Source organism: Pseudomonas acericola (SeqCode), from assembly GCF_053456465.1.
This window is the reverse complement of record NZ_JBRFJB010000002.1, coordinates 682,279-795,350: the sequence shown is the minus strand read 5'-3', so window position 1 is coordinate 795,350 and position 113,072 is coordinate 682,279. Positions and strand designations below refer to the sequence as shown.

The window sequence follows — 113,072 nt, the reverse complement described above, 5'->3', positions numbered from 1 at the left end:
AACGCTTGTGGTACTTCCGGTGCAGGAAAATTAATCGGCGAGGGCGTAAGGGCATTCAGTACCACAGCCGTACGCGACGCAGGCCCCTCCCATCCAGCGCGATTAATCAGGTGGTACTGAGCCGAATACTCTCGATTACTGAGCAACGAGCGAAACGTTTCGCCTTCAAATGCCAGCTCTATAGGTGCGCCGTCTTTATGAGACTGGGTGATTTCCACCGATGCCACGATCTCGTCGCTGCGTGAATGTGGGCGCCGGAGCGCTGGTAGCAGTGTCAACTTACCTAAAGCGCGATCCTTCAGGCGCATATCAGGCCATGGAGGCACAATTGCCACGACTTGATCATCGTGGGCGACCAAGTACTCATCAGTGACGCCGTTATCTAGAATATCAGTGTCAAAAATCAACTTGTTCGGTTGCACACCTTGATTCGGGGCGAGTTTGTTCAAGTTTATCTGGATTGGAAACGACGGATCCGCCGGGTTGCCGGGGACCAGCTCAACGATGTACTGCAAACTGTGCAGGCCGGGCACCGCCAGCGGGATTTCGGGTATGGCGCCGGCCACGCTCGGTAGGTCACTTGCATCGTAGGGCGCAGTCAACTCCTTCACATCGCCAACCGGTTCACCATCCCACAACCAGGTAACTTTGCTCACCTCACCTGGATCAAGAAGATCCCACCCCTGCCAAATCGATTGGACTTCCACTATCAAAGGGGCGAGTTGGTCCAACCGGTGTATCGTGTAAGCCACTTCATCTGCCAGCAATGGCAGCAGCGCCGCAGGTACAAAGGGCTGGTCCAGGGGGATCGGGGTCGAGGGGTTGTACTTGGGCATGTCCACTCTCCTTGGGCAATCAATCAATGACCAGCCATTGACTACCGACGGGAAAGCACCCTACCGCCAAGGCCAGGTAGATCATTTAATGCGCAAGTACGCCCTCTGGATACTGTCGGAAATAACAGGTAGCCCTACAGATCAGACCAGCGGCAACCGCCACTCAATGGGCGCCTCACCATTCTGCTCAAGAAACTTGTTTGTACGGCTGAAATGCCCGCACCCCAAAAACCCGCGATACGCCGACAGCGGCGACGGGTGCACCGAGGTCAACACCAGATGCTTGGTGGCATCGATCAGCTTCTGCTTGCCCTGGGCATGGGCGCCCCACAGCAGGAACACCAGATGCGGCTGATGCGAGCTGACCACTTCGATAATCCGATCAGTAAAGAACTGCCAGCCCTTGCCCGCATGGGCGTTGGCGTTGGCGCGCTCCACGGTCATGGTGGTGTTCAACATCAGCACGCCCTGGTCGGCCCAGCTTTGCAGGCAGCCGTGGTTGGGGATGTCGATGTTCAGGTCGCGCTTGAGCTCTTTGTAGATATTGAGCAACGACGGCGGCGTGGGTATGCCCGGTTGCACCGAGAAGCACAAGCCGTGGGCCTGGCCGGGGCCGTGGTACGGGTCTTGGCCAAGGATTACCACCTTGACCTTGTCCAGCGGCGTGGAGTTGAGGGCGTTGAAGATCAGCGGGCCGGGTGGATAGATCTCTTTGCCGGCTGCGTGCTCTTCGCGCAGGAACTCGCGCAACTGGGCCATGTAGGGCTGTTCGAACTCATCGCGCAGGGCGTGCTTCCAGGTGGGTTCGAGTTTGATACGGTCGCCTTCGGTCATGATGGAATGGTCTTGTCAAAAAGAATGAGGCGAACCCTAGGAAAGCCGACCCCGCTTGTCAATTGATCTGACACACCACCGGCACTTTCCTGCGAAGCGATCATACTGATCCTCTACCTTCCCGAATGAGGTCACGATGAACCTGCACTTCGAAGAGCTGACCGGCAGCGACGGTGCCCGCATCGGTATCGCCAGCCTGGACGCAGAAAAATCCCTCAACGCCCTCTCCTTGCCGATGATCCTGACCTTGGGCGAGCGCCTGGACGGTTGGGCGAAAGATCCAAATATCGTCTGCGTGCTGCTGCGCGGCAACGGGCCCAAGGCCTTTTGCGCCGGTGGCGAAGTGCGCAGCCTCGCGATGGAATGCCGTGAGCAACCGGGCGTTGTTCCGACGCTGGCCGCACAATTTTTTGCAGCGGAATATCGCCTCGACTATCGCCTGCATACCTATCCAAAACCCGTGATCTGCTGGGGCCACGGCTACGTGCTGGGCGGCGGCATGGGCCTGTTGCAAAGTGCGTCGGTGCGCATTGTCACGCCGAGCAGCCGCCTGGCCATGCCCGAGATCAGCATCGGCCTGTACCCGGACGTCGGCGCCAGTTGGTTTTTGCCGCGCCTGCCGGGCAAGCTCGGGTTGTTCCTCGGCCTGACCGGCGCACATATCAACGGTCGCGATGCCTTGGACCTGGGCCTGGCCGACCGCTTCCTGCGCGATGACCAACAAGACGAACTGATCGACGGCTTGCTGCAATTGAACTGGCAGGAACAAACGCCGATGCAGCTCAACAGCCTGCTCAAGGCCCTGGCCCAGGAAGCGTTCAGCCAGCAACCGGAAGCGCAGTGGCTGCCGCGCCGGGCACAGATCGATGAATGGCTGGATGTGGGCGATGTACGCTGCGCCTGGCGCGCCTTGAGCCAGTTGCGCGACCACAGTGACCCGCTATTCAGCCGCGCAGGCAAGACCTTGAGCGAAGGCTGCCCGTTGACTGCGCACCTGGTGTGGGAACAGCTCCAGCGTGGCCGCCAGCTGTCCCTCGCCCAGGTGTTCCAGATGGAATACACCGTGAGCCTGAACTGCTGCCGCCACCCGGAATTTGCCGAAGGGGTGCGCGCGCGGCTGATCGACAAGGATCAGCAGCCCCATTGGCATTGGCCGGATGTGCATGCGGTGCCGGAGGCGGTGGTGCAGGCGCATTTCCACAAAGCGTGGGAAGGCCGGCACCCCCTGGCGGATTTGTCTGAACGTTAACGGTGCCCGCGATGGCCTCCGTCACCACGTCCGCCTCGGTCGTGACCACCGCGGTTGTCCCAACCCTGGTTCGGATAGGGACGGTAGCCAGGCCTTGAGTAGTAACGCGGCGCTGGCTGGTAATAACGCGGTGCCGCCTGGTAATAGCGTGGCGCAGGATAGTAGCGCGGCGCTGGCGTGTAATAGCTGCGCCCGTAGTAGGAAGAGCCGCCGCCGTAGTAATACGCCGGTGCCGGGGTGGTGTAGACCTCGGAGCGATAATAGGTGCCGCCACCGTCGTAATAGGGCACACACGCGGATAAGGTCAGGCCGAGCAAGGCAGTGAGTAACAGTCGTCGATACATGGCGGCCTCCTGGACCGCGGAAGAGCTCCTCCAGCGACGCTGGGGGGCGGCATTCAGCTTTCACTGAATGACGAAATATCTGACATCAAAAACCGAATCTGGTGCGTTTTTGACACAGCTTGAAACACGTAGATCGGACGACCGGAGTCTCGGCATTTCCCGGCCGGTTTGGCACGGTCTGCGGCGACGCTGTATCGTGCCACCCCACCGAGATCCAGCCTGAACCGAGCCATGACCACGCCAACCCTCTGCCCCGCCTGCGGCGCCCGTAACGACTGCACTCTGGCCGACCCACGCACGGCCGACCAAGCCTGCTGGTGCTACGGCGTCAGCATCGACCCGGCCGTGCTGGAGGCGTTGCCCGATGCGCTGCGCAACACCGCGTGCCTGTGCCCACGCTGCGCCCAAGTGGACGCGCAATTGCGCGGCGCTGCACAGCCGTAATGCGTGTTGATCGGTTCCTCAGCAACCTGCCGCGTTTCAATCGCCAGCAGGTGCGCGTGTTGCTGGTTGAACGGCGTGTAACGGTGGATGGCTTAGCGGTCAGCGATCCTCACCACGAGGTGCGCGAATTCAGCCGTGTGTGTGTCGACGATGAGGTGTTGCAGGCCGGCAAACCGGCGCGCTACTTCATGCTGCACAAGCCGCAGGGCTGTGTGAGCGCCACAGCGGACCCACAGCACCCGACCGTCCTCGACCTGCTGGATGTGCCGGACAAAGACGAGCTGCACATCGCCGGACGTCTGGATTTCAACACCACCGGCCTGATGCTGATCACCAATGACGGCCAGTGGTCGCGGCGCCTGACGCAACCGCAGACCAAGTTGCCCAAGGTGTACCTTGTCGAGACCGAGCAAGCAATCGGCCCCGAATACGCCACGACGTTTGCCGCCGGCCTGTACTTTGCCTTTGAAGACCTCACCACCCAACCTGCCACTTTGGAATTGCTGGGACCGACGACGGCGCGATTGGGCATTGTCGAAGGGCGCTATCACCAGGTGAAGCGCATGTTCGGGCATTTCGACAACAAGGTGATCGGCTTGCATCGCGAACGGATGGGCCCTTTGGTGTTGGATGCGGACCTTGCGCCGGGGGCGTATCGGGCGCTGACCGACGACGAGATCGGACAGGTCTGACGACCGTTCAGCCGGTGATGGCAAAAAACCAGTTGGGCGCCTTGCGAGGTAGCGCCTGTGCTGCTTGAATCAAACCGTCAGCCGAAATATGACTGGCGAGTCGCCCATAACCTCCAAGAAACATTTTGCCCCCGCCCGCGCTTGATCTACGGGCCTTCCAGGCAAAACCGCCCGCCATAACAACACCCGTCGACCAGCCGTCATCGGATCGACATGGGCCTTCCTTTTCCAGGCGTATGCCTACCTGTCACAAAGCTCGTGCAGAGTTATCTGCGCGCCCTACCCGCTTGCCAGGAGTCTTACGACATGAGGCCAGAAATCGCTGTGTTGGATATACAGGGTCAGTATCGGGTTTACACGGAGTTCTATCGCGCGGACGCTGCTGCAAAGACCATCATCATGGTCAATGGCTCCATGGCCACCACGGCATCCTTCGCCCAAACCGTGAAAAGCCTGCACCCGCAATTCAATGTGGTTTTGTACGACCAGCCCTACGCTGGCCGTTCCAAAATCCATAACCGCCATGAGCAAATGCTGACGAAGGACATCGAAGGCCAGATCCTCCTGGAACTCATCGACCACTTCGCCGCCGAACACGTGCTGTCGTTCTCCTGGGGCGGCGCCGCCACCCTGGTCGCCCTCGCCCACCGCCCGCGGCGCGTGGAGAAGGCGGTGATCAGCTCGTTCTCACCGGTGATCAATACGCCCATGCGCGACTACCTTGAACGTGGCGTTGACTACCTCGGCAACCTCGACCGCGACCGCGTCGGGCACCTCGTCAACAACACCATCGGCAAACACCTGCCGTCGCTGTTCAAGCGCTTCAACTACAAACATGTGAGCAGCCTGGCCGAGCACGAATATGGGCAGATGCACTTCCACATCAGCCAAGTGCTCAACAGCGATCGGCTGTGCTATCTCAAGGCGGCCAAGCAGATCGACATTCCGGTGCTGTTCTTGAACGGCGAATGGGACGAATACACCAGCGCCCAGGACGCCAAGTTGTTTGGCCAGCATGTGACCCACAGCAGCTTCAGCACCATCCAGGCAACGGGGCACTTCCTGGACATGGAACACAAGGCCGCGTGCCGGGACAGCCGGGAGGCCGTTATTGGGTTTCTGAAATCGGAGCGGCCGGTCAGCCGATTGCGTTATCACCAAGGTCAGACTCAACATGCCTTTGCAATCTGATTGTGTGGGAGCTGGCTTGCCTGCTCCCACATAGGCCTGTAACCCACACATTTTTGAAGAAAAACTTCAAATCCGGGTGAACATCTGGTACAAAGTCAGCCGCTCTGAGCGGGTATAGTTTAATGGTAGAACAGTAGCTTCCCAAGCTTCCGACGAGGGTTCGATTCCCTCTACCCGCTCCACTTAATTGTTGGTCCAACGTCAAGATGGTTTTGACGGGGGATGCATGAAAAAACCGGCCCTGGTGGCCGGTTTTTTTATGTCTAGAATTCGGTGGTTCGACACGCGTGGCAACTTCGCACAGACAAAACCCAGGCGATTCGGATGGCCGCGTAGGCGGTTTCGCTTAATTCAACACTGCGCCTACGAGCACATTCTCCTAGCAAATTCTGGCAACAGAAATCGTCTTTGAAACCGAAGTGTTCCCGCCCCATCCTCCGCAACCTTTGCGATCAGTCATTCCTGTTGCAAGTCATCGCAAGAAACCGATATCCGCCAGGCAAAAAAAATGGCAAAAGAGGTGTGAAAATGCCGCAAACACTGACGACATTCGATATGGCCGAGCTGCTCGACAGTGATGAGGCCATCAGTGAGTACCTCTCTCAGGTGCTGGCCGACGGCGATAACGAAGAGTTTCTGCGTGCAATCGGCTACGTGGCCAAAGCCCGAGGAATGACAAAGATCGCCACAGAGACGGGTATGGGTCGCGAGAGTCTTTACAAGGCGTTCTCCCCCGGCGCAAAACCGCGCTTTGAAACAGTCCTCAAAGTACTCCACTCGCTAGGCATTGATCTGTTTGCACGGCCTGGACATGCCACCAATCACTCAATTATTTGAGCACGCGGCCCGGCCGGCACAGCGACGACGCCCGTCAAGGCATTGAAACAAGCGCAGGTTTAACAGGCTTCCAACCGACCAAGGCGATGAGCAACGTCACCAACTGAAAGGCGACAATCAACCCCACACACCCCGTCCAGCCCCAGCGTTCCCAGATCAATGCCGGGACGATCGCCCCGCAGCTACCGCCCAGGTAATAGCAGGTGAGATAAATCCCCACGGCACCCGCCTTGTTATCGCCGGCATTGGCCGTGGTGAACGCATTGGCGGCGGCCTGGGCGAGGAATACGCCGGTGGAGCTGAGGGCCAGCCCCAACACGATGCACCACAGCGTTGGCACAAGGGTCAGCACGGTACCCGTGATGCCCAGCACGACAGCGACAGTCAGCAATTGGCCATGGGGCCGGGCTTTGCTGAGGCGCCCGGCAATGGGGATCACGATCAATGCCAGCAGGAACACCATGTAAAGCGTGCCCAAAGCCGCAGGACCGAGGTTGAATGGCGGCAGACCAAGGTACAACCCCACGTAGGTAAACGCCGCAACCTGGGAAAACAACACGCAAAAACCTACGGCATAAGCCGCCAGCAATGGCTGACGAAAAACCCCCGATGAAACGGTTGCCAGCGACACCGCACGCGCCCGGCTAACCGGCAACAGAAACTGAATGAACCCGCCCACCATCAGGCTCAATGCCGCGAGCAACTCGAAGGCTTCGCGCCAGCCCACGTACTCCGTCATCACACCAGTGACGAAACGCCCGGCAAACCCACCCAGCACGGTGCCCGCCACGTACAAGCTGGTGACTTCGGTGACCGTGCCACCCCTCCAACGGTCGCCGATATAGGCCACGCTGGTGGCGAACACCACCGGAATCACCATGCCCTCGACAAACCGCCACACCAGCACTTCGGTAAAACTGTCGGCATAGGCCGTCATCAACGCTGGCACAGCCAACAGCAGCGCCGCCACGCAGATCACCGTGCGTTGCTCGAAACGGCCTGTCAGGCGACTGACAAACGGCGCCGTGATCGCGACAGCCAACGTCGTCACGGTAATACTCCACCCCGCCGTCTTGGCGCTGATCTGAAACTGCGCGGCAAACGTCTGAAGGATGCTCTGGGTCGCATAAAGGTTGAGAAACGCCGCGCAGCCACACAGGAACAGGGCAAGACGGGCACAATGCAGGCGCGGTTTCATGAAACCTCTCGTTTTATTTTGAGCGGTCTTTATAGAATGCCCTGCAGGTCTTGAACCAATACCGAATCAGGACCGATCAATACCCGAGGGCCAGGATGCTCGACCTACGCAAGCTGCGATACTTTCTGATGGTCGCCGAAGAATTGCACTTCGGCCGCGCCGCCCTTCGCCTGCACCTGGCCCAGCCGCCACTGACCCGACAGATCTCGGCGCTGGAAGCCGAGCTGGGTTTCAAGCTGTTCGATCGCACCAGCCGCACAGTGACGCTGACGGCACAAGGCCGGTCGTTCTTGCCCTATGCACGTGGTGTGCTGGAGCAGGTGGAACTGGCGCAGGTCATCGCCGGCAAACTCGCGGCAGGCACCGCCGGGCAACTGACGCTGGGGTATGTCAGTTCGATTGCCTTGTCAGACCTGTTTAGCCAGGCGATCCAGGCGTTTGCCCAACGCTTTCCCGATGTGCAACTGACCCTCGTGGAATGTGCCTCCGGCAACCTCGGTGCGCAGGTGGCCGACGGGCGGCTGGACGTCGGGCTGAGTCGTTTATTGCCACAGAGCAAAGAGGTGCAAGCGCTGTCGCTGGGCGAGGAGCGGCTGGTGGCGGCGTTATCCACCGACAGCCCGCTGGCGAGCCAGGCGCAGGTCAGCTTGGCGCAGCTCGGTGGTTATCCGCTGATCCTGTTCCCGGCGGATTACGGATCGGGGCTGAACCAGTCCATCGAGCAGCTCTACCGCCGCCACGGCCAGCCGCTGCGACCAGGGCCGACCGGGCGGCAGATCACCTCGATCATCGCCCTGGTCGCGGCAGGGCAAGGCGTGGCACTGGTGCCAGAATGCACGCAAAGCTTGATGAACAAAGGCGTGACCTACCGGCCGTTGGTGGAAGTGGATGCGAGCGCGCAGTTACTGGTGCTGACGCCAACTGCATCAAAAAGTGTGCTGGTTGACGCGTTTCTCAGCGTGATGACGCAGGCCCTACACATCCGGTAATACCTGCGCAAAACCTCGCAATACCTCTCTCTGGCGCCGTTGCAGCGCGCTCATACACTTCAGTCACTGCCTGACGAAATACCGGTCATCGGCCGTCGGTGGGTAGAGTGTTGATGATTTTTCTTTGTGGTTATAGTCACCACCAAAACACACCACAAGGAGGTGCTGTGGATGGCCGATATTTGATAGGCAGCCAAGAGCATCCTGAAACAAGCGCTGCTGAGCTAAGCGTCCCTGGAGGACAACAGACATGCTTTACCCCATCGCAATTTCAACCGGTGACGAGAACCACGCCTGGGGTGTGGAAGTGCCGGACATTCCCGGCTGTTACTCCGCCGGCGACGACCTGGACGACGCCATGGCCATGGCCCGTGAAGCCATCGAAGGGCACTTCGAGATCCTCGCGGAAGACGGCGCGCCGATTCCCAATGCGCAGAAAGTCACCGTACATGCCGCCAACCCACAGTACGCAGGTTGCACCTGGGCAGTGGTGGATATCGATGTCACCAAGTACCTGGGCAAGGCGCAGAAACTCAACATCACTCTGCCGGGCTACCTGTTGAACCGCATCGATGACTATGTGCTGCATCATCCCGAAGAAAAAAGCCGCTCGGGGTTCCTGGCATCGGCGGCGCTCAAGGTGTTGCAACAAGACCACTAGCATCCCGTCAGCAAAGTCTGACTGCGGCGAAGAGCTAATATCTAAATGATGTCAGCTCCTTCCTCCGAGATTGAGATCACGGTCATGCTTGAACCCACGCAACACACGCCAAAAGCCATACAACGCCAGGTGGTAGGCTGGGTGCTGGTTTTGCCACTGCTGGTCTCGTTTTTGAGGTTGCCCTTTCCATTCGGGCTGCTGCTGGGGTTGGGATCAATTGCAGCGTCGGCCTATGGCATACGGTTGGCCAGACAGCATGCCAACCGACGCCTGACCGTGTTCGCCTCAATACTCACCGCGCTCAATGTCATTTCACTGGTGCTGATGGGGACAGCGTCATTTCTTAAGGCTTTGTATGATATTTCCTGGATTTACTGGTATCCACACTACTCAAACTGGGTGTACTGGAACCTCTAGGCGCAGAAAAAATTCAATCGCAAGAAACGCAGTTTTCAATCGGGCGGATGCAATTACAGTAGTGCCGTAACGTTCACCCACAGGAGTCCGCCCATGCCGTACGAATACACACTCATGCCCTCCCCCGTCGGCCAACTCACGCTAGTGGCCCGTAACGGAAAACTCAGCGCGATCCTGTGGGAAACCGAACGAGCCAACCGTGTGCGCCTGGGCGAATTGCACGAGGCCAACGACAGCCCGGTGCTGCTGGAGGCGCAGCGCCAGTTGCAGGAATACTTCGCCGGCACCCGTAATCAGTTCACCCTGGAACTCGACTTCACCGGCACCGATTTCCAGAAGCAGGTGTGGCAGGCACTGCTGACCATCCCCTTCGGCGAAACCCGCAGCTACAGTCAGATCGCCCAGCAGATCGGCAACCCCAAGGCAGTACGCGCCGTAGGCGCAGCCAATGGGCGTAATCCGATCTCAATCATCGCGCCCTGCCACCGGGTGATTGGTGCCTCGGGTGAGCTGACCGGGTTTGCCGGCGGCCTGCAAGCCAAGCAGTATTTGCTCGCACTGGAAGGCACCGGCCAAGCGGAATTGGCGTTCTGAAAGCAGCAACAAAAACGGCGATTGGAATCTCTCCAACCGCCGTTTTTTTTAATTTCAGACAACAGACTCAGCCGTCGCCCTGATGGCCTTTACCGTAGGTCGATGCCAGCGCGCGAGCCTTCTGCAAACGCTCCTCCAGCTTGGGCAGCGTCTCATCCACCAACGCTTTTATTTCCGGCACATCCGACGCAGCACCTTCCTGTTTGAACAGGGCAATGGCCTCTTCGTTTTCCTTGACCTGTTGCGCGGTGTAGGCCGCGTCAAAGGAGTCGCCATCCTTGAGCTCGGGCATCAGGGTCTCGGCTTTGTCGACGATCTTTTCCCGCGGCGCCACCGGCAGTTCAAGCTTCTTGGCGATGGCCGCCAGGTGCTGGTTGGCCAGGGTGCGCTCGTTGATCACCTCAATGGTGTAGTCCTTGATTTCCTGGGACGAGGTTTTGGCGTGGGCCATGCGACTGGTTTCGATATCGGCCATGCCTTTGGCCGACGCCTGCTCGATGAATTCAGCGGGCGACTGAGCGAAAGCATTGCTGGCGCCGAGGCCCAGCAGCATCGCGAAACTGGCGGTGCGTAACCGGATAGCCATGCGGCTCATGATGGGTTCCTCCAGGGCAAAAATAAGCGCGAGGGAACACTCCCCGCCCTGAATTCGAATTTTCATGGCGGCAAAGGTTTAGAAAATACTTGTCAGTGCGACGAACGGTCGCCCTGGCGTCTCTGCGCGGGAGTGCAATGCTGAACACAGCACAAATCAAAATGTGGGAGCTGGCTTGCCTGCGATGGCTTTGTTCTAGGCGCTGAGGCTTTTTGGTCGGAGTACATATCCGTTATTTAGGTAACGGCTGATTAGGGTTCCGCCCTTACGGCGGCTCACTTTGGAAAAGCCCCAAAGTAAGCAAAGGGCTCTTGCCCCACCACTCGGCACCTCGCCTAGGCTCGGTGTGCCCGAACGAAGGCTTGAATCCGTGGGCCGCCGTCATGGGCCATCCCTGGCCCAGGACGGCTAACCCGGCGTCCTGCCGGGTTACCCACGGATTCAAGCCTGCGTTCGGCCAGCGTGGTTAACGGGGCGCCTAAGATCAAAAGCTGAAAAGCCAAAGCCAAAGCCAAAGCCAAAGCCAAAGCCAAAGCCAAAGCCAAAGCCAAAGCCAAAGCCAAAGCCAAAGCCAAAGCCAAAGCCAAAGCCAAAGCCAAAGCCAAAGCCAAAGCTTCGGGTTTTGTCAGGTTCAGTAGGTGTGTAGATACCTATGGCTATCGCAGGCAAGCCAGCTCCCACAATTGATTGCTACATCAGCCCTCCCGCACCCGCCCAATCAACCACTGCAACCCCGAATCCCCACCCCGCCGCACGTGCCACGCCAACTCCACCGCAAACGAGGGGATATGAAACGGTGGCGGCACCGCCAGCAGGTGTGGGTGATCAATGTTGAGCAAGCCCCGCGACGACACGGTCAAGATCAAATCCGTACCCTGGATCAACTGCGGCGCCACGCCCCAGTGCGGGAGGCTGATCGCCACATGGCGTCGCTGACGAATCGCGGTCAACGCCCGCTCGATTTCCGGCGTGCCACTGCCGCGCATTTCCAGCAACACATGGGGACGCGATAGATAGGTGGGCAGGTCCAGCGTACCGTCAGCCGGCAAGCTGTCGCGGTCGACCAGGCAGGTGTAGTGCTCTTCAAACAGCGGCGTAGTACGCAGCTCCGCCGGCATGTCAGGAAAGACTCCAGCAGCCAGGTCGAGATCACCATTGAGCACGCCCTCCACCATGCCCTCACGGCTGGCCTGGATGATTTGCAGGTCGATACCCGGCGCTTCACGGCGCAGCATGCGCACCAAGTCCGGTAGGAAAATCGCCGCGCTGTAGTCCGACATCGCCACGCGAAAGCGGCGCTTGGCCGAGGCCGGATCAAACCGGTTGGGCGCCAGCAGCGCTTGTACCTGGGCCAGCGCCTCGGCGAGCGGTGCCGCCAGTTCCAACGCGCGCGCGGTGGGCACCAACGTGCCGCCCTGGCGCACCAGCAACAGGTCGCCGAGCAATTCCCTCAACCGCGCCAGCGCATGGCTGACCGCCGGCTGGCTCAGGTGCACACGTTCAGCGGCACGGGTGACGTGTTGCTCGGTGAGCAAGGCGTCGAGGATCACCAGCAGGTTGAGGTCGATGCGGCGCAGATCATTCATCAGCTGCATGCTCAGCATAAGAACTTGGAATTTAAATTTGCGCGACGAATACCTTAGAGTCCAGCAAAACCTCTGGGAGATTCACAATGACGACCTTGCACTGGCTGGGTTTATTGGCGCTGGCAGTGATTGCCGGGGCGGTGGTGCCGTTTCAAAGCGCAATCAACGCCAACCTCGGGCGTGGGCTCGGGCACCCGCTGTGGGCCACCCTGGCGTCGCTGCTGGTGAGCATCATCGTGTTGCTGCCGGTGATTGTGGTGCTGCGCTTGCCGTTACCGAGCCTGGGCTTTGTCAGCAAAGCTCCGTTGTGGATGTGGGCCGGTGGCGCGTTTGGTGTGTGTTTTATTTCCCTGGCGTTGATGCTGCTGCCCAAGTTGGGCGCGTCGGGGTTTATTGCGCTGGCCATGGCCGGGCAGATTCTGGCGTCACTGGTGCTTGATCACTTTGGCCTGTTCGGCCTGGCGGAGCGCGAGCTGACAACGCCCCGGGTGCTGGGGGCGTTGTTGTTGATCGGCGGCGTGGCGTTGATTCAGTTCAGCGCAACGCCCCCGGCGATCAGCGCGGCGACATAATCCGGCGGGGCATGCAGGTCGCAATTGCGCCCGGCCTTGGCCACCTGGCCGGGTAGTTCATGGCCCAGCAGTGCCGGCAAGCGCCGGGACATCTGCAACAGATGCGGCAAGTCGATACCGGTATGAATCCCGACCTCCGCACACAGGTTCACCAAATCTTCCGTACAGATATTGCCCGACGCCCCCGGCGCAAACGGGCAACCGCCGAGGCCACCGAGGGCCGCGTCAAAACGCCGGGCACCGGCTTCGTAGGCGGCCAGCACATTGCACAACCCCAGGCCACGGGTGTTGTGGAAATGCAGGGTCAGGTCGGCGGCGGGCACGCGTTGCAGCACCCGCTTGACCAGGCGCGCTACCTGACGCGGGTTGGCCATGCCGGTGGTGTCGGCCAGCGTGATGCCCTGGATGCCCAGTTCACGATAAGCGTCCACCATCTGCACTACGCGGTCTTCATCGACCGCGCCTTCGAACGGGCAACCAAATGTGGTCGCAATGCTACCGTTGAGGCCCACCGGGTGGTCGGCGGCAAAGCTGACGATCTCGCCGAAGGCCGCCAAAGACGCCTCGCAGCGCATGCGCAAGTTGGCCAGGTTGTGGCTCTGGCTGGCGGACATCACCAGGTTCAACTCATCGGCGCGAGACGCGATGGCACGCTGGGCGCCCTTGAGATTGGGGATCAGCGCCACGTAGATGACACCCGGCTTGCGCGCGATGCCCTGGAACACCTGCTCGCCATCGCGCAAGGCCGGAATCGCCTTGGGCGAGACGAACGAACCCGCTTCGATCCGCGAGAAACCGGCGCGGGAAAGCTGGTCGATCAAGGCGATCTTGTCGGCCGTCTCCACCCAGGTCGGTTCGATTTGCAAGCCATCACGCGGGGACACTTCCTGCACGATCAGCGCGTCTGAATAATCCTCAATCACCGCCAGCTCCTTCAACGACGCTCGTCAGCCAAGCGATTGATCCCAGCCTGCTCTAGCACCGGTTGCGGCGCGCCATGACTGGCCGCCTGCAACATCGCCCGGCCAACCGTCTCGGTGCTCACCACCCAACCCGGTTTTACCCGGCGCACCAACGATAGCAGTGGCCCCAGCACCGAATAAAACGCCTGGTACAACGGCGTCTTCGAGCGCACGCCGTGCAACGGTTGGATCACCCCCGGCCGGAACAGGTACACCGCCTTGAACGGCAGGCGCAACAAGGCATTTTCGGTCTTGCCCTTGACCCGCGCCCACATCGACTTGCCCGCCTCGGAACTGTCGGTGCCGGCGCCGGACACGTAGATAAAGGTCATCTGCGGATTGAGCCGCGCCAGGGTGCTGGCTGCGACCAAAGTGAGGTCATAGGTGAGGTGGGTGTAGTGGGTTTCGTTCATGCCCGCCGACGACACGCCGAGGCAGAAGAAGCATGCATCAAAGCCTTGCAGCAGGTTTTCCAGGGGTTGGAAATCGAGCATGTCGCTGTGCAGCACCTGGTGCAGCTTGCCGTGTTCCTGGGTCAGCGGCGTACGGCCGACGGCGACGACTTCCTGCACGTCGGCCGCCAGCAGGCATTCACGCAGAACACCTTGGCCAACCATGCCGGTGGCGCCGAATAACAGAACTCTCATAGGGGGACCTCAGCGGCAAGCCGCAAGCTTCAAGCGACAAGTTGAATGCAGTTCAGCTTGTAGCTTAACGCTTGCGGCGTGTCAGTGCCCCGTTAGAAAGCGCTGCGAAAGATCTCTTCTATTTGTCTTTGATCCGCGCGCCGTGGATTGGTCAGCCCACACGCATCCTTCAACGCATTGCTGGCGAGCAACGGAATGTCCTGCAACTTGGCGCCGAGTTCGCGCAGGCCCGCGGGAATATCTACGTCCTGGGACAAACTGCGGATCGCCGCAATCGCCGCCTGGGCACCCTCTTCCACGGTGACGCCTTTGACATCGGCACCCAACGCGCGGCCCACGTCACTCAAGCGTTTGGCGCTGACGCTGGCGTTGAAGCTCTGCACATGGGGCAACAACACCGCGTTGCACACACCGTGGGGCAAGTCATACAGGCCGCCCAGCTGGTGCGCCATGGCGTGGACAAAACCCAGGGACGCGTTGTTGAACGCCATGCCGGCGAGGAATTGCGCGTAGGCCATGTTTTCCCGCGCGGCCTTGTCGCTACCGTCGCGCACGGCCAGGCGCAGGTTGGCGCTGATCAGTTCGATGGCCTTGATCGCGCAGGCGTCGGTGATCGGCGTGGCAGCGGTGGACACGTAGGCTTCGATGGCGTGGGTCAGGGCGTCCATGCCGGTGGCGGCGGTGAGGCCCTTGGGCATGCCGACCATCAGCGCCGGGTCGTTGACCGACAGCAGCGGCGTGACGTTGCGATCGACGATGGCCATTTTCACGTGGCGGCTTTCGTCGGTGATGATGCAGAACCGGGTCATCTCGCTCGCAGTGCCGGCAGTGGTGTTGATGGCCACCAGCGGCAGTTGCGGTTTGCTCGACTGGTCCACGCCTTCGTAGTCGCCGATATGCCCGCCGTTGGTGGCGCACAGCGCGATGCCCTTGGCGCAGTCATGGGGCGAACCGCCGCCCAGGGATACCACGAAATCGCAGGCGCTTTCCTGCAACAGCGCCAGGCCTTTCTCGACGTTTTCCACATTGGGGTTGGGCTTGGCGCCGTCGTAGATCACCGAGTCGATGTCCTGCATCGCCAGTTTCTCGGCGATCATGCTCGCCACGCCGGCTTTGGCCAGGCCCGCGTCGGTGACAATCAGCGCCTTGTGAAAGCCGTAATTGCGAATGGCGGTCATGGCTTCGTCGAGGCAATCAGTGCCCATGATGTTGACGGCGGGAATAAAGAAGGTGCTGCTCATGGCTAATCCTCGTAGGCTTTATGCCTACAGAATCAACCGCTGACGGGCAGAGCATCTTGATCAGGATCAACGCCCGCTCGTGATAAAGTCACCGCCCAGCCGATTTCGAGTAGACCCGCCGCAATGAAGGATTTCCAGGATATTGACGCCCACCTTGAAGACTGGAGCGCCCTGCGCAGCGCCATCGACTTCAGCGGGATTCTGATCGGCAACGGCGCCAGCCGTACGGTCTGGGAAGACTTTGCCTACGACTCGCTGTTCGAAAACGCGCGCACCGTCGAAGAAAAACCCCTGAGCCCATCCGAACTCAGCGTGTTCGACGCCCTGCAAACCCGCAGTTTCGAGCAGGCCCTGGGCGCGCTGAAAACCACCAGCCGGGTCAACAAGGCACTGGCGGTCAGCTCGGCGGCGCCGCGCAATCGCTACTACGCGATCAAGGAAGCGCTGATCAACACCATCCACGCCGTGCATATCCCGTGGCGCCTGGTGCAGCCGTCGACACTGGAGACGATCAACCGCGAACTGGCGAGCTACTCGACGGTATTTACCAGTAACTACGACTTGCTCAACTACTGGGCGATCCTGCACACACCGGGCATCGACGACCTGTTCCGCAGCGCCGACGCCAGCTTCGACCTGCGCAACACCCAGACCGACGCCACACGCATCCTCTATTTGCACGGCGGCCTGCACCTGGTGCGCAACCTCGACGGCACCGCGCGCAAATTGCCGACCACCGACAGCACCCTGCTCAGCAGTTTTGCGATCAACAACACGATCAAGACCCTGGACGACGTGCCGCTGTTTGTCAGCGAAGGCAAGGTGGAAGAGAAACTGAAGACCATCCGCAGCTCGGATTACCTGTCGTTCTGTTATGAGCAGTTGCTTGGCCATCAGGGCGCGCTGTGCGTCTTTGGCCACGATTTGGGCGCGCAGGATAAACACTTGGTGGATGCGATTCGCCAGGCCAAGTTGAGCACCCTGGCGATTTCGGTGTCGGGGCGTAGTGATGGGTTTATTCGGCAGCAGAAGCGGCGGTATTCGGAGATGTTCGAGGGGACGGGCGTGGAGCTGAGGTTCTTCGCTGCGCGCACTCACCCACTGGGCAACTCAGCACTGTCCGTCCCAGTCGAACACTGATCTCCAGAACAAAGGAGATCCTCTGTGGGAGCTGGCTCCCACAGTAGATTGCATTTCAAACAGGCATAGCGGTCACTCTTCCGGGCTGTGCACCACCACCAACAACTGCGCCTGCACCGGCCCCACCGACCGCAGCCGATGCGGTTTCTGCGCATTGAAATGCAGCGCATCACCGCGCTCCAGAATCACCCGCTCGTTCATAAAGTCCACCTCCACCTGGCCTTCATGCACAAACAGAAACTCCTCCCCCAGGTGCTCCTTGAAGGTCTTGTCGGTGAACTCCGCCGGCGGGTAAATGATGAACGGCAACAGGCTGCGTTCACTGACCTGATGGGCCAGCACCGCATAACCCGGCGCGGTGTCGGGCCGTTCATGGCTGCGTACCAGGCTGTAGCTGTCGAGGCTGACGCTGTCTTCGCTGAACAGCTCTTCAACTTTCACGTTCAACGCCTTGGCCAGTTTCAGCGCGGCCGCAATCGACGGCGTATTGAGTCCGCGCTCAACCTTGGACAAATAACTCTTGGTCATGCCGGACTTTTCGGCCAGCACATCCAAGGTAACGCCAAGTTTTTTTCTCAATAATTTCAAACGGATAGACATGTGCTGCGGTTAGTCCATGCAGAAAACGATAAGCTGCGCTTGCCAATGACACTTTGTGTCATATAGCATCTTTAGTGTCATTTGCGTTCACCCAACGACCTTGCGAGCAGCGGGAGACCAGCAAACCAGACGTCCATTGAACCACCCAAAGGACACCGAGATGGCCAAGACATTAGCACTCCCCAAAGAACAACTGGTCAAGCAAGCGCTGATCCAGATGCAAAACACCCTGGCGGATAATACGTGGACCGACCGGCAAAAGCTGGCGCTCACGTGCCGCATCCTGTTCGAGAACGGCCACGACTCCGGCCTGGCCGGGCAGATCACCGCCCGTGGGCCAACGCCTGGCACCTATTACACTCAGCAACTGGGCTTGGGCTTTGACGAAATCACCGCGAGCAACCTGCTGCTGGTCAACGAGGACCTTGAAGTCCTGGAAGGCCATGGCATCCCCAACCCGGCCAACCGTTTCCACAGTTGGGTGTACCGTGGGCGGCCGGATGTGAATTGCATCATCCACACGCACCCCACGCACATCGCGGCACTGTCGATGCTGGAAGTGCCGTTGCAGGTGTCCCACATGGACCTCTGCCCGCTGTACGAAGACTGTGCATTCCTGGAAGCCTGGCCGGGCGTGCCGGTGGGTAATGAAGAAGGCGAAATCATCACGGCGGCCCTGGGCGACAAGCGCGCGATCCTGCTGTCGCACCACGGCCAACTGTCCACCGGGGCGAGCATCGAGGAAGCCTGTGTGATCGCGCAGTTGATCGAACGTGCAGCCAAGTTGCAGTTGCTGGCCATGGCGGCGGGCACCATCAAACCGATCCTGCCGGAACTGGGGCGTGAAGCCCACGACTGGATCTCCCGGCCCAAGCGCCACGGCGCCGCGTTCAATTACTACGCCCGGCAGAACCTGCGCCAACACGCCGATTGCCTGAACTGATTGCCCTTTTTCGACCGGAGACCTCTCATGTCCAGCCCAACCATCCACGGCATCATCGGCTACACCATCACCCCTTTCAGCGCCGACGGTTCACGCATTGACCTCGACGCCCTGGGCCGCTCCATCGACCGTTTGATCGCCAGCGGCGTGCATGCCATCGCGCCCTTGGGCAGCACCGGCGAAGGCGCCTACTTGAGCGACGCCGAATGGGATGAAGTGAGCGCCTATAGCCTGGCAAAAATCGCCCGGCGCGTGCCCACCGTCGTCAGCGTGTCCGACCTGACCACCGCCAAGGCCGTGCGCCGCGCCCGTTACGCCGAAGCCAATGGCGCCGACGTGGTGATGGTGCTGCCGGCGTCCTACTGGAAACTCAGCGAAGCGGAAATCCTCGCCCACTACGCCGCGATTGGCGACAGCGTCGGCGTGCCGATCATGCTCTACAACAACCCGGCCACCAGCGGCACCGACATGTCGGTGGAACTGATCCTGCGCATCATCCAGCAGGTCGCCAACGTGACGATGGTCAAGGAGAGCACCGGGGATATCCAACGCATGCACCAGTTGCATCGCCAGAGTGACGTGCCGTTCTACAACGGCTGCAACCCGCTGGCGCTGGAAGCCTTCGCGGCCGGTGCCAAGGGTTGGTGCACGGCGGCGCCGAACCTCATCCCACAGCTCAACCTGGATTTGTACGACGCCGTGCTGGCCAATGACCTGACAAAGGCACGGGCGCTGTTTTATCGCCAGTTGCCGTTGCTGGAGTTCATTCTCAAAGGGGGTTTGCCGGCGACGATCAAGGCCGGGTTGCGTTTGACCGGGTTGGAGGTGGGCGATCCGCGGTTGCCGGTGTTCCCGCTGGGTGAAGCGGCAATCGAACAGCTCAAAGCACTGCTGCGCTAACCACCACAATCCAAAATGAAGAGTAAAAAGTAACCTGTGGCGAGGGAGCTTGCTCCCTCGCCACAGGGACAGCGTGAGCTCTTAATTAGCGCTTTGCATTTCAGGTCTTGTCTTTGATCGTGGTACTCGGGCCATTGCTCTTGACGCTCGCAATGCCATTGTCCCGCGCCGCTGTCGAGGAATACTGCTCGCTGTTGCCGATCACTTGGTGATTGGCAGCCTTGAGGGTGAAATACGGCTGGCCATTGCTGGCCACTTTTCGCTCATAGCGCTCGTCATGCGGGCTGTTGGTCTGCACAGAAGCAATGCCATTTTCAGCTGCGCTGCGGGTGGTGTAGCGCTCGCTGGTCAAAATGATCTCAGCGTTCGCGGCCTTCAATACAAAGCGGAACTGCCCGTCGCTGCTCTTGCTCAACTCATACCATCCAGCCATGACTTTCTCCTTTTTGAGTGGGATTTAGTTCACTAGCGTGTAGGAGTAAAGGTCATGCCCAGCTTATTGCCAGCCGCGCATCGGCAACGACATATTTAGATAGAGACAAATAGCAATGGTTCTCGATACCATTCGCGACTTTCCTACGTCGTGCTTCGTCAAGAAGGATATTCATGTCTCGTCCCAAGCCCGACCCGTTGTCGGCCGATGCCTTTCGCGGTTTTTATACAGATATCCTGTATTTCCTGCGCAAACGCACGGACAACGCCAGCGACGCGGCGGACATGACCCAGGATGTCTTCACCCAATGGCTGGACTACCGCGACCGCGCCAAGGTCGAGCAGCCACGGGCGTTTCTGTTCCAGATGGCACGCAACCTGCTGCGCGATCATTGGCGTAAACAGAAGGTACGGCAGACCGTCCACCAGGATCAGGCCGAAAGGGACTTGGAACCTGCCACCGACGAGCAAAACGAGCCCATGGCCGCCGCGCAACGCTTGCAACGCCTGGAACAGTTGAAAGAAGTCCTCGCCGAACTCTCGCCCCGCCGACGAGAAGCCCTTATGCTGCACCGCTTCGAAGGCCTGAGCCAGGCGCAGATCGCCGAACGCATGGGCATTTCCACCAGCATGGTGGAAAAGCACATCGCCCTGGCCCTGTTGCATTGCAAGCGACGCCTTCAACACGAACCCGGCACGGAGCAGCCAGAATGAACCGCCTGAGCGACATCGACATCGAGGACAGCGACTCCATCGACGCCCAAGCCGCCAGCTGGTTTGCACGCAACCACGCCGACACCGACCGCGCCGACCGCAAGGCCTTTGCCGCCTGGCAGGCCGAGCCGGCCCATGCCCGCGCCTATGCGGAATTCGAGCAACTGTGGGCAGACCTCGCCCAGTTGCAGCAATTGAACAAACCCGTGGCGCTGCCCCAACGCAAGCCGTCCGTGTGGCGCCCGGCCCTGGCGGTGGCCGCAGCAGTAATCTGCGCCGTGTTGGCCACCCACATTGGCGCGCCCCGCGAGCTCTATCACAGCCAGGTCGCCGCCCACGCCAAAGGCATGCGCACCCTCAACCTGCCCGATGGCAGCACCCTGTACGTGAATGCCAACACCCAACTGCGCGTGGACTTCAACGCGCACCAGCGCATCGTGCACCTGGACAAGGGCCAGTTGTACATCGAGGTGGCGCCCGACAAGGAACGGCCATTGTTCGTACAAGCCGGTGAGGCGAATGTGCGGGTGGTCGGCACCGGTTTTGATGTGCGCCGTAGCCAGCAGCAACTGGTGGTCAGCGTTGCCCACGGCCAAGTGGCCTTCGCGCCGGACGCAAAAAACCCGGTCGCCTTGCTCGGCGCCCAGCAACGCGCCACCTACAGCTACGCCAAGGGCACGCTGCAACAGCAAACGCTGAATGCCGAGGAAGTCGCCGACTGGCGCAGCGGCCACTTGTCGTTTCGCAATCGCGAGCTGGCCAGCCTGATCGACGAGTTGAGCCTTTACCGTCCGCAGGCGCCGCTGCAAGTCAGCCAGGCCGTAGCGCAGTTGAAGGTGTCGGGCAACCTTGACGTAAATGACCCCGACGCCCTGCTCAACGCCCTGCCCGCCCTGCTGCCGGTGAAAACCGTGGCCTTGGCCGATGGCGTGGTCAGGATCGAATCGAGCCAGTAAGGCTTATTTGAGAATATTTTGCATTCGCAGGTGTGGATTTGTTTACCAGCCCCGTCTTCCCCCGGTCTGTGTTTGATAAGCACACCTTTTTGGCTATTTAGCCGCACCGGGGGATTTCATGTTTCGCGCGCCTTGCCACGCTTCGCACCTGTTTCTTCGACCGACCCTCATCGCCAGTTGCCTGGTATTGAGCCTCAGTGCCCAGGCCGAATCGCTCACGCTGCAACTGCCTGCACAGTCGCTGGCCACGTCCCTGAGCCAGGTGGCGCAGCAGGCGAAAATCCAGCTGCTGTTCGATGAAGAACTGCTCAAGAACGTGCAGGCGCCAGCACTCAACGGCGACTTCACGCCGGAAGTGGCGATTCGTACCCTGCTGAAAAACGGCGAGTTCACCCTGATCAAGGTCGGCAGCACCTACGTCGTGCGCCCCGATGAGGGCAAGACCACCAACAGTGGCGTTGTTCAACTGGATGCCCTGAGCGTGATCGGCACCGGTAGCCAGGTCGACTCCAGCACCGTGGGCCGCTCCACACTGAGCCAGGCGGATATCGACCGCTACCAGCCCGATAACATTCCTTCACTGTTGCAGACCCTGCCCGGCGTATCCATGGGCGGCTCACCCAAGCCGGGCGGCCAGACCATGAACATCCGCGGCATGGGCGATGCCGAGGATGTGCCGATGACCGTGGATGGTGCGGCCAAAAGCGGGTTCGAGCGTTATCAACAAGGCACCATCTTCATCGAGCCCGAGTTGATCAAAAGCATTGAGGTGGAAAAAGGCCCTTACTCGCCATTTACCGGTAACGGCGGTTTTGGCGGCACGGTCAACATGATCACCAAGGACGCACCCGACCTGCTCAAGGACGGGCAAAATGCCGGGGCGATGGTCAAATACGGCTACGCCAGCAACAACCACGAGCAGGTCTACACCGGCGCCGTGTATGGCCGCACCGACGACGGCCGCATGGACGGCCTGGCCTACCTGACCAAGCGCGACGGCGACGACCTCAAGCTTGCCGGCACGCCGCCCGATCCGCGCAATGAATACCCGATCAACCCCAAACGGCTGCCCAACAGCGCGCAGGATGTCGAAGGCCAGCTGTTCAAGTTCAACGCGTATTTCACCGATGAACACAGCATGGGCCTTTCTTACTCTCGCGCCCAAAGCCAACGTATGACGCCGTTCTCGGCTAAGTCCTACCCATCACCCCCGAAACAACCTGCCATCGACCGTTATGGCTACGCAACGGCGGTGTCTCGCTTCCTGGCCGACCGCGACACAGTGGACACCACCTGGTCGAGCAAGTACGAGTACCACCCACTGAACAACCCGCTGATCGACCTGAAGCTGAGCTACTCGGAGTCCAATACCGACCAGACCGATGAGCGCGCCGAGAATGCCGTCATTGGCCTGGCCACCGGTGGACGCAAGATGGACACGTCCTACACCGACCGCATCCTTGAATTACGCAATACCAGCCTGCTGACCACCGGCCCGCTGGAGCACGCGGTGACCACGGGCGTGCAGATCCGCAAGCACAAGCGCGAAACCGAGAGCTGGATGCCGGGCGCCACCTACAACACCGCCAATTACAACTATGGGCACTTCCAGCCGTACTTCATGCCCCACGGCAAGGTCGATAGCAACGCGTTCTACATCCAGGACGCGATTACCCTGGGCGACGTGACCCTCACGCCGTCCCTGCGTTACGACCACGTGCGCAACCGCGGCGAAGCCAACGATGCGCCGTACTACAGCAGCCCTGACCCGAAAGTGGGCCACGACTACAGCGACCGCACCTACACCGGATGGTCGCCGCGCCTGGCGGCGTTCTGGAACGTAACCCCGGATGTGGCCTTCTTCGCCAGTTGGAACCGTACGTGGCGCGCGCCGGTGATCGATGAACAGTACGAAGTCCAAGGCGCTATCAGCACCCGTAGCGCCACCAGCCTGAACCTCGACCCGGAGCGCATTACGGCGATTACCGCGGGCAACGTCACCAATTTCTCAGGCCTCTTCACCCGTGAAGACAACCTGCAACTGCGCACCACGTTGTTTCACAACCGCATCGAAGACGAAATCATGAAGGCCACCGGCATTGGCTGCGAACGGCAGTTGACCGTGTCGGGCAGTATCGATTCGGTATGCAGTGACGCGGCGTCCAGGACCAACTATCGCAATGTGGGTGGCATGACCATCAAAGGCGTCGAGCTGGAAAGCTACTACGACTCGACCTACCTGTTCGGCTCCCTGACGTATTCCTGGGCCACAGGCAAGCGCGACAACCCCTACACCAACCCCTGGGCGACAGACCTGCACGTGTGGGCGCGGGATATCCCACCGGCCAAATGGGTGGTGGTGCTGGGTACCAAGATCCCGAGCTGGGACGCGCAGGTGGGCTGGCAGGGCCAGTTCGTACGCAAGACCGATCGCGTGCCCACCGATGTTTACGCGGGCGGTTTGAACTCCAGCATCGGCGACTTCATCTACGACCAGACGGAGAACGCCAGCTACGACACACAAGGCCTGTTCGCCAATTGGAAACCACAGCAGGCTGGCCTTAAGGGCACCGAGATCAACTTCACCGTCGACAACCTGTTCAACCGCTTCTACCAACCGGCACTCAGCGGCGAAGGTGTCTACAGCCAAGGTCGCAACGCCAAGATCAGCATCACGCGCTTCTTCTGAAAAACTGTACGGATAAATCCGCACCCAGCTGTAGGCCCTTGATTGGCGGGGGGTGTGGCTAGATGGGCTTCCCTTGAAGCCCTTTCGATTTCGGTCCCACTCCATGAGCTCGCGCGAAAACACCGGCATGGCCCTCGGCCTGCTGGGCGTCATCATCTTCAGCCTGACCCTGCCCTTCACCCGCATCGTGGTGCAGGAAATCCACCCGCTGCTCAACGGCCTCGGCCGTGCGCTGTTCGCGGCGGTCCCGGCGGCGGCGTTGTTGCTGTGGCGCCGTGAACAATGGCCGACCTGGCGCCAGGTGCGCGGGCTGTGCCTGGTGATTGCCGGGGTGATCCTCGGCTTCCCGGTGCTGTCAGCGTGGGCCATGCAAACCCTGCCGGCGTCCCATGGCGCGCTGGTCAACGGCCTGCAACCGCTGTGCGTGGCGCTCTATGCGGCGTGGCTGTCCCATGAGCGGCCGTCCAAAGCCTTCTGGGCCTGCGCAGCGTTGGGCAGTGGCTTGGTGCTGAGTTATGCGTTGATCACCGGCGCGGGCAGTATTCAGGCGGGCGATTTGTTGATGCTCGGCGCCATCGCCGTGGGTGGCCTCGGTTATGCCGAGGGCGGCCGATTGGCCAAGGAGATGGGCGGCTGGCAGGTGATCTGCTGGGCGCTGGTGCTCTCTACGCCCGTGTTGATCGGCCCGGTGTGGTACCTGGCGGCGCAGCATCAAGGGGCGATTTCCATGGGAACCTGGTGGGCGTTTGGCTACGTGTCGCTGTTCTCGCAGTTCCTGGGGTTCTTTGCCTGGTATGCCGGGTTGGCCATGGGCGGGATCGCTCGGGTGAGCCAGATCCAGTTGTTGCAGATCTTCTTTACCATCGCGTTTTCGGCGTTGTTCTTTGGTGAACAGATCGAGCCGATTACCTGGGTGTTTGCCTGTGGGGTGATTGTGACGGTGATGCTGGGGCGCAAGACCAGCGTGCAGCCAGCACCCATAGCCAAAGCTGGTTCAATCTAATGTGGGAGCTGGCTTGCCTGCGATGCAGACACCTCGGTGAGTCAGATGTACCGAGGTGATCCTATCGCAGGCAAGCCAGCTCCCACAAAAGCCAGCTTCCACAGGCACGGTGCTCACTTTAGTTCAGGTAACCATCCGCGCGCAGCAGGGTTTCCAGGCAGTGTTCGGTGATGTGGTAGAACGCCTTCAGTTCCTGGATTTTCTCCAGCAACTGCACATTGTCCACCGGCTCCGCACGCTTCACCGCGAGGATCATCTTGTTCTTGTTGGTGTGATCCAACGAGATGAACTCAAACACCTTGGTCTCATAACCACAGGCTTCCAGAAACAGCGCACGCAAACTGTCGGTGACCATCTCGGCCTGCTGGCCCAGGTGCAAACCGTATTGCAGCATCGGTTTCAACAGCGCCGGGCTCTGGATCTGCAGGCGGATCTGTTTGTGGCAGCACGGCGAGCACATGATGATCGACGCACCGGAGCGGATGCCGGTGTGGATCGCATAGTCGGTGGCAATGTCGCAGGCATGCAGGGCGATCATCACGTCCAGTTCGCTGGGCGCCACGCTGCGCACGTCGCCGCACTTGAACACCAGCCCCGGGTGCTCCAGGCGCGCGGCGGCGGTGTTGCACAGGGTCACCATGTCTTCGCGCAGCTCGACCCCGGTCACCTCGCCCTCGGCCTTGAGGGTGTTGCGCAGGTAATCGTGGATGGCGAACGTCAGGTAGCCCTTGCCCGAACCGAAATCGGCCACGCGCACCGGCTGGTCGAGCTTGAGCGGTGAGGTGGTCAGCGCATGGCTGAACACTTCGATGAACTTGTTGATCTGCTTCCACTTGCGCGACATCGACGGGATCAGCGCCTGCTTGGCGTCGGTCACGCCGAGGTCGGCGAGGAATGGCCGGCTGAGGTCGAGGAAGCGATTTTTCTCGCGGTTGTGCTCGGCGCTCGGCGCCTCGCGCAGTTGCTGCGGCTTGCTTTTGAACAGCGAGCTTTTGTTCTTCTTGCTGTACTCCAGTTGGGCTTCGTCGGTCAGCGACAACAGGTGTGCGTTCTTGAACTGCACCGGCAGCAGCGCGGCAATCGTCGCCACGCCCTCGGCCACGGGGAAGTTCTTGGTGATGTCGCGGGTTTTATAGCGGTAGACGAAGGACAGGCATGGCTGCTCCTTGACCGTCACTGGCTTGATGATCAGCCGTTGCAACTCGGTTTCTTCACCGACGTACTTGGCCAGCACCAGCTTGATAAAGGCGTTCTGCGCGAGGCTGGTGCCAAGCAGTTCAATGAACTGGGCGTGGTGGTCGCTGACGGGTTGAGCGGTGACAGACATGAACAAAAACGCCTCGGGCAGGGAATGCCGGGCATTTTAGGGGGGATGGGGCTTGAGGGCACGGGGTTATTTGACTAACGGTCGATGAACCGCCACAAACCAAATGTGAAAACAGGCTTGTGTGGGAGCTGGCTTGCCTGCGATGCAGACACCTCGGTGAGTCAGATGTACCGAGGTGATGCTATCGCAGGCAAGCCAGCTCCCACATGAAACAGTGCCCACATTTATATCAATGGTGTCTGGGTTATTTGAGGACGATCAGGCGGTTCGGCAGCTCGTTACGCGTCTGCGTCACCGGCACATGCACCTTCAACAACTCGCCACACGCCTCGATGCAGTCGATAAACCCGGCCAGCGTCTGCCCCTGCTTCACCTGCTGGGTAAACGCCTGCACGATGGCATCCCAACTGCCGTCATCCAAACGCGTGGAAATCCCGTCATCCACCAGGATTTCCACATACCGCTCCGCCTCGCTGACAAAAATCAGCACGCCGGTGCTGCCCAAGGTGTGGTGCAGGTTCTGCTCCAGAAACTGCCGCCGTGCCAGGTTGGACGCGCGCCAGTGGCGCACCGAACGCGGGATCAGCCGCGTGGTGACCTTGGGCAGGCGAAACACCAGGCACAACACAATAAACGTCGCCCATTGCGCCAGCAGCAAGGTGTACATGGTCAGGTAGCCCGACAGGTAATGCACCACACCCGGCACCACCAATGCGATTAGGCTGGCCCACAACAGCGGGATATAGGCGTAGTCATCGGCGCGGGCCGCCAGTACCGTCACCAGCTCTGCGTCGGTGGTTTTCTCCACGCGAGCAATCGCTTCGGCCACTTGGCGCTGCTCGTGTTCAGTCAGTAATGCCATGGTTGTAGATGCTCTTTTCTAGTTATTGTCATTACCAGCCACCCGAGGCCCCGCCGCCGCCGAAGCCACCGCCGCCGCCCCGGAAACCACCGCCACCGCCGCCGCCCCCGCCGCCGCCACGACCACTGCTGCTGAGGATCGCCAACAGGATCGCGCCCACCGGCAGGCCCAGGCGATTGCACAGCCACAACACGCCGATCAGCAGGATAAACAGGCCAATGGAAAACCCCGGATTATCCTTGGCAAAGTTGGCATCCGCCACATGCGCAGGCACCGCCAGCGGATCACCGCCCACCACCTGCACCATCGCGGCCACGCCGTCGCTGATGCCCTGGCTGTAATTGCCGGCCTTGAACTTGGGCGCAATCACCTGGTTGATGATTACCCACGACTGCGCATCGGTGAGCACGCCTTCCAGGCCATAGCCGACTTCGATGCGCAACTTGCGCTCATCGCGGGCGACGATCAACAGCGCGCCGTTGTCCTTGCCCTTCTGGCCGATGCCCCAGTGACGGCCCAATTGATAACCGAAGTCTTCAATGGGCACACCCTGCAGGTCGGGCACGGTGACCACCACGATCTGGTCGCCCGAGGTTTGCTCCAGCGCCTGCAATTGCTGGGTCAGTTGCTCACGCGTGGCCGGGTCGATCATCTGGGCAGTGTCCACCACCCGCCCGCTCAGCGCCGGGAACGTCAGCGCTGCCTGGGCCACGCCCACGCAGGCCAACAGCCACAGCGCCAGGCCTATCCTTAATAAACGCATCGACACCTCAATGCAGCGTTATTTGAACTTCACTTGCGGTGCTTTATCGGCATCGGCGCTGGTGGCTTCAAAGGTCGCGCGGATCGGCAAGTCGCTGTACATCACGCTGTGCCACAGGCGGCCAGGGAAAGTGCGGATCTCGGTGTTGTAGGCCTGCACCGCCTGGATAAAGTCGCGGCGCGCCACGGCGATGCGGTTTTCGGTGCCTTCAAGCTGGGATTGCAAGGCCAGGAAGTTCTGGTTGGCCTTGAGGTCCGGGTAACGCTCGGACACCACCATCAAACGGCTGAGTGCGCCGCTCAAGCCGTCCTGGGCTTGCTGGAACTGCTTGAGTTTTTCCGGGTTGTCGAGGGTGCTGGCATCCACCTGGATCGAAGTGGCCTTGGCCCGCGCTTCGATCACGGCGGTGAGGGTGTCTTGCTCATGGGCGGCGTAGCCCTTGACCACTTCCACCAGGTTGGGGATCAGGTCGGCGCGGCGCTGGTACTGGTTCTGCACCTGGCCCCAGGCGGCTTTGGCCTGTTCGTCCAGGGTCGGGATATTGTTGATGCCGCAACCGCTCAGCACGCTGCTGATCAGTAGCAAAGCCGCGGCTTTCAAGCCCCAGCGGTAACCTTGTGCTGCTTGCATGGTGTTTCTCCTGGCGAACCTTGATGGAATTGGGCAGCCGTGAGGCATAATCCGCTACCACGACTGGATTGCATCGAATCAATCAGCTAAAAAGATGCCCACCGCTAATAAGAGTTCCGAAGTGTGCGGCATTTGTCGGTATAACACTCGAACAACAACATACGTCCCCCACATTTTGGCAGAACAGCGCGTTTTCGCTGGGCAGTGTGCCGAAAAAGGATATTCATGAAAAAGCTGTGTTTGCTCGGCCTTGTTGCCACTCTGGCCAGTCACCCCGTATGGGCAGAAACAAAGCCTGCTGCGCTTAAAGACAAGGACGCGTTTGTCAGCGACCTGCTCAAGCAGATGACCCTCGATGAAAAGATCGGCCAATTGCGCCTGATCAGCATCGGCCCTGAAATGCCCCGCGAACTGATCCGCCAGGAAATCGCCGCCGGCCGCATCGGTGGCACGTTCAACTCCATCACCCGCCCGGAAAACCGTCCGATGCAGGACGCGGCCATGCGCAGCCGCTTGAAGATCCCGATGTTCTTCGCCTACGACGTGATCCACGGCCACCGCACCATCTTCCCGATCAGCCTGGCCCTGGCCTCCAGCTGGGACATGGACGCGATCCACCGCTCCGGGCGCATCGCCGCCCAGGAAGCTGCGGCCGACAGCCTCGACATCACCTTTGCGCCGATGGTCGATATCTCCCGCGATGCACGCTGGGGCCGCACGTCCGAAGGTTTCGGCGAAGACACCTACCTTGTCTCGCGCATTGCCGAAGTGATGGTCAAGGCGTTCCAGGGCACCAGCCCGGCGAATGCCGACAGCCTCATGGCCAGCGTCAAGCACTTCGCCCTGTATGGCGCGGTGGAAGGTGGCCGCGACTACAACGTGGTCGATATGAGCCCGGTGAAGATGTACCAGGACTACCTGCCGCCGTACCACGCGGCGATCAAGGCCGGTTCCGGCGGCGTGATGGTGGCGCTGAACTCGATCAACGGCGTGCCCGCCACCGCCAACACCTGGCTGATGAACGACCTGCTGCGCCGCGACTGGGGCTTCAAGGGCCTGACCGTCAGCGACCACGGCGCGATTTTCGAGCTGATCAAGCACGGCGTGGCCAAGGACGGGCGTGAAGCCGCGAAACTGGCGATCAAGGCCGGTATCGACATGAGCATGAACGACTCGCTGTATGGCAAGGAGTTGCCGGGGCTACTCAAGTCGGGCGAGATCGAACAGAGCGACATCGACAACGCCGTGCGCGAAGTGCTCGGCGCCAAGTACGACATGGGCCTGTTCAAGGACCCGTACCTGCGCATCGGCAAGGCCGAGGATGACCCGGCCGACACCTACGCCGACAGCCGCCTGCACCGCGCCGAAGCCCGCGATGTGGCACGCCGCAGCCTGGTGTTGCTGAAAAACCAGAACGACACCCTGCCGCTGAAAAAGTCCGCAACCATCGCCCTGGTCGGCCCGCTGGCCAAGGCCCCGATCGACATGATGGGCAGTTGGGCCGCCGCCGGGCGCCCTGCGCAATCGGTCACCCTGCTGGACGGCTTGAACGCGGTGATCGGTGAAAAAGGCAAAGTGATCTACGCCCGTGGCGCCAATATCACCAACGACAAGGCCGTGGTCGATTACCTCAACTTCCTCAACTTCGATGCCCCGGAAGTGGTGGATGACAAACGCGCGCCGCAGGTGTTGATCGACGAAGCGGTGAAAGCCGCCAAGAGTGCCGACGTGATCGTCGCGGCAGTGGGCGAGTCCCGTGGCATGTCCCACGAATCCTCCAGCCGCACCGACCTGAACATCCCGCAAAGCCAGCGCGACCTGATCAAGGCCCTGAAAGCCACCGGCAAGCCGTTGGTGCTGGTGTTGATGAACGGCCGCCCGCTGTCGATCCTCGAAGAGAACCAACAGGCCGACGCGATCCTGGAAACCTGGTTCGCCGGCACCGAAGGCGGCAACGCCATCGCCGACGTACTGTTTGGCGACTACAACCCGTCGGGCAAGCTGCCGATCACCTTCCCCCGTTCGGTGGGGCAGATTCCGACCTACTACAACCACCTGACCATTGGCCGGCCATTCACACCGGGCAAGCCGGGCAACTACACCTCGCAATACTTCGATGACACCACCGGGCCGCTGTTCCCGTTTGGTTATGGCCTGAGCTACACCACGTTCAGCCTGTCGGACATGGCGTTGTCGTCCACCACCTTGAACAAGACCGGCAAGCTCGACGCCAGCGTCACCCTGAAAAACACCGGCAAGGTCGATGGCGAAACCGTGGTGCAGCTGTATATCCAGGACGTGGCGGGCTCGATGATCCGCCCGATCAAGGAGCTGAAGAACTTCCAGAAGATCATGCTCAAGGCGGGCGAAGAGCGCACAGTGCACTTCACCATCACCGAGGAAGACTTGAAGTTCTACAACACCCAGCTCAAGTTCGCGGCGGAGCCGGGTGAGTTCAATGTGCAGATCGGGCTGGATTCCCAGGATGTGCAGCAGCAGACCTTTGAATTGCTCTGATTTAAAGCTGTAAATGCAGTCAGTGTGGGAGCTGGCTTCTGTGGGAGCTGGCTTGCCTGCGATGCAGGCACCTCGGTGTATCAGTCATACCGAGGTGATGCCATCGCAGGCAAGCCAGCTCCCACACAAACCCGGCTCCCACATTTTGATCTCAGAGGTCTGGTTATCCGCGTCGGTCGAGCAAGTTCACCACCAACCGATCAATCCACCCCCACACCCGCTGCTTCACGCGCCGCCACAACGGCCGCGACTGCCACGCCTCCAGGCTCACCGCCAGGCTCTGGGCGAAATCCCGCTCAAAACTGCCCGCCACTGCCCGCGTCAAGTCAGGGTCCAACGCTTCCAGGTTGGCATCCAGGTTGAAGCGCAAATTCCAATGGTCGAAATTGCATGACCCCACACTGGCCCAATCGTCCACCAGCACCATTTTCAGGTGCAAAAAGCACGGCTGGTATTCAAAGATCTGCACCCCCGAACGCAGCAGGCGCGGGTAATACCGGTGCCCGGCATAGCGCACGGACGGATGATCGGTACGTGGCCCTGTGAGCAGCAAGCGCACATCCACCCCTCGCCCGGCGGCACGGCGCAAGGCGCGACGTACGCCCCAGGTCGGCAAAAAATACGGCGTTGCCAGCCAGATACGCTGCTTGCCACCGTTCAACGCGCGGATCAACGATTGCAAAATGTCGCGGTGCTGGCGGGCGTCGGCATAGGCGACACGGCCCAGGCCCGGCCCCGTGGCGGGCATCTTCGGCAAGCGTGGCAAACCGAAACGGGTCGCGGGCTTCCACTCCCGGCGCGCAGCGTTGGCGTGCCATTGGCGGTCGAACAGCGCTTGCCAGTCCTGCACCAACGGGCCGTCCATCTGCACCATCACTTCATGCCAGTCGGCCGTGTCATTGCCCGGGGTCCAGAATTCATCGGTAACACCGGTGCCGCCGACAAAGGCGCTGCCTTGGTCAATCAGCAACAACTTACGGTGATCGCGGTACAGGTTGCGCATCCAGCGCCGCCAGCTCAGGCGATTGTAGAAACGCAGCTCCACCCCGGCGTCGGTCAGGCGCTTGCGCAGCCCGAGGGTAAACGCCAGGCTGCCGTAGTCATCAAACAGGCAGCGCACCTGCACACCACGTTCGGCAGCCAGCACCAGCGCTTGCACCAAGGCTTCGGCACAGGCGCCGGCTTCCACCAGGTACAACTCCAAGTCGACCTGGCGCTCGGCGCGGGCAATGCCCACCAGCATCTGCGGGAAGAAATTCGGCCCGTCGATCAGCAACTCGAAGCGGTTGGCGCTGCGCCACGGGAACACTGCGCCGCTCATGGTCAGCGTGCCGTGAAGATCAGCACCGCACCCACCGGCACCGACAAACTGATGGACGCCAAACCGGCCGCCTTGCGCAATGTTGCTACACCCGGCATCAGATCAAAATCCTCGGCATGCAGCACCACCGGCTCCAGGGTCACCACCTGGAAGCGCCGGTCATCCAGGCGCGTGGCCAGTAGCTCGGCGCTGTAGGTCTGGGTCTTGCCGTGCAGGGTCACGCTCAAGGGCAGGCGCAGTTCCAACTGCGCGCCGGGGGCCAGGTCGTTGATCGGTTGCAGGTTGATCTGCGCAGTGATCAACGCGTCGGGGAAGCTTTTGATCTCGAACAGATCATTGCGCATACGCTCGTCGCGCAGCGGGATACCACTGTTGACCGACTCCAGCTCCACTTCCACTTGCGCGGCGCCAGCGCCGTCAACCTTGCCGTGCAACACCAAAAAGCGCTGCACCTCGGCGATGTCGGTGTTTTTGGTGGTGACGAAGGACAGGCGTGACGATTCGTTATCCAGGTACCAGTCGGCATGGGCAGGCACGGCAGCGGCGGCCAGCAGGGCGAAGGCCAGGGGTTTGATCAGCATTAAGAACTCGCGGGGGGAAAACCTGCACGAACCTTAAGCGCAATGTCACAGCCGGCGCAAATCCGATGTGAATGCAGCCCGCTCCCACAGGGGGTATGAGGTGTGTCAGGGTTTCAAGCGGCAACCCTGGCGGTCGCCGAGCCAGCGCGCGGTGTGGGTACGCCCCATCCCACTGGCAGTGACTTCACTGCGCTCGGGGTCATCGCTGAACGCGCTGGTGGGCACGTACTGCTTCACGTAACCCCGGCAATACTCGGCCGGGTTGTTCGCGACATACCGGCACGAGCAATACTCCTTGGCCGTGTACGCCGCAATGATGTCGGGAAAGGCTTGCAGGTTGACGCGCTCATGCCACACCCAGCCCAACGACGCGAGCAACAACACTATCAACAGGCTGATAAACGGCCGACGACGAATCATGGCTGCACCGCCGCAAGCACGCGCTTGAGCAATTCGTTGTGGCGGTAGCTGCCGTCGCGGTCATCGCCGTAGCGCACGATCACCAGGTGTTCGTCAGGCATCACGTACAGCGCCTGGCCCCAGTGGCCGAGGGCGGCGAAGGTGTCGGCGGGTGCGTCGGGCCAGGGCCTCGACGGGCCTTTATTGAGCCACCAATGGCCACCGGGCACGGCTTCGTCCTGTCCGGCTTTGTATTTGTCGAAGGGCTGGCGGTTGAAGGCGACCCAGTCTTTCGGCAGCAATTGTTGCTCGCCCCAACGGCCGTCTCGCGCCATCAACAAACCGACACGCGCCAGGTCACGGGCCGTGAGGTAGGCGTAGGACGAAGCGACGAAGGTTTCATCCGCGTCGGTTTCCCAGGTCGCGTTATGGATGCCCAGTGGCTTGAACAGCGCATCCCACGGGTAGCTCATATAGGCCTTGTGGCCGAGCATGCCTTTGAGCGCGGCGGACAGGATATTGCTGTCGCCGCTGGAGTAACGGAACGCCTGGCCGGGGGCGTTGGCGGCCTCGGTGTCGGCGGCGAACTCGGCCATATCACCGCGCCCCCGGGTGTAGAGCATCGCCACCACCGAGGATTTCAGCGGGGCGTATTCATAGTCCTCCTGCCAGTCCAGGCCCGAGGCCCAGTGCAACAGGTCGGCCATGGTAACCGTGGGATGCTGCTTCATCGGCGGATAGAAACGCGCGGCAGGATCGGTCAGCTTGAAGCGGTTTTCGCCGTAGGCCACGCCTAACACGGTCGCCATCAGGCTCTTGCTGATGGACCAGGTCAGGTGCGGCGTACTGGCCGTGGTCGGCGCAGCGTAGCGTTCATAGATGACCACGCCATCGCGAATCACCAACAGCGCATCGGTGCGGATGCCTTGGCGGGTTGCGTCATCGCGCGGGGGGAACGCGTAGGTGTTCAAGGCATCGACAGCGGGGCCTGTGATCGGTGTGCCCTTGGCCCAGTCCTTGTCAGGCCAGGCTTCGGCGTGGGCGGCAGCGGTGACCAACAACAGCACAACACACAACAAGCCTCTGACCATGGACGCGGACTCAAGGGGGGCATTCAAGCCCGCGAGCCTAGCCGAGGGTGATGACAGATTTGCGACACAAGGGGCTGTCATCCAAGCGTCACCATAAGTTCATGGAGATGACACCGGGCCTCCATAGCCTGACTTTGGACAACAAAGTCGACCGGCCGAAATCGTGGCCGGCACTCGGAGACTCGCCATGACTCAGATCGCCCGCATCAGCGACACCGGCAATGAACGCCGTCTGCAAGCCGAACGCCTGGTTGGCGCACAGGCGTTGCAGGAAGCCCAGGCCTTGCGGTTCAACGTGTTCAGCGGCGAGTTCAACGCCAAGCTGAAAGGCGCGGAACTGGGTCTGGACATGGATGACTATGATGTTCACTGCAGCCACATCGGCGTGCGGGACTTGAACAGCGGTCGCTTGGTGGCCACCACCCGTTTGCTCGACCACGCGGCTGCCAGCACCCTGGGCCGGTTCTACAGTGAAGAAGAATTCAGCCTGCATGGCTTGCTGCACCTGCAAGGCCCGATCCTGGAAATCGGCCGCACCTGCGTCGATCCGGCCTACCGCAACGGTGGCACCATCGCCGTGTTGTGGGGCGAATTGGCCGAGGTCCTCAACCAGGGCGGCTACAGCTACCTGATGGGTTGCGCGAGCATCCCGATGCACGACGGCGGCATCCAGGCCCACGCGATCATGCAGCGCCTGCGCGAACGCTACCTGTGCAACGAACACCTGCGCGCCGAACCGAAGAAACCCCTGCCGGCCCTGGATTTGCCGTCCAACGTCATTGCGGAAATGCCACCGTTGCTCAAGGCCTACATGCGCCTGGGCGCGAAAATCTGCGGCGAACCATGCTGGGACGAAGACTTCCAGGTAGCCGACGTGTTCATCCTGCTCAAGCGCGATGAGCTTTGCCCGCGTTACGCCCGCCACTTCAAGGCGGCCATGTAATGAGCCGCCTGCGGGTGTACGGGCGCATTGCCCGCGTGCTGGTGGTGGTGGGGCTGGGCTTGAGCATGGCCAGTGTGTTTGGCCTGTTCGAACGCTTGGGCATTGCCAACTCGATGGTGCGGCGCCAGCGTTGGTCGCGGTTTTTCATGGCGCGACTGACCAACGCCCTGCCCTTTCGCGTGACCGTGCACGGTGAGTTGCCGCAACAGCCGATGCTGTGGGTGAGCAATCACGTGTCGTGGACCGACATTCCGTTGCTGGGCGCCGTGGCGCCGATGTCGTTTCTGTCCAAGGCCGAAGTGCGCACCTGGCCGGTGGCCGGCTGGCTGGCGGCGAAGGCCGGTAGCTTGTTTATTCGTCGCGGCTCAGGCGACAGCCAGTTGATCCGCAAGCAGATGACCCGTCATCTGGAGCAACAGCACCCGCTGCTGATGTTCCCCGAAGGCACCACCACCGACGGGCGCAGCCTGCGTACCTTCCACGGGCGTTTGCTGGCCAGTGCGATTGACGCGGATGTGTCACTGCAACCCGTAGCGATCCGCTATCTGCGCGACGGCCAGGTCGACCCGCTCGCACCGTTTATTGGCGATGATGATTTGCTCTCGCACCTGATGCGCTTGTTTGCCAATGACCAGGGCGATGTGGAGATTCATCTGCTCAAGCCGATTGCCTGTGCCGGGCAGGAACGTGCGGCGCTGGCGTTTCAGGCGCAGCAGGCGGTGCAAAAGGCGTTGTTTGGGCCGGTGCCGGAGGTTGAGCAGGTGGATGCTCGCCCTGCATTTGCAGCCTGATCTCAAAGTGAACACAGTTCAAAATGTGGGAGCTGGCTTGCCTGCGATAGCGGTCTGCCAGCTAATACATGTGTGGCTGACCCAACGCTATCGCAGGCAAGCCAGCTCCCACATTTAGATCTCAGTCGTCAGTTGAGTTTGTGCAAACACCTGCAACTCGGGATAGAACACGCGGAAATCTTCACTCAACGGCTCATACAACTCGCGCAATTCCTGCATCGCAAACTCCAACTCCTGCGGCTGCGACAACCGCCGCGAAATCCCGCGCAACACCTGTTCCATCGCCGCAAACTCGCGATAAGACCCCAACCAATCATCCGCCGCCATCCACGGCGCTATCTGCGCCAGCCGCCCCGGCAATTGCGGCTCGGCCGCCAGCACGCGGTACACCTGCGCGGTGAAGCGCTCCAGCGGCTGGTCGGCGTACAGCGCCCAGTCCCGCGCCAGGCAGTGATCGAAAAACACATCGAGGACTATCCCAGCGTAACGCCTGCGGGTGAGGCTAAAGCGCGACAACGCCTCCCCCACCAACGGGTGGCTGTCGGTAAAACGGTCGATCGAGCGGTGCAGCTGGATCGCCGCTTCGATTTGCGGGTTGAACTGGCCTTGCAGGCGGCCTTTGACGAAATCGCCATAGAGGCTGCCCAGCAATTGCGCAGGAAGTTGGCCGCCGAGGTGCAGATGTGCGAGATAATTCATGCCGCGCAGTTTAGCACTGCCGCCAACGTATCGTTATAACCCGATATACCGATTTGATCGGCTTTAAGACCCAATTCATATTGGCATATCGGAATATAACGATTTAATGTTCGCCTCATCGCGATATAACGTTTCAAGACACCGAGCACCTGCCATGTCCATCGACCTCGACGAAATAATAAAAGCCCTGGCGCACCCAGTACGGCGAGACATCCTCAACTGGCTGAAAGACCCGAAAGTGCAATTCCCCGAGCAACTGCACAACCACGAATACGGCATCTGTGCCGGGCAGATCGACCAACGCTGCGGCTTGTCCCAGTCCACCGTGTCGGCGCACCTGGCGACGTTGCAACGCGCGGGGTTGATCAGCAGCCAAAAGGCCGGGCAGTGGCACTTTTTCAAACGCAACGAGGAAACGATCCAAGCTTTCCTCGATGCGCTCATCACCGAACTCAGCGCACCGCTGTAACAAGGAAACGATAATGCCCCTCTCGCTACTCATACTGGCCCTGAGCGCCTTCGCCATCGGCACCACCGAGTTCGTCATCATGGGCTTGCTGCCCGATGTGGCGGCGGACCTCGGTGTGTCGATCCCCGGCGCTGGGTGGCTGGTCACCGGCTACGCCCTCGGCGTGGCCATTGGTGCGCCGTTCATGGCACTGGCCACCGCCAAGCTGCCGCGCAAGGCCGCACTGGTAGCGTTGATGGGCATCTTTATCGTCGGCAACCTGCTCTGCGCCCTCGCCAGCGACTACAACGTGCTGATGTTTGCCCGTGTGGTCACCGCGCTGTGCCACGGCGCGTTCTTCGGGATCGGTTCGGTGGTCGCGGCCAACCTGGTACCGGCCAACAAACGCGCTTCGGCCGTGGCCTTGATGTTCACCGGCTTGACCCTGGCCAACGTCCTCGGCGTGCCGCTGGGTACGGCGTTGGGTCAGGCTGCGGGTTGGCGCTCGACGTTCTGGGCGGTCACCGTGATTGGTGTTATCGCGCTGATCGGCCTGATCCGCTTCCTGCCGGCCAAGCGTGACGAAGAAAAACTCGACATGCGCGCCGAACTGGCGGCCCTCAAGGGTGCCGGCATCTGGTTGTCGCTGACCATGACCGCGCTGTTCTCCGCGTCGATGTTCACCCTCTTCACCTACGTCGCGCCGCTGCTGGGCGACGTCACCGGCATCTCGCCCAAAGGCGTGACCTGGACACTGCTTCTGATCGGCCTGGGCCTGACCCTGGGCAACATCATCGGCGGCAAGCTGGCGGACAAGCGCCTGGCAGCCACCTTGATCGGCGTGTTTATCAGCATGGCGGTGATCTCCACCGCACTGACCTGGACCAGCATCGCCGTGATCCCGACGGAAATCACCCTGTTCCTGTGGGCCACCGCTGCGTTCGCCGCCGTGCCGGCGTTGCAAATCAACGTGGTGACCTTTGGCAAGGCGGCGCCGAACCTGGTGTCCACCCTGAACATCGGCGCCTTCAACATCGGCAACGCCCTCGGCGCCTGGGTCGGCGGCAGTGTGATTGCCCACGGTTTCGGCCTGACCAGCGTGCCATTGGCCGCCGGTGCGCTGGCGATCCTCGCGCTGCTGGTGACCCTGATTACTTTCCGTCAGAACGGCGACGCCGACCTGGCCCCTGCGACCCACTGATCAACTTCAAAGAGAAGGTGTTTTCCCATGACGACTATTTTCGACCCGATCAAACTGGGCGACCTGGAACTGTCCAACCGCATCATCATGGCGCCGCTGACCCGCTGCCGTGCCGACGCCGGTCGCGTGCCCAACGCGCTGATGGCCGAGTATTACGTGCAACGTGCTTCCGCCGGGCTGATCCTCAGCGAAGCCACCTCGGTGACGCCCCTGGGCGTGGGTTACCCGGACACGCCGGGCATCTGGTCCAACGACCAGGTGCGTGGCTGGGCCAACGTGACCAAGGCGATCCACGGCGCGGGTGGCAAGATTTTCCTGCAACTGTGGCATGTGGGCCGTATCTCCCATGAGTCGTACCTGAACGGCGAAACCCCGGTGGCGCCGAGCGCGATCCAGCCCAAGGGCCACGTCAGCCTGGTGCGCCCACTGGCCGACTACCCGACGCCGCGCGCCCTGGAAACCGCGGAAATCGCCGACATCATCGACGCCTACCGCACCGGCGCCGAGAACGCCAAGGCCGCCGGCTTCGACGGCGTGGAAATCCACGGCGCCAACGGCTACCTGCTCGACCAGTTCCTGCAAAGCAGCACCAACCAGCGCACCGACCAGTACGGCGGCTCCCTGGAAAACCGTGCACGCCTGCTGCTGGAAGTGACCGACGCCGCCATCGAAATCTGGGGCGCGGGCCGCGTGGGTGTGCACCTGGCACCGCGTGCCGACTCCCACGACATGGGCGACGACAACTTGGCAGAAACCTTTACCTACGTGGCCAGCGAACTGGGCAAGCGTGGCATTGCGTTCATCTGCTCCCGCGAGAAAGAAGCTGGCGACAGCCTCGGCCCGCAATTGAAGAAGGCGTTTGGCGGCGTGTACATCGCCAACGAACGCTTCACCAAGGACAGCGCCAACGCCTGGCTGGCTGAAGGCAAGGCGGATGCGGTGGCCTGGGGCGTACCGTTCATTGCCAACCCGGACTTGCCGGCACGCTTGAAAGCCGATGCGCCACTCAACGATGCGCGCCCGGATACGTTCTATAGCAAGGGCCCGGTGGGTTACATCGACTACCCGACGCTGGCGATCTGATCGCCTGAAACGCAAAAAGCCCCGGTTCGCGAGAACCGGGGCTTTTTTATGCTGACCTGAAGTGCACCACCTACCCCCTGTGGGAGCGGGCTTGCCCGCGATAGCGGTGTGTCAGTTACAGATACTTTCACTGATCCACCGCAATCGCGGGCAAGCCCGCTCCCACACAAGCCCGCCACTTTTTGGACTTGCGTGGCGTGAGGGAAACACTCCTTCACACCCCTGCAACAAAATCCCTACAAAATACTTAGCCGGCTACCTATCAACCCCAGGCCAGCGCGTATATAAAGTCACCCCACAAATAAGGCAGAAGGACGATTGACCCTCCTTAAGCTTTACTGTTGACACAACGTGATGCAATTACGCATTTTGTCTCAATTGCGCAGACTAGGGCTCAGGCGCAGCATGTCGAGCCCGGTGTCCACCCAGCGCTCAGCGTCCTGATGCAACTGGAAGCTGTCGGGGACGAGCAGCCACTGGCCAATCAGCCCGTTGATATAGGCATGAATGCACACGGCACCACGAGTGGTGTCGAGGTTTTCTGGCAGTTGGCCACGATGCACGGCATTGCGCAGGGTCAAGCCGATACGCAGATTGCACTCTAGGCTGTGTGTCTGGCGCTGACGGCGCATGTCACACATTTCATCGGTGAATTCGCACTTGTGGAAGAGGATCTCATTGATGCGCCGGGTTTTCGGGTCCAGGGCCACTTGATGAAACAGATGGATCAACAGCTTGCGCATGCAGCCGAGCGGGTCGAGTTCGTCCTCGCTCTCACTGGCCCGGGCCAGTTCGTCCAGCGGCTCGTGCAGCGTGTCGAGCAACGCTTGGAGCAAGTCGGACTTGTTACTGAAATGCCAATAGATGGCGCCCCGCGTCACACCCGCCAACGCAGCGATGTCCGCCAGGGTGGTGCGCGCCACACCGCGCTCATAGAAGGCCTGCTCGGCGGCTTGGAGAATCTGGCTGCGCGTTTCCTGAGCTTCCTCTTTGGTGCGACGAACCATGGCAGTAAAACCTCAATCAGGACACTTGGGACGATTGTTAACGCACAATTAATAGCCGCTAACGATCATCTGAATATTTGTGGGACGACACCATCGTGGGTGCCGAACGTAATGAAATCGAGGCTTTGGACGTTGCTTTGTCAACATTCCGCGAAGCCTGTCAAGAGTTTACAAACAACCGTGAACGTAAGTATATTGCGTAGCAAGCTACTTATCTACTCACAGCTTGTTTTTTACCCTTCCACATTTCTTGTGCGCACCCTGCGCGCCTGACCCGAGGATCTTCATGCAACTTAAGCCAGCTGTTACCGCTCTGGTCACTGCCGTCGCCCTGGCATCGCTGCTCAGCGGATGTAAAAAGGAAGAAGCGGCTCCGCCCGCTCAAACCCCTCAGGTCGGCGTGGTCACCATTCAACCGCAAGCCTTTACCCTGACGTCCGAGCTGCCAGGCCGCACCACCGCCTACCGCATTGCGGAAGTTCGCCCACAGGTCAACGGCATTATTCTCAAGCGCCTGTTCAAGGAAGGCGGCGACGTGAAGGAAGGGCAACAGCTCTACCAGATCGACCCGTCGGTGTATGACGCCACCCTGAAAAGCGCACAAGCCAGCCTGACCCAGACCAAGTCCATCTCCGACCGCTACAAGCAGTTGGTCGATGAACAAGCCGTCAGCCGCCAGGAATACGACACCGCCGTCGCCAACCGCATGACGGCCGAAGCCAACGTGCAAACCGCCCAGATCAACGTGCGCTACACCAAAGTGTTCGCGCCGATCTCCGGGCGTATCGGCCGTTCTTCGGTGACCGAAGGCGCGCTGGTCAGCAACGGCCAGACCGATGCCATGGCGGTGATCCAGCAACTGGACCCGATCTACGTCGACGTCACGCAGTCTTCGGCAGAAATGCTGAAACTGCGCCGCGACCTGGAAAGCGGCCAGCTGGAAAAAGCCGGCGCCAATGCCGCCAAGGTCAAGCTGACCCTGGAAGACGGTACCGACTACAACCAGGACGGCAAACTGGAATTCTCCGAAGTGTCGGTTGACCAGACCACCGGTTCGGTCACCCTGCGCGCCGTGTTCTCCAACCCAGACCACACCCTGCTGCCGGGCATGTTCGTGCACGCCCAGCTGCAAGCCGGTGTGAACAGCAAGGCCATCCTGGCGCCACAGCAAGGCGTTACCCGCGACATCAAGGGCATTCCGACCGCGCTGGTGGTGAACAAGGACAACAAGGTTGAGCAACGCACCCTGGTTGCCAACCGTACGTCCGGCGCCTACTGGCTGGTGGAAAAAGGCCTCGACGCCGGTGACCGCGTGATCACCGAAGGCCTGCAATTCATCAAGCCGGGCATCGAAGTCAAGGTCAAGGACGCCGACAACGCCAAGCCTGCCGGTTCTGCTGCTCCTGCTGCCGCTGCTGGCAAAGGGGAGTAATCCATGTCGAAATTTTTTATCGACCGTCCCATTTTCGCCTGGGTAATTGCCCTGGTGATCATGCTGGTCGGGGCACTGTCGATCCTGAAGTTGCCCATCAACCAATACCCGGCCATTGCGCCAACCGCCATCGACATCCAGGTGACCTACCCAGGTGCGTCCGCACAAACCGTGCAGGACACCGTGGTGCAGGTCATCGAGCAACAGCTCAACGGTATCGACAACCTGCGTTATGTCGCCTCGGACAGTAACTCCGACGGCAGCATGACCATCACCGCGACGTTCAACCAGGGTACCAACCCGGACATCGCCCAGGTTCAGGTACAGAACAAGCTGAACCTGGCGACCCCACTGCTGCCGCAAGAAGTGCAGCAACAGGGTATCCGCGTGACCAAGTCGGTGAAGAACTTCCTGATGGTGATCGGTCTGGTGTCGGAAGACGGCAGCATGACCAAGGACGACTTGTCCAACTACATCGTGTCCAACATCCAGGACCCGATTTCCCGTACTGCGGGTGTAGGTGACTTCCAGGTCTTCGGTTCGCAGTACGCCATGCGTATCTGGCTCGACCCGGGCAAGCTGAACAACTACCAGTTGACCCCGGTAGACGTCAGCACCGCCATCGCTGCGCAGAACGTACAGGTGGCCACCGGCCAACTGGGCGGCCTGCCTGCCCTGCCCGGCACCCAGCTGAACGCGACCATCATCGGCAAGACCCGTCTGCAAACCGCAGAAGAGTTCGGCAAGATCCTGATGAAGGTCAACGCCGACGGTTCGCAAGTTCGCCTGCGTGATGTTGCGCGCATCGAACTGGGCGGCCAGAACTACAGCATCAGTGCACAGTTCAACGGCAAGCCGGCTTCCGGTATGGCGATCAAGCTCGCCTCGGGCGCCAACGCCCTGGACACCGCCAAGGCCATCCGCGCGACCGTGGCATCCCTGGAACCGTTCTTCCCGCCTGGCATGAAGGCGGTGGTGCCGTATGACACCACCCCGGTTGTGACCGAATCGATCTCCGGTGTTGTGCACACCCTGGTCGAAGCGATCGTGCTGGTGTTCCTGGTGATGTTCCTGTTCCTGCAGAACTTCCGTGCCACCATCATCACCACGATGACGGTACCGGTGGTATTGCTGGGTACGTTCGGCATCCTCGCGGCGTTCGGTTTCACCATCAACACCCTGACCATGTTCGGCATGATCCTCGCCATCGGCTTGCTGGTGGATGACGCCATCGTCGTGGTGGAAAACGTCGAGCGGGTAATGGCCGAGGAACACCTGTCGCCCAAAGAAGCGACGGTCAAGTCCATGGGCCAGATCCAGGGCGCCCTGGTGGGTATCGCCCTGGTGCTGTCGGCAGTATTGCTGCCAATGGCCTTCTTCGGCGGCTCCACCGGTGTGATCTACAAACAGTTCTCCATCACCATTGTTTCGGCGATGGCGCTGTCGGTACTGGTTGCCCTGATCTTCACCCCGGCCTTGTGCGCCACCATGCTCAAGCCCATCGATCCAGAGAAACACGGCCAACCCAAGCGTGGTTTCTTCGGCTGGTTTAACCGCACCTTCGACCGTGGCGTACTGAGCTACGAGCGCGGCGTGGGCAACATGATCAAGCACAAATTCCCGGCGTTTTTTGTGTACCTGGTCATCGTCCTCGGCATGGTCTGGTTGTTTACCCGCATTCCAAGCGCGTTCCTGCCGGAAGAAGACCAGGGCGTGATCTTCGCCCAGGTGCAAACCCCGGTCGGCTCGTCGGCGGAACGTACGCAGAAAGTCATCGACGACATGCGCGCATTCCTGCTGAACGACAAGGAAGGCGAGCCAGGCGAAGGCAAGGCGGTGAAATCGGTATTTACCGTCAACGGCTTCAACTTCGCCGGCCGTGGCCAGAGCTCGGGCCTTGCGTTCGTGATGCTCAAGCCATGGGATGAGCGTGACGCTTCCATGTCGGTGTTCGAAGTGGCCAAGCGTGCCCAGGGTTACTTCTTCGGTGCCTTCAAGGACGCCATGGTGTTCGCCATCGTGCCGCCTTCGGTTCTCGAATTGGGTAACGCCACTGGTTTCGACGTGTTCCTGCAAGACCAGGGCGGCGTCGGCCACGAAAAACTGATGGAAGCGCGTAACCAGTTCCTCGGCATGGCCGCACAAAGCAAGATCCTTGCAGGCGTGCGTCCGAACGGCGTGAACGACGAGCCGCAGTACGAGCTGACCGTTGACGACGAGAAGGCCAGTGCCCAAGGCATCACCCTGTCGAGCATCAACCAGACCCTGGCGATTGCCCTGGGTGGCAGCTACGTCAACGACTTCATCGACCGTGGTCGGGTGAAGAAGGTGTACGTGCAGGGCGAGGCCGCTGGCCGTATGTCGCCGGAAGACCTGGACAAGTGGTTCGTGCGCAGCGACTCCGGGAAGATGGTGCCGATGTCGGCCATTTCCTCGGGCAAGTGGATCTTCGGTTCGCCGAAACTCTCGCGCTACAACGGTGTAGCGGCGATGGAAATCCTCGGCACCCCGGCACCGGGCTACAGCACCGGTGATGCCATGGCTGAAGTCGAGCGCATCGCCAAGCAATTGCCGGCGGGTGTCGGCTATGCATGGACCGGTCTGTCGTACGAAGAGCGCCTGTCCGGCTCCCAGGCGCCGGCGCTGTACGCGCTGTCGCTGCTGGTGGTGTTCCTGTGCCTCGCGGCACTGTACGAAAGCTGGTCGATCCCGATTGCGGTGGTGCTGGTAGTGCCGCTGGGTGTGGTCGGGGCGTTGATCGCCACGAGCATGCGCGGGTTGTCCAACGACGTGTTCTTCCAGGTGGGCTTGTTGGTGACGGTGGGCCTGGCGGCGAAAAACGCCATCCTGATCGTCGAGTTCGCCAAAGAGTTGCACGAGCAAGGCAAAGGCATTGTCGAGGCAGCCATCGAGGCATCTCGCATGCGTCTGCGGCCGATCATCATGACGTCCATGGCGTTCATCCTCGGCGTATTGCCGCTGGCGATCTCCTCGGGCGCCGGCTCAGGCAGCCAGCACGCGATTGGTACCGGCGTTATCGGCGGTATGATCACGGCCACTGTCCTGGCGATCTTCTGGGTGCCACTGTTCTTTGCAACCGTGTCCGCCGCGGGCGAGCGTAAAAAGACTGAACCTACTGAAACTCCTAAAGAGGCTGGCCTATGAGCAAGTCGCTCCTTTCCTTAGCCGTCACGGCATTCGTGCTCAGTGGCTGCTCGCTGATACCTGACTATCAGCGCCCTGAAGCGCCGGTGGCCGCTCAGTTCCCGCAGGGGCCGGCGTATTCGTCGGCCCAGGCGCCGAACCAGGCCGCTGCCGAGCAGGGCTGGAAGCAGTTTTTCCATGACCCTGCCCTGCAACAGCTGATCCAGGTTGCCCTGGAAAACAACCGCGACCTGCGTGTCGCGGCGCTGAACATCGACGCCTATGCCGCGCAGTACCGCATCCAGCGCGCCGACCTGTTCCCGGCCGTCTCGGCCACGGGCAGCGGCAGCCGCCAGCGGGTGCCGGCGCGCACCTCGCAAACCGGCGAGTCGAGCATCAGCAGTTCGTACTCGGCCACCCTCGGGGTCAGCGCGTATGAGCTGGACCTGTTCGGCCGTGTGCGCAGCCTGAGCGAAGAAGCCCTGCAAAAGTACTTCGCTACCGAAGAAGCCCGACGCAGCACGCAGATCAGCCTGGTCGCCAACGTGGCCACGGCCTACGTGACCTGGCAGGCTGACAAAGAGCTGCTCAAGCTGACCCAGGACACCCTTGGCGCCTACGAGCAGAGCTTCAAGCTGACCTCGCGCAGCAACGAAGTCGGCGTGGCCTCGGCCCTCGACCTCAGCCAGGCGCGCACCTCGGTAGAAAACGCCCGGGTTGCCCTGGCGCGTTACACCCGCCAGGTGGCCCAGGACGAAAACAGCCTGACCCTGCTGCTGGGCACCGGCCTGCCGGCGAATATCGCCAGCCAGCCGCTGGCCGACAACCTGCTCAGCGAAGTGCCTGCCGGGTTGCCCTCGGACCTGCTGCAACGTCGCCCCGACATCCTGCAAGCCGAGTACAACCTCAAGGCCGCCAACGCCAACATCGGCGCCGCCCGGGCAGCGTTCTTCCCGAGCATCAGCCTGACGGCCAACGCCGGCACCCTCAGCCCGGACCTGAGCGGCCTGTTCAAAGGCGGCTCGGGCACCTGGTCGTTCGCCCCGCAGATCAACATCCCGATCTTCAACGCCGGCAGCCTGCGCGCCAGCCTGGACTACGCGAAGATCCAGAAAGAGATCAACGTGGCGACCTACGAGAAGGCCATCCAGACCGGCTTCCAGGAAGTCTCCGACGGCCTCGCCGCGCGTGAGACCTACAAGGAACAGCTGGAAGCCCAGCGTGGTTTCGTCGCCGCCAACCAGGATTACTACCGCCTGGCCGAGCGTCGCTACCGCATTGGCGTGGACAGCAACCTGACGTTCCTCGACGCCCAGCGCCAACTGTTCAGTGCCCAGCAATCGCTGATCACCGACCGCCTGGCGCAGCTCACCAGCGAGGTCAACCTGTACAAGGCCCTCGGCGGTGGCTGGAACGCACAGACCGCGAAGAACGAGCCGTTGAAAGAAGACGCACCGGCGCTGAAGTTGTTCTGATCGCGCTGTTGTAGCTAGACAAAAACCGCTTCCCTCACCGGAAGCGGTTTTTTTTTGTGGGAGCTGGCCCACACAAGCCCGCCCTAAACCGGTCACCTTGCATTTCGTTTAACCTTTCAGGATAAAATTGGTCACAGATTCTTACAAACCACAAAGGGAGCTTGTCGTAATGATCGTAGGAATCGACCTGGGGACCACCAACAGCCTCGCCGCCGTCTGGCGCGGTGACGCCGCCGAGATGGTACCCAATGCCCTTGGCCAATTGCTCACCCCCAGCGTGGTTGGCCTGGATGACCAAGGCCGCATCCTGGTAGGCCAGGCCGCCAAGGAACGCCTGCACACCCACCCGCACCTGACCACCTCGCTGTTCAAGCGCTACATGGGCAGCGCCACCGAAGTGCGCCTGGGCGACCGCTCGTTCCGCCCCGAAGAACTCTCGGCACTGGTGCTCAAAAGCCTCAAGGAAGACATCGAACGCACCTACGGCCACACCGTCACCGACGCCGTGATCAGCGTGCCCGCCTACTTCAGCGACGGCCAACGCAAAGCCACGCGCATCGCCGGTGAGTTGGCCGGGCTCAACGTCGACAAACTGATCAACGAACCCACCGCTGCCGCCCTCGCCTACGGCCTGCATCAGCGCGACAAGGAAACTTCGTTCCTGGTGTTCGACCTTGGCGGCGGCACCTTTGACGTGTCGATCATCGAGCTGTTCGACGGCGTGATGGAAGTGCGTGCCAGCGCCGGCGACAACTTCCTCGGCGGTGAAGACTTCGACACCCTGCTGCTGGAACACTTCGTCGACAGCCAGCGCCACGCCGCCGGGTTCCCACCCACCAGCAGCGTGTTGCACGCCCTGCGCCGTGAAGCCGAGCGCGTGCGCAAGGCCCTGGGCCAGGACGACAGCGCCGAATTCGCCCTGCGCGTCGACGGCCAGCAATGGCTCAAAACCATCACCCAGCAGGAACTCACCAAACTCTACACGCCGCTGCTGGAACGCCTGCGCGCGCCCATCGAGCGAGCCCTGCGCGATGCGCGGATTCGCGTCGGCGACCTCGATGAAATCCTCCTGGTGGGTGGCACCACGCGCATGCCGCTGGTGCGCAAGCTCGCCGCCGGTTTGTTCGGGCGCTTCCCGTCCATCAGCCTCGACCCGGACCAGGTGGTCGCCCACGGCGCCGCGATCCAGGCTGCGCTCAAAGCGCGCTCGGCAGCGCTGGAAGAAGTGGTGCTGACCGACGTCTGCCCCTACACCCTGGGCATCGAAACCTCGCAGCAGTACGGTGGCCATATCGAAAGCGGCCACTACCTGCCGCTGATCGAACGCAACAGCAGCGTGCCGGTGAGCCGGGTCAAGAGCGTGGTCACCCTGCACGACAACCAGAGCCAGGTGCTGCTGAAGATCTACCAGGGCGAAAGCCGCCTGGTCAAAGACAACATCGAGCTGGGCCAACTGGACATTGCCGTGCCCAAGCGCAAGGCCGGTGAAGTCTCGCTGGAGGTGCGCTTCACCTACGACAACAACGGCCTGCTGGAAGCCCAGGTGAAGATCCCGCTGACCGGCGAGCAACACTCCCTGGTGATCGAGAACAACCCCGGCGTGTTGAGTCCGGACGAAATCCAGCAACGCCTGCAAGCCCTGGCGCTGCTCAAGGTCCACCCGCGCGACCAACAGGTCAACACCGTGCTCAGCGCCCGCCTCGAACGGCTCTACCAGGAAAACCTCGGCGAGCTGCGCGAGCAATTCGGCCACTGGGCCGCGCAGTTCCAGCAGGTGCTCGACACCCAGGACGAGCGGCGCATCCGCGAGGCCCGCAGCGAATTGACCCGCCAACTTGAACAGCTCGACAACGGGTTCTGGCGCTGAGGAAACACCCCATGGATTGTTGGACCGTACTGCAACTGCCGGAAGACACCGACGAGCGCACCATCAAGCGCACCTACGCGCGCCTGCTCAAAAACTGCCGCCCGGACGATGACGCCGAGGGTTTCCAGCGCCTGCGCGAAGCCTATGAAGAAGCGCTGGCCTACGCACGCTGGCGCGCTGACTGGGAAGAAGACGACACCCGCGTGGAAGAGCCCGTGGCAGCACAGGCCTACGGCAACCTCAACGACCTCGCCGAGTTGATGGACGTCAGCGCCCTGCACCCTGCCCCGCTTGAAACGCCCAAGCCCGACCCGGCCCAGGCGCTGATCAGCGGCCTCAACCTGCACAACCTCGACGAGCGCTGGGCCCAGGCGCAGCAGCAAGGTTGTAGCGAAGCGTTCCAGGCCGGCCTGTTGCGCCATTGTTTCGACAGCCCCGGCGAGCGCGGTGCAATTGTCAGTTGGGCCGTGCAGCACCTGGAATGGCTGACACCCTGGCAACAGGTGGCCATGACCCCATGGCAGCACGACGCGCTGACCGGCGAACTGTTGCAGGAGTACCGCCGCACCTTGCAGGAACTGCTGGAGCAAAAGGCCGAACGCGAGTTCATCACCCAGCTCAGCCAGTACAACAGCCAACCCTGGCTGCGGGTGTTCGACCTGCAACAACAGTGGCAGCGGATCGTCCTGCACCTGCTCCACGACACCACCTGGAGCGTGCCGCTGTTCGAGCGCGTGTGCCAGGCGTTCGGCTGGGACGACCAGCAAGGCGTGTACCCGGAACCGGCCTGGATGTGGCGCGACCTGGTCGCGCGTTGCGAGCAGGAGAGTTTCTACGAACACTTGCAGGCCAAAGCGCAGGACCCCACGTGGAAATCCGCCGATGCCATGGCCGCGCGCCTGCTGCTGACGCCCCTGTCCGACACCCAGCAAAGCTGGATGACGGCGCAGTTCAGTGACAACGACTGGCACGCCTGCCAACAGCTGGCCGAAACCCTCAACTGGCGTTATCCGCAACTGCTGGAGCGCCTGCCCCAGGCCGACGTGTTTTTCTGGCGCAAATTCCTCCCGCGCCCGGTGTCCCATCGCAGCTGGATACGGCTGTGGGGCGCGCTCGCCTTGGCCACGGGACTGGCCCTCGTCCCCGAGACCAAAACACTGTCCACCGAGGCGATCCTGGTGGTGCTGCTGACCGTCATTCCGGCCTTCCTCGCGATCCGTGGCACACAACTGTGGGCCGCCGTGACTTCACGCTTGATCATCCCCGACCTGTGGCTGACCCAGCGCCTGCTACCCGAACGCTTCAACCCGCATCAGCAGTGGCTGGTGCTGCGCCACGGTGTTCCACAACTTTGCCTGCTGGTGTTCTTCGGCATGCTGCTGGGGGTGATGGGCATGCTGGGGTACGCCGGGATGATCCTGATCCACGTGCTGCACGCCAAGCGCATCGGTCAGGTCAGCGAGCACGTCGAGCACTATTACCCGTGGTTCAGCGGCCTGCATTGGGCGCATTGGAGCCCGTTGCAAGCGGTGTTCCTGGCGCTGATGGTGCCTGCCACGCTGCTGTGCCAGCGCTATCTGCCCGAGATCCCATGGACCAGCCTGACGCACGTTCTCTAGGCACAAACACGCCGGGCCCCAGTGCCCGGCAACTTGCGTGCGATCATCGCCCACAACCCGCCTTCCCCCGATTGAACCGCTTGCACCCCGCCCCGCACCATGGCCCGCACCTGCACAACCCCCAATAACAATAGGTTCAACGCCATGAGCACGTTCCGCCCTCGCCAGCTGTTGCTGGCTGCCGCAGTCACCAGCCTTGCCTTGCCCGTCGTCGCCGAAGAACACGGCTTCCTCGAAGACGCCAGCGCCAACCTCAACCTGCGCAATTTCTTCTTCAACCGCAATTACACCAACCCGACCAAGACCCAGGGCGGCGCGCAGGAGTGGACGCAAAGTTTCATCCTCGACGCCAAGTCCGGCTTCACCCAAGGCACGGTGGGTTTCGGCGTGGATGTGCTGGGCATGTACTCGTTGAAACTCGATGGCGGACGCGGCACCGGCGGCACCCAATTGCTGCCGCTGGACCACGACGGCCGCCCAGCGGATGAGTTCGGGCGCCTGGGCGTGGCGTTCAAGGCGAAGATCTCCAAGACCGAATTGAAGGTCGGCGAATGGATGCCGGTGCTGCCGATCCTGCGCGCGGATGACGGCCGCTCCCTGCCACAAACCCTGCGCGGCGGGCAGGTCACCTCCAGGGAAATCGACGGCCTGACCCTCTACGGCGGCCAGTTCCGCGCCAACAGCCCGCGTGACGACAGCAGCATGAACGACATGTCGATGGTCGGTAAAACCGCCTTCACCTCCGACCGCTTCAACTTCCAGGGCGGCGAATACGCGTTCAACGACAAGCGCACCCAGGTCGGCCTGTGGAACGCTCAGCTCAAGGACATCTACCGCCAGCAGTTCGTCAACGTGATCCACAGCCAGCCCTTGGGCGACTGGACCCTGGGCGCCAACCTCGGTTTCTTCTACGGCAAGGACGACGGCAGCGCCCGCGCCGGCAGCCTCGACAACAAGACCTGGTCCGGCCTGTTCTCGGCCAAATACGGCGGCAACACCTTCTACGTCGGCCTGCAAAAACTCACCGGCAACAACGCCTGGATGCGCGTCAACGGCACCAGCGGCGGCACCCTGGCCAACGACAGCTACAACTCCAGCTACGACAACGCCCAGGAAAAATCCTGGCAACTGCGCCACGACTACAACTTCGCCGCCCTCGGCGTGCCGGGCCTGACCCTGATGAACCGCTACATCAGCGGCAGCAACGTACACACAGGCTTAATCACCGACGGCAAGGAATGGGGCCGCGAAAGCGAAGTGGGCTACACCGTGCAGAGCGGCGTGGCGAAAAACCTCACGGTGCGCCTGCGCAACTCCACCATGCGCCGCGACTACAGCAACAATGAGTTCGATGAAAACCGGTTGATCGTCAGTTACCCGATCAGCTTGCTGTAAGACCTCATTACAACCTCGCGGGAACGTTTGGGCACAGATGGACACTTCCAGTAGTCAGGCATATCGCCTGACTCTTCAAAAAGGATTTCATATGGAAGTGTCCAAAAGCCTTGCAAACGCGAACTACCTTCCCCTGAAGCGCGAGCATGACTCACCGCAGCATCACGTGGCCACATTCGACAACAGCCACTACGTACCCGCTGTTCCCCCGCAACGCGTGTTCACACCCGACAATCCAATCCAGGCCCATATTCAACCGATCCTCGATGACGGCAATTTGAAAGCCTGCGGCCAATCGCTGTGGGAGCAGGACGTGACTTACAGCCTGAAAAACAGCCTGATTCTTGAGACGAGTAACAAGGCAGACCAGATCCATATCCGCCAGACACGTCCCGGCCAACTGGATGTTCAGGTCAACGGCCGGTTGTATCGTTTTGACAGCCACGATAAAGACGGCAGGCCAGTCACCTTTCACCTCAAGACCCACGGCGGTGACGACAACATCCGCATCGACGCCAACGTGACTCAGCCCGTGATCGTGGATGCAGGGGACGGCGATGATCGCGTACATGCCGGCGGTGGTTACACCCGCCTGTTCGGCGGCAAAGGCGATGATGTGCTGCGCCTTGGCAGTGGCCTTGGTTATGCAGAGGGTAACGACGGTAACGACACGCTCATCGGGGGCACTGGCGATAACACCCTGTACGGCAACAATGGCAATGACCGTCTCTACGCCGGTGCGGGGCCCAAAAGCAAAACCAGCAACCTGGATGGCGGCAACGGCAATGATCGACTGTACGCCGGTAGCGGCCATACGGTGCTGCATGGCGGTGCCGGTAACGATCGCTTGATCGGCCACGACCGCAGCACCTTCTACACCGGCGACGGCCGCGATGCAGTCATTGCCAATCGTCCAGGCGACCTGATCTACGCTCAGCCCGACGATACGATAAACCACCTGAACGGTTCCCTATTGACCGCTGTGTCGGCCGACCCCGAGCCCCAAACAGGATTGGTGATCAAGGGCTCGACCGAGTTCATCCAACGGGTGGAGGACGATCTGGCCCTGCTGCGCCTATCCCCCAACGGTAAACAGATGCTGGCCGCGATGAGCGCCATCGCCCAGCGCAACGGCGCACCAGTAACACTCGTCGAAGATCTGCTCGACACCGGCAGTGGCTATGTCTATGGCAGCCAGGAACTCAAGACCTTGTTTGGCCATGAGCACGCGCCTGTGGTCGGTGACGATCCAAAATGGGGGTTCATGGTCAACGGCGTTCCGGGATCGCGGGCGGACCGGGCGCAAATCAGCTATAGCCGCAGCGCAGTGGAAACAGTCGCGGGGGTGACTTACGCCCCGATCACGGTGCTTTATCACGAAATGGTTCATGCCTGGAACGCCGCCAACGGCAACGCTTTAGCGGGCACAACCACCACAGTGCATGACGGTAAGCTTGACGAGACGCCCAACAGCGAACTTCAAGCCGTGGGGCTACCGACCACGCCGGCAAACACCCTCAACCCCAAAGCCCTCACTGAAAACGCCTTGAATGAAGAAATGGGCAAGCCGCTGCGCACGCAGTACATCGGCTGAACCCTAGCGACGCTCGTTTGTCAGCCTGTAACCTTGCACAGCCGATCTTGCTGTATGGTGCGCGCCTGCCGCTGCTGAGCTGAATCAGCAGCGGCTTTTTATTTGAGCCCGTGCACACCATGAAATCCTTCGCTTTAACGTGCGCCCTGCTTGCCCTGGCCTTGAGCCTCAGCGGCTGCATCGGTGCACCCATCGCCCTCACGCCGCAGACCGAACAACGCCTGCAAGCCCAGGCGCCGATCCGTTTCCTGCTGACCTTCGATGACGGCCCCAGCGCCTCCGGCTACAACAACCCGAGCCGTTCGGTGGTCGCCGACCTGGCGCACAACCCAGTGTTGCCGGGGATCAAGGCGGTGTTCTTCCTACAAACCGAATCTTCACGCTCCGGCGGCAGTTCACGTGGGCGCAAGACCATGGAACGCGAGTACGCCGGCGGGCACATCCTGGCGTTCCACACGGCCACGACGTTTCATACCAACCATCGCTGGCTGAATGACGCCGAGCTGGAAAGCACCCTCAGCCAAGGCGCGGCCGATATCGCCTCGATCACAGGCCGCCCGCCCCTGCTGGTGCGCCCACCGTTCTGGAACTACGACCGCCGCACCTTCGCCGCCTACCAGCGTCATGGCATGCACGTGCTGCTGACCGATTTGAGTGCCAACGACGGCAAGATCTGGGGGTTCAACGGCAGCCCGCGTCGCCGCGCGAATTTGTATCGCCAACTGTCGGTGGTGCGCGAACGCATCGCATTGGGTGAGTTGCCGACGGTAGACGGAGTGATTCCGGTGGTGGTGACGTTTCACGACATCAACCGCTACACGGCGCGGCACATTCAGGAGTACTTGCAGATCCTGCTGGACAGCGCACGGATCAACGGCATGAAGACCGCGGCCGAGCCGTTCTACACCGACACGGCCCAGCTCGAACGCGCCGCCCTGGCCCGCACGGTGAAGGATGTGAGTGAACCGGTGCACCTGCCGGGCGTGTGGAACTGGGTGTGGGATGCCGATTCCCACTGACACTCTGCAATTAATGTGGGAGCTGGCTTGCCTGCGATGGCGGTGGGTCAGCTACACAGTTGCTGGCTGATACACCGCTTTCGCAGGCAAGCCAGCTCCCACATTGGATCGTGTTTCAAGTTCAGGAGGGTTGGCGCGACTCGATACCCAACTCATCCCACACCGACTCCGCTAGGTGAAACGTCGCATTCGCCGCCGGTATCCCGCAGTAGATCGCGCTCTGCATCAGCACTTCCTTGATCTCCGCACGGGTCACGCCATTGCTGGCGGCGGCGCGCAGGTGCAGCTTGAGTTCTTCATTGCGGTTCATGCCGATCAGCATTGCGATGGTGATCAGGCTGCGGGTGTGCCGAGGCAAACCGGGGCGGGTCCAGATGTCACCCCAGGCGTGGCGGGTGATCATGTTCTGGAATTCGCTGTTGAACTCGGTCAAGGCGTTGAGGCTGCGGTCGACATGGGCGTCGCCCAGCACTTCGCGGCGCACTTGCAGGCCGTCGGCGTAACGTTGTTTCTCGTCCACAAAAAGCTCCTCAGTGGGCCAGCAGAAATTCAATAACCCGATCGCTGAACGCAGCACCGGCCTGGACATTGGACAGGTGCGCCGCATAGAACTCGGCGTATTCGGCACCCTGCACATGGTTCTGGATAAAGTGGCTGCCCTCCGGTGGCGTAACGGCGTCGTCGGTGCCGGCGATCACCAGGGTCGGGGCCTTGATCAATGCCAGTTGCTCGCGAAAGTCCGCATCGCGCACGGCAGCGCAGTTGGCGGCGTAACCTGCGGGGGATGTGGCGGCCAGCATGTCGGTGATCTGCTTGGCCTGGTGCGGGTTGGCCGCCGCAAAATCGGCGGTAAACCAGCGCGCAATCGACGCATCGCGCAGGGCGACCATCGCCGCCTTGCCGTCGCGCAGGACCATCTCGATACGCGGGTTCCAGATCTCCGGCGTGCCGATCTTGGCGGCGGTGTTGCACACCACCAGGCGGTGCAAGCGTTCGCCCGCGTTGATGCCCAGCCACTGGCCGATCAAGCCACCCATGGACAAGCCACAGAAATGAGCGCGTTGGATATCCAGCGCATCCAACAGCGCGATCACGTCGCGGCCCAGTTGCTCGATGCTGTAGGGCCCCTCGGTGACCAGGGATTTGCCATGGCCACGGGTATCAAAGCGCAGCACCCGAAAGTGCTCGGTGAACGCCGGGATCTGGATGTCCCACATGTGCAGGTCGGTGCCCAGGGAGTTGGACAGCACCAAGACCGGCGCGCCCACGGGGCCGTCCAGTTGGTAATGCAGTTCGCCCTCGGCGAGTTGTACAAAGGCCACGGTGGTCTCCTCAAGCAAAATGTTCGGTGATGGCGCGGCTGACCCAGCTGCGGGCCAGCCCCAGGTAATGGGCGGGGTCGAGCAGGCGGTCGAGTTCGGTCGCTGACAGTTCGGCAGTGACCTGGGATTCGTCCGCCAGCACCGCACGCAAGTGCCGCCCTTCGGCGACGGCGCGTTTGCAGCAGTGTTCCAGCAGATGGTGTGCGGTCTCACGGCCCAGGCGCTGGGCGAGCACGATGCTGACGGCTTCGGCCAACACCAGGCCTTGGGTCAAGTCGAGGTTTTGCGTCATGCGCTCAGGATCGACCTCCAGACCTTCGCTCACCAGCAGCGCCTGTTGCAGCGCGCCGGACACCAGCCGGCAGATCTCCGGCAGGGTTTCCCATTCGGCATGCCACAGGCCCAGGCTACGCTCGTGCTCTTGAGGCATGGCGCTGAACATCGTCGCCACCAGGCCGGGCACGCGGGTGGCGGCGCTGATCAGCACGGCTGCGCCCACCGGGTTGCGTTTGTGCGGCATGGTGGACGAGCCACCTTTGCCCGGCGCAGAAGGTTCGAACACCTCGGCCGCTTCGGTCTGCATCAACAGGCTGATGTCACGCCCCAGTTTGCCCAGGCTGCCGGCGATCAGGCCGAGCACGCTGGCGAACTCCACCAGGCGATCGCGCTGGGTGTGCCAGGGTTGTTCGGGCAGGCCCAACTGCAACTCGTCGGCCAAGGCCTGCGCCACCGGCAGTGCCTGTTCGCCGAGCGCCGCCAACGTGCCGGATGCGCCGCCAAACTGCAGCACCAGCAAACGCGGTTTCAACTCGGCCAGGCGTTGCCGGCTGCGGGTCACCGCCCCCAGCCAGCCGGCGATTTTCATCCCCAGCGTGACCGGCGTCGCATGCTGCAACCAGGTGCGGCCGGCCAGCGGCACATCGGCATAGCGCTGGGCCTGTGCGGCGAGGATATCGCCCAGGCGCGCCAGGTCCGTTTCGATCAGCGCCAGCGCCTGGCGCAGTTGCAGCACCAGGCCGGTGTCCATCACATCCTGGCTGGTGGCGCCCAGGTGCACATAACGTTCAGCGCCAGCGTCTTCACTGGCGATCAACTTGCCCAGCGCCTTCACCAGCGGGATCGCCGAATTGCCCGCCGTGGCAATCGCCACGCCGAGGGCATCGACGTCGTACAGCGAGGCCAGGCACGCCTGGGCAATCGGCGCGACGGCAGCTTGCGGGATCAAACCCACCCGCGCCTCGGCCCGAGCCAGCGCCGCTTCAAAATCCAGCATGCCCTGCAAGCGTCCCTGGTCGCAGAACACCTCGGCCATGCTGCCCGCCGTGAAGTAAGCGTCGAACAGTTGATTGCTCGTGCGCAGTGTCATAACGCGTCCCTTACAAATCGTGGTGCAGGTACGCCGCCTGTTTCGGCAAGCGCAAGCTGAACAGGAAAGCGATCGCCATCATCGCCGTGACGTACCAATAAAAGCTGTTTTCCATGCCGATGGACTTGAGGCTCAGCGCGACGAATTCCGCCGAGCCGCCAAAGATCGCATTGGCCACCGCATACGCCAGGCCTACACCCAGGGCGCGCACCTGGGGCGGGAACATTTCCGCTTTGACCAGGCCGCTGATGGAGGTGTAGAAGCTGACAATCGCCAAGGCCAGGGTGATCAACACAAAGGCCAGGAACGGGCTGCTGACGGTTTTCAAGGTGAGCAGGATCGGCACGGTGAACAAGGTGCCAAGGCCGGCAAACCACAGCATCGAGTTACGGCGGCCAATCTTGTCCGCGAGCATGCCGAACACCGGCTGCATGCACATATACAGGAATAGCGCGCCGGTCATGATGTAGCTCGACGTCTTGGCGTGCATGCCGACCGTGTTCACCAGGTACTTCTGCATATAAGTGGTGAAGGTGTAGAAAATCAGCGAGCCGCCTGCGGTGTAGCCCAGCACCGTGATAAACGCTGCCTTGTGGTCGCGAAACAGCGCGGCAATGCTGCCGGCGTCCTTGTCTTCGCGCATTTCCTTGCTGGTGGTTTCTTTCAAGGTGCGGCGCAGCAACAGGGAGATCACTGCCGCAATGGCACCGATCACAAACGGAATCCGCCAGCCCCAAGCGCGCAGCTCTTCTTCAGTGAGGATCTGTTGCAGGATCACCACCACCAGCACTGCCAGCAGTTGCCCGCCGATCAGGGTCACGTATTGGAAGGAGGCGAAGAACCCACGCTGCCCCTTGAGGGCCACTTCACTCATGTAGGTCGCGGTGGTGCCGTATTCGCCGCCCACGGACAGGCCCTGGAACAGGCGCGCGACCAGCAGCAGGATGGGTGCCCAGACGCCGATGTCGTTATAGGTAGGCAAAAAGGCGATGACCAGGGAGCCGGCGCACATCATCAGCACCGAGATCATCATCGAGTTTTTACGGCCGTGCTTGTCGGCCACACGCCCGAACAGCCAGCCGCCGATGGGCCGCATCAGGAAACCGGCGGCGAATACGCCCGCCGTATTCACCAGCTGTACGGTGGGGTTGTCCGACGGAAAGAAGGCGGGGGCGAAGTAGATGGCGCAGAAGGCGTAGACGTAGAAGTCGAACCATTCGACGAGGTTGCCGGAGGAAGCCCCGACAATCGCAAAAATCCGTTTGCGGCGTTCTTCTCCGGTGTAGTGACTGGTGGCTGTTGTCATGATTTTTCACTCAGTGGGAACGGTTATAGCCTAGACATACTTTGCAACAAGCTCGTTCCGCAATTGGAACAGCTACAAGTTTCAAGCTACAAGCTGCAAGAGAAGCGCTGCCGCGACAACTGCTTTCTCTTGAGGCTTGCAGCTCGAAACTTGCCGCTGCTACAGATCAATAATCGAAGAACACCGTCTCCCTATCGGTCCCCTGCAACACAACATTCCACTGATGCACACCCGCTGCATCCTGCTTCGCAATCAATGTCTCACGCCGCGCAGCCGGCACACACGCCAACAACGGGTCATCCCCATTCATCGACTCGCCGTCAAAATAAATCCGCGTGAGCAAGTGCTTCACCAGGCCACGGGCAAACACCAGCACCACCAGGTGCGGCGCTTGGGTCGTGCCCTTCAGCCCCGGCACCGCGCCGGGCTTGATGGTGGTAAAGCGAAACCGCCCTTCCCCATCTACCGGCACCCGGCCAAAGCCTTCGAAGTTCGGGTCGAGCGCTTTGTCCTGCTCATCTTCCGGGTGGTCATATTTGCCGGCGGCGTTGGCCTGCCAGACTTCCAGCATGGCGTCATTGACGACATCACCGTTGCCGTCCAGCACTTGCCCGCTGATGGCCACGCGTTCACCGAGGGTGGCGGCGGTGGTCAGGTCTTCGCGGTTCAGCCAGGTCAGGCCGATGTGGTAATACGGCCCGACGGTGTGGGACGTGGTCGCGTTGAGTGTCATCTCATTTCTCCATCGGCGTGGCGTCGCGGCCGCGCAGGACGATGTCCCAGCGGTAGCCGAGGGCATAGGAAGGAATGGTTTTTTCCAGGTCGAAACGGGCGATCAAGCGCTCCTTGGCGCTGGTGTCCGGCACGCAGTTGTAGATCGGGTCGTATTCCAGCAGCGGGTCGCCGGGGAAGTACATCTGCGTGACCAGGCGCGTCAGCACGCTGGGGCCGAACAGCGAAAAGTGGATATGCGCCGGGCGCCATGCGTTGTGGTGGTTGCCCCACGGGTAGGCGCCGGGTTTGATGGTCTGGAACTGATACCAGCCGTCGGCGTCGGTGACGGTGCGGCCGGTGCCGGTGAAGTTCGGGTCCAGCGGCGCGTCGTGCAGGTCACGCTTGTGGTTGTAGCGACCGGCGGCGTTGGCCTGCCAGATCTCCACCAGGATGCCCGGCACCGGCAGGCCGTTTTCATCGAGCACACGCCCGTGAATGATGATGCGTTCGCCCTGGGGCTCGCCGTCATGCTGGGCGGTCAGGTCGTTGTCCTTCGCGTTGATGCGCTCGGCGCCGATGGTCGGGCCGGTGATTTCCGACAGGGAATGGGGCAGAAACACCAACGGCTGCGACGGCGAACGCACGTTCGTCGATTGGTAGGCCGGGTGCAGGTAATCAGGTTGGGTGCCCGCTTGCGGGCGCCGGTAACCGGGCTTGTCACTCATGGAGCAATCCTCTCTTATTAGATGCGTTCAATCGCCAGGGCCAACCCTTGGCCGACGCCCACACACATGGTCGCCAGACCTTTGCGGCCACCGGTTTTTTCCAAATGATGCAGGGCGGTCAATACCAGCCGTGCGCCGCTCATGCCCAGCGGGTGACCGAGGGCGATGGCGCCGCCGTTCGGGTTGACCTGCGGCGCGTCGTCGGCGATGCCCAGTTCACGCAGCACCGCCAAGCCTTGGCTGGCGAAAGCTTCGTTGAGTTCAATGACGTCAAAGTCAGTGACCGCCAGACCGAGGCGCTCCACCAGCTTGCGTACCGCTGGCACCGGGCCGATGCCCATCACACGCGGCGCAACGCCGGCGCTGGCCATGCCCAATACACGGGCGCGGGCGGTCAGGCCGTGTTTTTTCACCGCTTCGGCGGACGCAAGGATCAAGGCTGCCGCGCCGTCGTTCACGCCGGAAGCGTTGCCGGCCGTCACGGTTTTGTCCGGGCCGTTCACGGGCTTGAGCTTGGTCAGCGCTTCCAAGGTGGTGTCCCGTGGATGCTCATCGTGTTCCACCAGGGTCTCGCCTTTTTTATGGGCGACCCGCACCGGCACGATTTCCTCGGCGAAGAACCCAGCGGCTTGCGCGGCAGCGGTACGTTGTTGGCTGCGCAGGGCGAAGGCGTCCTGGTCGGCGCGGGATACGTTGTAGTCATCGGCGACGTTATCGGCGGTCTGCGGCATCGCGTCCACGCCGTATTGGGCCTTCATCAACGGGTTGATAAAACGCCAACCGATGGTGGTGTCTTCCAGCTTCATGTCGCGCGAAAACGCCGCGCCGGCCTTGCCCATCACGAATGGCGCGCGGGACATCGACTCGACGCCGCCGGCAATCGCCAGCTCCATTTCGCCGCTGGCGATGGCGCGGAAGGCCGTGCCGATGGCGTCCATGCCCGAAGCGCACAAACGGTTGAGGGTCACGCCCGGAACGCTCTCCGGCAGGCCCGCCAGCAACAGCGCCATGCGCGCGACGTTGCGGTTGTCTTCGCCGGCCTGGTTGGCGCAGCCGAGGAACACTTCGTCCACCGCGCTCCAATCCACCGACGGGTTGCGCTCGATCAGCGCCTTGATCGGCAAGGCCGCCAGGTCATCGGCGCGCACCGTGGCCAGACCACCGCCGAAACGGCCGATGGGGGTGCGGATGGCGTCACAGATAAATACGTCGCGCATCAGGCTTCTCCTGGCGCTTGGCCGTGGGCGGCGGCGGTGCGTGCTTCCAGATCACGCAGGGCGTTCAGCTCGACGTCGGTCGGTTCGGCGGTGGTGCTGACCTGTTCGGCAAAACGAATCGCCCAACCGGTAGCGGCCACCACTTGCTCGCGAGTGACGCCAGGGTGCAACGCGGTGACGACAAATTCATGGGTGCCCTCTTCCGGCTCCATGATGCACAGGTCGGTAATGATCCCTACAGGCCCGGCGCCCGGCAGGCCCAGACGCTTGCGTGAATCGCCGCCTTCGCCGTGGCCCACCGAGGTGATGAAATCCAGCTTGTCGACAAACGAACGCGCCGACTGTTTGAGGATAATCAGCACGCTCTTCGCGGAGCCAGCGATTTCTGGCGCGCCACCGGCACCCGGCAGGCGCACTTTAGGCTGGTGGTAATCACCGACCACGGTAGTGTTGATATTGCCGAAGCGATCGACCTGGGCCGCGCCGAGAAAACCGACGTCGATGCGCCCGCCTTGCAGCCAGTAGCGAAAGATCTCACCGGTTGGCACGACGGTGTCGGCGGTTTCCGCCAGCTCGCCATCACCGATGGACAGTGGTAGCACGCTCGGCTTGGCGCCAATCGGGCCCGACTCGTAGATCAGCACCACATCCGGCGACGAGGTCAGGCGCGCCAGGTTGGCGGCCTTGGAGGGCAAACCGATGCCGACAAAACACACGGAGCCATTCTTGAGGCGACGCGCCGCAGCGACGGTCATCATTTCGTTGGTGGAGTAAGCCATTACTTGGCCTCCTGTGCAGTGGCCAGCTTGGCCTGGAATTCACTGAAGTCGGCGGTGCCGTGGATGTATTCGTCTATCCAGGCAGTAAAAGTCTCACGGTCGCGGGCGATGGGGTCCCACGCCTGATAGAAGCGATTATCGCGCTCGTTGTAGCCATGGGCGTAGGACGGATGCGCACCACCGGGTACATGGCACACCGCAGTCAGGGCCCAGGTCGGCAACACGCAACTGTTCATCGGTGCATTCAAGTCATCGACAATTTCTTCGACGGTGACGATGCAACGCTTGGCCGCCAGGGCCGCTTCCTTCTGCACACCGAGAATGCCCCAGAGCAGCACGTTGCCCTTGCGGTCGGCCTTTTGCGCGTGGATCACGGTCACGTCCGGACGCACCGACGGCACGGCCGCCAGCACTTCGCCGGTGAACGGGCAGGTCACGGTCTTGATCAGCGGGTTGACCTTCGGCAGGTCGGAACCGGCGTAGGCACGCAGCACCGCGAACGGCAGGCCAGAAGCGCCGGCGACGTAGGCGTTGGCCAGGTCGGCGTGGCTGTGTTCTTCGATCTCCAGCGGTTGCGGCCATTGCTTCTCGACCGCGTCACGCAGGCGATGCAGGGAACCCACGCCCGGGTTGCCGCCCCAGGAGAAAATCAACTTGCGCGCGCAGCCGGCACCAATCAATTGGTCGTAGACCAAGTCAGGCGTCATACGCACCAGCGTCAGGTCTTTCTTGCCCTGACGAATGATTTCATGACCCGCCGCCGTGGGGATCAGGTGGGTGAAGCCTTCGAGCGCAACGGTATCGCCGTCGTTCACGAAACGCTTTACCGCGTCGGTCAGGGTGAGCATTTCAGCCATGGGGTCGGGCTCCCGGTGTGGATCGAAAAAGGCGCAGAGGTGGCGCCGAAGTGCCTTGAAGATTAAGTCGGGGAAATGGCTGTAACAATCCGATAATCGACTAAGTGTTCGATAATCGAACTAATTGTTGCCTGGCTAACTTTTCCTAAATGCAAGGACTCAAGCAGGCACCGCCCCCACTGTGGGAGCGGGCTTGCCCGCGATAGCGGCGGATCAGCACCTAATTTATCAACTGACAGACCGCTATCGCAGGCAAGCCAGCTCCCACACAAACCCTGCCGCCATAAGATCGGCGCTAAGCCTCAGGTCGCATCCGCATGGCTGACCATGCCCTTGATCACCACCGCAGTGGTGGCCAACGCCGCCGGAATCACCAACGCCGTCAGCACCTGCTCGAAATTCCAACCCAGCCCCAGCAACGTCGCCCCCATCCACGCCCCGAGGATCGCGCCGAACCGCCCAATCCCCAGCATCCACGAGACCCCGGTGGCACGCCCCTGGGTCGGGTAAAACCGCGCCGCCAGCGACGGCATCGCCGATTGCGCGCCGTTGACACACATCCCGGCGATCAACACCAAGGTGGCCAGTAGCGTGATATTGCCCAGGCTCTGGCCTACCGCGTAGGCAAACACCCCAGCCAGCAGGTAAAACGTGCCGATGACTTTGTGCGGATTGAAGCGGTCCATCGCCCAGCCCACGCCGACGGCGCTCAGCACCCCGCCAAACTGGAACAACGCGCCGATAAACGCGGCCTGCTCCATGCTGGCGCCGCTGTCGCGCATCAGGGTCGGCAGCCAGCTGGTCAGCAGGTAGACGATCACCAGGCCCATGAAGTAGGTCAGCCACAGCAGCAAGGTGCCGGCGCTGTAGGTGCCGGAGAAGATCACCGCGAACACGTTGCGGGCCTTCACGGTTTTTTGCTCGGGCACGCTGAAGTCGCTGGCTTGAGCGACGATGTTCGGCTCGATGGGCGCCAGGGTCTTGCGCACCTTGTCGGTGCCGCGATTGCGCACCACCAGGTAACGCGCCGACTCCGGCAGCCACACCAGCAACACCACCGCGAGGATCAACGGCAGGATGCCGCCGATCAGCAGCAGGCTGTGCCAGCCGAACGCCGGGATCAGTTTGGCCGAGATAAACCCACCGCCGGCCATACCCAGGTTGAAACCGCAGAACATGCTGGTCACCAGCAGGGATTTATGGCGCTCCGGGGTGTACTCGGAGAGCAGCGTGGTGGCGTTCGGCATGCCCGCCCCCAGGCCAAGCCCGGTAAGAAAGCGCAGTACCAGCAACTGGTCGACGTTAGAGGCGTAGGCCGAGGCCAGGCTGAATGCACCAAACACCAGCACCGCGCCCACCAACACCATTTTGCGCCCGAACCGGTCGGCCAACGGGCCGGAGCCGAGGGCGCCGAATACCATGCCGATCAGCGCGGCGCTCATTACCGGGCCGAGGCTGGCACGGTCGATGCCCCAGTCCTGGGACAGCGCAGGCGCAATAAAGCCCATGGCCGCCGTGTCGAGGCCATCAAGAAAGACAATCAGGAAACACAGGATCACCACGCGCCACTGGTAGCGCGAGAGTGGCTGGGCATTGATGAAGGACTGGACGTCCAGGGTCGTACCAACAGACGGTTGATTCATTATTGTTATTTCCACACCGATGGGCGGGCTGACAACCTTGGGTCGTCATTATTATTGGGGCGCGCCCTAGAGCGCTGCCGCACAGTAATAAGCCGGGGGAAACATCGTCAATTGATAGAGCCGGGATCTGTGCGATCACCGAACAGCTTAGGTAAACAACTGCGCGCTCAGCTCGCGGCTGGCGCTGAGCATGCTCGGCAGGAAACGCTGCTCCAACTCGCTGCGGCTGACACGGCCGGCGTGGGTGCTGACGTTGAGCGCGGCCAGCACCTGGCCGGAGGCGTCATAGACCGGCACAGCGATGGAGCGCAGGCCCTGCTCCAGCTCCTGATCGACAATGCACCAGCCCTGCTGACGCACTTGTTGCAGGCACTCAAGCAAGGCCGCCGGGGTGGTCAGGGTGCGGCTGGTCTTGGTTTGCAGGTCGGCGTGGTCGAGGTAGTCCTGTAGCGATGCATCATCCAGCGCGGCGAGCAGGATGCGGCCCATGGACGTGCAGTACGCCGGCAAGCGGCCGCCTACCGACAGGTCCACCGAGATCAGGCGCTGGGTCGTGGCGGAACGGGCGATGTAGAGGATGTCATCGCCTTCGAGGGTGGCCATGTTGCAGGCTTCGTGGAGCTGCTCGCTCATGCGGTCCAGATAAGGCTGCGCCGACACCGCCAACGGCGTGGACGACAGGTACGCATGGCCCAGGGTCAACACCTTGGGCAGCAGCGAATACGTGCGCCCATCGGTGGTGGCGTAGCCGAGCTTGATCAGGGTGTAGAGGCAACGGCGCACGGCGGCGCGGGGGATTTCCGTGCGATGGCTGATCTGGGCGATGGTCAGGTGGCGCTTGCGCTCTTGGAACGCCTGCACCACGGCCAGGCCGCGGGCCAGGGAAGTCATGAAATCGGGATCGCCGGTAAACGCCTGGATGCGCTTGGCGGGTGACGCCACGATCGGTGGCGCCACTGACGCGAAGGAGTTGCGCAATTGATCGTTCATGTCATGAGTCCTTTTTCTTGTTTTCAACCGTCAACGGGTTTGGCCGCTATTACAAGCCGCACGGGGCGCAATGCACAACGCCAGGCCAGTGACACTGGGCGATTATCGGACACTCCTCCGATTATCGCAATTTACAGCGCCAGGCTCTTGCTCAAGAGCGGAAGACTTTCTGACGCCATATTTTCCGCAATCGGCTGACGCGCTTAAGTAACAAAACGCACACACGAAGTTGGCAAATTTTAACTTTATGGTGATAGTGTTCTTAAAATGCGCCGCTATACTGCAAGCTGTGCAGAGGTCAACCCGGTTTCACTATCGGGGCCAGAGCTCGCCAGGCGACACATTCAGTGTGCATCGTCGGTCACAAGTAACCGTTTAAAGTATCGACCTCAGGCCACTCACTCAAACTGAACGTTAAACCGTTCAACTTTGAACAGCCTGAACGCGACTTTCCGGTATGCCACTGCACAATAATCAAACTCAACTCATATTAGGTAATACAGTGACGAAAGATGAACTGCGCGCGGAACTTGAGCGCCAGGAACAACGTTACAAGGACGTTTACGGCGGGGAAGTCACCACCTACGCCGCGCAACCTGAACCCGAGCGTAAACCTTGGCGTAAACGCGCCAGCTTGCTCGATCAGGCGTTTGCCCAGGAAATCCAAAAGATTGAACAGGAACTCAAGGCCGAAGAGCCATAAGCCCTTCGACCTGAGCTGCGGCACTTGCCACCTCCGCTGGCGCATTGCCAGCCGAGGGCTGCGATAGATTCGGCACGCGTCCTATCGTCGCAAACGAAATTTCATACAAATGTTTCAGACATGCCGATTCAGTGGCATTTCCCCCCAGAAACACGCCCTCGCTTTATAAATCAAAGACTTGCCAAAGCCCCGAAAACCCTGGGATGGACGCCTCTCGCCCCTGGTATTTCAATGAAGATTGCTACCGATGAGCAGCTAATGCATCGATTACCAAGGTTTTCTGGCATAATCGCGCCCCCTTACGACCGGGTCAGAAAACCTTCATGATCGATTTATTCAGCGGACTGGATGCTTGGGTTCTAGTGAGCCTGCTGCTCGCCCTGGCCTTTGTCCTCGCCTTCGAGTTCATCAATGGCTTTCATGACACCGCTAACGCGGTGGCCACAGTCATCTATACCAAAGCCATGCCGCCGCACCTGGCCGTGTTCTTCTCCGGGGTGTTCAACTTCCTCGGCGTGTTGCTCGGTGGTGTCGGTGTCGCCTACGCCATCGTGCACTTGCTGCCGGTGGAGTTGCTGATCAATGTGAACACCGGCCACGGCCTGGCCATGGTCTTCTCGCTATTGGCAGCGGCGATCACCTGGAACCTGGGCACCTGGTACTTCGGTATCCCGGCCTCCAGCTCCCACACCCTGATCGGTTCGATCCTCGGTGTCGGCCTGGCCAACGCCCTGATCAACGATATCCCCCTGGCTGACGGTGTGAACTGGCAGAAAGCGATCGATATCGGTGCGTCCCTGGTGTTCTCGCCAATGGCCGGTTTCCTGGTCGCAGCCCTGGTGCTGATCGGCCTGAAATGGTGGCGCCCACTGTCGAAGATGCACAAGACGCCGGACCAGCGCCGCAAGCTTGATGACAAGAAGCACCCGCCGTTCTGGAACCGCCTGGTCCTGGTGATCTCCGCCATGGCCGTGAGTTTCGTGCACGGCTCCAACGATGGCCAGAAAGGCATCGGCCTGATCATGCTGGTGTTGATCGGTATCGTGCCGGCGCAGTTCGTGCTCGACCTGGGCAGCACCACCTACCAGATCGAACGCACCCGCGATGCCACCGTGCATCTGAGCCAGTTCTACCAGCGCAACAACGCCACCCTTGGCGAGTTCCTGGCTCTGGGCAAAAGCGTGAAGGATGACCTGCCGGGCAAGTTCCGTTGCAACCCGCAGCAGACTGAACCGACCATCAACGCGCTGATGGAGACGCTCAAAGGTGTGTCCGACTACCACTCGCTGACCGCCGACCACCGTATTGAAGTGCGTCGCTACCTGCTCTGCCTGGACGATACCGCGAAGAAAGTCGGCAAGCTGCCGGGCCTGGAAGCGCGTGAGAAGTCCGACCTGGACAAGCTGCGCAAAGACTTGACCGCCACCACCGAGTACGCACCGTTCTGGGTGATCCTCGCCGTCGCACTGGCCTTGGGCCTGGGCACCATGGTGGGTTGGAAGCGTGTGGTACTGACCATTGGTGAGAAGATCGGCAAGCAAGGCATGACCTATGCCCAAGGCATGTCGGCACAAATCACCACGGCCACCATGATTGGCTTCGCCAACATCTTTGCCCTGCCAGTGTCCACCACCCACGTACTGTCGTCGGGTGTGGCCGGTACCATGGTTGCGAACAAAAGCGGCCTGCAAGGCGGGACGGTCAAGACCATCCTGATGGCGTGGGTATTGACCTTGCCAGCCACCGTCGGCCTGTCGGCCGGGTTGTTCTGGCTGGCGTCCAAGGCGCTGGGCAGCTGATAAGCCGCCTGCAATAAAAAAGGTGCGATCCGCGAGGGTCGCACCTTTTTTATTGCCTGTACCTCGGTACAAATGTGGGAGCGGGCTTGCCCGCGATAGCGGTGGATCAGCACCTGATTCATCAACTGACAGACTGCTATCGCGGGCAAGCCCGCTCCCACACAAGCCGACTCCTACAGGAAACTGGTGGTGTTAGTTAAATAGCGGGCAAAAAAAAGGGCGACCGAAGTCGCCCAAAATGCCTTGCGTGCTCATGTAATCCAGAAAGATCTATTTTTTCCGCTTATTGGCGTCTTTCCAGATAAAAAAACCAAACCCTACAAAAAACAGAACCATGAGGCTGACAGTCAGCACTCCGGCAAAAACCACATTATCGAAAAACATGACCGGCCTCCTGCACTTGCCCTGTTGCGATAGGGCTAAGTTAATCGAGAAGGCAGATTGGAAAATTGACGGGGATCAATGTCGCCCACAACGGGGCGTAAAGAAGGGCAATAACTGACCTGCATCAACAGATGCAGGCTGGTTCAACGCTTTTTCGGTTTGTTCTTCGGTTTCTTCTTGGCCTTGCCCAACGGCATGGCCTGCTCGAAGGCCTGCCGTACTTCATTCAGGCGCTTGTCGTTGAGGTCATGCACGCGCTTGGCACGTTCGGCGTTCAGGTCGATCAGCTTGTCGTCATCACTCATGGCTTGGCTTACGTTGTGGCGGGAATGCCTCAATAATGCGGCCTGCCCCGCCCGACGGCAAATCAGCGGGCGACAAAATGCGGGCCATCGCCCAAAATCGGCTCTTCCCTCAGGCAACGGAGCGCACTCAAGTGGCACTGCACAAGGACCTTCCGCCCTTGCTGGCCCTGCGCGCCTTTGAGGCCGTGGCGCGGCACTTGAGTTTTATCAAGGCGGCGCATGAGCTGTCGGTGACCCAGAGCGCACTGAGCCATCAAGTGCAAAAACTTGAGCAGCACCTGGGCAAACCGCTGTTTATCCGACGCACCCGCGCGATTGATCTGACGGGCGACGGCCAACGCTATTACGACGAAATCCGCCCTGCCCTCGACGCCATCGCGGCCGCCACCCGCACCCAGCGCGCCGCGCCCAGCACCACGGTGTTGCGCGTCGGCCTGCTCGCCTCCTTCGCCACCTTGTGGCTGGCGCCGCGCCTGGCCGACTTCCTGAATCGCTACCCGCATATCCAAGTGGAATTGTTACCGGCGATTCAACTGGCGGACGTCGCCGCCGCCGAAGTGGACCTGGCGATACGCTATGGCAAGGGCGATTGGCCTGATGTACAGGCCACACGCCTGATGGCGGAAGTAATCTCGCCGGTGTGCAGCCCCGCGTTCAAGGCACGGCCTGACAGCCCGCTGCTGATGGCCACCTCCCACCGGCCGTTCGAATGGACCGATTGGTCCGCGCACTACCACGTCGATCTCGCCAGCCACCCCCGCGTGATGCTGCACGACTACAACATCGTGGTCGAAGCCGCAGTGGCCGGCCAGGGCATCGCCATGGGCCGCCACCGCTTGATCGAGCGTCGGCTCAAGGACGGCAGCCTGGTGGAAGCCTTTGACTGGCCGCCGTACCACAGCGACATCGGCTACTGGCTGATCGCCCCCCAAGGCCCTGCCAGTGAAGCGGCCGAATGCTTCAGCCAATGGCTGAAGGACACCTGTCGCGATGCGTGAGTTTTTTCGATTCGTCGAGTGAGATCTATCCGTTTGTCGCCAATGATTCCGGCCGACATGCTCAAGCCTCTTTAACCTTTGAGGATTGATCATGAGCGACTCCCTGCGCCAACGCGTGCAAGCCCTCGGCCTCACGCTGCCGACACCCAGCCAGCCGGCCGCCAACTACATCAACTATGTGATCAGCGCGAACCAGCTGTTTGTCTCCGGGCAGATTCCGCTGGTGGAAGGCAAACCGGCCTATGTCGGCCGACTGGGCGAATCCCTCAGCGATGAAGAAGGCACCCAGGCCGCAGAACTGGCGGCGCTGGGCCTGCTGGGGCAACTGAGCCATGCGCTGGGGGATGACCTGTCGCGCCTGGTGCGCACGGTGCGCCTGGGGGTGTTTATCGCCAGCAGCGGCGATTTCCAGCACCAGAGCGCGGTCGCCAACGGGGCGTCTAACTTGCTGGTGAATGCCCTCGGCGACAAGGGGCGGCATGTGCGCACCGCCGTCGGCGTGGCCAGCCTGCCCGCCGGTGTGGCGGTGGAGGTTGACGGGATTTTCGAGCTGCAACCGTGAGCCCGCTCGACGTGCAAGCACTGCGCGACGCCACACCCGGCTGCCAGTCTGGCATCGTGCATTTCAATCATGCCGGTGCCTCGCTGCCGAGCCAGGCTACCCTGGACGCAATCATCGCGCACCTGCACCGCGAAGCCCGCGACGGCCCAATGGAGGCCGGCGAGCATGGCGCCCTGCTATTGGAAAACACCCGCCGCGCCGCCGCGCAATTGCTCAATGCGCCCGCCTCGTCGATTGCCTTCGCCAGCAGTGGTTCGGCGGCCTGGAGCATGGCGTTCCAGGCGCTGGCCCCGTGGCAGCCGGGCGACCGCATCCTGGTGGGCCGCCATGAATGGGGCGGCAACCTGGCGAGCATGCAGCTCGCGGTGCAAGCCGGCGCCCGCATAGAAGTCATCCCCTGCGATGCAAGCGGCGCGGTGTGCCCGGTGGCGCTGGAAGCGATGATCGACGCCCGCGTGAAGCTGATCGACCTCACCTGGCTGCCGGCCAATGGCGGCCTGATCAACCCGGCCCAGGCCATTGGCGAGGTCGCCAAAAAACACGCGATCCCTTATTTCATCGACGCGGGCCAGGCCGTCGGCCAGGTGCCAGTGGACGTGCAGGCGCTGCACTGCGACGTGCTCAAGTCGGCCGGCCGCAAGCATCTGCGCGGGCCGCGCGGCACAGCGCTGATGTATGTGCGCGCAGGTTTTCTCAAGCACTTGAACCCCGCCCAGCGCGACGTGTTTTCCGCGCCGTGGACCGCCGACGGCTTCGACCTGCGCAACGACGCTCGCCGTTTTGAAACCAGCGAAGTGTCCTACGCCTTATTGGCGGGATTGGGCAATGCGTTGCAGGAGCTAAATCGCCTGGGTATCGAGCAGGTGTGGGAAACCATCAGGCAGACCAGTCAGCAGATTCGCGAAGCGCTGCGCCAGATTTCAGGCATTTCCTTGCATGATCAGGGCGCCAGCCAATCGGGCCTGATCGCCTTCAACCTGGCCGGTTGGGACGCCTTTGAACTGAAACGGCGGCTGGGTTTGCAGCGCATCAATATCGGCGCCAACGGCGTGGCCTACACCCCGCTGGACATGCAGGCGCGCGGCCTGGCCAGCGTGGCGCGGATTTCCGTCAGCGCGCTCAATAACGCGGATGACATCGAGCGGCTGCTGGCCGCCCTGCGGGCATTGCGTGGCTAGACTTCGACGTCCACCCACAAGCCCTGGCGCGGTGCATCTTCAATCAGCGGTATCACCGGCACGGTATTGTCGGCGTTGAGCACATCCCCCGGAATCGCCAGGTGCTGCTCCGGGTCTTCATCGGCTTCACGCCGACGTTTCTGCTGCTCTTGCTGGCGCCGCTGTTCTTCACGCAGCAGCAGGGTCGATTGCTCGGCGTCGCGGTTTTTCAGGTCGATGGTGCTTTCATTGGAGCCCGGTTGTACTGGCACCACGGGCGGGATATCCGGCTTCTGGCGCACCGGATCGAGTTGTGACGTGACCGGCACAACGCTCACGGGCAGCATGGGTGGCAGCATAAGGTTTACTCTCCTGATCAACAGGCTTTCGGCACGCCACAGTGCGACTTGAGCGCGCACTCGCCAAGCTGTGACCCAGTCGACACTCCCAAGTGCCCGCCACCCGTCGATCCGACTTCCGCGCAGCCACGCAAACGGAGTAGTTTTTGTCGGGAGTCCTTTGGCTGAGGGCCGTGTTCCGTTAAGATAGTCGGCTTTTTCACGGCGGGAGTCAGGCAGCATGGCGCAGCAGTATCAACCGGGGCAACGCTGGATTAGTGACAGCGAAGCAGAGCTGGGGTTAGGCACCGTTCTGGCACAAGACGGCCGCTTGTTAACCGTGCTCTATCCGGCCACTGGCGACACCCGCCAGTATGCGCTACGGAATGCGCCCCTCACCCGCGTGCGGTTCTCGCCGGGTGACAGCATCACCCATTTCGAAGGCTGGAAAATGACCGTACAGGAAGTCGACGACGTCGATGGCCTGCTGGTCTACCACGGCCTCAATGGGCAGAACGAGCAGGTCACCCTGCCGGAAACCCAACTGTCCAACTTCATCCAGTTCCGTCTGGCCAGCGACCGTCTGTTCGCCGGGCAGATCGACCAGCTGGCCTGGTTCTCGCTGCGCTACCACACCCTGGAACACACCAGCCGCCAGTTGCAGTCCGCGCTGTGGGGCCTGGGTGGCGTGCGTGCGCAACCGATTGCCCACCAACTGCACATCGCCCGTGAAGTCGCCGACCGTATCGCGCCACGGGTATTGCTGGCCGACGAAGTAGGCCTGGGCAAGACCATCGAAGCCGGCCTGGTGATCCATCGCCAGCTGCTGTCGGGCCGCGCCAACCGCGTGCTGATCCTGGTCCCGGAAAACCTGCAACACCAGTGGCTGGTGGAAATGCGCCGCCGCTTCAACCTGCAAGTTGCGCTGTTCGACGAAGAACGCTTCATCGAAAGCGATGCCGCCAACCCGTTCGAAGACACCCAGCTTGCCCTGGTGGCGCTGGAATGGCTGGTGGACGACGAGAAGGCCCAGGACGCGCTGTTCGCCGCCGGTTGGGACTTGCTGGTGGTCGATGAAGCCCACCACCTGGTATGGCACGAAGAGAAAGCCAGCCCCGAATACGCACTGGTCGAACAACTGGCCGAAGTGATTCCTGGCGTGCTGCTGCTGACCGCCACCCCGGAACAACTGGGCCAGGACAGCCACTTCGCGCGCCTGCGCCTGCTGGACCCGAACCGCTTCCACGACCTGAAAGCCTTCCGCGCCGAGAGCGAAAACTATCGCCCGGTGGCCGAAGCCGTGCAGGAGCTGATGGACAAGGGTCGCCTGTCGCCCAAAGCGCATAAAACCATCCAGGGTTTCCTCGGTGACGAAGGCGAAGCCCTGCTCACCGCCGTCAACGATGGCGACACCGAAGCCAGCGCACGCCTGGTGCGTGAGCTGCTCGACCGCCACGGCACCGGCCGCGTGCTGTTCCGTAACACCCGCGCCGCCGTGCAGGGTTTCCCGGAGCGCAAGCTGCACGCCTACCCGCTGGCCAACCCGGACGAATACCTCGAACTGCCGCTGGGCGAACACGCCGAGCTGTACCCGGAAGTCAGCTTCCAGGCACAACCGGACATCGAAGAAGAACACCGCTGGTGGCGCTTCGACCCGCGTGTCGAGTGGTTGATCGACCAGCTGAAAATGCTCAAGCGCACCAAGGTCCTGGTGATCTGCGCCCACGCCGAAACCGCCATGGACCTGGAAGACGCCCTGCGCGTGCGTTCCGGTATTCCGGCCACGGTGTTCCACGAGGGCATGAACATCCTCGAACGTGACCGCGCCGCCGCCTACTTCGCCGATGAAGAATTCGGCGCCCAGGTGCTGATCTGCTCCGAGATCGGCAGCGAAGGCCGCAACTTCCAGTTCTCCCACCACCTGGTGCTGTTCGACCTGCCGTCCCACCCCGATCTGCTGGAACAGCGCATCGGTCGCCTGGACCGGATCGGCCAGAAACACGTGATCGAACTGCACGTGCCGTACCTGGAAACCAGCCCGCAAGAGCGCCTGTTCCAGTGGTACAACGAAGCGCTGAATGCCTTCCTCAACACCTGCCCGACCGGCAACGCCTTGCAGCATCAGTTCGGCCCACGCCTGCTGCCGCTGCTGGAAGCCGCCGACGACGGCGAGTGGCAAGCCCTGATCGACGAAGCCCGCACCGAGCGCGAGCGCCTGGAGCAAGAGCTGCATACCGGTCGCGACCGCCTGCTGGAACTCAACTCCGGCGGCGCCGGTGAAGGCGATGCGCTGGTCGAGGACATCCTCGAGCAAGACGATCAGTTCGCCCTGCCGATCTACATGGAAACCCTGTTCGACGCATTTGGCATCGACAGCGAAGACCATTCGGAAAACGCCCTGATCTTGAAGCCAAGCGAAAAAATGCTCGACGCCAGCTTCCCCCTGGGCGACGACGAAGGTGTGACCATCACCTACGACCGCAACCAGGCACTGTCGCGCGAAGACATGCAGTTCATCACCTGGGAACACCCGATGGTGCAAGGCGGCATGGACCTGGTGCTGTCCGGTTCGATGGGCAACACCGCCGTGGCGCTGATCAAGAACAAGGCGCTGAAGCCGGGCACCGTGTTGCTGGAACTGCTCTACGTCAGCGAAGTGGTGGCACCGCGCGCCCTGCAACTGGGGCGTTACCTGCCGCCGGCGGCACTGCGCTGCTTGCTGGATGCCAATGGCAACGACCTTTCGGGCCGTGTGTCGTTTGTGACGCTCAACGACCAACTGGAAAGCGTGCCACGCGCCAGCGCCAACAAGTTCATCCAGGCCCAGCGCGACCAACTGACGCCACGGATCAACGCCGGTGAAGAGAAAATCACCCCGCAACATGCCGAGCGCGTGGCCGAAGCCAAGCGTCGCCTGGCAGCGGACACCGACGAAGAACTGGCGCGGTTGACCGCGTTGCAGGCGGTGAACCCGACGGTGCGTGACAGTGAGTTGGTGGCGTTGCGTAATCAGCGTGAGCAAGGGTTGGCGATGCTGGATAAAGCGGCATTGCGCTTGGAAGCGATTCGAGTCCTGGTCGCAGGCTAGTAAAAAGAAGGCCCGCGCAATGCGGGCCTTTTTTATTTGCCTTTCGGGCCTCATCGCAGGCAAGCCAGCTCCCACAGTTGACCGAGTTCCAACGTTGGAATGCAGTCAACTGTGGGAGCTGGCTTGCCTGCGATGAAGTCACCTCGGTCTCAAGCTGCCACCGCCGAACCCGGCACCTCCACCGCACTCAACCCCTCCTTCATCTTCTTGGCATCCCGCACAAAACACCGCGACGCCTGGAACAGAAACAGCATGGTCAAGAACAGCGCCACCGGAATCAGGTACATGGCGTCATGCAATCCCACCGCCTTATAAGCTTCGGTCATCTGCTCCGCCCCCGCCGCATACATCGCCGAATGGGCAAAATGGTCCGATAAGCCCCCCACAACGATCGGCCCCATGCCACCGCCCAGCAAGTACAGCCCGGCGAAGAACAGCGCCATCGCCGTGGCCCGCAGGCGCGGTTCGACCACGTCCTGGATCGCCGTGTACACGCAGGTGTAGAAGTTATAGGCAAACAACCAGCCCACACTGAATACCGCGACAAACACGCCGATCTCAATGCGCCCGGCGTGGAGCGCCCAGGCCGTGGTCACGGTGGAGATAATCAGGCTGAACGCGGCAAACAGCAGCCGGCCGTTGGCGATGCGCTGATGGATCTTGTCGGCCACCCAGCCGCCCAGGGTCAAGCCCACCAGGCCCGTCAGGCCAACGATCACCCCGGTGGCAACCGCCGCGTCCTGCAACGGCATCAGGAAGTAGCGCTGCAACATCGGCACCAGGAACGAGTTGCACGCATAGGTGGCAAAGTTAAAGCACAAGCCAGCCAATACCAGCCACAGGAAGGTCGGCACCGCCAGGACGCGGCGGATCGGGCGATCCACGCGTTCCTGGGAGACTTGCACGGTTTCCGCCGCGCCGCGCTTGGGCTCCTTGATGTAGAACATGAACACCGCCAGGATCATCCCCGGCACCGCAGCGATAAAGAACGGCGCGCGCCAGCTGTCGAACGCCTTGACCATCCAGCCGATGGTGAAAAACGCCAGCAGCAGGCCCAGGGGCAGGCCAAGCATGAAGATGCCCATGGCCCGCGCGCGGCGGTGGGCGGGGAACAGGTCGCCAATCAGCGAGTTGGCGGCCGGTGCGTAGCTGGCCTCGCCGATACCGATGCCCATGCGTACCAGCAAGAAGGTCCAGAAACTGCCGACAAGGCCATTGACCGCCGTCAGCCCACTCCAGGCGAACAGGCCCCAGCCCATCAGTTTGCTGCGCGAGCCGGTGTCGGCCATGCGCCCGAGAGGCAGGCCGGCAATGGCGTAGACGATGGTAAAGGCGGTGCCGATGATGCCGAGCTGGAAGTCGCTCAGGTGCCATTCCATGCGGATTGGCTCGATGATGATCGCGGGAATGGTGCGGTCGAAGAAATTGAACAGGTTGGCCAGGAACAGCAGGAACAGAATGCGCCAGGCATTCGCCGCTTGGGTCGAGTTCTGCATGGGTCCGTCTCTTTTATTGTTATGAGAGCTGCGATGCCCGATGCATCCTGCCCGGTATCAGCAACATAGTCAGGCTGGCGGCGCTTGTCTGTAATGATTCGTAAAGCTGATAGGGCATGATTTCACCCACGATCCCGGGACTTTCCCTACGAAAATATATGTGTGCGCCCCCCTTCCTTATGGCCATGGCGCGGATAGAATGGCGAGCCTTCCGTAGCACCCCCCATCCTACTTTCTTATCGATGACGCCCATGTCCGAAGCCAGTCCGTGTCTGAGTTGCGGTGCCTGCTGTTCATACTTTCGTGTGTCTTTCTTCTGGGGCGAATGCGCTTCATCCGGCGGAACAGTACCCGATGACCTGGTAGTACAGATCAATCCGACGCGCGTGGCGATGATCGGCACCGACCAAAAACCCGCGCGTTGCTGCAGCCTTGAAGGGGAAGTGGGCAAAGGCACCAGTTGCTCGATCTACGCGCAACGTTCAAGCACCTGCCGTGAGTTTGAAGCGTCCTGGCACGAGGGCGTGCAGAACGTCGATTGCGATGCCGCCCGCGCCGCCTTTGGCCTCGCGCCGCTGGAGATGCCCTTCGAGTTGGACCTGCCCATCAGCGCTTAGCATCAAACGCTATGGCCGGCATGCCAAAATCGTTGAGAGCAAAGTGCCATTATCCATGGCGAATTCCCCGGGGCTTCTATACTCGAGGTCGTAGGCCGTTGCTGTAGGCAATGGCGCAACGACTTAAACGGGACATGCTATGGAATGGCTTGGTCTGCATTTCTTTACCGAGCTTCCAGAGAACGGGCACTTATTACTCAATTGCAGTCATAACCCCTTCCTGGTCTTGCTGGCCTACCTGGTCGCGTGTGCGGCGGGTTTTGGCACCCTTGATATGGCCGAACGGGTTGGCCACGTCGAAGACCCCACCGCTCGTCGCCGCTGGCGCTGGCTCGGCGCCGGTTGCCTGGCCGGTGGCATCTGGTCCACCCACTTCATCAGCATGCTGGCCTTCCAGGCGCCCATTGCCATTCATTACGAACTGATCATGACGTTCGCCTCGTTGCTGATCGCCATGATCGCATCGCTGTTCGCCATGAAAACCCTCAGCCATACCCAACTGCGCTTCCATCAGTACTTGATGGCGTCGGTGTGGATGGGCCTGGGCATCGCGTTGATGCACTACGTGGGCATGTCGGCCATGCGCTCCCAGGCCCAGGTGTACTTCGAATCGGGGCTGTTCATGGCCTCGGTGGGCATTGCCATCGGTGCCAGCCTGGCGGCGCTGCTGCTGTCGAGTTACCTGCGCAATGGCGCCGGGGTGTTCCACCAACTGCTCAAGTACGCCGCCAGCCTGGTGCTGGGCGCCGGCATCCTGAGCATGCATTTCACCGGCATGGCGGCGATGCGCATGATGGTGCCCACCGGCGCGGATCTGTCACTGCCACTGGACAATAACCCCATCCAACTCGGCCTGTCCGTGGCGGTGATCACCTTGCTGGTGATCGGCAGCAGCGTCAGCGCCGCCCTCGCGGATAAAAAGCTGCAACATAAGGAACGCGATCTGCGCCGGGTCAACGCCTTGCTCACCGAATTGGATCAGGCGCGCGCCTCCCTGCAACAGGTGGCGCATTTTGACGCCTTGACCAGCCTGCTCAACCGGCGCGGCTTCAACCAGATCTTTGCCGAGAAACTGGCGGAAAAAACCGCTTCAAACGGCATGATGGCGGTGATCTTCCTCGATATCGACCACTTCAAACGCATCAACGACAGCCTCGGCCACGATGCGGGCGACCAGTTGCTCACCGTGCTCGCCGCGCATATCAAGGGTTCGGTGCGCAGCCACGAAGACGTGGTCGCACGGTTTGGCGGCGATGAGTTCTGCATTCTGATCAGCGTCCATCACCGTGACGAAGCCCGGCACATGGCGCAGCGCATCATGCAAAAAATGAAAGAGCCCATCGAACTGGCCGGACGGCGCATGGTGATGACCACCAGCATTGGTATCAGCCTGTTTCCCGATGATGGCCTCACCGGCGAAGAGTTGCTGAAAACCGCCGACCTGGCGCTGTACCAATCCAAGGACGCGGGGCGCAACAGCCTGACGTTCTTCAGCTCCAACCTGAAAACCCGCGCCTTCCTCGAACTGCAACTGGAGGAAGAACTGCGCGGCGCCCTGCGCGCGCGCAACCAACTGGTGCTGTTCTACCAGCCGATCTTCGACATGAAGTTGGGCAAGGTCACGCGCCTGGAAGCCCTGGTGCGCTGGCAACACCCGGTGCATGGCCTGCTCGCCCCGGACCGTTTTATCGGCATCGCCGAAAGCAATGGGCTGATTGCCGATCTGGACCACTGGGTTTTGCGCCAGGCCTGTCATGAACTGAGCCTGTTGTCTGACCGCGGCTATACCGAATTGACCATGGCGGTGAACTGCTCGGCCCTCAACCTGGCCCGTGACGAACTGGCCGATGAGATCGAAGATGCACTGCGTTTCAGCGGCGTCGCGGCCCACCGCCTGGAACTGGAAGTCACCGAAAACGCGTTGATGGGCAATATCAGCAGCACCCTCGCCCTGTTGCGGCAGATCCGTGCGCTGGGCGTGTCGCTGGCCATCGATGACTTCGGCACCGGGTATTCGTCCCTCGCCTACCTCAAGCGCCTGCCGCTGAACACCTTGAAGATCGATCGTTCCTTTATCCAGGACATCCCCAAATCCACCGCCGACATCGAGATCGTCCAGGCGATTATCGGCATGGCCCACACCCTGCACCTGCAAGTGGTGACCGAAGGCGTGGAAACCCAGGCGCAATTCGAGCTGCTGCTCAAACATGGCTGCGATTTCGTCCAGGGTTACCTGTTGAGCCCGGCGGTGTGTGCCGCCGACGTTATCGGTGTCATCCAGGGCATTCAGATGCGTAATCCGTTGTACCCGTTCAGCGTGGCGGGCACCAAGGACCCGCTGGCCCCCAGAGCCTCCTCCCTGGTCCGTATCGGCCCGACTTCGGTGATTCGGCCAATTCGCTGACGCCGAAACTTTGGCATTTCGCCATCATTTGCTTAAAGAAACCCGACAGACGGCCGATTCATCAGAGTCCGGCCACGATTTCCCTTGAAAAAGCAGGGTTAAACCCGAGCGTCCCGGACGAAAACGCACTGCAAAGTCGCGAACTCCCATTCAGTGATGGCTCCTTGAATTTTTCCAGCCATCCGTCCAAGTACATGGCGCCCAATGACTTCCAAAAATAACTCTGCCACCGTGGTCCCCGACGTGTTGCCGACAGCACCTGCGGAAAAATCCCCAGGCTCAAAGTCATTGAGCAGCGCCCGCCCGCTGGCCACCCAGCAATACTTGTACTTCACCGAAACCAATACCGACCGCATCCTCGACAACCTCGATGGCCTGCGCGACATGGTGTTCCCGCGCCTGCCCCAGCAGGAAGGCGACGGCGACCCGCGCAACGAGCAGGAATTTCCCTCGGTGTGCTTGATCGGCCTGGGCCGCTGCGGTTCGAACATCGCGCTGGACGTGGCCGAACTGGTGTACAACGCGCGCAAGTTCTACCTGAACGAATTCAGTAACGAAGACAAGTCGGTGGACAAGGGCTACAGCCCGGCCCAGTGGATCCGCAACAACCTGCGCCTGGGCGGCGGCAAGGCCAGCAAGCCGGTGTTCCTGGTGGAACCGCTGGTGATGCTGGGCGACTTGGACAAGGACATCGCCGGGCGCATCCGCTTCTCGCGCAAGGGCGAAAAAAGCGGCTTCCTGCGCGACTACAGCAAGATGAAAATCATGGACCTCTCGGAAGTCCATGCCGGTGGCGCCGGTAACGCGCCGATCCTCGGCCAGTACCTGGCCAAGATCATCCTCAACAAAGACACCCAGCGTTTCTCCAGCCCCGACTGGAAGATGATCCACTCGTACCTGATCGACTCCTGCGGCATCAAGGCCAACCAGTCGCGCCTGTACTTCTCGATCTTCAGCGCCGGCGGCGGTACCGGCTCGGGCATGGCCTCGGAATTCGGCCTGGCCCAGCAGCACTCCTATATGAACAAGACATTCGACACCAAGCCCGCCGACGAGCACGACAGCAAGAGCGGCCATGCGTTTGTGTTCGAGCCGATCTTCACCAGCGGCATCTGCGTGCTGCCGAATATCTCCGATCACCGCAGCGAAATGTCCGAGGCGCTGCACATCAACGCCGGGCGTTTGCTCTGCAAGTATCTGTCGGAAGAATGGGATTTCTCGTACAACTTCGCCAACGAAGACAGCAGCGAAGCCAGCGTGAAGGGGCGCATCCGGCCGTGGAACGCGATGATGCTGATCTCCAACGACATCATGCGTTACGCCGAAGAAAGCGATGACGGCAATATCCAGAACATTGACGTCAATGCCATGGAAAAACACGCCAACCAATACATCTCACAGCAGATCTTCAACATTCTCACCGCCCAGGCGGTGACCACCGACTACGACCAGAACTACTTCCGTCGCGCCGGTATCGACATTGGCGAGACCATCCGCCTGGATGCCAACGACCTGTTCATGAGTCTGGCCGGCCCGGTGGCGATTGCCTACGCCGAATCCGTCGTCCCGGAAACCCCGGCGCCGTCCAATGACAAGTTCAAGGTGTTCGATAAAGAACCGCAGCGCCTGAACATCGACGACCTGTTCTTCCGCTCCATCGACCTGCCGCACTTCAACAAGGTCACCCAGGCCATCGAAGGCATCAGCCTGTTGCCGATCGAGTCCAAGCGCTACAAGGCGTCCCTGGAGCAGTACAAGAATTCCGGCTACGACGCGGCTGCGCTGCACGATCTGCACTTCTTCAAGAACTGCTCGTCGGTGGTGTCCATTGTTTCGTTGCCCAAGGACTACAAGCTGTCCTATATGGACCTGAACCGGCTCAAGACCCACCTCAACAGCCTGTTCCCCAACACCACGCTCAAGCGCTATGCCTTGGTGATCGGCGCTTCGGCCAACCTGTCGCTGACCACCCTGATCGCCAAGAGCCCGTGCCTGTCGGATGATTTCCTCACGTTGATCGTGGCGTTCATCAAGCGCTGCTTTGCACGCAACCCGTACCGCTTCGATGAGACGCTGGACAACTCGATCCTGGACTTCATCATCCACGAGGACTTCGACGAAGACCGCATCGACGAGTTGCTCAACGAGTTTGAAAACCCGGCGAAGATCCTCGATACCAACTGGTACGCGATCAAGCCGATGTACGAGAAGAAGTACCGCGAACTGATCAACGACAAAGAGAAGTTTGTCTCGATCAATGACATTCGCCTGTCACGGGATTGCGTGAAGAAGGCGATCAAGTACCTGCGCGAGATCTACCGTCATCGCATCGGCAAGACCAAGGTGATTTCGTTGAACAACTACACCGGCAAGACGTTCTAGGTCGCGGAGGCGGCGCCACCCGGCGCCGCCAGCGTATTACTGGGCCAGGCGCTGGCGCAGGAAGGCCAGGATGGCTTGCTCGTCAGCTGCCTTGGCTGGCCGGGGCATGTGCTTCGGCCAACCGGCGTCCTTCGCCTCCAGCAGCTTGCTCTGCTCGGCTTCGTCCCAACGTCGTATTTCCTTGCAGGCCGATTCCCACCAACCGTGTCGGCATACGTCGTAGTACGGGTTCTGCGGCGCCGAGCTGCCGTAGAGCAAGTCACGACCGACCTTCTTCAGATGCTTGCGCTGGTTGCGCAACTGCCACTTGATCCACACGCGCTGCAGAGGCGATGGCATCGGCTTGAAGCGCGGCACATCCAGGCTACGGGCGATCAGCTCAGGGCTGAACGTCTCACCGTGCAGGCTGAAAAAGTGTGCCTGCATGGCATGGAAGAAACGTTTGTCGGCATAAAAGTGGTGCACGAACTTGCGCGCCTCGCGCACCGGCTTGCCGCGCATCGCGAAGGAAATCGCGACCTGCTCGATGGTGTGGATATCGAACGACTCGCGGGTCCACTCGTCGATAAAGCCGATCGCGGTTTCGAGCAGCGGCGCGTCACTCGCCTGCACGCCGCACAGGCCGCTGTTGTAGAGCTTGAAGCCGTTACTGGCGCTGATGCCATGGGCCTGTAGGTCGCGGCCCAACTTGAGGTAGTCCGGGCGCTTGCAGACGTAGCTCCAGTCGTACTCGAACTCGTCCATCACATACTGGCCGGGCTCGATCAGTTCGAGTACGCGATGGGGCGACTTGAGAAACAGCGTGTCGGTATCGACGAACAGGGTTTTGTCCGCCAGCGTCAGCCCATGGGCGATGGCGCAGGCCTTGCGGCGGTGGGTGTAGCCGTTATCGCCCTGCCACTGGGTCAGGGTCTGTTCGTCCAGCGCAATGATTTCGACTGGCCAGCCGGTGTAGTCCTGCGGACGATCCGTCATGACGCGAATGCACAACGACTCGCCCTGCTTGAGCTGCGACAGGGCGGTGAGGATGCTGAACTTGGCCTCGCACCGATAAACATCCTGTTCACCATAGACAAGGTAGAGCAGCTGGTGCGGCGTTTTTTGCAAGGGGGGCAGCGTTGACGGCATGACGAGCTCCATGGAACAAGCGGCGAACTCTACCGGAATCCACTGGCAATTCACCGCTTCCCACAGACTTTTCTGACAGATACCCCACTTTGCTCACACCGAGAAACAATTCTCCAGCCCTTTCCGCAGCAAGAAAACTGTTCCCCTGACGCGCACGTCACCCTGCGCTGTGACCTTTCTCTACGGCAACTTGCCATCACGGCGTCAGCGGTTACTCCGCTACACACTTGCGCCAGGGAAAAACATGCACCTTTTTTGTGCGCGACTTTCTTACGCTGCCCTTTCCTGGATCAGAATCCACGGCGAAACCACCACCGCCCATAGGCTTGGGTCTCGCTCAAGCAGGTCCAACGCCCGCGTCGCAGACACTTCGCCAAGGCTGCCCGCAGCCAGCCAGGCAGCGACTTTGTCACGGTTGTCCTCGGCCATTCCTTCGGCGGCTTCGATCAAATCCAGGCCGGCATCGACCCACAATAGGGCACCCTTGGCAAAGAACGGTTCAAGCTCCTTCCAGGAAATTTCGGCGGTTTCACCGAGCAGCTTGGCATAGAGGGTGCTAGGTTCTTGCGTCATGGGAATTCACCTTGGGGAAAAAACGGCGCAATCATAACGTCACGCCCCAAGTAGAAAAACCCAGTTGCAAATGAGGCATCGATAGAAAGTGTCAGAAAAGCCAAGGATTGCCCGAGACTCTGGCATCAGCCCGCCGCAATTCTGTCTTTTTCTTTCATTTAAGCGACACCCCCGGGTTTTGCCCCCAGCAGCCAGCTTTTCAAGCGATCAACCGGCGCTCTACACTGTACCGGTACAGTTGCCAGGCCGCTGCCGGGGGGATATCCGAGATATCCGATCCGGTTCTGCAGCTCACAAGGCCGCTAGAACTATAAAAAATACAACAGTAAGAGTGGAGCACTATGAATAAGGCTACTAAGCAGATTTCCAAACTGTTTGCCGCTATGGTCCTGGCTGGGGTTGCCGGCCATTCGTTCGCAGCTGATACCATCAAGATCGGTATCGCCGGGCCTAAGACCGGTCCAGTGACGCAATACGGTGACATGCAGTTCACCGGCGCCAAGCAAGCCATCAAAGACATCAACGCCAAGGGCGGCGTAGACGGCAAGATGCTTGAAGCCAAGGAATACGATGACGCTTGCGATCCTAAACAAGCGGTTGCCGTAGCCAACAAAGTGGTCAACGACGGCGTCAAGTTTGTAATCGGTCACCTCTGCTCCAGCTCCACTCAACCAGCGTCCGACATCTATGAAGATGAAGGCGTGATCATGATCACCCCAGCCGCCACCAGCCCGGACATCACTGCCCGTGGTTACAAGCTGGTGTTCCGCACCATTGGCCTGGACAGCGCCCAGGGCCCGGCGGCCGGCAACTACATCGCCGACCACGTGAAGCCGAAAGTCGTGGCCGTCCTGCACGACAAGCAGCAATACGGTGAAGGCATCGCCACCGCCGTCAAGCAGACCCTGGAGAAGAAAGGCACCAAGGTTGCCGTCTTCGAAGGCCTGAACGCCGGCGACAAAGACTTCTCCTCGATCATCCAGAAGCTCAAGCAAGCCAACGTCGACTTCGTCTACTACGGCGGCTACCACCCAGAGCTGGGCCTGATCCTGCGCCAAGCCCAGGAAAAAGGCCTGAAAGCCAAGTTCATGGGCCCAGAAGGTGTCGGCAACGACTCCATCTCGCAAATCGCCCAGGGCGCTTCCGAAGGCCTGCTGGTCACCCTGCCGAAGTCGTTCGACTCCGAGCCTGAGAACAAGGCCATCGTTGACGCCATCAAGGCTGACGGCAAGGACCCAAGCGGTCCGTTCGTGTTCCCGGCCTACTCCGCCGTTGAGCTGATCGCCGGCGGCATCAAGGCAGCGAAGAGCGAAGACACCGCCAAGGTGGCCGAAGCCATCCACGCGGGCACCTTCAAGACCCCGACCGGCGACCTGAGCTTCGACGCCAAGGGCGACCTGAAGGACTTCAAGTTCGTGGTCTACGAATGGCACTTCGGCAAACCAAAAACCGAAGTTTCCCCTCAGTAAGCCAGGCATTACTGGTCCAACAAGCCCACTGTGAGAGCAGTGGGCTTTGTTTTACGAGGTTTATGGGCCTGTCACCCGCGATCCGGGCGCTGGCTCACCTGAAAATCTTAAAACCGTCACCAGCGGTTCGCTGGCAAACGCTTTGTGCAAATGTGCTCATAGAACACAGCGCAGGGCCGGAACATGACTCCACCAGTGAAATGCGTATCGGGTTTTTAGGAGCGCTGTAATGCCTGAGATCTATCATTTTTTCCAACAGCTGGTTAATGGCCTGACCATTGGCAGCACCTATGCCTTGATAGCCATTGGCTACACAATGGTTTACGGCATCATTGGAATGATCAACTTCGCCCATGGCGAGGTGTACATGATTGGTTCCTACGTGGCCTTTATCGCCCTTGCCGGGCTGGCCATGATGGGTATCCACTCCCTGCCGCTGTTGATGACCGCCGCGTTTATCGCGTCAATCGTTGTAACCAGTGCCTATGGCTACAGTATCGAGCGTGTTGCCTACCGTCCCTTGCGTGGCAGCAACCGTTTGATCCCACTGATTTCCGCCATCGGTATGTCGATTTTCCTACAGAACACCGTATTGCTGTCCCAGGATTCCAAGGATAAATCCATCCCCAACCTGATCCCTGGGAGCATCTCCTTCGGCCCGGGCGGCGCGGAAGAAGTGCTGATTTCCTACATGCAAATCCTGGTCTTCGTCGTCACCCTGGTGGCGATGCTGGGCCTGACCCTGTTCATCTCCCGCTCCCGTCTGGGGCGCGCCTGCCGGGCTTGTGCCGAAGACATCAAGATGGCCAACCTGCTGGGCATCAACACCAACAACATCATCGCCCTGACCTTCGTGATCGGTGCCGCACTGGCCGCCGTCGCGGCGGTGCTGCTGAGCATGCAGTACGGCGTGATCAACCCCAACGCCGGTTTCCTGGTGGGCCTCAAGGCCTTTACCGCAGCGGTCTTGGGCGGCATCGGCAGTATCCCGGGCGCGATGCTCGGTGGCCTGGTGCTGGGTGTGGCCGAAGCGTTCGGTGCCGATATCTTCGGCGACCAATACAAGGACGTCGTGGCGTTCGGCCTGTTGGTTCTGGTGCTGTTGTTCCGTCCGACCGGCATTTTGGGCCGCCCGGAGGTTGAGAAAGTATGAGCAGATATCTCAAATCGGCGTTTTTCAGCGCCTTGCTGGTATGGGCCGTGGCCTTTCCGGTACTCGGCCTCAAGCTGAGCATTGTCGGCATCAACCTGGAAGTGCATGGCACCGGTCCCGTGACCCTGACCATCATTGCCCTGTGCTCGGTGCTGATGTTCCTGCGCGTGCTGTTCACCCAGCAGGTCGGTGCCTTGTTCAAGGGCAACCGTGGGCCGTTGGTGTCGCCCAAGGTCAGCCAATTCCTGACCCTGCCGCGCACCCAGCGCTACATCATCATCGGCCTGATCGTGGCCGCGCTGATCTGGCCGTTCTTCGGCTCGCGCGGCGCGGTCGATATCGCCACCCTGATCCTGATCTACGTGTTGCTGGGCCTGGGCCTGAACATCGTGGTGGGCCTCGCCGGCCTGCTCGACCTCGGTTATGTGGGTTTCTACGCCGTGGGTGCCTACACCTACGCGCTGCTCTCGCACTACCTCGGTTGGAGCTTCTGGATCTGCCTGCCTCTGGCGGGCATGGCGGCGGCCACGTTCGGCTTCCTGCTGGGCTTCCCGGTACTGCGCTTGCGCGGTGACTACCTGGCCATCGTGACCCTGGGCTTCGGTGAAATCATCCGGCTGTTCCTGCGTAACCTCACTGATATCACCGGTGGCCCCAACGGCATCAGCAGCATTCCCAAGCCCACCTTCTTCGGGCTGTCGTTCGACCGCAGCGCCGCCGAAGGCATGCAGACCTTCCACGAATACTTCGGGATCGACTACAACCCGGTGAGCAAAGTGGTGTTCCTGTACCTGGTGGCGCTGTTGCTGGCACTGGCCGCCCTGTTCGTGATCAACCGCCTGCTGCGCATGCCAATCGGCCGTGCGTGGGAAGCGTTGCGCGAAGATGAAATCGCCTGCCGGGCCCTGGGCCTGAACCCGACCATCATCAAGCTGTCCGCGTTTACCCTGGGTGCTGCGTTCGCCGGTTTTGCCGGCAGCTTCTTCGCCGCGCGCCAAGGTTTGGTGACCCCGGAGTCGTTCACCTTTATCGAGTCGGCGATCATCCTCGCCATCGTGGTACTGGGTGGCATGGGCTCGCAGCTGGGCGTGATCCTGGCCGCGATCGTGATGATCCTGCTGCCGGAAATGATGCGTGAGTTCAGCGAATACCGCATGTTGATGTTCGGCGCCATGATGGTGCTGATGATGATCTGGCGTCCTCAAGGCCTGCTGCCCATGCAACGTCCACACATGGAGCTGCGCAAATGAGCCGCGAGATCCTGAAAGTCGAAAATCTGAGCATGCGCTTCGGCGGTTTGCTGGCGGTCAACGGCGTGGCCCTGACCGTGAAAGAGAAACAGGTGGTTGCCCTGATCGGCCCCAACGGCGCCGGCAAGACCACGGTGTTCAACTGCCTCACCGGTTTCTACAAGCCGAGCGGTGGCAGCATCCTGCTGGACGGCCAGCCGATCCAGGGCCTGGCCGGCCACGAAATCGCCCGCAAGGGCGTGGTGCGCACCTTCCAGAACGTGCGGCTGTTCAAGGACATGACGGCGGTCGAGAACCTGCTGATCGCCCAGCACCGTCACTTGAACACCAACTTCCTCGCGGGCCTGTTCAAGACCCCGGCGTTCCGCAAGAGCGAGCGCGAGGCCATGGAATTTGCCGCGTACTGGCTGGACAAGGTCAACCTCACCGAGTTTGCCAACCGCCCTGCCGGCACCCTGGCCTACGGCCAGCAACGTCGCCTGGAAATCGCCCGCTGCATGATGACCCGCCCGCGGATCCTCATGCTCGACGAACCGGCCGCCGGCCTGAACCCCAAGGAAACCGAAGACCTCAAGGCGCTGATCAGCGTGCTGCGTGAGGAACACAACGTCACCGTGCTGTTGATTGAACACGACATGAAACTGGTCATGAGCATTTCCGACCACATCGTGGTGATCAACCAGGGCACGCCGCTGGCCGACGGGACGCCGGAGCAGATCCGCGACAATCCTGAAGTGATCAAAGCCTATTTGGGGGAAGCGTAAAATGCTGCAATTCGAAAACGTTTCCACTTTCTACGGCAAGATCCAGGCCCTGCACAGCGTCAACGTGGAGGTGCGCCAAGGCGAGATCGTCACGCTGATCGGCGCCAACGGCGCGGGCAAGTCCACCTTGCTGATGACCTTGTGCGGTTCGCCCCAGGCCCACAGCGGCAGCATCCGCTACATGGGTGAGGAACTGGTGGGCCTGCAATCCTCGCAGATCATGCGCAAGAGCATTGCCGTGGTGCCGGAAGGCCGTCGGGTGTTCTCGCGCCTGACCGTGGAAGAGAACCTCGCCATGGGTGGGTTCTTTACCGACAAGGGCGACTTCCAGGAGCAGATGGACAAGGTGCTGCACCTGTTCCCGAGGCTCAAGGAGCGCTTCAGCCAGCGCGGCGGCACCATGTCTGGCGGCGAACAGCAAATGCTCGCCATCGGCCGCGCGCTGATGAGCAAACCCAAGCTGTTGTTGCTGGACGAACCGTCCCTGGGCCTGGCACCGATCATCATCCAGCAGATCTTCGACATCATCGAACAGCTGCGCAAGGACGGTGTGACGGTGTTCCTGGTGGAGCAGAACGCCAACCAGGCCTTGAAAATCGCCGACCGCGCCTACGTCCTGGAAAACGGCCGGGTGGTGATGGAAGGCTCGGGCGAGCAATTGCTGACGGATCCGAAGGTGCGTGAGGCGTACCTCGGCGGGTAACACTGCCCCATCTGAAAACGGCCCTAACGGGCCGTTTTCATATTGTTACCGCTCATCTTTCATTCGCCTCGCAGTCCACATTCCTACAATAACGAAAGAAAAATCGATCTGTCTGTAACGTACGGATATGGGCACTCTCTAGTAGGTCAAGAAGGCGCTATAGCTTTTCTGACTCAACTTTCCTACTACTGGAGAAACACCATGAAAAACACTAACCGCTCCCTGTCTGCCGCCTCGTTAATCCTGGCCCTCGGTTCCGCCCTGAGCCTGTCCGCCCTGACCTCCACCGCCCACGCGGCCGACGACATGCAGAAATGCTTCGGCGTCGCTGAAGCCGGCAAGAACGATTGCGCCGCAGGCGCTGGCACTTCCTGCGCAGGCACGTCGAAAACCAAAGACCAGGCCAACGCCTGGAAACTGGTCCCGGCCGGCACCTGCACCCAAACCCCAAGCTCCACCTCGCCGACCGGTTTCGGCCAGGAAGCTGCCTACACCGCCAAGTCCTGAAATCCTGCGCCGCCTGAGTACTGATGATGACCCTTTCATCCCTGCAAGCCACCTCACAGGCTCAGGCGCCCGGCCTTCCGCGCCGGGCCGGGCTGGGGCTCAAGCATGAGCACTTCAGCGAAGTGCTTGAGACCGCCCCCGACATCGGCTTTTTTGAAGTGCACGCCGAAAACTACATGGTCGCCGGCGGGCCGTTTCACCACTACCTGGGATTGATCCGCGAGCAGTACCCGCTGTCATTGCACGGCGTGGGCCTGTCCATCGGCGGCGAGGGTCCGCTGGACCGTGAGCACCTGGCACGGCTGGCCACGCTGATCGAGCGCTATCAACCCCACGCGTTTTCCGAACACCTGGCCTGGTCAAGCCACGGCCCGGTGTTTCTCAATGACCTGCTGCCCCTCGCCTACGATACAGCCACTCTCAAGCGCGTTTGCGAACACGTGGATCAGGTGCAAAGCACGCTCAAGCGGCCAATGCTGCTGGAGAATCCGTCAACCTACCTGCAATTCCAGCGCTCGACCCTGGACGAGACGGACTTCATCAGCGAAGTCATCCGCCGCACCGGCTGCGGCTTGCTGCTGGACGTCAACAACGTCTACGTGTCGTGTATCAATCATCAACGCGACCCGCTGACCTACATCGATGCACTGCCGTTGCACGCCGTGGGTGAGATTCATCTGGCCGGGTTTGCCGAAGACACTGACAACCTTGGCGACCGCCTGCTGATCGATGATCACGGTGCGCCCATCGATAACGCCGTGTGGCGACTGTACGAAACCGCGCTCGCACGCACCGGCCCGGTGGCCACGCTGATCGAACGGGATAACCAAGTGCCGGCCTTCAGCGTCCTTCAAGCTGAGGCGCAACAGGCCGACAGGCACTTGTCGCAGGTGCGCTCATGAGTCTCTACGACACATTTGCCCGTGCCCTGCTGGCGCCTGACCTGCCCTGCCCCGAAGGGCTGTTCAGCAGCAACGGTGCCGACCCGGCCAGCCGCTTTGCGGTGTACCGCAACAACGTACACAGCGCGTTGATCAATGCATTGGCGACGGCACACCCGGTGACCTTGCAACTGGTGGGCGACGCATTCTTTCGTGCCATGGCCGGCCTCTATGTACAGGCCAGTCCGCCGACCAGCCCGCTGATCAGTGAATACGGTGGCTCATTTGCCGCGTTCATCCGCGGCTTCGAACCCGCTGCCAGCGTGCCGTACCTGGCCGATGTCGCACAGCTTGAACGCCTGCGCGTGCGGGCTTATCACGCGGCGGATACGCCGAACCTGGATCAGCACGCCGTCCTCCAGCACCTGCAAAACCAGGCAGACCTAGGGACGTTGCGGCTACAACTGCACCCTTCCCTGGCCACGCTGAACAGCGCGTATGCCGTGGTTGCCGTGTGGGCCGCGCACCAGACCGAAGGCGCCATGGCCACCTTGAACCCCTGGCACCCACAGAGTGCGCTGGTGTTGCGCCAGGCCCTGGGGGTCAAGGTGTTTGCCATCGACAGCGGCGCCGTGGCGTTTATCAACAGCCTGAACCACGGCTCAACGCTGCAACAAGCAGTCGCTCACGCCCTTGAGGCGTCCACCGAGTTCGACTTGCACAAATGCCTGTCACTGCTGGTCAGTCACGAGGCCATCACCCATCTGCACCTGGAACAAAAGGTATCGCCATGAACACTGCCCCCACCTGCCTGATCAAACGGGCAATCGCGCTTTTAGAGAAAATCCCCTACAGCCTGATCGCCTTTCTCGCTCGCTTCTCCATCGCGGCCGTGTTCTGGAAGTCGGGGCAAACCAAGGTCGAAGGTTTTGTCGTTGATCTGATCGGGGGCACCTTCCAACTGGGCGAACCGCACCTCGCGGCCTCGACACTGCCGTTGTTTCGCAGTGAATATCACGTGCCATTGCTGTCGCCGGAAGTGGCCGCGCACATGGCGGCGTTTGCCGAGCACTTCTTCCCGGTGCTGATCCTGGTGGGCTTTGCCACACGCTTTTCGGCCCTGGCGCTGATCGGCATGACCCTGGTCATTCAGTTGTTCGTCTACCCGGATGCCTACCCGACCCACGGCACCTGGCTTGCCGTTCTGTTGCTGCTGGTGGCCAAGGGCCCGGGGCGCCTGTCCATCGACCACCTGATTGCGCGACGCTACAGCTAAAGCCGGTCCAGGGCCTCGCCGCTGCGCTTGAACCAATCCACCAGGTAATCGGCCAGTACCTGGGTGCGGCGAGGCAGGCCGCCTTGATAAGGATGGACCAGGTACATCGGCATGCTCCGCGTCTGATAATCCCGTAGGAGCCAGCGCAAGCGCCCGTCAGCCAATTCCGCCGGTAATACGTAAGACGGCAGACGGGCAATACCGGCACCCACCAGTGCGGCCTTCTTCAGCAGGTTGTAGTGGTTGGACGCGAAGGTGCCGCTGACCCGCACCCGCAACAACTCATGTTGCTGGTGGTACAGCCACTCTTCGCGGCCGCTGTAATGACTGTTGAGCAGGCAGGTGTGGGTGGCCAGGTCCGCCGGTGTTTGCGGTTCGCCGTGCTGCTCCAGGTAGGCCGGGCTGGCGCAGGTCATTTCATGCCAGGCCAGCAGCGGCTTGGCGACCAGGCGTTCGTTTTCAATCGCGCCCGAGCGCACGCCCAAATCAAAGCCATCCCGTGCCAGGTCGCGGTAGCTGTTGTTCAACTCCAACTCAATCTGGACCTGCGGGTACTGCTTGGAAAACTCCAGCAACAGGCCATCAAAGAAGGTTTCGCCCAGCGACACCGGAACCGTCATACGCACCGGCCCGGCCAAGTCGTCCTTGAGCCTAGCCAATGCCTGACGGGCGCGATCAACCTGCACCACCAGCGCCTGGGCCTGGGGCAACAGCGCCGCACCGGCAGCAGTGAGGCTCAGCTTGCGTGTGGTGCGATGCAGCAAGACCACGGAAAACTGCGCTTCCAACTGGCTGATGCGCTTGGACAACTGCCCCTTGCTGCAACCCAATTGCTCGGCCGCCACGGTGAAACTACCGGCTTCGATCAGCACGGCAAAGGCCGCCAGGTCATCCATTTCGCTCATGGATTGTTTCCAATAGAAAACCAAAGGTTGCCTATTAGCACGTTTATCCATGGAAAAAGCCACTCTAGACTGAACCTTCACTTACCCCTGGAGGAACAGCCCCATGAAAATCCTATTGATTGGTGCCAGCGGCACCGTCGGCTCGGCAGTCAAGGCAGAACTGGCACAGCGTCACGAGGTCGTCAGCATCGGCCGCAGCAGCGGTGACTTCCAGGTGGATATCAGCGACAGCACCTCGATCCGCAAACTGTTTGAACAGACCGGCAAGTTCGACGCCCTGGTGTGCGCGGCGGGTAGCGTGAACTTCGTAGCGCTGGGCGACATGAGCGAAGGCGATTTTGAGCTGGGCTTGCGCGACAAGTTGATGGGCCAGGTCAATCTGCTGCTGATCGGCCGCGAGTATGCCAACGACGGCGCCTCGTTCACTTTCACCAGCGGCATTCTTAACCGTGACCCGATCCGCACCGGTGCTTCGGCGGCGCTGGTCAATGGCGCACTGGATGCGTTCGTGAAAGCGGCGGCGATTGAGTTGCCACGAGGCCTGCGCGTCAACTCCGTAAGTCCTACGGTGCTGGTGGAAGCTATGGGCAGTTATGCGCCGTATTTCCGCGGCTACAAACCCGCTCCGGGGGCCGATGTTGCATTGGCCTACGCAAAGAGCGTCGAAGGCTTGCAGACCGGTCAGACCTTTATCGTCGGCTGACCTTCAGGTCTGACAGAATCGCCTGAAGCTGGCAGGCGGGCTTGTGATGCAGCGTCAGCCTGCGTAACGTGGCGGCACTTGTCTGGAGACCCTCTATGCGTGCCGCTCGTACCCTCGTCCTGTTTGCCTTGCTTCCCCTGTTCGCCGCCTGCCAGATGTTCGAAAGCGAGCCGGCCAAGCCGTCAACCGCTGGCCTGACCCGCATGCAGGGCGAACTCACGGCGGTCAATGGCAAGCTGCTGTTCCAGCCGTGCAACGACAAACGCAACTACGTGGTCAACGACACCGGCGGCACCAGCATCCTGCAGGAGGCGGCTTCCCTCGCCGGCCAGCAAGGCGCGCTGTTCGCCGACCTGCGTGGCAAGTTCTCTGGCGTAGCCAGCGGCACCCAGGGCAGCGTGGACCTGCAACAGCTTTACCGCGTGGAGCGCTCGACCTCGGCGTGCAACGACCCGGATTTCAAGCGCATGACCCTGCGCGCCAACGGCCACAAGCCGGCCTGGGCGATGAATGTCACGGCCAAGGGCATGGTCCTGGAGCGTGAAGGCCAGCCACCCTTGGCGGTGCCGTATGTGGAAGAGCAAATCGGCGACGGCCGCTTCAACCTGATGACCGAGGCCAACAACCAGCACGTCGAGCTGTGGGTGGCCCCTCAACGCTGTGTGGACAGCGTCAGCGGCAGCCTGCAACACATGACCGCCGAATTGCGCGTCAACGGCCAGGTTCAGCGCGGTTGCGCGGCGTTCGGCGGCTCGCGCGACGACTGACGCGACCCTCGGCTGTTTTAACATGACGGGAAATGTCCATTGGGGCTTATAATCACCGGTTTGCAAAACAGCCGGCCTCTTTGCCTGCCGCCTACCGGATCCCGTCATGCTACGAATCACCGAACTCAAGCTGCCCATCGACCATCCCGAAGAAGACCTGCGGCCTGCCATCGTGCAGCGCCTGGGCGTCGCCAGTGATGACCTGCTCGATTTCACCCTGTTCAAACGCAGCTACGATGCGCGCAAGAAATCGTCGGAGTTGTGCTTCATCTACACCATCGACTTGAACGTGAAGGGCGAAGCCGCCCTGCTGCTCAAGTTCGCCGATGACCGCAATATCAATCCGGCGCCGGACGTCAGCTACAAAGTGGTCGGCCAGGCGCCCGAAGGCCTGACGGAACGCCCGATCGTCGTCGGCTTTGGCCCGTGCGGCATCTTCGCCGGGCTGTTGCTGGCACAGATGGGCTTCAAGCCGATCATTCTTGAGCGCGGTCGCGAAGTGCGCCAGCGCACCAAGGACACCTGGGGCCTGTGGCGTAAAAACGTGCTCAACCCCGAATCCAACGTGCAGTTCGGTGAAGGCGGCGCCGGGACGTTTTCCGACGGCAAGCTGTACAGCCAGATCAAGGACCCGAAATTCCACGGGCGCAAAGTCCTGCACGAGTTCGTCAAGGCCGGTGCGCCGGACGAGATCCTGTACGTCAGCAAGCCGCACATCGGTACCTTCCGCCTGACCGGCGTAGTGGAAAACATGCGCGAACAGATCATCGCCCTCGGCGGTGAAGTGCGTTTCGAGCAACGCGTCACTGACGTGCTGATCGAAGACGGCCAGTTGCAAGGCGTGGTTGTCGATGGCGGCGAGCAGATCCTCTCCAAGCACGTGATCCTGGCCCTCGGCCATAGCGCCCGCGACACCTTCCGCATGCTCCACGGCCGTGGCGTCTATATGGAGGCCAAGCCGTTCTCGGTGGGTTTCCGTATCGAACACCCGCAGTCGCTGATCGACGCGGCGCGCCTGGGTAAGTACGCAGGCCATCCAAAGCTCGGCGCCGCGGACTACAAACTGGTGCACCACGCCAAGAACGGCCGCTCGGTCTACAGCTTCTGCATGTGCCCAGGCGGCACGGTGGTCGCTGCAACCTCCGAACCGGGCCGCGTCGTGACCAACGGCATGAGCCAATACTCGCGTAACGAGCGCAATGCCAACTCCGGCATCGTGGTCGGCATCACGCCAGAGGTGGACTATCCAGGTGGCCCGCTGGCGGGTATCGAATTGCAGGAACGCCTGGAGTCCCACGCCTACATCCTCGGCGGCAGCAACTACGAGGCACCGGCACAACTGGTTGGCGACTTCATTGCTGGCAAGCCGTCCACCGCCACTGGCAGTGTGGAACCTTCCTACAAGCCGGGCGTGTCCTGGGGGGATCTGGCCCTCGCGCTGCCGGACTTCGCCATTGAGGCGATCCGCGAAGCACTGCCGGCGTTCGAGAAACAGATCAAGGGTTACTCGCTGCACGATGCGGTGTTGACCGGTATCGAGACACGCACGTCCTCGCCACTGCGGATTACCCGCAATGAATCGATGCAGAGCTTGAACGTGAAGGGCCTGTTCCCGGCCGGTGAAGGCGCGGGTTACGCCGGTGGGATTCTGTCGGCGGGTGTGGATGGGATTCGGATTGCCGAGGCGTTGGCGCGGGATATGTTAGGTATCGACGCCTGACAACTAGCGTCCAGCTTCCACACACCCACTGTGGAAGCTGACTTGTGTGGGAGCTGGCTTGCCTGCGATAGCGGTCTGTCAGTTACAAGGGTGTCGTCTGATCCGCCGCTTTCGCGAGCAAGCCCGCTCCCACACTGTCCACTTCTAACATTGGTTTTTGCGCCGTATCAGATATTGGCACGCAAGACGCTGGCCGGCAGCGGCTCGCCCCGCTCAACACTCGCCGCTACAACCGCAATCAAGCCAGCCAGTTCAAAGCCCTGCGCTTCAAGCCATACCTGATCATAGTAAGTAGTGGCATACCGCTCGCCCCCATCACACAAGATCGCCACGATCGACCCCGACTCCCCCGCCGCTTTCATCTGCTGCGCAGCCATCAATGCGCCAATCAAGTTAGTCCCACTGGACCCACCGACCCGCCGCCCCAGCCGCTCAGCCAGGTAGTGCATGGCGGCCAACGACAACGCGTCCGGCACTTTGACCATGGCATCGATCACCTTGGGCAGAAACGACGCTTCCACCCGTGGCCGGCCAATGCCTTCGATGCGTGAGCCGCAGTCCAGGCGCAAGCTGGCGTCACCACTCAAGTAGTAATCAAAAAATACCGAACGCTCGGCATCGGCGCACAACACGCGGGTGCAATGCTGGCGATAACGCACATAGCGCCCCAGCGTCGCGGTGGTGCCGCCGGTGCCGGGGCTGGAAATCAGCCAGCTCGGCTCCGGATAATGCTCAAAGCGCATCTGTTGGAAGATCGACTCAGCGATGTTGTTGTTCGCTCGCCAGTCGGTGGCCCGCTCTGCGTAGGTGAATTGGTCCATAAAGTGACCGCCACTTTCCTGCGCCAAACGCTCGGATTCGGCGTAGATCTGCGTCGGATCGTTCACCAAGTGACTCTTGCCACCGTAAAAGGCGATCTGCGCGATCTTTTCCTGGGAAGTGGTCGCCGGCATCACCGCGATAAACGGCAAGCCGAGCAGGCGGGCAAAGTAGGCTTCGGAAATCGCCGTCGAACCACTGGAGGCTTCGATCACCGGCGCACCCGGCTTCAGCCAGCCATTGCACAGCGCATACAGGAACAACGAGCGGGCCAGCCGGTGTTTCAGGCTGCCGGTGGGATGGCTGGACTCATCCTTGAAGTACAACTCGATACCCGGCAAACCCGGTAACGGCAGCGGGATCAGGTGCGTGTCAGCGCTGCGCTGGAAGTCCGCTTCGATGATGCGAATGGCTTCGCGAGCCCAGGGACGATGGTCGCTCATGAGGAGTTTCTCTAAGGATTTCACCCTCAATCTTAGGAGGTTTCCTACACTCCACACAGATACAGTACCGACTCAATTTGACACACAATTGCTAGGCTTTGGCGCGCCGTCACACCGGACCATCGCTTATAACAAATAAGAATATAACTTTTGTTTTAACAACTAACGGTACGGGTTAGGGTAACCCCCTATTGAACCTTGATTGGAGAGCATCCCTTGCCTCTGCGTAGCACTTTCACCCGTTTCTTCCAGCTGGAAGCCGCCAGCGGCCTGTTGTTGATCGCCGCTGCCGCGCTGGCGCTGATCATTAATAATTCGCCGTTGTCGCACCTCTACAGCGCTTTTCTCGACGTGCCGGTGGTGGCACAGATCGGCGCCCTGCAAATCGCCAAGCCCGCGCTGCTGTGGATCAACGACGGCCTGATGGCCCTGTTCTTCCTGCTGATCGGCCTGGAGGTCAAGCGCGAGCTGATCGATGGGCACCTGTCCAAGCCTTCGCAAGTGGTACTGCCCGGTGCGGCGGCGATTGGCGGCATGGTCGTCCCCGCGCTGATCTACTGGGCGATCAACAAGGACTACCCCGCCGCACTGTCCGGCTGGGCGATCCCCATGGCCACCGACATTGCCTTCGCCCTCGGCGTGCTGGCCCTGCTGGGCAAACGCGTGCCGGTGTCGCTGAAGCTGTTCCTGATGACCCTGGCGATCATTGACGACCTGGGCGCAATCATCGTGATTGCCGTGTTCTATTCCGCCGACCTCTCGGGTGCCGCACTGGCGGGCGCGGGCGCCTGCTTGATCGCCTTGATTGCGATGAATCGCCTGGGCGTGATCAAGCTCGGACCGTACCTGATCATCGGGCTGATCCTGTGGGTCTGCGTGCTGAAAAGCGGCGTGCATGCCACCTTGGCCGGCGTGACGTTGGCGTTCTGCATCCCGATGCGCACCAAGAACGCCGAACCTTCGCCACTGATGACCCTGGAACACGCGCTGCACCCGTGGGTCGCCTACGGCATCCTGCCACTATTTGCGTTCGCCAACGCCGGCGTATCCCTGACCGGCGTCAGCCTGGAAAGCTTCACCCACCACGTGCCGATGGGCATTGCCGCCGGCCTGCTGATCGGCAAGACCGTCGGCGTGTTCGGCCTCACGTGGCTGGCCATCAAGGCCGGCTTGGCCGCACTGCCCGAAGGCGCCAACTGGGGCCAGGTGTTTGGCGTGGCAATCCTGTGCGGGATCGGCTTTACAATGAGCCTGTTTGTCGGCTCCCTTGCGTTTGTGCCGGGCGCCAGTGAGTTTGCCGGTGAGGATCGGATGGGGATTCTGACCGGGTCGATTCTGGCGGCGTGTATCGGGTATGCGGTGACGGCGATGGCGAGTCGCAAGAAAGCGTCTCACTAAAGTCAATGTGGCGAGGGAGCTTGCTCCCGCCGGGCAGCGAAGCGGCCCCAAAAGCCTTGGGAGCGCTTCGCACTCCAGCGGGAGCAAGCTCCCTCGCCACAGGCAAACTTAGACATACTCGGCCCTCCGTGAGTTGGGCCTTACCTCCAGCGTACTTACCGGAACATGTGGGCCTTCGGATACAGGTCATTGTTTCCTGTGAACAGGCAACTCCAGCCGCAAACTGGGCTTGCAACAAAAAACCCCAACCGGTCACCCGGTTGGGGTTTTTTCGTTTCTGCGGCTAACGCTTAGCGAGTAACCCGGCTAGTCCCATCAACCGTCATGATGCGCACACGGTCACCAATGCGGAAGATTTCATTCTCCTGCACGGCCTGTACGTAGGCACGCATGCTGCCGTCGTCTTCACGTACGGTGATTTCCACGCCTTGGGTGCGGGTCAGGCCTTCTTCGGTGGCCGAGCCCAGCAGGCCACCGGCCACTGCGCCGATCACTGCGGTAACGATGCTGCCACGACCGCCGCCGATGGCGCTGCCGCCAACGCCGCCGATGACGGCGCCAGCAGCGCCGCCGATTGGGGTCTTGGTGCCTTCGATTTTCACCGGCCGCAGGGATTCGATGGTGCCCATGCGAACGCTCTGAACACGACGCGCTTCGTCACGGGAGTACGAGTCGCCGGTCAGACTCGAAGCACAGCCACCCAGCAGAAGTGACAGAGTGGTGAAGCAGGCAACTAGTAAAACGGACTTACGCATAGCATCAACTCCAAAGGACAGGTGGTCATTAGACGCTGCGGTTTGGCGCCTGTCACGGCAAGCACCGCAGAAAATTGCTTTCATTCAGCCTGAGTACAGACTGCCAGCACCAGAAAACTCGACCAACGGTAGCCCAGCTCTTGTGCCAAGTGATGTCACGACTGTTTCATCATTGTAGTCGCACAGCCGCACGCGACCGAAGTCTCTGCCATAGAGACGTCGGCGCAGCGGGAAACATTCAGGCGGGATGACGAAAGGCGGTGCTCAGGGTGCCAGGCGCTCACGGGTCCAGTCGGCCCCTTGCAGGCGATAGTTCAAGCGATCATGCAGGCGGCTGGCGCGGCCTTGCCAGAACTCGATGCGCTCAGGCAGTAGGCGATAACCACCCCAGTGCTCGGGGCAGTCGGGCTGGGTATCGCTGAAACGCTGCTCGGTGGCCTTGAGCAAATCATGCAGTTCTTCACGGTCACGAATGACCTTGCTCTGCGGCGAAGCCCAAGCCCCCAGGCGGCTGCCCAACGGACGGACCTGGTAATAAGCATCCGACTCCTCAGACGACACCTTGACCACCCGCCCCTCGATCCGCACCTGGCGTTCCAGGGTCGGCCAGAAGAACGTCATGGCCGCAAACGGTCGTGCGGCAAGCTGTTCGCCCTTGGCGCTCTGATAGTTGGTGAAGAAGGTAAAGCCCTGTGCATCCAGGCCCTTGAGCAGCAGGATGCGACAGTGCGGGCGCCCCTCCTGGTCAACCGTGGCCAGGGTCATGGCATTGGCTTCCACCGGTGGCTGCTCGGTTTTCACCGCGTCGGCAAACCACTGGTGGAACAACGCAAACGGCTCGCCCGGGGCCTGGGCCTCGCTCAAACCGTCCCGTATGTAGTCACGGCGCATATCGGCCAGTGCCTGGGTCATGCGGCTTTATCCTTCTACTTCAACAGGTCAGTTTTTTGCCTGGTCGTTAGCCGGTGCAGCAGCCTTGGCCTTGGCCGGAGCCGCTTTCTTCGCAGCCGGCTTGGCCGGGGCTTTTTTGGCAGCTGGCTTGGCAGCGGCTTTTTTGGCGGCAGGCGCTTTTTTCGCCGGGGCTTTTACAACAGGTGCTGGCGCAGGAACGTCCTGCACGGCCACCATTTCAGCCACGGGTGGGGTCTTGCCCGAGTTGTACTTGCTCAGCAAGGCCAACATAGTTGTACGCTGAGTGAACATAATTTCCATGCGACGGTTCAGCGCACGGCCCTGGGTGCTGTCGTTGGCGGCACGTGGCATAAGGTCGCCCATGCCGCGCAGCATCAGGCGGTCCTGCTTCAAGCCGCTGAGGCTGAAGATCGAGGCGATCGACTGCGCACGCTCCTTGCTCAACGCCTGGCTGGCTGGCGCGGTGCCGGTGGCATCGACGTGGCCCAGGACCAGCACGGCGGTCTTCGGGTCGGCTTCAACGGCCTTGGCCACGCGAGTGAACGGGCCTAGGGTGACTGGCAGCAGCATCGCCGGGCGTTTCGGGTTGTAGGAGCCGTCTACCGGGGCGATCACCACGAGTACGTTGTCACGGCGTTCCAATTGCAGGTTGCTGTCCTTGATGGCAGCGCGCAGGCGCGGCTCATAGTCGTCCAGCCAGGCCTGGGTGATTTTTGGGTCTGGCATCGGGATGTTGGTCACATCGACCTTGGCCAGTGGCTTTGGCTTGCTTTCGAACGGCCACCACCAGTGAGTTTCGCTATCGGTCTTGGCCACAGCTGGCGCGGCAGCCGGGGCTGGAGTGGCAGCCTTGAGGTCGGCTTTCAGGTCGGCAGCCTTGGCGTCGGCGGCGGCCTTGGCATCTGGCTTGGCGTCGACCTTGGTGACTGCGTCCTTGGCAACCGTCTTATCAGATCCGAATGACCACCAATGTCCGCCATCGGCATCATTTTGTGGGGTTTGTGCGCAGCCAGTAATAGTGAGGCAAAGCGCCAGTGCCAAGGACTTGTTCGATAACATGAGATATCCACAAAATGAGAAAAATGCCAGGGGTCTGGATGACCCGTTAAACAGACGCCAGGACAAGAATAAAGTTACAACTTTTCCGTCAGCCTCTTCTTATAGTTGCCTTTGTAACAAAAAAACGTGAAACAGCAAGGGGTTTACAGACAACCGGCCAATATTCTGACCAACTTCTGTGCACGCGGGTCCATAAGTACATAAGGCCCCAATGTATTAGTCACGAAACCAAACGCTACATCATGCTCAGGGTCGGCAAAGCCCACCGAACCGCCCGCCCCCGGATGCCCAAAAGCACGCGGGCCAAGCCCGAAGGTGGCATTGGGCAGGTGTGGCTGATCCAACATGCAACCCAAGCCAAAACGGGTTTGTGTCAGTAATGTTTTATCCGGCCCGATACTGTGTTCGCGGGTCAACTCTTCCAGCATGTCGCTTTCCAGCAAACTACCGTCCAGCAAACCACTATAAAAACCCGCCAGGCTGCGCGCATTACCGTGGCCATTTGCGGCAGGTTGCTGCATGCGTCGCCATTCGGGTTTATTAGTGCTGGTCAGAATAGACGGTGGATTGGCAAATGCCCGTGTCGTCATCGCATTCGGCTCGCGCATCATTACTTGCAATAAACGTTGCGCGGCTTCATCGCCCATGTTGCCTTTGCTGCGCGCTATATGGGCAACACGATAAAACTCGGCATCCGCCAGGCCGACATGGAAGTCCAACCCCAATGGCCGTGCCACCCGCGCCACGATGGACTCCCCCGGGCCGCGTCCGTCGGCACGGCGCAGCAGTTCACCGACCAGCCAGCCGTAGGTGATCGCCTCGTAGCCATGGCCCTGGCCCGGCGTCCACCACGGGGCCTCGGCCGCTAGGGTGTCGACCATCAATTGCCAGTCGTACAGGGCCTCGGTGGGCAGCATCTGGCGAATCGCCGGCAAGCCCGCCTGATGGCAGAGCAACTGACGCAGGGTGATGGCTTCTTTGCCCGCCGCCGCGAACTCCGGCCAGTAATCGGCCACGGGGGCGTCCAGCTTCAGCTTGCCCTCGGCCACCAGTTGCAGGGCGGTGACAGCGGTGAAGGTCTTGGTGCAGGAGAACAGGTTGACGATGGTATCGCTGTGCCAGGCCTCGGCACCGTCCTTGTCGGCGGTGCCGGCCCACAGGTCAACCACGGTTTCACCGCCGACCTGGATACACAGCCCGGCGCCACGCTCCTGGGGGTCATCGAACAAGGCGGCGAAGGCTTCACGTACCGCTTCGAACTGGAGCTCGTAATGACCCTGAATCTGCACCTAAGCCCCCTCGGAAAACGCCGTAAAAAGTGGCCGACATTGTTCCAGTCATTGTAGGTTTTGTGAACCCGTCAACGCTGAATCAGTGACCATTTCCCGCGTGCCCGCCCGCATGCCCAGCGCCTTTGCCGGCGCTTGCCCCATTACCACTTTGATGTTCACGGACCGCGCTGGCCGCCTTGGCTTTTTCCGCCTCCTTGCCCAGTTGATCGACGGCCGCCAGGTTGCTCTTGCGCACAGTCTCGACAAAGCCCTGGAACGGCACATCGGTGATGCCGACCAAGCCAAAATGGCCGTTCTCAGCGTCCAACAGGCGACCGGTCACCGGCTGGTCCAGGTACTGGAACCAATGCACGCCGACAATCGACGGCTCGGCCATGGCCTGCTTGAGGAAGTTGGCGTACGCCGTGCCCCGCTCCTCTTCCCTGGCCACTGGCGTCACGCCGCCCCAGAACGGGCCACGGTCCGTGGAGCCAAAGTTGAATTCGGTGATAAGCACCGGTTTGTCCAACGCACGCAAGGCCGCGAAGTCATAACCGTCCTGGGGTTTGAGCGTGTACATGTTGAAACTCAGCACATCGCAATACTGCGCACAGGCGGCCACTGCTTCAGGGGTGCTCACGGCGTATCGGCCGCCCAGCAGCAACTGGTTGGGCGCGTGCCATTTCAGCGAATCGGAGATGGTCTTGAAGTAGGCGTCGGCAAAGGTCTTCTGGAAATACTTGAAGTCGGCCTCGATTTCCGGGTGCTCGGCATTCGGCATCGGCGGCTCAAAGCCCGGGTCTTCCATCAGCTCCCAGCCCGCCAGGTGGATGCCCCAGGCTTTCGACAGGCCTTCCTCGTTGCGGTACTTGTCGCGCAATTGCTTGAGGAACGCGCGCTTGGCCGGCACGTCGGTGGTCATGCGCAAGGTGCCGTAGGCCAGGGCGTATCGGGACTTCGCATCGTCGCCGGGGCCCGCCCAGGCCAGTTCGTTGTCGGCAAAGAAGCCGATCAACCACGGGTCATCCCGATGATCACGGGCGGCGATGGCCACGGCGCGTTCGGTGGCCATGGCGAAGCGCGGGTCAAACGGATCGGGCATGCCGCCCCACCAGTCGGTGCCGGTGCTGATGCTGGCGTAATCGCCGACAATCGACAGCGGCAAGGTGTAGGGCACGCGGTCGGCGCGGGCCAGGTCTTCGTCGCTCCAGTTACCCAAGGTGTTGAAACCCCAGGCCTGCAGGCGGTCGAGGGTATGGCTGGCCCAACGTTTCTGGTCAAAGCCTTCGCCACCGTAAGTGCGTTGCAGGTTGGCGCCGTAGAAATCGTACCAACGCCCGGCGCCAAAGCTGCGCCCTTCACCGGCGCCATTGCCGGTGCGGTTATCTCCGCTGCCGTAGTACTTGTCGAGCGGTTCACCGGCCTTGGGCAGCGCCGCGAACATCCATTCACGGCCGGAGACGTAGGTCTGGCTGTTATCCGGGGCCACAGTGTTGACGCCCAGGGAGTAAAACGGATGGCCTTCTGGCGTCACCAAGTACCAGCGGCCGTCACGTTTCTCGGTGCGAAAAAACCCGCTGGCGTCGAACGCCGGACCCTTATTCCAGCCACCAAACTTGTCCAGGGCGGATTTGTCCCGCGTGGCCAGCCAACCTTGCAGCTGCTGCTGTTCCTTGGTCGCCGCGGCCTTGAGCTGTTCATCGCTGCTGACCTTTTCCGGCCAACGCGCACGGGTGGATTGGCCATAGGCGTCCACCAGCTCGCTGTAGGCGGCCTTGATCACCGGCTCGCTGTCCTGCACACCAAAGCGCTCCAGCAGGATGCTTTGCGCGGCGTTGGGCTTTTGCATCGACAACGTCACCGACACCACCTGACTGCGGTCTATCTCGCCAAAGCTGCCGGCCAGCAACACGCGCTGGCCGTCCACGGTGATCGGCATCGGCGGGCCGGCCTTCATGCCCTGGCTCAGCGGCGAGTTGGCTTGCAGCGGCACCAGCAAGGTCTGGGCCGGGCCGGCCGGCAGGTCGATGCGGCTGCGCAAGGTCTTGCCGTCGGCGCTCTGCACCGTGACGTAGAGGGTCAGCGCCCAATCCATGGCACTTTGGATGCGCAGGCTCATGGCGCTGGACTGCGACCAGTCCCAGCTGCCGGTCTGCGGGCTGAGCACCAGGCTCGGCTCGGCAGCCGGGTTGAAGGTGATGCGGCGCAGCACCTCGCCTTCCGGGGTTTGTTCGGCGTTGTATTGCGGCAGGCTGGCGTCCTGGGTCGCCACCTTGACCACATCGGCCGGCCGGACGAAGTTGAACAGTGTCTGTTGCCCGGCAGGCGCGGCCAGCAAGGGCGCGGCGAACAGTAGGGCAAATAGAGCGGGCAGCGTGCGAATCATACGAACAAGGTTCTCCCAGACGGCCGGTGAATGGCCTGATGAAATACAGTGAGATAGACCACGAAGTGGGCGAAACCGCCCACTGTGGCTTAAGAAATTTCGCGCCGGAACGGCGGCAGAGCATTAAGGATAGCTTTGCCATAGCGCTGGGTGACCAGGCGGCGGTCGAGCAAGGTGATGGTGCCCCGGTCTTCTTCGGTGCGCAGCAAGCGGCCGCAGGCCTGGACCAGCTTCAACGAAGCGTCCGGCACCGAGATTTCCATGAACGGGTTGCCGCCGCGCGCTTCGATCCACTCGGCCAGTGCCGCCTCGACCGGATCGTCCGGCACCGAGAACGGGATCTTCGCGATCACCACGTGTTCGCAGTAGGCGCCGGGCAAGTCCACGCCTTCGGCAAAACTCGCCAGGCCGAACAGCACGCTGGAATCACCACCATCGACCCGCGCCTTATGCTTGTTCAGGGTTTCCTGCTTGGACAGGTTGCCCTGGATAAACACCTGCTTGCGCCAGTCGCGGTCGAGGCCGTCGAACACGTCCTGCATCTGTTTACGTGACGAGAACAGCACCAGGGTGCCGCGCGAGCCTTCGACCAGTTCCGGCAGGTCGCGGATGATCGCGGCGGTGTGCGCGGCCGCGTCCCGTGGGTCGGCCTTGAGGTCCGGCACCCGCAGCACGCCGGCGTCGGCATGATGGAACGGGCTTGGCACCACGGCAGTGACGGCCTTTTTCGGCAGGCCGGCGCGCATGCGGAAGCGGTCGAAGGTGCCCAGGGCGGTCAACGTGGCGGAGGTCACCAGGCAGCCGTAGGCCACGTTCCACAGGTTGCGTCGCAGCATTTCGGCGGCCAGGATCGGGCTGGCGTTGACCTCGATATCAAACAGCGCACCGCTTTCCGACAAGGTCAGCCAGCGCGCCATCGGCGGGTTGTCTTCCGGGTCTTCGACGGTGAAGGCGGTCCACAACTCCCAGTTGCCCTGGGCGCGGGACAGCAGGCTGCCGAACAGCGGGTACCATTCTTCGGCCTGGTTGCTGGCGATGCCGATGTTGACCTCGCCGTCCATGCCTTCCTTGAGCAGGTCGGTGAGACGGGTAAACAGGTCGGTCAGGCGGGAAAAGCCCTTCTTCAACTCGATACCCATTTCGCGCATGTGCTCGGGGATCATGCCGCCAACAAAGCGGTGACGCGGCCGCTCACGGCCTTCCACGTCTTCGCCGGGCTTGAAGTCAGCGACCTGTTCGCAGGCGCTGAACATGAACTGCTGCTGGGTCTTGATCTCCCGCGCCAGCTCCGGCACTTGCTCGATCAGCTTGCCGAGGTCGCCGGGCAGCGGGTGCTGGGCCAGCAACTTGGTGAGGTTCTTCGCGGTGGTTTCCAGCCAGTCGGCGGTGGAACGCAGGCGCGTGTAGTGGGCGAAGTGGCCGATGGCCTTGTCCGGCAGGTGGTGGCCTTCGTCGAACACATACAGCGTGTCACGCGGGTCCGGCAGCACGGCGCCGCCACCCAGGGCGAGGTCGGCCAGCACCATGTCGTGGTTGGTGACGATCACATCGACCTTGCCCATGCCTTCGCGGGCCTTGTAGAAGGCGCACTGGCCGAAGTTGGGGCAATGACGGTTGGTGCACTGGCTGTGATCGGTGGTCAAACGCGCCCAGTCGGAGTCTTCCAGGGCATTGGGCCAGCTGTCGCGGTCGCCGTCCCATTTATTGCCGGCCAGTTTCTCGATCATGCTGGTGAACAGCTTCTGGCTGACTTCATCCACCTCGATCTTGAAGCCTTCTTCTTCGAACAGCGAAGCCGTGGCGGTTTGCGCGTGGCCTTCCTGCAACAAGACGTCGAGCTTGGACAGGCACAGATAGCGGCCACGGCCCTTGGCCAGGGCGAAGGTGAAATTCAGGCCGCTGTTGCGCATCAGGTCGGGCAGGTCTTTGTAGACGATCTGCTCTTGCAGGGCGACGGTCGCGGTAGCGATCACCAGGCGTTTGCCGGCAGCCTTGGCGGTGGGAATCGCCGCCAGGCTGTAGGCCACGGTCTTACCCGTACCGGTGCCGGCTTCGACGGCCACGACCGCAGGGTCGCCACTGCGCCGACCTTCGTCGTCGGTGTCGATATCGCCGAGGACCTTCGCCACTTCGGCGATCATCAGGCGTTGGCCGTAGCGCGGTTTCAAGCTCTTGGCTTCGAGAAAACGCGAATAGGCGCCCTGGATCGTGGTTTTGAGTTCAGTGCTGATCATGGATAGTCGGGCGCAAAAAACGCTGGATAAATTTTCAGTGGTTCGGATCGGCCGCTATCATACCCCGCTAATTAATCCCGCGCAGAACGGAGTACCTCAATGACCGCGTTTAGCCTCGCTTACACCCTGCATGTATTGGCCGCCCTGATCTGGGTCGGCGGTATGTTTTTCGCCTGGATGATCCTGCGCCCCGCCGCTGTGGCGGCACTCGACGGCCCTGCCCGGCTGACGTTGTGGGCGAATGTGTTTCAACGTTTTTTCGTTTGGGTGTGGGTCGCGGTGGCGATTTTGCCGATCAGCGGTGTCGGCCTGCTGCAACTACGTTTCAGCGGGTTTGAGACCGCGCCGCGTTATGTGCAGGTGATGATGGGGTTGTATCTGGTGATGACGGCGTTGTTTATCCGTATCCAGGCGTTGAAGTTCCCGGAGTTGCGCGCGGCAGTGGCGGCGCAGGATTGGCCGACTGGTGCGGCGGTGCTGGGGCAGATTCGGCGGTTGGTGGGGATTAATTTGATTGTGGGGTTGGTGGTGGTGGCGGTGGCTTCGGCGAGGCCGATGTTCTGAGGCGACTGTTAAACCGCTATCGCGGGCAAGCCCGCTCCCACAGTTGACCGAGTTCCAGCATGGGAATGCGGTCGAATGTGGGAGCGGGCTTGCCCGCGATAGCGTCAGCCCAGGCTGATCAAAGCCGCTGGATAGTCACCGACCCCGCAGGCCCCACCGGCCCCGGCTGCCCTTCCAACCCCGGGCGGCCCTTCTCGCCACCATCGGCCTGATACACCAGGCAACCCTTGGACTGCCCCCCCTTGCCCGGTTTGCCTGCGGTACCCGCCAGGCCACCTGCACCACCTTCCACCCAGACCTTGATCTGCTGCGCCGGGTAGTCCTTCGGCAACTCGACCCGCACCAGCGCACCTGCGCCGCCGGGCAAGCCGTCGCCACCGTTGTCGCCATTGGCGCCACGCCCCGCCGAACCCCAGGTGCAACCCGGGTCTACGCCGTTGGCGCCGTCCAGGCCGGCATAACCTTTGGCGCCGGCGCCACCACGGGCGTCCACCGACAGTTCGTCGGCCACCAGCGAATTGATGCGCAAGGTCAGGTCACGCCCGGCCTTGGCCGGTTTTTCGTGGGTGCCGGGAGCGCCGCGTGAGGTGATCTGGCTGCCGTGGTCCAGTTGCGCATGGCGCACCTGCAATTGCAGCGCGGTATTGCCGGGAACGATGGTGATGCGCGCTTCGCGGCCCAGGTGCAATTCATCCACCGTGACCTGGCTGATGCTGGCCGGAATCAGCAAGGTGCCGTAGTCCGCCACGTCCAGACGCTCCAGTTGCAGCACGCTGGTGCTGCTGGGCAGGCGCATCAGCGAGTTGGTTTCAACACTGACGCTCTGGGCCAGGGCAATGGGGCTGACCAGCAGGGCCAACAGTAAAACCTTACGCATCTTGGAGCTCCCCTTGAGTGTGTTTCAACGTTGTTTCTAGTTTTTCTTTGGACGCACAGTAACGACTTCTACCGGCGATTTGCCAGTGAAGGTTCAAAAAAGTTGGGAACGGGGCGGTTTCGGTAAAAGTCGCCAGCAATGCCCCTGTGGATCCCACAGGGGCAAGGGCTGTCAGCGGTTGATCTGGATTTCGACGCGGCGGTTCAAGGCACGGCCTTCAGCGGTTTTGTTGTCGGCGACCGGATGGCTTTCGCCAGCGCCTGTGACCGAGACAAAACTGCTGCGCGGGATACCGGAACCGATGAGGTATTCGGTGACCGAGTGCGCACGTTTTTCCGAGAGTTTCTGGTTGTAGGCGTCTTTGCCGACGCTATCAGTGTGGCCGCTGACCCGCAGTTGGGCGGTTGGCGCTTCTTGTTTCAGGCGGGTGGCGATGGTGTCGAGTTTGGTTTTATCCGCCGCCGTCAACTTGGCGGAGTCGAACTCGAAGTGCACATCACGAATCACGATGGTTTCTTCCTTGACCACCACCACTTCTTCAACCACTGCGACTGGCACCGGTGGGCAACCGTTGGCGTCGACCGGCACGCCTTTCGGTGTGCCTGGGCACTTGTCGCGGCTGTCCGGCACGCCATCGCCGTCTTCGTCGCCATCACCATGCACCCAGCAATAGGCGCCTGCCATGCCGCCGATCAACAACGCGCCGTAGCCGGCGTAGGCCGAGCTTTCCGTTGCGCCGATCGCCGCACCGGTCACACCGCCAACGGCGGCGCAGGTGGGCCAATCGGTTTTTTGCAAACCTGCGCAACCTGTCAGTACTCCGGTAAGCAGAATCAAGGGTAGAGCTGTCCGCATGATGCTCATCTGATTTCTCCTGAGGGGATCGGCGGGGGCCGATGGGTGGAGTAAAGACCGCTCTTTTCATCTGCGCCAGTTGGCCACACCCCCGGATTCATTGAGGATCGCCACCAAGGGCTGGCTTTTCGCAATCGCCCGCTCTAGGCCCGCACGCTCAGCCGCGCTAGTCTCTACGGTCCTGATGTGAGGATCTCCGATGACCGCTGGTATTTCTGCCCGTACACCCCAGCAAGCCCTGGCCGCCTTGCTCGACCTGCACCAGCCCAAACGCCTGCTGCTATTGGGTGCCAGCCAGTTCCCGGCGCTGGAGGCGTTTGCGACCGAACACCCGGACACCCAAGTGTCCATCGCCCCGCCCGGCCCCTTGCCGGCCGAGCTGGCGGCGCAGCGTTTTGACCTGGCGCTGGTGGTCGATTGCCTGGAGCACCTGTCAAAAGCCCAAGGCCTGACCTTGCTCGGCGGCATCCGCAACCTCAATGCCAGCCGCATTGCAGTGCTGGTGGACCTGGGCGCGTGCGAGTGGAAGGACACCGATTTCTTTTCCCTGGCCTTGCAGGCCGGCGAGCGGTTCCAGCGCGACGAGCAGGTTCTGACGCTGTTTACCTACGATCTGCTTGACTATAAACAGGTGCCCGACTGGCTCAACGCACGGTTCTGGGCCAACCCGCAAAATTTCGGAAAGTATTGGTGGTAACCCAATGAGTACATCCATTTGCCCCTGCGGCAGTGGCAACCTGCTGGATGCCTGCTGCGGCCATTATCACGCCGGCCACCCGGCACCTTGCGCCAGCGCGTTGATGCGCTCGCGCTACAGCGCCTACGTGCTGGGCCTGGTGGATTATCTGGTGGCTACCACCTTGCCCGCGCAACAGGCCGGCCTGGACCGCGATGCCATCGGTGCCTGGAGCGCCCAGAGCACCTGGCTGGGCCTGGAAGTGGAAAGCTCCGAGGTGTTCGGCGGCCAGCCGGAACACGCCTTTGTGACCTTTACTGCACGCTGGCATGACAGTACTGGTGAACATAGCCACCGCGAACAGTCTTCTTTCGTACAGAATGACGGGCGCTGGTACTTCATCGACCCCACCGTGGAGGTAAAGGCCGGACGCAACGATGCCTGCCTGTGTGGCAGTGGGCAAAAATTCAAGAAGTGTTGTTCCAGCTACCTCTAACCCACACAGGACAAACGCCATGCTTCGGATCTACAGCTTGATGCTGGCGTTGACCCTCGGTTTGACCGGCTGCGCGTCGTGGTTCGAAGACGACGCGCCACCGCCCCACGTGTCCCTGGTCAAAGTCGAAGTGGTGCGGGCCAAGCTGCTGGAGCAGAAGTTCAAGCTGTACTTTCGCGTCGACAACCGCGACGACGCCGACCTGACCGTGCGCGGCCTGATCTACAAAGTGACGCTGGATGACTTTGTGCTGACCGAGGGCGAGTCCAACGAGTGGCTCACCGTGCCACCGCGCAGCCATAAGTTTTTCCGTGTGTCGGTGCGCACCAACCTGTGGCCGCAGATCCGCGATGTGGTGCAGATGCTGAAAAACCCGGACAAGCCAGTGCCCTATCGCCTCGACGGCGAGCTGAAAACCGGATTATTCATCGGTTATGACGTGCAGGTGGCCCACAATGGCGAGATAATCCCCGGCGATTTTATTCCGGAGCGACATCAATGACTCAGCAACCCCATGTCCATGGTCCTGACTGCAACCACGATCACGATCACCATGATCACGACCACGGCCATGTCCACGGCCCGAACTGCGGCCACGCTCACCAGGAGCCGGTGCGCAATGCCTTGAAGGACGTGGGTCGCAACGATCCTTGCCCGTGCGGCAGTGCGAAGAAGTTCAAGAAGTGCCACGGGGCCTGATGCCCTGATCCAGCCGATGTAGAAGCTGGCTTGTGTGTATGTATGGGCTGGCTTCTGTGGGAGCTGGCTTGCCTGCGATGCAGACGACTCGGTCTTTCAGTGATACCGAGGTGATGCTATCGCAGGCAAGCCAGCTCCCACATTGGACTGCATTTCACATCAGGCTTTGCGTTGAAACAACAACTCGACCTCAAGGCCACCACCCTCCCGATTCCTCAAACTCAACCGCCCTTCATGCGCCCTGGCGATGGTGTGAGCAATGCTCAGCCCCAACCCATACCCACCGGTTTCGGCGTTACGTGACCCCTCCACCCGATAAAACGGCTCCATCACCTGCTCCAATTGTGCCTGGGGAATCCCCGGCCCCCGGTCGCTGATAACGATCGTCAAGCGGTCGGCCTGGTCTTCGACCCGCACCACCACGTCACGGCCATAACGCACCGCGTTTTCCAGCAGGTTCTGCACGCACCGTTTAAGGCTGCGCGCATACCCCGGCAGCGGCTGCTTCGCACGGCCTTCGATGCGCACGCTTTGCCCCACGTCTTCCAGATCCGCCTGCAAGCTTTGCAGCAGCGCATTGATGTCGATGTTTTGCCGCGCCTCGTTGATTTCGCCGCTGCTGACAAAATCCAGGGTGCTGGCCACCATGTGCTCCATTTCCTCGAGGTCGCTGCGAAAACGCTCCTTGGTGCGGTTGTCGTCGAGCATCTCGGTGCGCAGGCGCAAGCGTGTGATCGGTGAACGCAGGTCGTGGGAAATCGCCGCGAGAAAACGCGTGCGCTCGGCGATGTTGGCGATCAGCCGTTGCTGCATCGCATTAAACGCCTGGGCAGCACGGCGCACTTCGGTGGGACCACTCTCCGATAGCGGCGGGCGCTGGATGTCCCGGCCGAGGGCTTCGGCGGCCTTGGCCAAGGCATTGAGCGGGCGGATCGCCAGGCGCACGGCCACCAGCGCGATCACCACCAGCACCAACACGCGCAGCAGGTAGATGCGCATCACGTAATCGAACAACAGATCCAGCGGCGAGGTGCTGGTCCAGCCCTGCTCCTCGCGGGCGTCCACTTGCAACCAGCGCCCGTCGGGCAGGCGCAGGTCGATGAGGAACTGCCCGACTACCGGCTTGGACTCCAGCAAGGTCCACAGCCCGGCGTTTTGCCCCGCGCCGTCCACCAGCGACAGGTGCAGCAGGATCAGGGTTTGCGCATAGCCGGTTTTTTCCGAGAGGACTTTCTTGATCAGCCGCTCCGTCGGCCGGTCGCTGTCGGTGAGGGTGCTGGGCGTGTTGCTGGCCTGGTCGCTCAAGGTCAGGCGAAAGTGCGGCGCATCGAGCAGCTTGATCAGCAGGTCGGCCTGTTGCGGATCGCTGTGCACCAGGCGCACCACATCGGCGAGCCGGGTGGCAATCAACCGCGCGGGGATTTCCAGCACCTGGCCGTGGCGCCGGTCGTACCAGATGCTGCTGGTCAGGGCCTGGGCCGCGAGCATGCCGCTGACCAGAATCAGCACCAGCCGCCCAAACAGCGAACGCGGCAGCAGTCTCACGAGGCCAGCACCACGTCATCAGCGGTGAGCATGTAACCCTCGTTGCGCACGGTCTTGATCAGCCCGGCCGGCAGTTGCGAGCGCAGGCGGCTGACGCACACGTCGATGGAACGGTCGAACGGCGTGCTGTCTTTGTCGAACACATGGTTGAGCAAAAAGTCGCGGCTCAGCGGGCGGTTCGGGTGCTGCAAAAGCAGGCGCAGCACGCGGTAATCCGAGTTGCCCAGGCTGACCACCACACCGTCCGGCGAGAGCAATTGGCGCGCCCGGGTGTCGAGTTGCCAGCCGGCAAAACGGATGCTCGGCGCTTCATCCAGCCGCGCCCGGTCGGGGAAACTCTGCACCCGGCGCAACACCACCTTGATCCGCACCAGCAGTTCACGCGGGTCGAACGGCTTGGGCAGGTAGTCATCGGCGCCGATTTCCAGGCCGACAATGCGGTCGATCAACGAACCCTTGGCGGTGAGCATCACCACCGGCGTGTTGGAACTCACGCGCAGCTCGCGGCACAGGCTCAGGCCGTCTTCGCCGGGCAGCATCAGGTCGAGGACGATCAGGTCGATGACGTTCAATTCCAGGCGCCGGCGCATCTCCTTGCCATCGGCAGCGGTGGAGACCTGAAAGCCCGCGTCGCTCAGATAGTCGCAGAGCAACTGGC

Annotated in this window: 109 protein-coding genes and 1 tRNA gene (2 of these 110 only partly in view); 59 read left to right on the top strand and 51 right to left on the bottom strand. The window is 61.3% G+C overall.

Annotated features, from left to right (window positions below; translation table 11 throughout):
• Together ACU688_RS09765 and ung are read right to left on the bottom strand one after the other, a co-directional pair.
• Positions 1-836 carry the start of a hypothetical protein gene (locus ACU688_RS09765; protein ID WP_448184543.1) on the bottom strand. 1,168 nt of this gene lie to the left of the window's left edge, so only the first 836 of its 2,004 coding nucleotides appear in the window; it begins with the start codon at positions 834-836; its stop codon lies off the left edge, out of view.
• A gap of 141 nt (positions 837-977) precedes the next feature.
• Positions 978-1,670, bottom strand: a complete 693-nt coding sequence (gene ung, locus ACU688_RS09760) for a uracil-DNA glycosylase (RefSeq protein WP_448184542.1) — start codon at positions 1,668-1,670, stop codon at positions 978-980.
• A gap of 136 nt (positions 1,671-1,806) precedes the next feature.
• On the opposite strand from ung, the gene dspII reads away from it, so the two are divergent.
• A complete protein-coding gene (dspII, locus tag ACU688_RS09755) occupies positions 1,807-2,919 on the top strand; it encodes an enoyl-CoA hydratase/isomerase DspII (protein ID WP_448184541.1) in 1,113 nt (370 codons plus the stop codon).
• Here the strand turns inward: dspII and ACU688_RS09750 are convergent.
• Positions 2,916-3,263: a hypothetical protein gene (locus ACU688_RS09750; protein ID WP_207044744.1), complete on the bottom strand. Its 348-nt coding sequence runs from the start codon at positions 3,261-3,263 to the stop codon at positions 2,916-2,918. The genes dspII and ACU688_RS09750 overlap by 4 nt on opposite strands.
• Positions 3,264-3,494: 231 nt before the next feature.
• On the opposite strand from ACU688_RS09750, the gene ACU688_RS09745 reads away from it, so the two are divergent.
• The 5 genes from ACU688_RS09745 to ACU688_RS09725 all read left to right on the top strand — a co-directional run bounded on the left by ACU688_RS09745 (position 3,495) and on the right by ACU688_RS09725 (position 6,427).
• Positions 3,495-3,707 (top strand): cysteine-rich CWC family protein, encoded by a 213-nt coding sequence (locus ACU688_RS09745; protein WP_448184540.1) that lies wholly within the window; start codon positions 3,495-3,497, stop codon positions 3,705-3,707.
• Complete coding sequence (locus ACU688_RS09740) at positions 3,707-4,399, top strand: 16S rRNA pseudouridine(516) synthase (RefSeq protein ID WP_448184539.1); 693 nt, start codon at positions 3,707-3,709, stop codon at positions 4,397-4,399. Before ACU688_RS09745 ends, ACU688_RS09740 begins: the two co-directional genes overlap by 1 nt.
• Positions 4,400-4,705: 306 nt before the next feature.
• Positions 4,706-5,590, top strand: a complete 885-nt coding sequence (locus tag ACU688_RS09735) for an alpha/beta fold hydrolase (protein ID WP_448184538.1) — start codon at positions 4,706-4,708, stop codon at positions 5,588-5,590.
• A gap of 108 nt (positions 5,591-5,698) precedes the next feature.
• Positions 5,699-5,772 (top strand) — tRNA-Gly (locus tag ACU688_RS09730).
• Positions 5,773-6,118: 346 nt separating this feature from the next.
• Positions 6,119-6,427 (top strand): addiction module antidote protein, encoded by a 309-nt coding sequence (locus ACU688_RS09725; RefSeq protein WP_448184537.1) that lies wholly within the window; start codon positions 6,119-6,121, stop codon positions 6,425-6,427.
• Positions 6,428-6,461: 34 nt separating this feature from the next.
• Here ACU688_RS09725 and ACU688_RS09720 read toward each other — a convergent pair whose 3' ends face one another.
• Positions 6,462-7,625, bottom strand: coding sequence for an MFS transporter (locus ACU688_RS09720; protein WP_448184536.1), 1,164 nt, complete (start codon positions 7,623-7,625; stop codon positions 6,462-6,464).
• 95 nt (positions 7,626-7,720) lie between these two features.
• Between ACU688_RS09720 and ACU688_RS09715 the strand changes: the two genes are divergently transcribed.
• From ACU688_RS09715 to ACU688_RS09700, 4 genes are all read left to right on the top strand, one after another.
• A complete protein-coding gene (locus ACU688_RS09715) occupies positions 7,721-8,614 on the top strand; it encodes a LysR family transcriptional regulator (RefSeq protein ID WP_448184535.1) in 894 nt (297 codons plus the stop codon).
• A 250-nt stretch (positions 8,615-8,864) separates the two neighbouring features.
• Positions 8,865-9,275: a type II toxin-antitoxin system HicB family antitoxin gene (locus ACU688_RS09710; protein ID WP_448184534.1), complete on the top strand. Its 411-nt coding sequence runs from the start codon at positions 8,865-8,867 to the stop codon at positions 9,273-9,275.
• A gap of 84 nt (positions 9,276-9,359) precedes the next feature.
• Complete coding sequence (locus ACU688_RS09705; protein ID WP_448184533.1) at positions 9,360-9,692, top strand: hypothetical protein; 333 nt, start codon at positions 9,360-9,362, stop codon at positions 9,690-9,692.
• A 93-nt stretch (positions 9,693-9,785) separates the two neighbouring features.
• Entirely contained in the window at positions 9,786-10,286 is a 501-nt protein-coding gene (locus tag ACU688_RS09700; protein ID WP_448184532.1) for a methylated-DNA--[protein]-cysteine S-methyltransferase, read from the top strand.
• Between the two features lie 67 nt (positions 10,287-10,353).
• On the opposite strand, the gene ACU688_RS09695 is transcribed toward ACU688_RS09700, so the two are convergent.
• From ACU688_RS09695 to ACU688_RS09685, 3 genes are all read right to left on the bottom strand, one after another.
• Positions 10,354-10,881, bottom strand: a complete 528-nt coding sequence (locus ACU688_RS09695) for a DUF4142 domain-containing protein (RefSeq protein WP_448184531.1) — start codon at positions 10,879-10,881, stop codon at positions 10,354-10,356.
• A gap of 441 nt (positions 10,882-11,322) precedes the next feature.
• Positions 11,323-11,550: a hypothetical protein gene (locus ACU688_RS09690; RefSeq protein ID WP_448184530.1), complete on the bottom strand. Its 228-nt coding sequence runs from the start codon at positions 11,548-11,550 to the stop codon at positions 11,323-11,325.
• Between the two features lie 26 nt (positions 11,551-11,576).
• Positions 11,577-12,476: a LysR family transcriptional regulator gene (locus ACU688_RS09685; RefSeq protein ID WP_448184858.1), complete on the bottom strand. Its 900-nt coding sequence runs from the start codon at positions 12,474-12,476 to the stop codon at positions 11,577-11,579.
• Between the two features lie 77 nt (positions 12,477-12,553).
• Here ACU688_RS09685 and ACU688_RS09680 point away from each other — a divergent pair, with 77 nt between their 5' ends.
• Entirely contained in the window at positions 12,554-13,039 is a 486-nt protein-coding gene (locus ACU688_RS09680) for a DMT family transporter (RefSeq protein ID WP_448184529.1), read from the top strand.
• Here ACU688_RS09680 and ACU688_RS09675 read toward each other — a convergent pair.
• From ACU688_RS09675 to yiaY, 3 genes are all read right to left on the bottom strand, one after another.
• Positions 12,997-13,962: a hydroxymethylglutaryl-CoA lyase gene (locus ACU688_RS09675; RefSeq protein WP_448184528.1), complete on the bottom strand. Its 966-nt coding sequence runs from the start codon at positions 13,960-13,962 to the stop codon at positions 12,997-12,999. The two genes, ACU688_RS09680 and ACU688_RS09675, sit on opposite strands and share 43 nt — an antisense overlap.
• Before the next feature lie 11 nt (positions 13,963-13,973).
• Positions 13,974-14,648, bottom strand: a complete 675-nt coding sequence (locus ACU688_RS09670; protein WP_448184527.1) for an NAD(P)H-binding protein — start codon at positions 14,646-14,648, stop codon at positions 13,974-13,976.
• A gap of 92 nt (positions 14,649-14,740) precedes the next feature.
• Positions 14,741-15,889: an L-threonine dehydrogenase gene (yiaY, locus tag ACU688_RS09665; protein WP_448184526.1), complete on the bottom strand. Its 1,149-nt coding sequence runs from the start codon at positions 15,887-15,889 to the stop codon at positions 14,741-14,743.
• Between the two features lie 123 nt (positions 15,890-16,012).
• Here yiaY and ACU688_RS09660 point away from each other — a divergent pair, with 123 nt between their 5' ends.
• Positions 16,013-17,029, top strand: a complete 1,017-nt coding sequence (locus tag ACU688_RS09660; RefSeq protein WP_448184525.1) for a DUF4917 family protein — start codon at positions 16,013-16,015, stop codon at positions 17,027-17,029.
• A 72-nt stretch (positions 17,030-17,101) separates the two neighbouring features.
• On the opposite strand, the gene ACU688_RS09655 is transcribed toward ACU688_RS09660, so the two are convergent.
• The gene (locus ACU688_RS09655; protein WP_448184524.1) at positions 17,102-17,629 is read right to left on the bottom strand and encodes a helix-turn-helix domain-containing protein; all 528 of its coding nucleotides are present in this window, start codon (positions 17,627-17,629) and stop codon (positions 17,102-17,104) included.
• 160 nt (positions 17,630-17,789) lie between these two features.
• Between ACU688_RS09655 and ACU688_RS09650 the strand changes: the two genes are divergently transcribed.
• Both ACU688_RS09650 and ACU688_RS09645 read left to right on the top strand, forming a co-directional pair.
• Positions 17,790-18,572, top strand: coding sequence for an aldolase (locus ACU688_RS09650; RefSeq protein WP_448184523.1), 783 nt, complete (start codon positions 17,790-17,792; stop codon positions 18,570-18,572).
• A 27-nt stretch (positions 18,573-18,599) separates the two neighbouring features.
• Positions 18,600-19,472: a dihydrodipicolinate synthase family protein gene (locus ACU688_RS09645; protein WP_448184522.1), complete on the top strand. Its 873-nt coding sequence runs from the start codon at positions 18,600-18,602 to the stop codon at positions 19,470-19,472.
• 100 nt (positions 19,473-19,572) lie between these two features.
• Here ACU688_RS09645 and ACU688_RS09640 read toward each other — a convergent pair whose 3' ends face one another.
• A complete protein-coding gene (locus tag ACU688_RS09640; protein ID WP_448184521.1) occupies positions 19,573-19,905 on the bottom strand; it encodes a YegP family protein in 333 nt (110 codons plus the stop codon).
• A 173-nt stretch (positions 19,906-20,078) separates the two neighbouring features.
• Between ACU688_RS09640 and ACU688_RS09635 the strand changes: the two genes are divergently transcribed.
• The 4 genes from ACU688_RS09635 to ACU688_RS09620 all read left to right on the top strand — a co-directional run bounded on the left by ACU688_RS09635 (position 20,079) and on the right by ACU688_RS09620 (position 25,266).
• Positions 20,079-20,618 carry an RNA polymerase sigma factor gene (locus ACU688_RS09635; RefSeq protein WP_448184520.1) on the top strand — a complete coding sequence of 180 codons (540 nt, stop codon included), beginning with the start codon at positions 20,079-20,081 and terminating at the stop codon, positions 20,616-20,618.
• Positions 20,615-21,574, top strand: coding sequence for a FecR family protein (locus ACU688_RS09630; protein WP_448184519.1), 960 nt, complete (start codon positions 20,615-20,617; stop codon positions 21,572-21,574). Before ACU688_RS09635 ends, ACU688_RS09630 begins: the two co-directional genes overlap by 4 nt.
• 118 nt (positions 21,575-21,692) lie before the next feature.
• Positions 21,693-24,263, top strand: coding sequence for a TonB-dependent receptor (locus tag ACU688_RS09625; RefSeq protein ID WP_448184518.1), 2,571 nt, complete (start codon positions 21,693-21,695; stop codon positions 24,261-24,263).
• Between the two features lie 103 nt (positions 24,264-24,366).
• A complete protein-coding gene (locus ACU688_RS09620; protein WP_448184517.1) occupies positions 24,367-25,266 on the top strand; it encodes a DMT family transporter in 900 nt (299 codons plus the stop codon).
• A gap of 118 nt (positions 25,267-25,384) precedes the next feature.
• On the opposite strand, the gene ACU688_RS09615 is transcribed toward ACU688_RS09620, so the two are convergent.
• From ACU688_RS09615 to ACU688_RS09600, 4 genes are all read right to left on the bottom strand, one after another.
• On the bottom strand, positions 25,385-26,593 hold the full coding sequence (locus ACU688_RS09615; RefSeq protein ID WP_448184516.1) for a class I SAM-dependent methyltransferase: 1,209 nt from the start codon (positions 26,591-26,593) through the stop codon (positions 25,385-25,387).
• Between the two features lie 244 nt (positions 26,594-26,837).
• Positions 26,838-27,455, bottom strand: a complete 618-nt coding sequence (locus ACU688_RS09610; RefSeq protein ID WP_448184515.1) for a TPM domain-containing protein — start codon at positions 27,453-27,455, stop codon at positions 26,838-26,840.
• Between the two features lie 31 nt (positions 27,456-27,486).
• Complete coding sequence (locus ACU688_RS09605) at positions 27,487-28,218, bottom strand: TPM domain-containing protein (RefSeq protein ID WP_448184514.1); 732 nt, start codon at positions 28,216-28,218, stop codon at positions 27,487-27,489.
• Between the two features lie 18 nt (positions 28,219-28,236).
• On the bottom strand, positions 28,237-28,848 hold the full coding sequence (locus ACU688_RS09600) for a LemA family protein (protein ID WP_017737110.1): 612 nt from the start codon (positions 28,846-28,848) through the stop codon (positions 28,237-28,239).
• A gap of 225 nt (positions 28,849-29,073) precedes the next feature.
• On the opposite strand from ACU688_RS09600, the gene bglX reads away from it, so the two are divergent.
• Entirely contained in the window at positions 29,074-31,365 is a 2,292-nt protein-coding gene (gene bglX, locus ACU688_RS09595) for a beta-glucosidase BglX (protein ID WP_448184513.1), read from the top strand.
• 163 nt (positions 31,366-31,528) lie between these two features.
• Here the strand turns inward: bglX and ACU688_RS09590 are convergent, their stop codons facing one another.
• From ACU688_RS09590 to ACU688_RS09575, 4 genes are all read right to left on the bottom strand, one after another.
• Positions 31,529-32,686 carry a phospholipase D-like domain-containing protein gene (locus ACU688_RS09590; protein ID WP_448184512.1) on the bottom strand — a complete coding sequence of 386 codons (1,158 nt, stop codon included), beginning with the start codon at positions 32,684-32,686 and terminating at the stop codon, positions 31,529-31,531.
• A 2-nt stretch (positions 32,687-32,688) separates the two neighbouring features.
• Positions 32,689-33,267: a YceI family protein gene (locus ACU688_RS09585; protein WP_448184511.1), complete on the bottom strand. Its 579-nt coding sequence runs from the start codon at positions 33,265-33,267 to the stop codon at positions 32,689-32,691.
• 105 nt (positions 33,268-33,372) lie between these two features.
• A complete protein-coding gene (locus tag ACU688_RS09580) occupies positions 33,373-33,687 on the bottom strand; it encodes an amidase (protein ID WP_448184510.1) in 315 nt (104 codons plus the stop codon).
• Positions 33,684-34,757 carry a serine hydrolase domain-containing protein gene (locus tag ACU688_RS09575; RefSeq protein ID WP_448184857.1) on the bottom strand — a complete coding sequence of 358 codons (1,074 nt, stop codon included), beginning with the start codon at positions 34,755-34,757 and terminating at the stop codon, positions 33,684-33,686. The genes ACU688_RS09580 and ACU688_RS09575 overlap by 4 nt, the downstream gene beginning before the upstream one ends.
• A gap of 187 nt (positions 34,758-34,944) precedes the next feature.
• On the opposite strand from ACU688_RS09575, the gene olsB reads away from it, so the two are divergent.
• On the top strand, positions 34,945-35,700 hold the full coding sequence (olsB, locus tag ACU688_RS09570; RefSeq protein WP_017736899.1) for an L-ornithine N(alpha)-acyltransferase: 756 nt from the start codon (positions 34,945-34,947) through the stop codon (positions 35,698-35,700).
• Positions 35,700-36,491, top strand: a complete 792-nt coding sequence (locus tag ACU688_RS09565; RefSeq protein ID WP_448184509.1) for a lysophospholipid acyltransferase family protein — start codon at positions 35,700-35,702, stop codon at positions 36,489-36,491. The genes olsB and ACU688_RS09565 overlap by 1 nt, the downstream gene beginning before the upstream one ends.
• 114 nt (positions 36,492-36,605) lie before the next feature.
• Here the strand turns inward: ACU688_RS09565 and ACU688_RS09560 are convergent, their stop codons facing one another.
• Positions 36,606-37,190 (bottom strand): acyl carrier protein phosphodiesterase, encoded by a 585-nt coding sequence (locus ACU688_RS09560; RefSeq protein ID WP_448184508.1) that lies wholly within the window; start codon positions 37,188-37,190, stop codon positions 36,606-36,608.
• 154 nt (positions 37,191-37,344) lie between these two features.
• Here ACU688_RS09560 and ACU688_RS09555 point away from each other — a divergent pair, with 154 nt between their 5' ends.
• Genes ACU688_RS09555 through ACU688_RS09545 form a run of 3 tightly spaced genes read left to right on the top strand, consistent with a single transcriptional unit; the run spans position 37,345 to position 39,922 of the window.
• Complete coding sequence (locus ACU688_RS09555; RefSeq protein WP_017736896.1) at positions 37,345-37,659, top strand: ArsR/SmtB family transcription factor; 315 nt, start codon at positions 37,345-37,347, stop codon at positions 37,657-37,659.
• A 13-nt stretch (positions 37,660-37,672) separates the two neighbouring features.
• Positions 37,673-38,839, top strand: a complete 1,167-nt coding sequence (locus ACU688_RS09550; protein ID WP_448184507.1) for an MFS transporter — start codon at positions 37,673-37,675, stop codon at positions 38,837-38,839.
• Positions 38,840-38,866: 27 nt separating this feature from the next.
• The gene (locus tag ACU688_RS09545) at positions 38,867-39,922 is read left to right on the top strand and encodes an alkene reductase (protein WP_448184506.1); all 1,056 of its coding nucleotides are present in this window, start codon (positions 38,867-38,869) and stop codon (positions 39,920-39,922) included.
• 374 nt (positions 39,923-40,296) lie between these two features.
• Here the strand turns inward: ACU688_RS09545 and ACU688_RS09540 are convergent, their stop codons facing one another.
• A complete protein-coding gene (locus ACU688_RS09540; RefSeq protein ID WP_305432970.1) occupies positions 40,297-40,929 on the bottom strand; it encodes a TetR family transcriptional regulator in 633 nt (210 codons plus the stop codon).
• A 286-nt stretch (positions 40,930-41,215) separates the two neighbouring features.
• Here ACU688_RS09540 and ACU688_RS09535 point away from each other — a divergent pair, with 286 nt between their 5' ends.
• The 8 genes from ACU688_RS09535 (at position 41,216) to ACU688_RS09500 (ending at position 54,474) form a co-directional block, all read left to right on the top strand.
• Positions 41,216-42,361: an efflux RND transporter periplasmic adaptor subunit gene (locus ACU688_RS09535; protein ID WP_448184505.1), complete on the top strand. Its 1,146-nt coding sequence runs from the start codon at positions 41,216-41,218 to the stop codon at positions 42,359-42,361.
• 3 nt (positions 42,362-42,364) lie between these two features.
• Complete coding sequence (locus ACU688_RS09530; protein ID WP_448184504.1) at positions 42,365-45,526, top strand: efflux RND transporter permease subunit; 3,162 nt, start codon at positions 42,365-42,367, stop codon at positions 45,524-45,526.
• The gene (gene adeC / locus ACU688_RS09525; RefSeq protein WP_448184503.1) at positions 45,523-46,980 is read left to right on the top strand and encodes an AdeC/AdeK/OprM family multidrug efflux complex outer membrane factor; all 1,458 of its coding nucleotides are present in this window, start codon (positions 45,523-45,525) and stop codon (positions 46,978-46,980) included. Before ACU688_RS09530 ends, adeC begins: the two co-directional genes overlap by 4 nt.
• A gap of 169 nt (positions 46,981-47,149) precedes the next feature.
• Positions 47,150-48,847: a molecular chaperone HscC gene (locus tag ACU688_RS09520; protein ID WP_448184502.1), complete on the top strand. Its 1,698-nt coding sequence runs from the start codon at positions 47,150-47,152 to the stop codon at positions 48,845-48,847.
• Positions 48,848-48,858: 11 nt separating this feature from the next.
• Positions 48,859-50,466: a J domain-containing protein gene (locus tag ACU688_RS09515; protein ID WP_448184501.1), complete on the top strand. Its 1,608-nt coding sequence runs from the start codon at positions 48,859-48,861 to the stop codon at positions 50,464-50,466.
• A 144-nt stretch (positions 50,467-50,610) separates the two neighbouring features.
• Positions 50,611-51,861, top strand: a complete 1,251-nt coding sequence (locus ACU688_RS09510; RefSeq protein WP_448184500.1) for an OprD family porin — start codon at positions 50,611-50,613, stop codon at positions 51,859-51,861.
• 91 nt (positions 51,862-51,952) lie between these two features.
• Positions 51,953-53,455, top strand: coding sequence for a M91 family zinc metallopeptidase (locus tag ACU688_RS09505; protein ID WP_448184499.1), 1,503 nt, complete (start codon positions 51,953-51,955; stop codon positions 53,453-53,455).
• A gap of 119 nt (positions 53,456-53,574) precedes the next feature.
• Positions 53,575-54,474 (top strand): polysaccharide deacetylase family protein, encoded by a 900-nt coding sequence (locus ACU688_RS09500; protein ID WP_448184498.1) that lies wholly within the window; start codon positions 53,575-53,577, stop codon positions 54,472-54,474.
• A 121-nt stretch (positions 54,475-54,595) separates the two neighbouring features.
• Here ACU688_RS09500 and pcaC read toward each other — a convergent pair whose 3' ends face one another.
• The 11 genes from pcaC to pcaR all read right to left on the bottom strand — a co-directional run bounded on the left by pcaC (position 54,596) and on the right by pcaR (position 65,393).
• Positions 54,596-54,994, bottom strand: a complete 399-nt coding sequence (gene pcaC, locus ACU688_RS09495; protein ID WP_448184497.1) for a 4-carboxymuconolactone decarboxylase — start codon at positions 54,992-54,994, stop codon at positions 54,596-54,598.
• A gap of 10 nt (positions 54,995-55,004) precedes the next feature.
• The gene (gene pcaD, locus ACU688_RS09490; RefSeq protein ID WP_448184496.1) at positions 55,005-55,796 is read right to left on the bottom strand and encodes a 3-oxoadipate enol-lactonase; all 792 of its coding nucleotides are present in this window, start codon (positions 55,794-55,796) and stop codon (positions 55,005-55,007) included.
• A gap of 10 nt (positions 55,797-55,806) precedes the next feature.
• Complete coding sequence (locus ACU688_RS09485; RefSeq protein ID WP_448184495.1) at positions 55,807-57,162, bottom strand: 3-carboxy-cis,cis-muconate cycloisomerase; 1,356 nt, start codon at positions 57,160-57,162, stop codon at positions 55,807-55,809.
• Positions 57,163-57,172: 10 nt separating this feature from the next.
• Positions 57,173-58,468, bottom strand: a complete 1,296-nt coding sequence (locus ACU688_RS09480) for an MFS family transporter (RefSeq protein ID WP_448184494.1) — start codon at positions 58,466-58,468, stop codon at positions 57,173-57,175.
• 166 nt (positions 58,469-58,634) lie between these two features.
• Positions 58,635-59,201: a protocatechuate 3,4-dioxygenase subunit alpha gene (pcaG, locus tag ACU688_RS09475; protein WP_448184493.1), complete on the bottom strand. Its 567-nt coding sequence runs from the start codon at positions 59,199-59,201 to the stop codon at positions 58,635-58,637.
• Position 59,202: 1 nt separating this feature from the next.
• On the bottom strand, positions 59,203-59,907 hold the full coding sequence (pcaH, locus tag ACU688_RS09470) for a protocatechuate 3,4-dioxygenase subunit beta (RefSeq protein WP_124525957.1): 705 nt from the start codon (positions 59,905-59,907) through the stop codon (positions 59,203-59,205).
• 17 nt (positions 59,908-59,924) lie between these two features.
• Entirely contained in the window at positions 59,925-61,127 is a 1,203-nt protein-coding gene (gene pcaF / locus ACU688_RS09465; RefSeq protein ID WP_448184856.1) for a 3-oxoadipyl-CoA thiolase, read from the bottom strand.
• Complete coding sequence (locus tag ACU688_RS09460; RefSeq protein WP_448184492.1) at positions 61,124-61,903, bottom strand: CoA-transferase subunit beta; 780 nt, start codon at positions 61,901-61,903, stop codon at positions 61,124-61,126. The genes pcaF and ACU688_RS09460 overlap by 4 nt, the downstream gene beginning before the upstream one ends.
• Positions 61,903-62,760, bottom strand: coding sequence for a CoA transferase subunit A (locus tag ACU688_RS09455; protein ID WP_207039740.1), 858 nt, complete (start codon positions 62,758-62,760; stop codon positions 61,903-61,905). The genes ACU688_RS09460 and ACU688_RS09455 overlap by 1 nt, the downstream gene beginning before the upstream one ends.
• 302 nt (positions 62,761-63,062) lie before the next feature.
• Positions 63,063-64,403 (bottom strand): 4-hydroxybenzoate transporter PcaK, encoded by a 1,341-nt coding sequence (gene pcaK, locus ACU688_RS09450; RefSeq protein WP_448184491.1) that lies wholly within the window; start codon positions 64,401-64,403, stop codon positions 63,063-63,065.
• 147 nt (positions 64,404-64,550) lie between these two features.
• The gene (gene pcaR, locus ACU688_RS09445; RefSeq protein ID WP_017735916.1) at positions 64,551-65,393 is read right to left on the bottom strand and encodes a pca regulon transcriptional regulator PcaR; all 843 of its coding nucleotides are present in this window, start codon (positions 65,391-65,393) and stop codon (positions 64,551-64,553) included.
• A gap of 502 nt (positions 65,394-65,895) precedes the next feature.
• Between pcaR and ACU688_RS09440 the strand changes: the two genes are divergently transcribed.
• Positions 65,896-66,096: a hypothetical protein gene (locus tag ACU688_RS09440; RefSeq protein ID WP_003172389.1), complete on the top strand. Its 201-nt coding sequence runs from the start codon at positions 65,896-65,898 to the stop codon at positions 66,094-66,096.
• A 323-nt stretch (positions 66,097-66,419) separates the two neighbouring features.
• Positions 66,420-67,895: an inorganic phosphate transporter gene (locus tag ACU688_RS09435; protein WP_448184490.1), complete on the top strand. Its 1,476-nt coding sequence runs from the start codon at positions 66,420-66,422 to the stop codon at positions 67,893-67,895.
• 270 nt (positions 67,896-68,165) lie between these two features.
• Here the strand turns inward: ACU688_RS09435 and ccoM are convergent, their stop codons facing one another.
• Both ccoM and ACU688_RS09425 read right to left on the bottom strand, forming a co-directional pair.
• Complete coding sequence (gene ccoM, locus ACU688_RS09430) at positions 68,166-68,279, bottom strand: cytochrome c oxidase subunit CcoM (RefSeq protein WP_017735918.1); 114 nt, start codon at positions 68,277-68,279, stop codon at positions 68,166-68,168.
• Between the two features lie 143 nt (positions 68,280-68,422).
• Positions 68,423-68,584, bottom strand: a complete 162-nt coding sequence (locus tag ACU688_RS09425; protein ID WP_003172386.1) for a hypothetical protein — start codon at positions 68,582-68,584, stop codon at positions 68,423-68,425.
• A 131-nt stretch (positions 68,585-68,715) separates the two neighbouring features.
• On the opposite strand from ACU688_RS09425, the gene ACU688_RS09420 reads away from it, so the two are divergent.
• The 3 genes from ACU688_RS09420 (at position 68,716) to ACU688_RS09410 (ending at position 71,322) form a co-directional block, all read left to right on the top strand.
• On the top strand, positions 68,716-69,582 hold the full coding sequence (locus ACU688_RS09420; protein ID WP_448184489.1) for a LysR substrate-binding domain-containing protein: 867 nt from the start codon (positions 68,716-68,718) through the stop codon (positions 69,580-69,582).
• A gap of 91 nt (positions 69,583-69,673) precedes the next feature.
• Positions 69,674-70,144 (top strand): RidA family protein, encoded by a 471-nt coding sequence (locus ACU688_RS09415; RefSeq protein ID WP_448184488.1) that lies wholly within the window; start codon positions 69,674-69,676, stop codon positions 70,142-70,144.
• The gene (locus ACU688_RS09410) at positions 70,141-71,322 is read left to right on the top strand and encodes an aminotransferase class V-fold PLP-dependent enzyme (protein ID WP_448184487.1); all 1,182 of its coding nucleotides are present in this window, start codon (positions 70,141-70,143) and stop codon (positions 71,320-71,322) included. Before ACU688_RS09415 ends, ACU688_RS09410 begins: the two co-directional genes overlap by 4 nt.
• On the opposite strand, the gene ACU688_RS09405 is transcribed toward ACU688_RS09410, so the two are convergent.
• Positions 71,319-71,660, bottom strand: coding sequence for a hypothetical protein (locus ACU688_RS09405; protein ID WP_017735922.1), 342 nt, complete (start codon positions 71,658-71,660; stop codon positions 71,319-71,321). The two genes, ACU688_RS09410 and ACU688_RS09405, sit on opposite strands and share 4 nt — an antisense overlap.
• Positions 71,661-71,880: 220 nt before the next feature.
• Between ACU688_RS09405 and rapA the strand changes: the two genes are divergently transcribed.
• The gene (rapA, locus tag ACU688_RS09400; protein ID WP_448184486.1) at positions 71,881-74,727 is read left to right on the top strand and encodes an RNA polymerase-associated protein RapA; all 2,847 of its coding nucleotides are present in this window, start codon (positions 71,881-71,883) and stop codon (positions 74,725-74,727) included.
• Between the two features lie 149 nt (positions 74,728-74,876).
• Here rapA and ACU688_RS09395 read toward each other — a convergent pair whose 3' ends face one another.
• Positions 74,877-76,223 carry a spinster family MFS transporter gene (locus tag ACU688_RS09395; RefSeq protein ID WP_448184485.1) on the bottom strand — a complete coding sequence of 449 codons (1,347 nt, stop codon included), beginning with the start codon at positions 76,221-76,223 and terminating at the stop codon, positions 74,877-74,879.
• A gap of 251 nt (positions 76,224-76,474) precedes the next feature.
• Between ACU688_RS09395 and ACU688_RS09390 the strand changes: the two genes are divergently transcribed.
• From ACU688_RS09390 to ACU688_RS09380, 3 genes are all read left to right on the top strand, one after another.
• Positions 76,475-76,840: a YkgJ family cysteine cluster protein gene (locus tag ACU688_RS09390; protein WP_448184484.1), complete on the top strand. Its 366-nt coding sequence runs from the start codon at positions 76,475-76,477 to the stop codon at positions 76,838-76,840.
• Positions 76,841-76,979: 139 nt separating this feature from the next.
• Positions 76,980-79,244, top strand: coding sequence for a putative bifunctional diguanylate cyclase/phosphodiesterase (locus ACU688_RS09385; RefSeq protein ID WP_448184483.1), 2,265 nt, complete (start codon positions 76,980-76,982; stop codon positions 79,242-79,244).
• A gap of 204 nt (positions 79,245-79,448) precedes the next feature.
• On the top strand, positions 79,449-81,626 hold the full coding sequence (locus tag ACU688_RS09380) for a hypothetical protein (RefSeq protein ID WP_448184482.1): 2,178 nt from the start codon (positions 79,449-79,451) through the stop codon (positions 81,624-81,626).
• A gap of 36 nt (positions 81,627-81,662) precedes the next feature.
• On the opposite strand, the gene ACU688_RS09375 is transcribed toward ACU688_RS09380, so the two are convergent.
• On the bottom strand, positions 81,663-82,754 hold the full coding sequence (locus ACU688_RS09375; RefSeq protein WP_448184481.1) for a hypothetical protein: 1,092 nt from the start codon (positions 82,752-82,754) through the stop codon (positions 81,663-81,665).
• 270 nt (positions 82,755-83,024) lie between these two features.
• Complete coding sequence (locus ACU688_RS09370) at positions 83,025-83,327, bottom strand: DUF2288 domain-containing protein (RefSeq protein WP_448184480.1); 303 nt, start codon at positions 83,325-83,327, stop codon at positions 83,025-83,027.
• Between the two features lie 341 nt (positions 83,328-83,668).
• On the opposite strand from ACU688_RS09370, the gene ACU688_RS09365 reads away from it, so the two are divergent.
• The 9 genes from ACU688_RS09365 (at position 83,669) to ACU688_RS09325 (ending at position 91,330) form a co-directional block, all read left to right on the top strand.
• The gene (locus ACU688_RS09365) at positions 83,669-84,796 is read left to right on the top strand and encodes a branched-chain amino acid ABC transporter substrate-binding protein (protein ID WP_448184479.1); all 1,128 of its coding nucleotides are present in this window, start codon (positions 83,669-83,671) and stop codon (positions 84,794-84,796) included.
• Positions 84,797-85,025: 229 nt separating this feature from the next.
• On the top strand, positions 85,026-85,949 hold the full coding sequence (livH, locus tag ACU688_RS09360) for a high-affinity branched-chain amino acid ABC transporter permease LivH (protein ID WP_017735932.1): 924 nt from the start codon (positions 85,026-85,028) through the stop codon (positions 85,947-85,949).
• The gene (locus ACU688_RS09355; RefSeq protein ID WP_017735933.1) at positions 85,946-87,199 is read left to right on the top strand and encodes a high-affinity branched-chain amino acid ABC transporter permease LivM; all 1,254 of its coding nucleotides are present in this window, start codon (positions 85,946-85,948) and stop codon (positions 87,197-87,199) included. The genes livH and ACU688_RS09355 overlap by 4 nt, the downstream gene beginning before the upstream one ends.
• Positions 87,196-87,963, top strand: coding sequence for a high-affinity branched-chain amino acid ABC transporter ATP-binding protein LivG (gene livG / locus ACU688_RS09350; RefSeq protein WP_017735934.1), 768 nt, complete (start codon positions 87,196-87,198; stop codon positions 87,961-87,963). The genes ACU688_RS09355 and livG overlap by 4 nt, the downstream gene beginning before the upstream one ends.
• A gap of 1 nt (position 87,964) precedes the next feature.
• Positions 87,965-88,666, top strand: coding sequence for an ABC transporter ATP-binding protein (locus ACU688_RS09345; RefSeq protein WP_017735935.1), 702 nt, complete (start codon positions 87,965-87,967; stop codon positions 88,664-88,666).
• Between the two features lie 201 nt (positions 88,667-88,867).
• A complete protein-coding gene (locus tag ACU688_RS09340; protein ID WP_448184478.1) occupies positions 88,868-89,173 on the top strand; it encodes a BufA1 family periplasmic bufferin-type metallophore in 306 nt (101 codons plus the stop codon).
• A gap of 23 nt (positions 89,174-89,196) precedes the next feature.
• Complete coding sequence (bufB, locus tag ACU688_RS09335; RefSeq protein ID WP_448184477.1) at positions 89,197-90,075, top strand: MNIO family bufferin maturase; 879 nt, start codon at positions 89,197-89,199, stop codon at positions 90,073-90,075.
• On the top strand, positions 90,072-90,848 hold the full coding sequence (locus ACU688_RS09330; protein ID WP_448184476.1) for an HvfC/BufC family peptide modification chaperone: 777 nt from the start codon (positions 90,072-90,074) through the stop codon (positions 90,846-90,848). The genes bufB and ACU688_RS09330 overlap by 4 nt, the downstream gene beginning before the upstream one ends.
• On the top strand, positions 90,845-91,330 hold the full coding sequence (locus tag ACU688_RS09325) for a DoxX family protein (RefSeq protein ID WP_448184475.1): 486 nt from the start codon (positions 90,845-90,847) through the stop codon (positions 91,328-91,330). The genes ACU688_RS09330 and ACU688_RS09325 overlap by 4 nt, the downstream gene beginning before the upstream one ends.
• On the opposite strand, the gene ACU688_RS09320 is transcribed toward ACU688_RS09325, so the two are convergent.
• Positions 91,327-92,235: a LysR family transcriptional regulator gene (locus ACU688_RS09320; RefSeq protein ID WP_448184474.1), complete on the bottom strand. Its 909-nt coding sequence runs from the start codon at positions 92,233-92,235 to the stop codon at positions 91,327-91,329. The two genes, ACU688_RS09325 and ACU688_RS09320, sit on opposite strands and share 4 nt — an antisense overlap.
• A 103-nt stretch (positions 92,236-92,338) precedes the next feature.
• On the opposite strand from ACU688_RS09320, the gene ACU688_RS09315 reads away from it, so the two are divergent.
• The 3 genes from ACU688_RS09315 (at position 92,339) to ACU688_RS09305 (ending at position 95,425) form a co-directional block, all read left to right on the top strand.
• Positions 92,339-92,938 carry a short chain dehydrogenase gene (locus tag ACU688_RS09315; protein ID WP_448184473.1) on the top strand — a complete coding sequence of 200 codons (600 nt, stop codon included), beginning with the start codon at positions 92,339-92,341 and terminating at the stop codon, positions 92,936-92,938.
• Positions 92,939-93,033: 95 nt separating this feature from the next.
• Entirely contained in the window at positions 93,034-93,705 is a 672-nt protein-coding gene (locus tag ACU688_RS09310) for a COG3650 family protein (protein WP_448184472.1), read from the top strand.
• 106 nt (positions 93,706-93,811) lie between these two features.
• Complete coding sequence (locus tag ACU688_RS09305; RefSeq protein WP_448184471.1) at positions 93,812-95,425, top strand: NAD(P)/FAD-dependent oxidoreductase; 1,614 nt, start codon at positions 93,812-93,814, stop codon at positions 95,423-95,425.
• Positions 95,426-95,592: 167 nt separating this feature from the next.
• Here the strand turns inward: ACU688_RS09305 and ACU688_RS09300 are convergent, their stop codons facing one another.
• Positions 95,593-96,687, bottom strand: coding sequence for a PLP-dependent cysteine synthase family protein (locus tag ACU688_RS09300; RefSeq protein ID WP_448184470.1), 1,095 nt, complete (start codon positions 96,685-96,687; stop codon positions 95,593-95,595).
• A gap of 216 nt (positions 96,688-96,903) precedes the next feature.
• Here ACU688_RS09300 and nhaA point away from each other — a divergent pair, with 216 nt between their 5' ends.
• Complete coding sequence (nhaA, locus tag ACU688_RS09295; protein WP_448184469.1) at positions 96,904-98,085, top strand: Na+/H+ antiporter NhaA; 1,182 nt, start codon at positions 96,904-96,906, stop codon at positions 98,083-98,085.
• A gap of 290 nt (positions 98,086-98,375) precedes the next feature.
• Here nhaA and ACU688_RS09290 read toward each other — a convergent pair whose 3' ends face one another.
• From ACU688_RS09290 to dinG, 6 genes are all read right to left on the bottom strand, one after another.
• Positions 98,376-98,840: an outer membrane lipoprotein gene (locus tag ACU688_RS09290; RefSeq protein ID WP_026136695.1), complete on the bottom strand. Its 465-nt coding sequence runs from the start codon at positions 98,838-98,840 to the stop codon at positions 98,376-98,378.
• A 264-nt stretch (positions 98,841-99,104) separates the two neighbouring features.
• Positions 99,105-99,752, bottom strand: a complete 648-nt coding sequence (pdxH, locus tag ACU688_RS09285) for a pyridoxamine 5'-phosphate oxidase (RefSeq protein ID WP_448184468.1) — start codon at positions 99,750-99,752, stop codon at positions 99,105-99,107.
• Between the two features lie 27 nt (positions 99,753-99,779).
• Positions 99,780-100,811 carry an OmpA family protein gene (locus tag ACU688_RS09280; protein WP_448184467.1) on the bottom strand — a complete coding sequence of 344 codons (1,032 nt, stop codon included), beginning with the start codon at positions 100,809-100,811 and terminating at the stop codon, positions 99,780-99,782.
• 143 nt (positions 100,812-100,954) lie between these two features.
• Positions 100,955-102,100, bottom strand: a complete 1,146-nt coding sequence (locus ACU688_RS09275) for a serine hydrolase domain-containing protein (protein WP_448184466.1) — start codon at positions 102,098-102,100, stop codon at positions 100,955-100,957.
• 82 nt (positions 102,101-102,182) lie between these two features.
• Positions 102,183-104,468, bottom strand: coding sequence for a beta-galactosidase (locus ACU688_RS09270; RefSeq protein WP_448184465.1), 2,286 nt, complete (start codon positions 104,466-104,468; stop codon positions 102,183-102,185).
• Positions 104,469-104,557: 89 nt separating this feature from the next.
• Positions 104,558-106,702, bottom strand: a complete 2,145-nt coding sequence (gene dinG, locus ACU688_RS09265; RefSeq protein ID WP_124525991.1) for an ATP-dependent DNA helicase DinG — start codon at positions 106,700-106,702, stop codon at positions 104,558-104,560.
• 99 nt (positions 106,703-106,801) lie between these two features.
• Here dinG and ACU688_RS09260 point away from each other — a divergent pair, with 99 nt between their 5' ends.
• A complete protein-coding gene (locus ACU688_RS09260) occupies positions 106,802-107,266 on the top strand; it encodes a CopD family protein (protein WP_448184464.1) in 465 nt (154 codons plus the stop codon).
• Between the two features lie 118 nt (positions 107,267-107,384).
• Here the strand turns inward: ACU688_RS09260 and ACU688_RS09255 are convergent, their stop codons facing one another.
• Complete coding sequence (locus ACU688_RS09255; RefSeq protein WP_448184463.1) at positions 107,385-108,143, bottom strand: collagen-like protein; 759 nt, start codon at positions 108,141-108,143, stop codon at positions 107,385-107,387.
• 171 nt (positions 108,144-108,314) lie between these two features.
• Positions 108,315-109,007 carry a PA1041 family peptidoglycan-binding anchor lipoprotein gene (locus tag ACU688_RS09250; protein ID WP_448184462.1) on the bottom strand — a complete coding sequence of 231 codons (693 nt, stop codon included), beginning with the start codon at positions 109,005-109,007 and terminating at the stop codon, positions 108,315-108,317.
• 190 nt (positions 109,008-109,197) lie between these two features.
• On the opposite strand from ACU688_RS09250, the gene ACU688_RS09245 reads away from it, so the two are divergent.
• Genes ACU688_RS09245 through ACU688_RS09230 form a run of 4 tightly spaced genes read left to right on the top strand, consistent with a single transcriptional unit; the run spans position 109,198 to position 110,869 of the window.
• Complete coding sequence (locus tag ACU688_RS09245) at positions 109,198-109,695, top strand: DUF6231 family protein (protein WP_448184461.1); 498 nt, start codon at positions 109,198-109,200, stop codon at positions 109,693-109,695.
• Positions 109,696-109,699: 4 nt separating this feature from the next.
• On the top strand, positions 109,700-110,170 hold the full coding sequence (locus ACU688_RS09240) for a YchJ family protein (RefSeq protein ID WP_135310924.1): 471 nt from the start codon (positions 109,700-109,702) through the stop codon (positions 110,168-110,170).
• A 19-nt stretch (positions 110,171-110,189) separates the two neighbouring features.
• Entirely contained in the window at positions 110,190-110,672 is a 483-nt protein-coding gene (locus tag ACU688_RS09235; RefSeq protein ID WP_448184460.1) for an LEA/WHy family protein, read from the top strand.
• On the top strand, positions 110,669-110,869 hold the full coding sequence (locus tag ACU688_RS09230; RefSeq protein ID WP_026136698.1) for an SEC-C metal-binding domain-containing protein: 201 nt from the start codon (positions 110,669-110,671) through the stop codon (positions 110,867-110,869). Before ACU688_RS09235 ends, ACU688_RS09230 begins: the two co-directional genes overlap by 4 nt.
• A 159-nt stretch (positions 110,870-111,028) precedes the next feature.
• On the opposite strand, the gene ACU688_RS09225 is transcribed toward ACU688_RS09230, so the two are convergent.
• Both ACU688_RS09225 and ACU688_RS09220 read right to left on the bottom strand, forming a co-directional pair.
• Positions 111,029-112,414 carry an ATP-binding protein gene (locus ACU688_RS09225; RefSeq protein ID WP_448184459.1) on the bottom strand — a complete coding sequence of 462 codons (1,386 nt, stop codon included), beginning with the start codon at positions 112,412-112,414 and terminating at the stop codon, positions 111,029-111,031.
• On the bottom strand, positions 112,411-113,072 hold the 3' portion of the coding sequence (locus ACU688_RS09220; protein ID WP_207039773.1) for a response regulator. It continues 49 nt past the right edge of the window; only the last 662 of its 711 coding nucleotides appear in the window; the start codon falls outside the window, past its right edge; the stop codon is at positions 112,411-112,413. Before ACU688_RS09220 ends, ACU688_RS09225 begins: the two co-directional genes overlap by 4 nt.

Bases quoted from the DNA above. Each gene is read 5' to 3' on its own strand.
- ung (WP_448184542.1), bottom strand. From the start codon at position 1,670: ATGACCGAAGGCGACCGTATCAAACTCGAACCCACCTGGAAGCACGCC.
- dspII (WP_448184541.1), top strand. From the start codon at position 1,807: ATGAACCTGCACTTCGAAGAGCTGACCGGCAGCGACGGTGCCCGCATC.
- ACU688_RS09750 (WP_207044744.1), bottom strand. From the start codon at position 3,263: ATGTATCGACGACTGTTACTCACTGCCTTGCTCGGCCTGACCTTATCC.
- ACU688_RS09745 (WP_448184540.1), top strand. From the start codon at position 3,495: ATGACCACGCCAACCCTCTGCCCCGCCTGCGGCGCCCGTAACGACTGC.
- ACU688_RS09740 (WP_448184539.1), top strand. From the start codon at position 3,707: ATGCGTGTTGATCGGTTCCTCAGCAACCTGCCGCGTTTCAATCGCCAG.
- ACU688_RS09735 (WP_448184538.1), top strand. From the start codon at position 4,706: ATGAGGCCAGAAATCGCTGTGTTGGATATACAGGGTCAGTATCGGGTT.
- ACU688_RS09725 (WP_448184537.1), top strand. From the start codon at position 6,119: ATGCCGCAAACACTGACGACATTCGATATGGCCGAGCTGCTCGACAGT.
- ACU688_RS09720 (WP_448184536.1), bottom strand. From the start codon at position 7,625: ATGAAACCGCGCCTGCATTGTGCCCGTCTTGCCCTGTTCCTGTGTGGC.
- ACU688_RS09715 (WP_448184535.1), top strand. From the start codon at position 7,721: ATGCTCGACCTACGCAAGCTGCGATACTTTCTGATGGTCGCCGAAGAA.
- ACU688_RS09710 (WP_448184534.1), top strand. From the start codon at position 8,865: ATGCTTTACCCCATCGCAATTTCAACCGGTGACGAGAACCACGCCTGG.
- ACU688_RS09705 (WP_448184533.1), top strand. From the start codon at position 9,360: ATGCTTGAACCCACGCAACACACGCCAAAAGCCATACAACGCCAGGTG.
- ACU688_RS09700 (WP_448184532.1), top strand. From the start codon at position 9,786: ATGCCGTACGAATACACACTCATGCCCTCCCCCGTCGGCCAACTCACG.
- ACU688_RS09695 (WP_448184531.1), bottom strand. From the start codon at position 10,881: ATGAGCCGCATGGCTATCCGGTTACGCACCGCCAGTTTCGCGATGCTG.
- ACU688_RS09685 (WP_448184858.1), bottom strand. From the start codon at position 12,476: ATGCAGCTGATGAATGATCTGCGCCGCATCGACCTCAACCTGCTGGTG.
- ACU688_RS09680 (WP_448184529.1), top strand. From the start codon at position 12,554: ATGACGACCTTGCACTGGCTGGGTTTATTGGCGCTGGCAGTGATTGCC.
- ACU688_RS09670 (WP_448184527.1), bottom strand. From the start codon at position 14,648: ATGAGAGTTCTGTTATTCGGCGCCACCGGCATGGTTGGCCAAGGTGTT.
- yiaY (WP_448184526.1), bottom strand. From the start codon at position 15,889: ATGAGCAGCACCTTCTTTATTCCCGCCGTCAACATCATGGGCACTGAT.
- ACU688_RS09660 (WP_448184525.1), top strand. From the start codon at position 16,013: ATGAAGGATTTCCAGGATATTGACGCCCACCTTGAAGACTGGAGCGCC.
- ACU688_RS09655 (WP_448184524.1), bottom strand. From the start codon at position 17,629: ATGTCTATCCGTTTGAAATTATTGAGAAAAAAACTTGGCGTTACCTTG.
- ACU688_RS09650 (WP_448184523.1), top strand. From the start codon at position 17,790: ATGGCCAAGACATTAGCACTCCCCAAAGAACAACTGGTCAAGCAAGCG.
- ACU688_RS09645 (WP_448184522.1), top strand. From the start codon at position 18,600: ATGTCCAGCCCAACCATCCACGGCATCATCGGCTACACCATCACCCCT.
- ACU688_RS09640 (WP_448184521.1), bottom strand. From the start codon at position 19,905: ATGGCTGGATGGTATGAGTTGAGCAAGAGCAGCGACGGGCAGTTCCGC.
- ACU688_RS09635 (WP_448184520.1), top strand. From the start codon at position 20,079: ATGTCTCGTCCCAAGCCCGACCCGTTGTCGGCCGATGCCTTTCGCGGT.
- ACU688_RS09630 (WP_448184519.1), top strand. From the start codon at position 20,615: ATGAACCGCCTGAGCGACATCGACATCGAGGACAGCGACTCCATCGAC.
- ACU688_RS09625 (WP_448184518.1), top strand. From the start codon at position 21,693: ATGTTTCGCGCGCCTTGCCACGCTTCGCACCTGTTTCTTCGACCGACC.
- ACU688_RS09620 (WP_448184517.1), top strand. From the start codon at position 24,367: ATGAGCTCGCGCGAAAACACCGGCATGGCCCTCGGCCTGCTGGGCGTC.
- ACU688_RS09615 (WP_448184516.1), bottom strand. From the start codon at position 26,593: ATGTCTGTCACCGCTCAACCCGTCAGCGACCACCACGCCCAGTTCATT.
- ACU688_RS09610 (WP_448184515.1), bottom strand. From the start codon at position 27,455: ATGGCATTACTGACTGAACACGAGCAGCGCCAAGTGGCCGAAGCGATT.
- ACU688_RS09605 (WP_448184514.1), bottom strand. From the start codon at position 28,218: ATGCGTTTATTAAGGATAGGCCTGGCGCTGTGGCTGTTGGCCTGCGTG.
- ACU688_RS09600 (WP_017737110.1), bottom strand. From the start codon at position 28,848: ATGCAAGCAGCACAAGGTTACCGCTGGGGCTTGAAAGCCGCGGCTTTG.
- bglX (WP_448184513.1), top strand. From the start codon at position 29,074: ATGAAAAAGCTGTGTTTGCTCGGCCTTGTTGCCACTCTGGCCAGTCAC.
- ACU688_RS09590 (WP_448184512.1), bottom strand. From the start codon at position 32,686: ATGAGCGGCGCAGTGTTCCCGTGGCGCAGCGCCAACCGCTTCGAGTTG.
- ACU688_RS09585 (WP_448184511.1), bottom strand. From the start codon at position 33,267: ATGCTGATCAAACCCCTGGCCTTCGCCCTGCTGGCCGCCGCTGCCGTG.
- ACU688_RS09580 (WP_448184510.1), bottom strand. From the start codon at position 33,687: ATGATTCGTCGTCGGCCGTTTATCAGCCTGTTGATAGTGTTGTTGCTC.
- ACU688_RS09575 (WP_448184857.1), bottom strand. From the start codon at position 34,757: ATGGTCAGAGGCTTGTTGTGTGTTGTGCTGTTGTTGGTCACCGCTGCC.
- olsB (WP_017736899.1), top strand. From the start codon at position 34,945: ATGACTCAGATCGCCCGCATCAGCGACACCGGCAATGAACGCCGTCTG.
- ACU688_RS09565 (WP_448184509.1), top strand. From the start codon at position 35,700: ATGAGCCGCCTGCGGGTGTACGGGCGCATTGCCCGCGTGCTGGTGGTG.
- ACU688_RS09560 (WP_448184508.1), bottom strand. From the start codon at position 37,190: ATGAATTATCTCGCACATCTGCACCTCGGCGGCCAACTTCCTGCGCAA.
- ACU688_RS09555 (WP_017736896.1), top strand. From the start codon at position 37,345: ATGTCCATCGACCTCGACGAAATAATAAAAGCCCTGGCGCACCCAGTA.
- ACU688_RS09550 (WP_448184507.1), top strand. From the start codon at position 37,673: ATGCCCCTCTCGCTACTCATACTGGCCCTGAGCGCCTTCGCCATCGGC.
- ACU688_RS09545 (WP_448184506.1), top strand. From the start codon at position 38,867: ATGACGACTATTTTCGACCCGATCAAACTGGGCGACCTGGAACTGTCC.
- ACU688_RS09540 (WP_305432970.1), bottom strand. From the start codon at position 40,929: ATGGTTCGTCGCACCAAAGAGGAAGCTCAGGAAACGCGCAGCCAGATT.
- ACU688_RS09535 (WP_448184505.1), top strand. From the start codon at position 41,216: ATGCAACTTAAGCCAGCTGTTACCGCTCTGGTCACTGCCGTCGCCCTG.
- ACU688_RS09530 (WP_448184504.1), top strand. From the start codon at position 42,365: ATGTCGAAATTTTTTATCGACCGTCCCATTTTCGCCTGGGTAATTGCC.
- adeC (WP_448184503.1), top strand. From the start codon at position 45,523: ATGAGCAAGTCGCTCCTTTCCTTAGCCGTCACGGCATTCGTGCTCAGT.
- ACU688_RS09520 (WP_448184502.1), top strand. From the start codon at position 47,150: ATGATCGTAGGAATCGACCTGGGGACCACCAACAGCCTCGCCGCCGTC.
- ACU688_RS09515 (WP_448184501.1), top strand. From the start codon at position 48,859: ATGGATTGTTGGACCGTACTGCAACTGCCGGAAGACACCGACGAGCGC.
- ACU688_RS09510 (WP_448184500.1), top strand. From the start codon at position 50,611: ATGAGCACGTTCCGCCCTCGCCAGCTGTTGCTGGCTGCCGCAGTCACC.
- ACU688_RS09505 (WP_448184499.1), top strand. From the start codon at position 51,953: ATGGAAGTGTCCAAAAGCCTTGCAAACGCGAACTACCTTCCCCTGAAG.
- ACU688_RS09500 (WP_448184498.1), top strand. From the start codon at position 53,575: ATGAAATCCTTCGCTTTAACGTGCGCCCTGCTTGCCCTGGCCTTGAGC.
- ACU688_RS09485 (WP_448184495.1), bottom strand. From the start codon at position 57,162: ATGACACTGCGCACGAGCAATCAACTGTTCGACGCTTACTTCACGGCG.
- ACU688_RS09480 (WP_448184494.1), bottom strand. From the start codon at position 58,468: ATGACAACAGCCACCAGTCACTACACCGGAGAAGAACGCCGCAAACGG.
- pcaG (WP_448184493.1), bottom strand. From the start codon at position 59,201: ATGACACTCAACGCGACCACGTCCCACACCGTCGGGCCGTATTACCAC.
- pcaH (WP_124525957.1), bottom strand. From the start codon at position 59,907: ATGAGTGACAAGCCCGGTTACCGGCGCCCGCAAGCGGGCACCCAACCT.
- ACU688_RS09460 (WP_448184492.1), bottom strand. From the start codon at position 61,903: ATGGCTTACTCCACCAACGAAATGATGACCGTCGCTGCGGCGCGTCGC.
- ACU688_RS09455 (WP_207039740.1), bottom strand. From the start codon at position 62,760: ATGGCTGAAATGCTCACCCTGACCGACGCGGTAAAGCGTTTCGTGAAC.
- pcaK (WP_448184491.1), bottom strand. From the start codon at position 64,403: ATGAATCAACCGTCTGTTGGTACGACCCTGGACGTCCAGTCCTTCATC.
- pcaR (WP_017735916.1), bottom strand. From the start codon at position 65,393: ATGAACGATCAATTGCGCAACTCCTTCGCGTCAGTGGCGCCACCGATC.
- ACU688_RS09435 (WP_448184490.1), top strand. From the start codon at position 66,420: ATGATCGATTTATTCAGCGGACTGGATGCTTGGGTTCTAGTGAGCCTG.
- ccoM (WP_017735918.1), bottom strand. From the start codon at position 68,279: ATGTTTTTCGATAATGTGGTTTTTGCCGGAGTGCTGACTGTCAGCCTC.
- ACU688_RS09425 (WP_003172386.1), bottom strand. From the start codon at position 68,584: ATGAGTGATGACGACAAGCTGATCGACCTGAACGCCGAACGTGCCAAG.
- ACU688_RS09415 (WP_448184488.1), top strand. From the start codon at position 69,674: ATGAGCGACTCCCTGCGCCAACGCGTGCAAGCCCTCGGCCTCACGCTG.
- ACU688_RS09405 (WP_017735922.1), bottom strand. From the start codon at position 71,660: ATGCTGCCACCCATGCTGCCCGTGAGCGTTGTGCCGGTCACGTCACAA.
- rapA (WP_448184486.1), top strand. From the start codon at position 71,881: ATGGCGCAGCAGTATCAACCGGGGCAACGCTGGATTAGTGACAGCGAA.
- ACU688_RS09395 (WP_448184485.1), bottom strand. From the start codon at position 76,223: ATGCAGAACTCGACCCAAGCGGCGAATGCCTGGCGCATTCTGTTCCTG.
- ACU688_RS09390 (WP_448184484.1), top strand. From the start codon at position 76,475: ATGTCCGAAGCCAGTCCGTGTCTGAGTTGCGGTGCCTGCTGTTCATAC.
- ACU688_RS09385 (WP_448184483.1), top strand. From the start codon at position 76,980: ATGGAATGGCTTGGTCTGCATTTCTTTACCGAGCTTCCAGAGAACGGG.
- ACU688_RS09380 (WP_448184482.1), top strand. From the start codon at position 79,449: ATGACTTCCAAAAATAACTCTGCCACCGTGGTCCCCGACGTGTTGCCG.
- ACU688_RS09375 (WP_448184481.1), bottom strand. From the start codon at position 82,754: ATGCCGTCAACGCTGCCCCCCTTGCAAAAAACGCCGCACCAGCTGCTC.
- ACU688_RS09370 (WP_448184480.1), bottom strand. From the start codon at position 83,327: ATGACGCAAGAACCTAGCACCCTCTATGCCAAGCTGCTCGGTGAAACC.
- ACU688_RS09365 (WP_448184479.1), top strand. From the start codon at position 83,669: ATGAATAAGGCTACTAAGCAGATTTCCAAACTGTTTGCCGCTATGGTC.
- livH (WP_017735932.1), top strand. From the start codon at position 85,026: ATGCCTGAGATCTATCATTTTTTCCAACAGCTGGTTAATGGCCTGACC.
- ACU688_RS09355 (WP_017735933.1), top strand. From the start codon at position 85,946: ATGAGCAGATATCTCAAATCGGCGTTTTTCAGCGCCTTGCTGGTATGG.
- livG (WP_017735934.1), top strand. From the start codon at position 87,196: ATGAGCCGCGAGATCCTGAAAGTCGAAAATCTGAGCATGCGCTTCGGC.
- ACU688_RS09345 (WP_017735935.1), top strand. From the start codon at position 87,965: ATGCTGCAATTCGAAAACGTTTCCACTTTCTACGGCAAGATCCAGGCC.
- ACU688_RS09340 (WP_448184478.1), top strand. From the start codon at position 88,868: ATGAAAAACACTAACCGCTCCCTGTCTGCCGCCTCGTTAATCCTGGCC.
- bufB (WP_448184477.1), top strand. From the start codon at position 89,197: ATGATGACCCTTTCATCCCTGCAAGCCACCTCACAGGCTCAGGCGCCC.
- ACU688_RS09330 (WP_448184476.1), top strand. From the start codon at position 90,072: ATGAGTCTCTACGACACATTTGCCCGTGCCCTGCTGGCGCCTGACCTG.
- ACU688_RS09325 (WP_448184475.1), top strand. From the start codon at position 90,845: ATGAACACTGCCCCCACCTGCCTGATCAAACGGGCAATCGCGCTTTTA.
- ACU688_RS09320 (WP_448184474.1), bottom strand. From the start codon at position 92,235: ATGAGCGAAATGGATGACCTGGCGGCCTTTGCCGTGCTGATCGAAGCC.
- ACU688_RS09315 (WP_448184473.1), top strand. From the start codon at position 92,339: ATGAAAATCCTATTGATTGGTGCCAGCGGCACCGTCGGCTCGGCAGTC.
- ACU688_RS09310 (WP_448184472.1), top strand. From the start codon at position 93,034: ATGCGTGCCGCTCGTACCCTCGTCCTGTTTGCCTTGCTTCCCCTGTTC.
- ACU688_RS09305 (WP_448184471.1), top strand. From the start codon at position 93,812: ATGCTACGAATCACCGAACTCAAGCTGCCCATCGACCATCCCGAAGAA.
- ACU688_RS09300 (WP_448184470.1), bottom strand. From the start codon at position 96,687: ATGAGCGACCATCGTCCCTGGGCTCGCGAAGCCATTCGCATCATCGAA.
- ACU688_RS09290 (WP_026136695.1), bottom strand. From the start codon at position 98,840: ATGCGTAAGTCCGTTTTACTAGTTGCCTGCTTCACCACTCTGTCACTT.
- pdxH (WP_448184468.1), bottom strand. From the start codon at position 99,752: ATGACCCAGGCACTGGCCGATATGCGCCGTGACTACATACGGGACGGT.
- ACU688_RS09280 (WP_448184467.1), bottom strand. From the start codon at position 100,811: ATGTTATCGAACAAGTCCTTGGCACTGGCGCTTTGCCTCACTATTACT.
- ACU688_RS09270 (WP_448184465.1), bottom strand. From the start codon at position 104,468: ATGATTCGCACGCTGCCCGCTCTATTTGCCCTACTGTTCGCCGCGCCC.
- dinG (WP_124525991.1), bottom strand. From the start codon at position 106,702: ATGATCAGCACTGAACTCAAAACCACGATCCAGGGCGCCTATTCGCGT.
- ACU688_RS09260 (WP_448184464.1), top strand. From the start codon at position 106,802: ATGACCGCGTTTAGCCTCGCTTACACCCTGCATGTATTGGCCGCCCTG.
- ACU688_RS09255 (WP_448184463.1), bottom strand. From the start codon at position 108,143: ATGCGTAAGGTTTTACTGTTGGCCCTGCTGGTCAGCCCCATTGCCCTG.
- ACU688_RS09250 (WP_448184462.1), bottom strand. From the start codon at position 109,007: ATGAGCATCATGCGGACAGCTCTACCCTTGATTCTGCTTACCGGAGTA.
- ACU688_RS09245 (WP_448184461.1), top strand. From the start codon at position 109,198: ATGACCGCTGGTATTTCTGCCCGTACACCCCAGCAAGCCCTGGCCGCC.
- ACU688_RS09240 (WP_135310924.1), top strand. From the start codon at position 109,700: ATGAGTACATCCATTTGCCCCTGCGGCAGTGGCAACCTGCTGGATGCC.
- ACU688_RS09235 (WP_448184460.1), top strand. From the start codon at position 110,190: ATGCTTCGGATCTACAGCTTGATGCTGGCGTTGACCCTCGGTTTGACC.
- ACU688_RS09230 (WP_026136698.1), top strand. From the start codon at position 110,669: ATGACTCAGCAACCCCATGTCCATGGTCCTGACTGCAACCACGATCAC.